Annotated in this window: 104 protein-coding genes, 7 tRNA genes and 3 pseudogenes (2 of these 114 running past the window's edge); 83 read left to right on the forward strand and 31 right to left on the reverse strand. The window is 72.9% G+C overall.

Going from position 1 to position 111,395, the window contains the following annotated elements; genetic code table 11:
• The 10 genes from ACZ6KF_RS17740 to tatC form a co-directional block, all read left to right on the forward strand.
• Positions 1-172, forward strand: partial view of an MFS transporter gene (locus ACZ6KF_RS17740; protein ID WP_469239154.1) — the end only. 1,088 nt of this gene lie to the left of the window's left edge; the window shows 172 of its 1,260 coding nt (coding positions 1,089-1,260); the start codon falls outside the window, past its left edge; the stop codon is at positions 170-172.
• A 9-nt stretch (positions 173-181) separates the two neighbouring features.
• Positions 182-1,543 carry a Pup--protein ligase gene (gene pafA / locus ACZ6KF_RS17745; RefSeq protein WP_356626990.1) on the forward strand — a complete coding sequence of 454 codons (1,362 nt, stop codon included), beginning with the start codon at positions 182-184 and terminating at the stop codon, positions 1,541-1,543.
• 135 nt (positions 1,544-1,678) lie between these two features.
• Positions 1,679-2,659 carry an FKBP-type peptidyl-prolyl cis-trans isomerase gene (locus tag ACZ6KF_RS17750; protein ID WP_356626992.1) on the forward strand — a complete coding sequence of 327 codons (981 nt, stop codon included), beginning with the start codon at positions 1,679-1,681 and terminating at the stop codon, positions 2,657-2,659.
• Between the two features lie 54 nt (positions 2,660-2,713).
• Positions 2,714-3,085, forward strand: coding sequence for an FKBP-type peptidyl-prolyl cis-trans isomerase (locus ACZ6KF_RS17755; protein WP_356626993.1), 372 nt, complete (start codon positions 2,714-2,716; stop codon positions 3,083-3,085).
• A gap of 130 nt (positions 3,086-3,215) precedes the next feature.
• Positions 3,216-4,169 carry a helix-turn-helix transcriptional regulator gene (locus tag ACZ6KF_RS17760; protein ID WP_356626994.1) on the forward strand — a complete coding sequence of 318 codons (954 nt, stop codon included), beginning with the start codon at positions 3,216-3,218 and terminating at the stop codon, positions 4,167-4,169.
• Between the two features lie 19 nt (positions 4,170-4,188).
• A complete protein-coding gene (locus tag ACZ6KF_RS17765; protein ID WP_356626995.1) occupies positions 4,189-5,226 on the forward strand; it encodes a helix-turn-helix transcriptional regulator in 1,038 nt (345 codons plus the stop codon).
• Positions 5,223-5,513: a hypothetical protein gene (locus ACZ6KF_RS17770; protein ID WP_469176480.1), complete on the forward strand. Its 291-nt coding sequence runs from the start codon at positions 5,223-5,225 to the stop codon at positions 5,511-5,513. Before ACZ6KF_RS17765 ends, ACZ6KF_RS17770 begins: the two co-directional genes overlap by 4 nt.
• Before the next feature lie 19 nt (positions 5,514-5,532).
• Complete coding sequence (locus ACZ6KF_RS17775) at positions 5,533-5,727, forward strand: hypothetical protein (RefSeq protein WP_469239156.1); 195 nt, start codon at positions 5,533-5,535, stop codon at positions 5,725-5,727.
• A gap of 260 nt (positions 5,728-5,987) precedes the next feature.
• The gene (tatA, locus tag ACZ6KF_RS17780; RefSeq protein ID WP_469176478.1) at positions 5,988-6,275 is read left to right on the forward strand and encodes a Sec-independent protein translocase subunit TatA; all 288 of its coding nucleotides are present in this window, start codon (positions 5,988-5,990) and stop codon (positions 6,273-6,275) included.
• Between the two features lie 47 nt (positions 6,276-6,322).
• Entirely contained in the window at positions 6,323-7,267 is a 945-nt protein-coding gene (gene tatC, locus ACZ6KF_RS17785; protein WP_469159114.1) for a twin-arginine translocase subunit TatC, read from the forward strand.
• A gap of 85 nt (positions 7,268-7,352) precedes the next feature.
• On the opposite strand, the gene ACZ6KF_RS17790 is transcribed toward tatC, so the two are convergent.
• On the reverse strand, positions 7,353-7,829 hold the full coding sequence (locus ACZ6KF_RS17790) for a hypothetical protein (RefSeq protein ID WP_356627000.1): 477 nt from the start codon (positions 7,827-7,829) through the stop codon (positions 7,353-7,355).
• A 206-nt stretch (positions 7,830-8,035) separates the two neighbouring features.
• Here ACZ6KF_RS17790 and ACZ6KF_RS17795 point away from each other — a divergent pair, with 206 nt between their 5' ends.
• The 6 genes from ACZ6KF_RS17795 (at position 8,036) to ACZ6KF_RS17820 (ending at position 15,790) form a co-directional block, all read left to right on the forward strand.
• Positions 8,036-10,885: a DEAD/DEAH box helicase gene (locus tag ACZ6KF_RS17795; protein ID WP_356627001.1), complete on the forward strand. Its 2,850-nt coding sequence runs from the start codon at positions 8,036-8,038 to the stop codon at positions 10,883-10,885.
• 335 nt (positions 10,886-11,220) lie between these two features.
• Complete coding sequence (locus ACZ6KF_RS17800) at positions 11,221-12,861, forward strand: sensor histidine kinase (protein WP_469239158.1); 1,641 nt, start codon at positions 11,221-11,223, stop codon at positions 12,859-12,861.
• A complete protein-coding gene (locus ACZ6KF_RS17805) occupies positions 12,858-13,265 on the forward strand; it encodes a roadblock/LC7 domain-containing protein (RefSeq protein ID WP_469239160.1) in 408 nt (135 codons plus the stop codon). The genes ACZ6KF_RS17800 and ACZ6KF_RS17805 overlap by 4 nt, the downstream gene beginning before the upstream one ends.
• Positions 13,262-13,663 carry a DUF742 domain-containing protein gene (locus tag ACZ6KF_RS17810; RefSeq protein WP_469159118.1) on the forward strand — a complete coding sequence of 134 codons (402 nt, stop codon included), beginning with the start codon at positions 13,262-13,264 and terminating at the stop codon, positions 13,661-13,663. The genes ACZ6KF_RS17805 and ACZ6KF_RS17810 overlap by 4 nt, the downstream gene beginning before the upstream one ends.
• Entirely contained in the window at positions 13,644-14,264 is a 621-nt protein-coding gene (locus ACZ6KF_RS17815) for a GTP-binding protein (RefSeq protein ID WP_469239162.1), read from the forward strand. The genes ACZ6KF_RS17810 and ACZ6KF_RS17815 overlap by 20 nt, the downstream gene beginning before the upstream one ends.
• A 35-nt stretch (positions 14,265-14,299) precedes the next feature.
• Positions 14,300-15,790: a cytochrome P450 gene (locus tag ACZ6KF_RS17820; protein ID WP_356627006.1), complete on the forward strand. Its 1,491-nt coding sequence runs from the start codon at positions 14,300-14,302 to the stop codon at positions 15,788-15,790.
• On the opposite strand, the gene ACZ6KF_RS17825 is transcribed toward ACZ6KF_RS17820, so the two are convergent.
• From ACZ6KF_RS17825 to ACZ6KF_RS17835, 3 genes are all read right to left on the reverse strand, one after another.
• Positions 15,784-16,746, reverse strand: a complete 963-nt coding sequence (locus ACZ6KF_RS17825; protein WP_469239165.1) for an RluA family pseudouridine synthase — start codon at positions 16,744-16,746, stop codon at positions 15,784-15,786. The two genes, ACZ6KF_RS17820 and ACZ6KF_RS17825, sit on opposite strands and share 7 nt — an antisense overlap.
• A 469-nt stretch (positions 16,747-17,215) precedes the next feature.
• Positions 17,216-18,061 carry a siderophore-interacting protein gene (locus ACZ6KF_RS17830; RefSeq protein ID WP_356627008.1) on the reverse strand — a complete coding sequence of 282 codons (846 nt, stop codon included), beginning with the start codon at positions 18,059-18,061 and terminating at the stop codon, positions 17,216-17,218.
• A gap of 96 nt (positions 18,062-18,157) precedes the next feature.
• Positions 18,158-19,090 (reverse strand): 5'-3' exonuclease, encoded by a 933-nt coding sequence (locus ACZ6KF_RS17835; RefSeq protein WP_356627009.1) that lies wholly within the window; start codon positions 19,088-19,090, stop codon positions 18,158-18,160.
• Positions 19,091-19,277: 187 nt separating this feature from the next.
• On the opposite strand from ACZ6KF_RS17835, the gene ACZ6KF_RS17840 reads away from it, so the two are divergent.
• The 4 genes from ACZ6KF_RS17840 (at position 19,278) to ACZ6KF_RS17855 (ending at position 25,049) form a co-directional block, all read left to right on the forward strand.
• On the forward strand, positions 19,278-20,384 hold the full coding sequence (locus ACZ6KF_RS17840) for a quaternary amine ABC transporter ATP-binding protein (RefSeq protein ID WP_469239167.1): 1,107 nt from the start codon (positions 19,278-19,280) through the stop codon (positions 20,382-20,384).
• Positions 20,377-22,992 (forward strand): ABC transporter permease/substrate binding protein, encoded by a 2,616-nt coding sequence (locus tag ACZ6KF_RS17845; protein ID WP_469239169.1) that lies wholly within the window; start codon positions 20,377-20,379, stop codon positions 22,990-22,992. The genes ACZ6KF_RS17840 and ACZ6KF_RS17845 overlap by 8 nt, the downstream gene beginning before the upstream one ends.
• 517 nt (positions 22,993-23,509) lie before the next feature.
• Positions 23,510-24,076 carry a helix-turn-helix domain-containing protein gene (locus ACZ6KF_RS17850; RefSeq protein WP_356627012.1) on the forward strand — a complete coding sequence of 189 codons (567 nt, stop codon included), beginning with the start codon at positions 23,510-23,512 and terminating at the stop codon, positions 24,074-24,076.
• A gap of 31 nt (positions 24,077-24,107) precedes the next feature.
• Positions 24,108-25,049: a LysR family transcriptional regulator gene (locus ACZ6KF_RS17855; RefSeq protein WP_469159124.1), complete on the forward strand. Its 942-nt coding sequence runs from the start codon at positions 24,108-24,110 to the stop codon at positions 25,047-25,049.
• Between the two features lie 321 nt (positions 25,050-25,370).
• Here the strand turns inward: ACZ6KF_RS17855 and ACZ6KF_RS17860 are convergent, their stop codons facing one another.
• Together ACZ6KF_RS17860 and ACZ6KF_RS17865 are read right to left on the reverse strand one after the other, a co-directional pair.
• Positions 25,371-26,060, reverse strand: coding sequence for a gamma-glutamyl-gamma-aminobutyrate hydrolase family protein (locus tag ACZ6KF_RS17860; protein WP_469159125.1), 690 nt, complete (start codon positions 26,058-26,060; stop codon positions 25,371-25,373).
• Between the two features lie 50 nt (positions 26,061-26,110).
• Entirely contained in the window at positions 26,111-26,842 is a 732-nt protein-coding gene (locus ACZ6KF_RS17865) for a FadR/GntR family transcriptional regulator (protein WP_469159126.1), read from the reverse strand.
• An 86-nt stretch (positions 26,843-26,928) separates the two neighbouring features.
• On the opposite strand from ACZ6KF_RS17865, the gene ACZ6KF_RS17870 reads away from it, so the two are divergent.
• Genes ACZ6KF_RS17870 through ACZ6KF_RS17885 form a run of 4 tightly spaced genes read left to right on the forward strand, consistent with a single transcriptional unit; the run spans position 26,929 to position 31,447 of the window.
• Positions 26,929-28,293, forward strand: a complete 1,365-nt coding sequence (locus ACZ6KF_RS17870; protein ID WP_469239171.1) for a glutamine synthetase family protein — start codon at positions 26,929-26,931, stop codon at positions 28,291-28,293.
• A gap of 8 nt (positions 28,294-28,301) precedes the next feature.
• Positions 28,302-29,693 carry an aldehyde dehydrogenase family protein gene (locus tag ACZ6KF_RS17875; protein WP_469239174.1) on the forward strand — a complete coding sequence of 464 codons (1,392 nt, stop codon included), beginning with the start codon at positions 28,302-28,304 and terminating at the stop codon, positions 29,691-29,693.
• Entirely contained in the window at positions 29,690-30,517 is an 828-nt protein-coding gene (locus tag ACZ6KF_RS17880) for a 3-oxoacyl-ACP reductase (RefSeq protein ID WP_356627018.1), read from the forward strand. Before ACZ6KF_RS17875 ends, ACZ6KF_RS17880 begins: the two co-directional genes overlap by 4 nt.
• A 27-nt stretch (positions 30,518-30,544) precedes the next feature.
• Positions 30,545-31,447 carry a DUF2510 domain-containing protein gene (locus tag ACZ6KF_RS17885; RefSeq protein ID WP_356627132.1) on the forward strand — a complete coding sequence of 301 codons (903 nt, stop codon included), beginning with the start codon at positions 30,545-30,547 and terminating at the stop codon, positions 31,445-31,447.
• 27 nt (positions 31,448-31,474) lie between these two features.
• Here the strand turns inward: ACZ6KF_RS17885 and ACZ6KF_RS17890 are convergent, their stop codons facing one another.
• Complete coding sequence (locus ACZ6KF_RS17890; RefSeq protein WP_469239176.1) at positions 31,475-32,677, reverse strand: amino acid deaminase/aldolase; 1,203 nt, start codon at positions 32,675-32,677, stop codon at positions 31,475-31,477.
• Between the two features lie 902 nt (positions 32,678-33,579).
• On the opposite strand from ACZ6KF_RS17890, the gene ACZ6KF_RS17895 reads away from it, so the two are divergent.
• From ACZ6KF_RS17895 to ACZ6KF_RS17905, 3 genes are all read left to right on the forward strand, one after another.
• Positions 33,580-34,401, forward strand: coding sequence for a hypothetical protein (locus ACZ6KF_RS17895; RefSeq protein ID WP_356627020.1), 822 nt, complete (start codon positions 33,580-33,582; stop codon positions 34,399-34,401).
• Positions 34,398-35,579 (forward strand): type VII secretion-associated serine protease mycosin, encoded by a 1,182-nt coding sequence (mycP, locus tag ACZ6KF_RS17900; protein WP_469239178.1) that lies wholly within the window; start codon positions 34,398-34,400, stop codon positions 35,577-35,579. Before ACZ6KF_RS17895 ends, mycP begins: the two co-directional genes overlap by 4 nt.
• Before the next feature lie 61 nt (positions 35,580-35,640).
• Positions 35,641-36,375 (forward strand): SseB family protein, encoded by a 735-nt coding sequence (locus ACZ6KF_RS17905; protein WP_356627022.1) that lies wholly within the window; start codon positions 35,641-35,643, stop codon positions 36,373-36,375.
• Between the two features lie 15 nt (positions 36,376-36,390).
• Here ACZ6KF_RS17905 and ACZ6KF_RS17910 read toward each other — a convergent pair whose 3' ends face one another.
• The gene (locus ACZ6KF_RS17910; protein WP_356627023.1) at positions 36,391-36,747 is read right to left on the reverse strand and encodes a DUF1844 domain-containing protein; all 357 of its coding nucleotides are present in this window, start codon (positions 36,745-36,747) and stop codon (positions 36,391-36,393) included.
• 385 nt (positions 36,748-37,132) lie between these two features.
• On the opposite strand from ACZ6KF_RS17910, the gene infC reads away from it, so the two are divergent.
• The 9 genes and pseudogenes from infC to ACZ6KF_RS17955 all read left to right on the forward strand — a co-directional run.
• Entirely contained in the window at positions 37,133-37,798 is a 666-nt protein-coding gene (infC, locus tag ACZ6KF_RS17915) for a translation initiation factor IF-3 (RefSeq protein ID WP_356627133.1), read from the forward strand.
• A 112-nt stretch (positions 37,799-37,910) separates the two neighbouring features.
• A complete protein-coding gene (gene rpmI / locus ACZ6KF_RS17920; RefSeq protein ID WP_003977225.1) occupies positions 37,911-38,105 on the forward strand; it encodes a 50S ribosomal protein L35 in 195 nt (64 codons plus the stop codon).
• Between the two features lie 96 nt (positions 38,106-38,201).
• A complete protein-coding gene (rplT, locus tag ACZ6KF_RS17925; RefSeq protein ID WP_356627024.1) occupies positions 38,202-38,585 on the forward strand; it encodes a 50S ribosomal protein L20 in 384 nt (127 codons plus the stop codon).
• 210 nt (positions 38,586-38,795) lie between these two features.
• A complete protein-coding gene (locus ACZ6KF_RS17930; RefSeq protein WP_469239180.1) occupies positions 38,796-39,644 on the forward strand; it encodes a TrmH family RNA methyltransferase in 849 nt (282 codons plus the stop codon).
• A 92-nt stretch (positions 39,645-39,736) separates the two neighbouring features.
• The gene (locus ACZ6KF_RS17935) at positions 39,737-40,873 is read left to right on the forward strand and encodes a sensor histidine kinase (RefSeq protein ID WP_469239231.1); all 1,137 of its coding nucleotides are present in this window, start codon (positions 39,737-39,739) and stop codon (positions 40,871-40,873) included.
• A 128-nt stretch (positions 40,874-41,001) separates the two neighbouring features.
• On the forward strand, positions 41,002-42,123 hold the full coding sequence (gene pheS, locus ACZ6KF_RS17940; RefSeq protein ID WP_356627026.1) for a phenylalanine--tRNA ligase subunit alpha: 1,122 nt from the start codon (positions 41,002-41,004) through the stop codon (positions 42,121-42,123).
• On the forward strand, positions 42,123-44,633 hold the full coding sequence (pheT, locus tag ACZ6KF_RS17945; RefSeq protein ID WP_469159130.1) for a phenylalanine--tRNA ligase subunit beta: 2,511 nt from the start codon (positions 42,123-42,125) through the stop codon (positions 44,631-44,633). The genes pheS and pheT overlap by 1 nt, the downstream gene beginning before the upstream one ends.
• A gap of 332 nt (positions 44,634-44,965) precedes the next feature.
• Complete coding sequence (locus ACZ6KF_RS17950) at positions 44,966-46,306, forward strand: transcriptional regulator (RefSeq protein ID WP_469239182.1); 1,341 nt, start codon at positions 44,966-44,968, stop codon at positions 46,304-46,306.
• Between the two features lie 74 nt (positions 46,307-46,380).
• A pseudogene (locus ACZ6KF_RS17955) lies at positions 46,381-46,923 on the forward strand (NUDIX hydrolase); the annotation flags it as partial.
• A gap of 7 nt (positions 46,924-46,930) precedes the next feature.
• Here ACZ6KF_RS17955 and ACZ6KF_RS17960 read toward each other — a convergent pair.
• Together ACZ6KF_RS17960 and ACZ6KF_RS17965 are read right to left on the reverse strand one after the other, a co-directional pair.
• The gene (locus ACZ6KF_RS17960; protein ID WP_356627029.1) at positions 46,931-47,188 is read right to left on the reverse strand and encodes a hypothetical protein; all 258 of its coding nucleotides are present in this window, start codon (positions 47,186-47,188) and stop codon (positions 46,931-46,933) included.
• Positions 47,189-47,396: 208 nt separating this feature from the next.
• Positions 47,397-48,272 carry a 3-hydroxybutyryl-CoA dehydrogenase gene (locus ACZ6KF_RS17965; protein ID WP_356627030.1) on the reverse strand — a complete coding sequence of 292 codons (876 nt, stop codon included), beginning with the start codon at positions 48,270-48,272 and terminating at the stop codon, positions 47,397-47,399.
• A 204-nt stretch (positions 48,273-48,476) separates the two neighbouring features.
• Between ACZ6KF_RS17965 and ACZ6KF_RS17970 the strand changes: the two genes are divergently transcribed.
• Positions 48,477-49,700 (forward strand): glycoside hydrolase family 10-like protein, encoded by a 1,224-nt coding sequence (locus ACZ6KF_RS17970; RefSeq protein WP_356627031.1) that lies wholly within the window; start codon positions 48,477-48,479, stop codon positions 49,698-49,700.
• A 31-nt stretch (positions 49,701-49,731) separates the two neighbouring features.
• Here ACZ6KF_RS17970 and ACZ6KF_RS17975 read toward each other — a convergent pair whose 3' ends face one another.
• Together ACZ6KF_RS17975 and ACZ6KF_RS17980 are read right to left on the reverse strand one after the other, a co-directional pair.
• Complete coding sequence (locus tag ACZ6KF_RS17975; RefSeq protein ID WP_356627032.1) at positions 49,732-49,953, reverse strand: DUF1918 domain-containing protein; 222 nt, start codon at positions 49,951-49,953, stop codon at positions 49,732-49,734.
• Positions 49,954-50,002: 49 nt separating this feature from the next.
• A complete protein-coding gene (locus ACZ6KF_RS17980) occupies positions 50,003-50,917 on the reverse strand; it encodes a DMT family transporter (protein ID WP_469159131.1) in 915 nt (304 codons plus the stop codon).
• Here ACZ6KF_RS17980 and ACZ6KF_RS17985 point away from each other — a divergent pair.
• From ACZ6KF_RS17985 to ACZ6KF_RS17995, 3 genes are all read left to right on the forward strand, one after another.
• Positions 50,916-52,349, forward strand: coding sequence for an aminotransferase-like domain-containing protein (locus ACZ6KF_RS17985; RefSeq protein ID WP_356627034.1), 1,434 nt, complete (start codon positions 50,916-50,918; stop codon positions 52,347-52,349). The genes ACZ6KF_RS17980 and ACZ6KF_RS17985 overlap by 2 nt on opposite strands.
• 317 nt (positions 52,350-52,666) lie before the next feature.
• Positions 52,667-53,110, forward strand: a complete 444-nt coding sequence (locus tag ACZ6KF_RS17990) for a GNAT family N-acetyltransferase (protein ID WP_469239184.1) — start codon at positions 52,667-52,669, stop codon at positions 53,108-53,110.
• 72 nt (positions 53,111-53,182) lie between these two features.
• Positions 53,183-53,779 carry a histidine phosphatase family protein gene (locus ACZ6KF_RS17995; protein ID WP_356627036.1) on the forward strand — a complete coding sequence of 199 codons (597 nt, stop codon included), beginning with the start codon at positions 53,183-53,185 and terminating at the stop codon, positions 53,777-53,779.
• Here ACZ6KF_RS17995 and ACZ6KF_RS18000 read toward each other — a convergent pair.
• A complete protein-coding gene (locus ACZ6KF_RS18000; protein ID WP_469239186.1) occupies positions 53,761-54,210 on the reverse strand; it encodes a DUF6314 family protein in 450 nt (149 codons plus the stop codon). The two genes, ACZ6KF_RS17995 and ACZ6KF_RS18000, sit on opposite strands and share 19 nt — an antisense overlap.
• Positions 54,211-54,361: 151 nt before the next feature.
• Between ACZ6KF_RS18000 and ACZ6KF_RS18005 the strand changes: the two genes are divergently transcribed.
• Complete coding sequence (locus ACZ6KF_RS18005) at positions 54,362-56,842, forward strand: alpha-L-arabinofuranosidase C-terminal domain-containing protein (protein WP_469239188.1); 2,481 nt, start codon at positions 54,362-54,364, stop codon at positions 56,840-56,842.
• Between the two features lie 104 nt (positions 56,843-56,946).
• On the opposite strand, the gene ACZ6KF_RS18010 is transcribed toward ACZ6KF_RS18005, so the two are convergent.
• Positions 56,947-57,555: a hypothetical protein gene (locus ACZ6KF_RS18010; protein WP_469239190.1), complete on the reverse strand. Its 609-nt coding sequence runs from the start codon at positions 57,553-57,555 to the stop codon at positions 56,947-56,949.
• A gap of 151 nt (positions 57,556-57,706) precedes the next feature.
• Between ACZ6KF_RS18010 and argC the strand changes: the two genes are divergently transcribed.
• From argC to ACZ6KF_RS18035, 5 genes are read left to right on the forward strand one after another with little or no spacing between them, the layout of a single operon-like run.
• Complete coding sequence (gene argC / locus ACZ6KF_RS18015) at positions 57,707-58,735, forward strand: N-acetyl-gamma-glutamyl-phosphate reductase (RefSeq protein ID WP_356627040.1); 1,029 nt, start codon at positions 57,707-57,709, stop codon at positions 58,733-58,735.
• Complete coding sequence (gene argJ / locus ACZ6KF_RS18020; RefSeq protein ID WP_469159136.1) at positions 58,732-59,883, forward strand: bifunctional glutamate N-acetyltransferase/amino-acid acetyltransferase ArgJ; 1,152 nt, start codon at positions 58,732-58,734, stop codon at positions 59,881-59,883. Before argC ends, argJ begins: the two co-directional genes overlap by 4 nt.
• Positions 59,880-60,788, forward strand: coding sequence for an acetylglutamate kinase (gene argB, locus ACZ6KF_RS18025; protein ID WP_356627042.1), 909 nt, complete (start codon positions 59,880-59,882; stop codon positions 60,786-60,788). The genes argJ and argB overlap by 4 nt, the downstream gene beginning before the upstream one ends.
• Positions 60,785-61,984, forward strand: a complete 1,200-nt coding sequence (locus ACZ6KF_RS18030) for an acetylornithine transaminase (RefSeq protein ID WP_469159137.1) — start codon at positions 60,785-60,787, stop codon at positions 61,982-61,984. Before argB ends, ACZ6KF_RS18030 begins: the two co-directional genes overlap by 4 nt.
• Before the next feature lie 7 nt (positions 61,985-61,991).
• Entirely contained in the window at positions 61,992-62,537 is a 546-nt protein-coding gene (locus ACZ6KF_RS18035) for an arginine repressor (protein ID WP_469159138.1), read from the forward strand.
• Here ACZ6KF_RS18035 and ACZ6KF_RS18040 read toward each other — a convergent pair.
• Positions 62,534-62,845, reverse strand: a pseudogene (locus ACZ6KF_RS18040) (integrase core domain-containing protein); the annotation flags it as partial. The gene ACZ6KF_RS18035 and the pseudogene ACZ6KF_RS18040 sit on opposite strands and share 4 nt — an antisense overlap.
• Before the next feature lie 172 nt (positions 62,846-63,017).
• Positions 63,018-63,641, reverse strand: a complete 624-nt coding sequence (locus ACZ6KF_RS18045; RefSeq protein ID WP_469239192.1) for a pyridoxamine 5'-phosphate oxidase family protein — start codon at positions 63,639-63,641, stop codon at positions 63,018-63,020.
• Between the two features lie 127 nt (positions 63,642-63,768).
• Here ACZ6KF_RS18045 and ACZ6KF_RS18050 point away from each other — a divergent pair, with 127 nt between their 5' ends.
• The 5 genes from ACZ6KF_RS18050 to ACZ6KF_RS18070 all read left to right on the forward strand — a co-directional run bounded on the left by ACZ6KF_RS18050 (position 63,769) and on the right by ACZ6KF_RS18070 (position 69,973).
• Complete coding sequence (locus ACZ6KF_RS18050) at positions 63,769-64,962, forward strand: argininosuccinate synthase (RefSeq protein ID WP_469239194.1); 1,194 nt, start codon at positions 63,769-63,771, stop codon at positions 64,960-64,962.
• A 100-nt stretch (positions 64,963-65,062) separates the two neighbouring features.
• Positions 65,063-66,490 carry an argininosuccinate lyase gene (argH, locus tag ACZ6KF_RS18055; RefSeq protein WP_356627047.1) on the forward strand — a complete coding sequence of 476 codons (1,428 nt, stop codon included), beginning with the start codon at positions 65,063-65,065 and terminating at the stop codon, positions 66,488-66,490.
• A 326-nt stretch (positions 66,491-66,816) separates the two neighbouring features.
• The gene (locus ACZ6KF_RS18060; RefSeq protein ID WP_356627048.1) at positions 66,817-67,788 is read left to right on the forward strand and encodes an aldo/keto reductase; all 972 of its coding nucleotides are present in this window, start codon (positions 66,817-66,819) and stop codon (positions 67,786-67,788) included.
• Between the two features lie 83 nt (positions 67,789-67,871).
• Positions 67,872-68,423, forward strand: a complete 552-nt coding sequence (locus ACZ6KF_RS18065; protein ID WP_356627049.1) for a TetR/AcrR family transcriptional regulator — start codon at positions 67,872-67,874, stop codon at positions 68,421-68,423.
• Entirely contained in the window at positions 68,420-69,973 is a 1,554-nt protein-coding gene (locus ACZ6KF_RS18070; protein WP_469239196.1) for an MFS transporter, read from the forward strand. Before ACZ6KF_RS18065 ends, ACZ6KF_RS18070 begins: the two co-directional genes overlap by 4 nt.
• A gap of 44 nt (positions 69,974-70,017) precedes the next feature.
• On the opposite strand, the gene ACZ6KF_RS18075 is transcribed toward ACZ6KF_RS18070, so the two are convergent.
• Complete coding sequence (locus ACZ6KF_RS18075) at positions 70,018-70,689, reverse strand: lysophospholipid acyltransferase family protein (protein ID WP_356627052.1); 672 nt, start codon at positions 70,687-70,689, stop codon at positions 70,018-70,020.
• Between the two features lie 380 nt (positions 70,690-71,069).
• Between ACZ6KF_RS18075 and ACZ6KF_RS18080 the strand changes: the two genes are divergently transcribed.
• The 3 genes from ACZ6KF_RS18080 (at position 71,070) to ACZ6KF_RS18090 (ending at position 73,367) form a co-directional block, all read left to right on the forward strand.
• Complete coding sequence (locus ACZ6KF_RS18080) at positions 71,070-72,245, forward strand: glycerophosphodiester phosphodiesterase (protein WP_469239198.1); 1,176 nt, start codon at positions 71,070-71,072, stop codon at positions 72,243-72,245.
• A gap of 73 nt (positions 72,246-72,318) precedes the next feature.
• Positions 72,319-72,825 carry a sigma-70 family RNA polymerase sigma factor gene (locus tag ACZ6KF_RS18085; RefSeq protein WP_469159141.1) on the forward strand — a complete coding sequence of 169 codons (507 nt, stop codon included), beginning with the start codon at positions 72,319-72,321 and terminating at the stop codon, positions 72,823-72,825.
• Between the two features lie 44 nt (positions 72,826-72,869).
• Positions 72,870-73,367, forward strand: coding sequence for a GNAT family N-acetyltransferase (locus ACZ6KF_RS18090; RefSeq protein WP_356627055.1), 498 nt, complete (start codon positions 72,870-72,872; stop codon positions 73,365-73,367).
• A 30-nt stretch (positions 73,368-73,397) separates the two neighbouring features.
• On the opposite strand, the gene ACZ6KF_RS18095 is transcribed toward ACZ6KF_RS18090, so the two are convergent.
• Both ACZ6KF_RS18095 and ACZ6KF_RS18100 read right to left on the reverse strand, forming a co-directional pair.
• Positions 73,398-73,835, reverse strand: a complete 438-nt coding sequence (locus ACZ6KF_RS18095; protein ID WP_469159142.1) for a hypothetical protein — start codon at positions 73,833-73,835, stop codon at positions 73,398-73,400.
• The gene (locus ACZ6KF_RS18100) at positions 73,816-74,175 is read right to left on the reverse strand and encodes a hypothetical protein (RefSeq protein WP_356627057.1); all 360 of its coding nucleotides are present in this window, start codon (positions 74,173-74,175) and stop codon (positions 73,816-73,818) included. The genes ACZ6KF_RS18095 and ACZ6KF_RS18100 overlap by 20 nt, the downstream gene beginning before the upstream one ends.
• A gap of 593 nt (positions 74,176-74,768) precedes the next feature.
• On the opposite strand from ACZ6KF_RS18100, the gene ACZ6KF_RS18105 reads away from it, so the two are divergent.
• The 8 genes from ACZ6KF_RS18105 to ACZ6KF_RS18140 all read left to right on the forward strand — a co-directional run bounded on the left by ACZ6KF_RS18105 (position 74,769) and on the right by ACZ6KF_RS18140 (position 85,790).
• Positions 74,769-75,824 (forward strand): methionine ABC transporter ATP-binding protein, encoded by a 1,056-nt coding sequence (locus ACZ6KF_RS18105; RefSeq protein ID WP_469159143.1) that lies wholly within the window; start codon positions 74,769-74,771, stop codon positions 75,822-75,824.
• Complete coding sequence (locus tag ACZ6KF_RS18110; protein WP_356627059.1) at positions 75,821-76,558, forward strand: methionine ABC transporter permease; 738 nt, start codon at positions 75,821-75,823, stop codon at positions 76,556-76,558. The genes ACZ6KF_RS18105 and ACZ6KF_RS18110 overlap by 4 nt, the downstream gene beginning before the upstream one ends.
• 69 nt (positions 76,559-76,627) lie before the next feature.
• The gene (locus tag ACZ6KF_RS18115) at positions 76,628-77,455 is read left to right on the forward strand and encodes a MetQ/NlpA family ABC transporter substrate-binding protein (RefSeq protein WP_356627060.1); all 828 of its coding nucleotides are present in this window, start codon (positions 76,628-76,630) and stop codon (positions 77,453-77,455) included.
• A gap of 160 nt (positions 77,456-77,615) precedes the next feature.
• Positions 77,616-78,254, forward strand: a complete 639-nt coding sequence (locus tag ACZ6KF_RS18120; protein ID WP_356627061.1) for a GNAT family N-acetyltransferase — start codon at positions 77,616-77,618, stop codon at positions 78,252-78,254.
• A 115-nt stretch (positions 78,255-78,369) separates the two neighbouring features.
• On the forward strand, positions 78,370-79,578 hold the full coding sequence (gene cbiE, locus ACZ6KF_RS18125; protein WP_469159145.1) for a precorrin-6y C5,15-methyltransferase (decarboxylating) subunit CbiE: 1,209 nt from the start codon (positions 78,370-78,372) through the stop codon (positions 79,576-79,578).
• 346 nt (positions 79,579-79,924) lie between these two features.
• Positions 79,925-83,548, forward strand: coding sequence for a nicotinate-nucleotide--dimethylbenzimidazole phosphoribosyltransferase (gene cobT / locus ACZ6KF_RS18130; protein ID WP_469239200.1), 3,624 nt, complete (start codon positions 79,925-79,927; stop codon positions 83,546-83,548).
• Positions 83,549-83,695: 147 nt separating this feature from the next.
• A complete protein-coding gene (cobA, locus tag ACZ6KF_RS18135) occupies positions 83,696-84,925 on the forward strand; it encodes a uroporphyrinogen-III C-methyltransferase (RefSeq protein WP_469159147.1) in 1,230 nt (409 codons plus the stop codon).
• Positions 84,926-84,971: 46 nt separating this feature from the next.
• On the forward strand, positions 84,972-85,790 hold the full coding sequence (locus ACZ6KF_RS18140; RefSeq protein ID WP_356627065.1) for a TrmH family RNA methyltransferase: 819 nt from the start codon (positions 84,972-84,974) through the stop codon (positions 85,788-85,790).
• 780 nt (positions 85,791-86,570) lie between these two features.
• Here ACZ6KF_RS18140 and ACZ6KF_RS18145 read toward each other — a convergent pair.
• A pseudogene (locus ACZ6KF_RS18145) lies at positions 86,571-87,684 on the reverse strand (serine/threonine-protein kinase); the annotation flags it as partial.
• A gap of 196 nt (positions 87,685-87,880) precedes the next feature.
• Between ACZ6KF_RS18145 and ACZ6KF_RS18150 the strand changes: the two are divergent.
• The 4 genes from ACZ6KF_RS18150 to ACZ6KF_RS18165 all read left to right on the forward strand — a co-directional run bounded on the left by ACZ6KF_RS18150 (position 87,881) and on the right by ACZ6KF_RS18165 (position 90,129).
• Positions 87,881-88,156: a hypothetical protein gene (locus ACZ6KF_RS18150; RefSeq protein ID WP_469159149.1), complete on the forward strand. Its 276-nt coding sequence runs from the start codon at positions 87,881-87,883 to the stop codon at positions 88,154-88,156.
• 198 nt (positions 88,157-88,354) lie between these two features.
• Positions 88,355-88,561: a hypothetical protein gene (locus ACZ6KF_RS18155; protein WP_356627068.1), complete on the forward strand. Its 207-nt coding sequence runs from the start codon at positions 88,355-88,357 to the stop codon at positions 88,559-88,561.
• Positions 88,562-88,800: 239 nt separating this feature from the next.
• The gene (locus tag ACZ6KF_RS18160) at positions 88,801-89,736 is read left to right on the forward strand and encodes a phosphotransferase (protein WP_469239202.1); all 936 of its coding nucleotides are present in this window, start codon (positions 88,801-88,803) and stop codon (positions 89,734-89,736) included.
• A gap of 81 nt (positions 89,737-89,817) precedes the next feature.
• Positions 89,818-90,129 carry a TFIIB-type zinc ribbon-containing protein gene (locus ACZ6KF_RS18165; RefSeq protein WP_356627070.1) on the forward strand — a complete coding sequence of 104 codons (312 nt, stop codon included), beginning with the start codon at positions 89,818-89,820 and terminating at the stop codon, positions 90,127-90,129.
• A gap of 88 nt (positions 90,130-90,217) precedes the next feature.
• Here the strand turns inward: ACZ6KF_RS18165 and ACZ6KF_RS18170 are convergent.
• The 5 genes from ACZ6KF_RS18170 to ACZ6KF_RS18190 form a co-directional block, all read right to left on the reverse strand.
• A tRNA-Val gene (locus tag ACZ6KF_RS18170) sits at positions 90,218-90,289 on the reverse strand.
• A 34-nt stretch (positions 90,290-90,323) separates the two neighbouring features.
• A tRNA-Val gene (locus ACZ6KF_RS18175) sits at positions 90,324-90,395 on the reverse strand.
• 25 nt (positions 90,396-90,420) lie between these two features.
• A tRNA-Val gene (locus ACZ6KF_RS18180) sits at positions 90,421-90,492 on the reverse strand.
• A gap of 1 nt (position 90,493) precedes the next feature.
• A tRNA-Cys gene (locus ACZ6KF_RS18185) sits at positions 90,494-90,567 on the reverse strand.
• Positions 90,568-90,603: 36 nt separating this feature from the next.
• Positions 90,604-90,676 (reverse strand) — tRNA-Gly (locus tag ACZ6KF_RS18190).
• 200 nt (positions 90,677-90,876) lie between these two features.
• On the opposite strand from ACZ6KF_RS18190, the gene ACZ6KF_RS18195 reads away from it, so the two are divergent.
• The 3 genes from ACZ6KF_RS18195 to ACZ6KF_RS18205 all read left to right on the forward strand — a co-directional run bounded on the left by ACZ6KF_RS18195 (position 90,877) and on the right by ACZ6KF_RS18205 (position 93,874).
• Entirely contained in the window at positions 90,877-91,929 is a 1,053-nt protein-coding gene (locus ACZ6KF_RS18195) for a chorismate-binding protein (RefSeq protein WP_469239204.1), read from the forward strand.
• The gene (locus ACZ6KF_RS18200) at positions 91,926-92,747 is read left to right on the forward strand and encodes an aminotransferase class IV (protein WP_469159152.1); all 822 of its coding nucleotides are present in this window, start codon (positions 91,926-91,928) and stop codon (positions 92,745-92,747) included. Before ACZ6KF_RS18195 ends, ACZ6KF_RS18200 begins: the two co-directional genes overlap by 4 nt.
• Positions 92,748-93,049: 302 nt before the next feature.
• Positions 93,050-93,874, forward strand: a complete 825-nt coding sequence (locus ACZ6KF_RS18205) for a GNAT family N-acetyltransferase (protein WP_469239206.1) — start codon at positions 93,050-93,052, stop codon at positions 93,872-93,874.
• 128 nt (positions 93,875-94,002) lie between these two features.
• On the opposite strand, the gene ACZ6KF_RS18210 is transcribed toward ACZ6KF_RS18205, so the two are convergent.
• On the reverse strand, positions 94,003-94,527 hold the full coding sequence (locus ACZ6KF_RS18210; RefSeq protein ID WP_469239208.1) for a DsbA family protein: 525 nt from the start codon (positions 94,525-94,527) through the stop codon (positions 94,003-94,005).
• Positions 94,528-94,751: 224 nt separating this feature from the next.
• Here ACZ6KF_RS18210 and ACZ6KF_RS18215 point away from each other — a divergent pair, with 224 nt between their 5' ends.
• A complete protein-coding gene (locus ACZ6KF_RS18215) occupies positions 94,752-95,201 on the forward strand; it encodes a hypothetical protein (protein ID WP_469159155.1) in 450 nt (149 codons plus the stop codon).
• A gap of 299 nt (positions 95,202-95,500) precedes the next feature.
• Here ACZ6KF_RS18215 and ACZ6KF_RS18220 read toward each other — a convergent pair whose 3' ends face one another.
• Positions 95,501-95,908 (reverse strand): HGxxPAAW family protein, encoded by a 408-nt coding sequence (locus tag ACZ6KF_RS18220; protein ID WP_356627076.1) that lies wholly within the window; start codon positions 95,906-95,908, stop codon positions 95,501-95,503.
• Positions 95,909-96,063: 155 nt separating this feature from the next.
• Here ACZ6KF_RS18220 and ACZ6KF_RS18225 point away from each other — a divergent pair, with 155 nt between their 5' ends.
• The 3 genes from ACZ6KF_RS18225 (at position 96,064) to ACZ6KF_RS18235 (ending at position 97,695) form a co-directional block, all read left to right on the forward strand.
• The gene (locus ACZ6KF_RS18225; RefSeq protein ID WP_356627135.1) at positions 96,064-96,519 is read left to right on the forward strand and encodes a MarR family winged helix-turn-helix transcriptional regulator; all 456 of its coding nucleotides are present in this window, start codon (positions 96,064-96,066) and stop codon (positions 96,517-96,519) included.
• A 238-nt stretch (positions 96,520-96,757) separates the two neighbouring features.
• A complete protein-coding gene (locus tag ACZ6KF_RS18230) occupies positions 96,758-97,036 on the forward strand; it encodes a GlsB/YeaQ/YmgE family stress response membrane protein (RefSeq protein ID WP_356627077.1) in 279 nt (92 codons plus the stop codon).
• Positions 97,037-97,542: 506 nt separating this feature from the next.
• A complete protein-coding gene (locus ACZ6KF_RS18235) occupies positions 97,543-97,695 on the forward strand; it encodes a hypothetical protein (protein WP_356627078.1) in 153 nt (50 codons plus the stop codon).
• A 47-nt stretch (positions 97,696-97,742) separates the two neighbouring features.
• Here ACZ6KF_RS18235 and ACZ6KF_RS18240 read toward each other — a convergent pair whose 3' ends face one another.
• Together ACZ6KF_RS18240 and ACZ6KF_RS18245 are read right to left on the reverse strand one after the other, a co-directional pair.
• Positions 97,743-98,303 (reverse strand): CGNR zinc finger domain-containing protein, encoded by a 561-nt coding sequence (locus ACZ6KF_RS18240; protein WP_469159156.1) that lies wholly within the window; start codon positions 98,301-98,303, stop codon positions 97,743-97,745.
• Positions 98,304-98,616: 313 nt separating this feature from the next.
• On the reverse strand, positions 98,617-99,030 hold the full coding sequence (locus tag ACZ6KF_RS18245; protein WP_004002642.1) for an SsgA family sporulation/cell division regulator: 414 nt from the start codon (positions 99,028-99,030) through the stop codon (positions 98,617-98,619).
• Between the two features lie 191 nt (positions 99,031-99,221).
• Between ACZ6KF_RS18245 and ACZ6KF_RS18250 the strand changes: the two genes are divergently transcribed.
• From ACZ6KF_RS18250 to ACZ6KF_RS18280, 7 genes are all read left to right on the forward strand, one after another.
• Positions 99,222-99,674 (forward strand): TIGR02611 family protein, encoded by a 453-nt coding sequence (locus tag ACZ6KF_RS18250; protein WP_356627080.1) that lies wholly within the window; start codon positions 99,222-99,224, stop codon positions 99,672-99,674.
• Between the two features lie 57 nt (positions 99,675-99,731).
• A tRNA-Val gene (locus ACZ6KF_RS18255) sits at positions 99,732-99,803 on the forward strand.
• Between the two features lie 879 nt (positions 99,804-100,682).
• The gene (locus ACZ6KF_RS18260; RefSeq protein WP_356627081.1) at positions 100,683-101,972 is read left to right on the forward strand and encodes an ABC transporter substrate-binding protein; all 1,290 of its coding nucleotides are present in this window, start codon (positions 100,683-100,685) and stop codon (positions 101,970-101,972) included.
• Positions 101,972-102,973, forward strand: coding sequence for a carbohydrate ABC transporter permease (locus tag ACZ6KF_RS18265; RefSeq protein WP_469159157.1), 1,002 nt, complete (start codon positions 101,972-101,974; stop codon positions 102,971-102,973). The genes ACZ6KF_RS18260 and ACZ6KF_RS18265 overlap by 1 nt, the downstream gene beginning before the upstream one ends.
• Entirely contained in the window at positions 102,970-103,863 is an 894-nt protein-coding gene (locus tag ACZ6KF_RS18270; RefSeq protein ID WP_356627083.1) for a carbohydrate ABC transporter permease, read from the forward strand. The genes ACZ6KF_RS18265 and ACZ6KF_RS18270 overlap by 4 nt, the downstream gene beginning before the upstream one ends.
• Before the next feature lie 12 nt (positions 103,864-103,875).
• Positions 103,876-104,466 (forward strand): hypothetical protein, encoded by a 591-nt coding sequence (locus ACZ6KF_RS18275; protein ID WP_356627084.1) that lies wholly within the window; start codon positions 103,876-103,878, stop codon positions 104,464-104,466.
• 121 nt (positions 104,467-104,587) lie between these two features.
• Positions 104,588-107,323, forward strand: a complete 2,736-nt coding sequence (locus ACZ6KF_RS18280; RefSeq protein ID WP_469239210.1) for an exo-rhamnogalacturonan lyase family protein — start codon at positions 104,588-104,590, stop codon at positions 107,321-107,323.
• Positions 107,324-107,327: 4 nt separating this feature from the next.
• On the opposite strand, the gene ACZ6KF_RS18285 is transcribed toward ACZ6KF_RS18280, so the two are convergent.
• Positions 107,328-109,709: an SCO7613 C-terminal domain-containing membrane protein gene (locus tag ACZ6KF_RS18285; protein WP_469239213.1), complete on the reverse strand. Its 2,382-nt coding sequence runs from the start codon at positions 109,707-109,709 to the stop codon at positions 107,328-107,330.
• Positions 109,710-109,805: 96 nt separating this feature from the next.
• On the opposite strand from ACZ6KF_RS18285, the gene ACZ6KF_RS18290 reads away from it, so the two are divergent.
• Positions 109,806-110,252 carry an SRPBCC family protein gene (locus ACZ6KF_RS18290; protein WP_469239215.1) on the forward strand — a complete coding sequence of 149 codons (447 nt, stop codon included), beginning with the start codon at positions 109,806-109,808 and terminating at the stop codon, positions 110,250-110,252.
• A 39-nt stretch (positions 110,253-110,291) separates the two neighbouring features.
• Positions 110,292-110,363, forward strand: a tRNA-Val gene (locus ACZ6KF_RS18295).
• Between the two features lie 85 nt (positions 110,364-110,448).
• On the opposite strand, the gene ACZ6KF_RS18300 is transcribed toward ACZ6KF_RS18295, so the two are convergent.
• Entirely contained in the window at positions 110,449-111,174 is a 726-nt protein-coding gene (locus ACZ6KF_RS18300; RefSeq protein WP_469159160.1) for an exonuclease domain-containing protein, read from the reverse strand.
• A 179-nt stretch (positions 111,175-111,353) separates the two neighbouring features.
• Here ACZ6KF_RS18300 and ACZ6KF_RS18305 point away from each other — a divergent pair, with 179 nt between their 5' ends.
• A protein-coding gene (locus tag ACZ6KF_RS18305) for a DUF4365 domain-containing protein (RefSeq protein ID WP_469176399.1) crosses the window boundary here: on the forward strand, positions 111,354-111,395 show its beginning. It continues 525 nt past the right edge of the window; the window shows 42 of its 567 coding nt (coding positions 1-42); its start codon is at positions 111,354-111,356; its stop codon lies off the right edge, out of view.

Raw genomic sequence — 111,395 nt, forward strand, 5'->3', positions numbered from 1 at the left:
GCTGTGGGGGTTCGCGGTGCCGGGGGCGGCGGGCGGTGTGTCGCTGCTGGTTTTGCTGGCGACGGGGCGGGTATTGGCAGTGGGGCCGAGAACGGCGGTCGTCGCCGCTTCTTCGGAAAATGATCCAAATCGTGCTGCCGAACCCCGTTTCAGTTCCGGGGATCGGGCGTAATGTTCAGTCATGGACCGCCGCATTTTCGGGCTGGAGAACGAGTACGGCGTCACGTGCACGTTCAGGGGACAGCGCCGTCTGTCGCCTGACGAGGTGGCGCGGTACCTCTTCCGCCGTGTCGTGTCATGGGGCCGTAGCAGCAATGTCTTTCTGCGCAACGGCGCCCGCCTCTATCTCGACGTGGGTTCGCATCCGGAATACGCGACACCCGAATGTGACAACGTGACCGAGCTGGTCACCCACGACAAGGCCGGCGAGCGCATTCTGGAAGGGCTCCTGGTGGACGCGGAACGACGCCTGCACGAGGAGGGAATCGCAGGCGACGTCTACCTCTTCAAGAACAACACCGACTCCGCCGGCAACTCCTATGGTTGCCACGAAAACTATCTCGTCGCCCGGCACGGGGAGTTCTCCCGGCTGGCGGACATCCTCATCCCGTTCCTCGTCACGCGTCAGCTGCTGTGCGGCGCGGGCAAGGTGCTGCAGACGCCGCGCGGGGCGGTGTTCTGCGTCAGTCAGCGGGCCGAGCACATCTGGGAGGGCGTCTCCTCGGCGACGACGCGTTCCCGGCCCATCATCAACACGCGTGACGAACCGCATGCGGACGCCGAGCGCTACCGCCGCCTGCATGTGATCGTCGGCGACTCGAACATGTCCGAGACGACGATGCTGCTGAAGGTCGGGGCGACCGATCTGGTGCTGCGCATGATCGAGGCCGGCACGGTAATGCGGGACCTGACGCTGGAGAACCCGATCCGGGCGATCCGCGAGGTCAGCCACGACATCACGGGCCGGCGCAAGGTGCGGCTGGCCAGCGGCCGGGAGGCCTCGGCGCTCGAGGTGCAGCGCGAGTACTACGAGAAGGCCGTCGACTTCTGCGAGCGGCGCGGCATCCGCACCGGCACGGTGGAGCAGGTGCTGGAGCTGTGGGGCCGGGCGCTGGACGCGATCGAGGCGGAGGACCTCGACCGGATCGGCACCGAGATCGACTGGGTGATGAAGTACAAGCTCCTGGAGCGGTACCGGGCCAAGCACAACATGACGATGTCGCACCCGCGGGTGGCGCAGATAGACCTCGCCTACCACGACATCCACCGGCGTCGCGGGCTGTACTACCTGCTGGAGAAGAAGGGGCAGGCGGCGCGGATCTGCAACGACCTGAAGATCTTCGAGGGCAAGTCGGTTCCGCCGCAGACCACGCGCGCCCGGCTGCGCGGCGACTTCATCCGGCGGGCGCAGGAGCAGCGCCGGGACTTCACCGTGGACTGGGTGCATCTCAAGCTCAATGACCAGGCGCAGCGCACGGTGCTGTGCAAGGACCCGTTCCGTTCGGTGGACGACCGGGTGGAGAAGCTGATCGCCGGAATGTAGCGGGGTTCGCAGCCGCTCCGTGGCGGCCTGATCGCAACGCCCGGTGCCCGGAGGTGTTCGACGCCTCCGGGCACCGGGCGTTCTTTGGTCGTAGAGTGGCGGCACTCGCCCCCACCCTCGAACCCAGTTGGACTGATGAACTACACCATGAATCGACGCCTCGCGGCGCTGCTCACCGTTCCCGCACTGTTGTTCACCGCCGCATGCGGTTCGGACGACGACAGCAAGGGCGAGGCGGCGGCCGACGTCGCCCAGGTCGAGGGGAAGGTCGGGGAGAAGCCCGAGATCTCCGAGCCCGAGGGCGGCGAGCCGTCGCAGAAGACGGTGACCAGGACGGTCGTCCAGGGCAGCGGCAGCGCGATCAAGGCCTCCGACTTCGTCCGGCTGGACTGGACGGTCAAGAAGTGGGGCGGCGACGAGGAGCTGGGCGGCACCTGGGGCGCGCAGCAGGGCGGCGCCGGGACGCCCAAGCAGCAGTCCGTCGAGCAGGTCGGCAAGCAGAGCCGGCAGCTGCCCGCGAAGGTCCTGGACGCCGTGAAGGGCAAGAAGGCGGGCAGCCGGGTCCTGGTGCAGGGCACCGCGGGCGACCTGATCGGCGAGGGTCTCAACCCCCAGTCCGGGATCACCGCGAAGGACGTGCTGATCTGGGTGGTCGACCCGGTCGGCGCCGCGGCCGTCGACGCCAAGGGCGAGGTCGAGGGCGAGCAGGCCGCCCCGGAGGCCGGCATGCCGGAGGTGAAGGCTCCGTCGCAGAAGGCGGCGACCATCACCGTGCCCAAGGGCGTCAAGCCCCCCAAGGAGCTCAAGGAGCAGGTCCTGATCAAGGGCGACGGCAAGAAGGTCGAGGCCGGGCAGGGACTCGTCGCCCAGTACACCGGGATCAAGTGGGAGGACGGCAAGAAGTTCGACTCCTCCTGGGACCACGGGGGCGCCACGGCGTTCCAGATCGGCACCGGGGCCGTCGTGCAGGGCTGGGACCAGGGCCTGGTCGGCAAGAACGTGGGCGACCGGGTCCTGCTGGTGATCCCGCCGTCCCTCGGTTACGGCGCCGATCCGCAGAGCGAGCTGGCGAAGAACACGCTGGTCTTCGTCGTCGACATCCTGGGCACCGTGTGATCGGGAAGTCTGTGAGACTGTCCGTGACGCAGGTCGGCAACAAGGAGAAATGAAGTGAGCATCGACAAGCCCGAGATCGACTTCCCGGGCGGCGAGCCCCCGGCGGACCTCGAGATCAAGGACATCTGGGAGGGCGACGGCGAGGTGGCCCAGCCGGGCCAGACCGTCACCGTGCACTACGTGGGCGTCGCCTTCAGCACGGGCGAGGAGTTCGACGCCAGCTGGAACCGCGGGACGCCGTTCCGCTTCCCGCTGGGCGGCGGCCGGGTCATCCAGGGCTGGGACCTGGGCGTGCAGGGCATGAAGGTCGGCGGGCGCCGCCAGCTGACCATTCCCCCGCACCTGGCCTACGGCAACCAGAGCCCGACCCCGGCGATCAAGCCCGGCGAGACCCTGATCTTCGTGGTCGATCTGCTCGGCGTCTGACCGCCGGACGGCCGCGTCCGGCCGTTGAGAGGCCCATGTCCGTCCGGGGCATGGGCCTCCGCTTTTGCCGGGACACCGCGGAGCGGTACGGTCGTCGCTCGTAAGCACCATAGGGAGGCGAAGGGCGTCGATGGCCATTGCCAAGGCCGAGCGGCTGATGAACCTGGCGCTGTGTCTGCTGGGGACGCGCCGGCCGCTCAGCAAGCGCGAGCTGCGCGACTCCATCGAGGCCTATCTCGAGGCCGGGTCGGACGACTCGTTCAACCGGATGTTCGAGCGGGACAAGGACGATCTGCGCGAGCTGGGCCTGGTCATCGAGACCGTCGAGAACCTGGACGGCGAGGTCGGCTATCTCGCCCGCCGGGACAGCAACCGGCTGCCGCCCATCACCCTGGACGCCGAGGAGGCCGCCGCGCTGGGACTGGCCGCCAAGGTGTGGCAGCAGGCCCGGCTCGCCGGCGCGGCCAGCGGCGCCCTGCAGAAGCTGCGCGCGGCCGGGCTGCCGGAGGACGTCGACCCCTACGAGGCCCACGGGGCCCTGGAGCCGCGCATCCCGGTGCACGAGGCCGCCTTCGAGCCGCTGATGCTGGCCTGCCGCGACCGCCGCCCGGTGGTGTTCGACTACCGCAAGGCGACCGCCGCCCGTCCCGAGCCCCGGCAGGTGGAGCCGTGGGCGCTGGAGTGCTGGCGCGGCCACTGGTATCTGGCCGGCTGGGACCGTGACCGGGGCGCCGAGCGGGTGTTCCGGCTGTCCCGGATCACCGGCAGGGTGCGCTCGCGCGGCGGGCGCTACACGGCGCCGGTGCCCGACGTCGTCACCGTGCGGGAGACCGTGGCGAGCTGGGCGGGGGAGACCGCCGACCGCTCCGCGCGGATCCGGCTGCGTTCGGGGGCCGGCTACCCGCTGCGGGCGCGGGCCGCCTCGGTGCGGGAACTGGGCGACGGGTGGGACGAGTTGGAGATTCCGTACGGGCACGGACTGGACGCCTGGCTGGTGGAGTTCGGGCCCGACGTGGTGGTCCTGGACCCCGCGGAGCTGCGGGCCGACGTGGTGGACCGGCTGCGTGCCGTGGCCAAGGGCTGAGCGGGAGCGGACGAGCACAGTGGCAGGCAAACCGGTCAGGCCCGTGAACGCCATCGACCAGACCCGGCGGATGCTCTCGCTGGTGACGTATCTCAAGGAGCGCCCCGGCGCCAGGATCGCGGACGTCGCCCGCGCCTTCGGCATCACCGAGGACGAGCTGGTCTCCGACCTCGACGTGCTGCCGATGTGCGGCACGAGTTTCCGCGGCGGCGATCTGCTCGACATCGACACGGACGGCGAGCGCATCTGGTGGCACAACCCGGCCGCGCTCGGCGCGGACGCGGCGGAGCCGCTGCGGCTGGCCGCCGACGAGGCGACCGCGCTGCTGGTCGCGGCGCGGGCCGTGGCCACGCTGCCGGGGCTCAGGGAGAGCGACCGGCAGGCGCTGCTGCGGGCCACCGCCAAGGTGGAGACGGCGGCCGGCGAGGCGGCGGGCGCCAGCTCCCGGCTGTCGGTGACGTTCGAGTCCGAGGGCGGCGTCTTCGCCGACGTCGACCGGGCGATCTCCGAGCGCCGCAGGCTGTGGATCCGGTACTACTCGCCGGCCCGCGACGAGGTCACCGAGCGCGAGATCGACCCGATCCGCCTGGTCAGCGTGGGCCACACCTATGTCGAGGCGTGGTGCCGGCGCTCGGAGGCGCGGCGTACCTTCCGGCTGGACCGGGTGGCCGAGATCAAGGTTCTCGACGAGCCGTCCGCGCCGCCCGAGGTGGAACTGCGCGATCTGTCCGAAGGGCTGGTGCAGCCGGCCGCCGAGGACCCGGAGGTCGTGGTCGAGGTGGGGCCCGGCGGGCGCTGGGTCGCCGAGTACTACCCGCACGACAGCGCCGAGGAACTGGCCGACGGAGGGCTGCGGATCACCTTGCGCACGCCCGAGCCGGCGTCGCTGCGGCGCCTGGCGCTGCGGCTGGGGGCCGACGGCCGGATCGTGGCGCCCGCGGAGCTGGCCGAGAGCGCCCGCCGGGCGGCCCGGGAGGCGCTGGCGGCGTACGACGTGATCGACGCGGACGGCCCGCGGCCGGCGGGGTGGGACGACAGGCAGGAGCAGACACGGTGAGCGAGTCGGCGTCCGGGGTGCAGGAGATGACGGTGGCGTCCGCGTTCGCGGGGATGCGCAGCGTGGCGCCGGTGGTGTTCCGGGCGGGCTGCCCGGAGTGCCGGGCCCGCTTCGAGCTCGCGGCGAACGCCCTGCGGCTGGCGATCGGCGCCACCAGCCGCACCACGTTCTACTCCTTCACCTGCCCCGAGTGCGGCGCCTCGGTGCGCAAGCCGGCCGGGGAGCGCATCGTGGAGCTCCTCACCGGCGGGGGAGTGCGCACCCTGCGCCTCCACTCGGCCCTTTGAGAGCACTGGAGCGGACGTCATGTTCTGGTCGATGTTTGCTGTAGCCATGGGTTTCGCCGGCCTCGTCGTGGTCGCGGTCCCGGCCGTGCGGGTGTGCGTGGAGGCGCGGCGGCTGGGGCGGCAGGTGGCGGAATCGGCCCAGCGCATCGGCCGTGCCGCCGAGGAGCTGGGGCGGGCGGGGGCGAGCGCGGCGCGGTCCGTGGACGCCCTGTGAGCGGGGCCGTGCCGTTTCCGTGAGTCCGGCGCCCGGGGCGCTTTGGGCAACTTCGCCCTGTCGAGGTGGCGGGTGCGGCAGGTACGCTGCTGACCGCGGCACCGGAAAACGAGGCCCGGGCCGTGGATCGGGAGTACGCACAGGGATTGCCTCGTGTTCATCCCTGAGCGTTACGATCGCTGACAGCACGATCCTTCGGACACCTGTCCGAAGGATCGGACAGCACCCACCCAGCCGCCTCGGTGAGAAGGTAAAGACTTATGTTCGGAAGGCTCGGAGCTCCCGAGATCATTCTCATCCTCGTCGTCATCATCCTGCTGTTCGGCGCGAAGAAGCTTCCGGACATGGCCCGCTCCCTCGGCAAGTCCGCGCGCATCCTCAAGAGCGAGGCCAAGGCGATGAAGGAGGACAACAAGTCCTCCGCCCCCGCCGACCCGCCGCACGCCGGCGAGGAGCAGCCCCCCGCGCAGCGCGTCATCCAGGCCGCCCCCGGCGACGTGACCAGCTCCCGGCCGGTCACCGAGCCGACGGACACGACCAAGCGCTGACGCAGGGCCGGTGACCTCCGGCCCGCCGCACGAGATGGGAACGTGGGTTGCTGAAGTCTGCCCGCAAGAAGGAGAAGGATCCCGAGGGGCGGATGCCCCTCGCGGAGCACCTGCGTGAGCTACGCAACCGGCTTGCGAAAGCCGTGCTGGCCATTGTCGTCGTGACGGTCGTGGCCGCCTTCTTCTACAAGGACATCATCGAGTTCTTCACGGACCCGATCCTGCATGCCGTGGGATGCGAGGCGAGCTTCGCCGAGCTGTCGGAGAAGGACAGCGGTACCTGCGCTCGCATTGTGCTCAACGGCCTGTTGACGCCTTTCACGCTCGCGCTGAAGGTGTCGCTCATGGCCGGCGTGATTTTTGCGTCTCCGGTGTGGCTCTACCAGCTGTGGGCGTTCGTCGCCCCGGGTCTGCACCGCCGCGAGAGGAAGTACGCTCTGGCTTTCGTCGGCGCAGGGTTTCCGCTTTTCCTGGGCGGGGCCTTCTTCGCCTACATAACTCTGCCCACCATGGCAACGGTGTTGCTCGAGTTCTCGCCTGCGGACCTCGACAACCAGCTGCCGCTGGACGAACTGCTCGACTTGATCGTCCGGATGGTGCTCGTCTTCGGGTTGTCTTTCGAGCTGCCTCTCCTGCTGGTCATGCTCAACTTCACCGGCGCCGTCACCGGCAGGCGGATGCTCGGCTGGTGGCGCGGCATGATCATGGGCATCACGGTCTTCGCGGCCGTCGCCACCCCGAGCACTGAGCCGGTGACGATGCTCGCGTTGGCCGGGCCGATCTGGATCCTGTACTTCGCCGCCGTGGCCATTTCGCTGGTGAACGACCGGCGCAGGCGCCGCCGCGAGGCCCTCGGCCCCGCCGACGACGAGGCCTCCGAGCTGGACCTCACTCCCGAGGACATCGGCGACATCGAGACCGTGAGCGCGACCGGCGCGCTGCCCGAGCAGATCGCCAAGGACCGGGTGAACGGGTACGACGACGTGACGTGAGGCAGCCCGGTCTCTGCGGGTGAGTGTTCTCATGACGATGGGGTGCCGTTGCATAGTGCGAACGGCACCCCATCTGGTGTTCAGATCAGATAGACGGGGAGCCCCCCAGGGCCCAGGTCTTGTCACCGTCGCCGTCAAGGTCGACGTTGTACGACACGGTGCCGTCCGCAGTCCAACCACCCGTGGTGCTGCTGTGGTATTCGGTGGTCTCGTTGCTGGCCGAGCTCGAACCATAAGCGTTCATCACGTTTGAGTAGTTTGTGGTGTTCGTCCTGTAGTCGGCGTCGTTCCGCTCGAGTCGTACCTGCACGTAAAACTTCTCCATGCCGCCGGCATTGCCCTGGCCGCCGTCGGCCCAGGACACGTACGCCTTGGCCTTGTAGTCGCTGTTGCTGTCCCGGTACACGCACAGCGTGATGTAGACGTCCAGATTGGCACCGAGGGTGTCGAAGTCCTTGTGCTGCTTGGCGCTGCAGTCGCTGTCGGCAGCGGCTGAAGCGGTGCCGGGCATGGCTACGAGACCGCCGACGGCGAGTGCCGCCGCGGCGGCGGTGGTGATCATGCGGGGACGGGGGAGCTTCAAGTTCTTCTCCTTGAAAAGGCGGTTTCACGTTGTGTAACTAATCGAACGCGTGTCGCAACATACAATGATCGACGGTTCGTGAAAGTGTCAAGTTGGTATAGAGAGGATGAGGCTCGCGTTCAGGGAAGTCAGGCTGATGGACGGTTCGCACGCGCTGCTGCCTGGCGTGGCAGGTGATCCGGATAATGATCGTCCTGTTGTCAGTGCGGCCCGGTACGCTCGAAAGCACGATGACAGAGGACCTCTCCCCGGCCGAGCGGTACGCGGCGGCGCGTCGGCGCGCCGCCGAGCAGGCCACCGCGCTCGCCTCCTTCCGCGAGATGTACGACTTCGGCCTCGATCCGTTCCAGATAGAGGCCTGCAAGGCGCTGGAGGCGGGCAAGGGCGTGCTGGTCGCCGCGCCCACCGGCTCCGGCAAGACGATCGTGGGCGAGTTCGCCGTCCACCTCGCCCTGCAACAGGGCAAGAAGTGCTTCTACACCACGCCCATCAAGGCGCTGTCGAACCAGAAGTACGCCGACCTGTGCCGCCGCTACGGCGCGGCCGAGGTCGGCCTGCTCACCGGCGACAACAGCGTCAACTCCGACGCCCCCGTGGTCGTGATGACCACCGAGGTCCTGCGGAACATGCTGTACGCCGGCTCGCAGACCCTGCTCGGTCTCGGGTACGTGGTCATGGACGAGGTGCACTACCTCTCCGACCGCTTCCGCGGCGCGGTCTGGGAAGAGGTGATCATCCACCTGCCCGAGTCCGTGACGCTGGTGTCGCTGTCGGCGACCGTGTCCAACGCCGAGGAGTTCGGCGACTGGCTCGACACCGTCCGCGGCGACACCGAGGTGATCGTCTCGGAGCACCGGCCCGTGCCGCTGTTCCAGCACGTGCTGGCCGGGCGGCGGATGTACGACCTGTTCGAGGAGGGCGAGGGGCACAAGAAGGCCGTCAACCCGGATCTGACGCGGATGGCGAGGATGGAGGCCAGTCGGCCGTCGTACCAGGACCGCAGACGCGGCCGGTCGATGCGCGAGGCCGACCGCGAGCGGGAGCGACGGCAGCGCTCGCGGGTGTGGACGCCGAGCCGGCCGGAGGTGATCGAGCGCCTCGACTCCGAGGGCCTGCTGCCCGCCATCACCTTCATCTTCAGCCGCGCGGCCTGCGAGGCCGCCGTCCAGCAGTGCCTGTACGCGGGCCTGCGGCTGAACGACGACGAGGCCCGGCAGCGCGTCAGGGCGCTGGTGGAGGAGCGCACCGCCTCCATCCCGACCGAGGACCTGCACGTCCTCGGCTACTACGAGTGGCTGGAGGGCCTGGAGCGGGGCATCGCCGCCCACCACGCGGGCATGCTGCCGACCTTCAAGGAGGTCGTCGAGGAGCTGTTCGTGCGCGGCCTGGTGAAGGCCGTGTTCGCCACCGAGACCCTCGCGCTGGGCATCAACATGCCCGCGCGGTCGGTCGTGCTGGAGAAGCTCGTCAAGTGGAACGGCGAGCAGCACGCCGACATCACCCCCGGCGAGTTCACCCAGCTCACCGGCCGGGCCGGCCGGCGCGGCATCGACGTCGAGGGCCACGCCGTGGTGCTCTGGCAGCGCGGGATGAGCCCCGAGCACCTGGCCGGCCTCGCGGGGACGCGTACCTATCCGCTGCGCTCCAGCTTCAAGCCGTCGTACAACATGGCGGTCAACCTCGTGGAGCAGTTCGGGCGGCACCGCTCGCGCGAGCTGCTGGAGACGTCCTTCGCGCAGTTCCAGGCCGACAAGTCGGTCGTCGGGATCTCCCGGCAGGTGCAGCGCAACGAGGAGGGGCTGGCCGGCTACAAGGAGTCGATGACCTGCCACCTCGGCGACTTCGATGAGTACGCGCGGCTGCGCCGGGAGCTGAAGGACCGCGAGACCGAACTTTCCCGGCAGGGTGCGGCGCAGCGGCGTGCGGAGGCCGCCGTGGCGCTGGAGAAGCTGCGGCCCGGCGACGTCATCCACGTGCCGACCGGGAAGTACGCGGGCCTGGCCCTGGTGCTCGACCCGGGCCTGCCGGCCGGGCGGACCAACGGGCACCGCGCACTGGAGTACCACGACGGACCGCGCCCGCTGGTGCTCACCGCCGAGCGGCAGGTCAAGCGGCTGGCGTCGATGGACTTCCCGGTACCGGTCGAGCCGCTGGAGCGGATGCGCATCCCGAAGTCGTTCAACCCGCGCTCGCCGCAGTCGCGCCGGGACCTCGCCTCCGCGCTGCGGACCAAGGCCGGGCACATCGCGCCGGAGCGGCACCGCAAGCAGCGCTCGCAGGCCGCCGACGACCGCGAGATCGCCCGGCTGCGCGCGGCCATCCGGGCCCACCCCTGCCACGGCTGCGACGACCGCGAGGACCACGCCCGCTGGGCCGAGCGCTACCACCGGCTGCTGCGCGACACCGCACAGCTGGAGCGCCGGATCGAGGGCCGCACGAACACCATCGCCCGCACGTTCGACCGCATCGTCGCGCTGCTGACCGAGCTGGACTACCTGCGCGACGACGAGGTGACCGAGCACGGCCGGCGGCTCGCCCGGCTCTACGGCGAGCTGGACCTGCTGGCCAGCGAGTGCCTGCGGGCCGGTGTCTGGGAGGGCCTCGCCCCGGCCGAACTGGCCGCCTGCGTCTCGGCGCTGGTGTACGAGGCGCGGGCCGCGGACGACGCCATGGCGCCCAAGCTGCCGTCGGGCAAGGCCAAGGCCGCGCTGGGCGAGATGGTGCGGATCTGGGGCCGGCTGGACGCGCTGGAGGAGGAGTACCGCATCCGCCAGACCGAGGGCGTCGGACAGCGCGAGCCCGATCTCGGGTTCGCCTGGGCCGCGTACACCTGGGCCGGCGGTGCGGGCCTGGACGAGGTGCTGCGCGAGGTGGACATGCCGGCCGGCGACTTCGTGCGGTGGTGCAAGCAGGTCATCGACGTGCTGGGGCAGATCCAGGCGGCGGCTCCCGAGGGCTCGACCGTGGGGAAGGCCGCGCGCAAGGCGGTCGACGGACTGCTCAGAGGGGTCGTGGCCTACTCGTCCGTGGGCTGACCGCCTCCCTCCGCGACGACGCGACGACGTTTCCGCGACAGCGCGACGACGCCCCTCACCGCCCGGTCACCGGGTCCGGTGAGGGGCGTTCGCATGCCCCGGCGTCCTCACGCAGCGTGTGCGGGTGGGATCCGAGCGTGCAAATGGAGCCGAGGTTACTCCCTCCCCGCGCCCGTTTCAGGTGCTTGCGGAATATGACATCGCGATGATCCGGTCGGACTAAGCTCGCCCGCAGCGCACCGAGTTGCGCCGTAATCGTTCGCTTGTTCCCACTTGTCGCGAAGGTTCCGTTGTCGCGCGCACTCCTCCCAGCCGATTCCTTCCAGAGGGCCCACATGGTGAGTGTTCAATCCCCGCCCGAACGCCGTGAACTTCCCTACATGGGCGTGCTGTTGCTGCCGGCCGTACTCATGGCCGCGGCGACCGGAGCGGCCGTCGCCCTCGTGGCGCAACCGGCCCGGACCGCCGTCGGCTGGTGCGGCGCCATCGCCACCGTGCTGGTCGTCGCCACCGCCGCCGACGCCGTGCGCCGCGCCCGCGAGACACGCGCCCTGCGCGCCGAACACGCCCGCCGCACCGCTCAGTTGGAGCAGCGGATCGCCGTCCACGACGACCAGATCACCCGGCTCTCCGAACACCACCTGCCCGCCGCCCTGCACCTGCTCAAGCACGGCAACGACACGCCGCGCGAGGTGATGATCAGGCTCGGCGAGAGCAGCCCCGAGTTCGCCGCCCTGTCCGCACCGCAGCGCCGGATCGTCTCCACCGTGCTGGACATCGTCGAACACGAGCAGACCCTGCGCGAGTCCGCCGAGCGCTCGTTCGTCAACATCGGCCGGCGCGTGCAGGCGATCGTCCACCAACAGGCCGCGGAACTGCGGGAGATGGAGGAGGACCACGGCCGCAACCCGGACGTCTTCGACGACCTGCTGCGCATCGACCACGGCAACGCGATGATCGGCCGGCTCGCCGACTCCATCTCCGTCCTCGGCGGCGGCCGCCCCGGCCGCCAGTGGCCCCGGCCCGTCGCCCTCTACAGCGTGCTGCGCGGCGCGATGTCCCGGATCCTTGAGTACCGCCGCATCAACCTGGCCTCCATCGCCATGGTCAACGTCAAGGGCATCGCCGTCGAGCCCGTCATCCACGCCGCCGCCGAACTCCTCGACAACGCCACCCGCTACTCGCCGCCCAACACCAAGGTGCACGTCACCGCCACCGAGGTGCAGACCGGCGTCTGCATCGAGATCGAGGACTCCGGCGTCAGCCTCAGCGAGGAGGCACGCAAACGCGCCGAGGGCGTGCTGGAGCGCGCCAAGCTCGGCGACGACATCCAGGAACTCGGCCACAGCCCCCGCCTCGGCCTCGCCGTCGTGGGCCGGCTGTGCACCGCGTACAAGATGCAGGTCTCGCTGCGCGCGTCCGCGTACGGCGGCGTCCGAGCGATCCTCGTCGTGCCCTCCGACATGCTCACCGACGAGCCCGGCGTCGGCCTCGCCCACGGCATCGGCGCCACCTCCGTGCCGCAGCGCACCCCGGGCACCCTGGAAGGACCCAAGCGCTCGCCCAAGCGCCGCCGCCCCACCAACCCGCGCGTCCTCGCCGACGTCTCCCGCGACGACGACGTCCCCGAGGTCACCGAGTGGACCGAGCAGGGCCTGCCGCAGCGCCGCAGCCGGGTCTCGGTGCCGGCGCACGAACAGCTCGTGGCGCAGGCCAAGCGCGAACTGGCCGCCCGACGGGGCGAGGAGACGGCGTCCTACCGGCCGCAGGACGGCCACGAGACCGCACCCGAGCCGGAGCGCAGGAAGGACGACACCCCGCCCGGGGTCGGCTTCGAGGCCTTCTGGGAGGGCCTGAAGAAGGACACCCCGCCCGGAGTGCACCCCACCGCCTTCACCCGCGACCCGGCCGCGTTCGCCCATCTGATCAAGGATCCGGCCCGCACCGAGGCCGACGACGAGGGGGATCTCACGTGATCCAGCAGCGAGGGAACTTCGACTGGATGCTCAAGGACCTGAACGACGGGGTCCCGGGCATCGAGATGATCGTGGTGCTCTCCGCCGACGGCCTGCGCATCGCCCGCTACGGCGGTGACCCGGACACGGCCGACCGGGTCGCCGCGGCCTGCGCCGGGCTCCAGAGCCTGACGACGGCCGTGGCCCGGGAGATCCCGGGCAGCACCGGTGAGATGAAACTGGTCGTCGTCGAGGTCGACGGGGGCTACTTCTACCTGATGGCCGCCGGCGCCAACGCCTACCTCGCGGTCCTGTCCGACGTGCGCTGCGAGCCGGGTCACATGGCCGCCCGGATGCGGGACCTCGTCGTCAGGATCGGCGCGCACCTGACCAGCCCGCCCCGGCGGAACGGGCAGACCGTATGACTCCTGCCCGACGCCGGCGGCGCCGGCCCGTCCCGGAACCGCCGCCCCGGCCCGCCGAGCGGCCGGGCCCCGAGCGCCCCAACCCCGAGCGGCTCTACACCATCTCCGGCGAGGACGGCGCCCGGCTGCCCCTCGACCTGGTGACGCTGATCGTGGCGGACGGCGACCCGCCGCCGTCCGCCACGCCGGAACAGGCGGCGCTGCTCAGGCTGTGCTCGGCCCCCCTGTCCGTGGCCGAGCTGTCGGCCTACCTCGGTCTGCCGTTCAGCGTGGTGAGCGCGCTGCTCACCGAACTGCTGGCGGCCGAGCAGGTGCAGGCGCGCGCGCCCATCGTCCGGCAGGCGCTCCCCGACCGGTCCCTCCTCGAAGCGGTGATGCATGGACTTCAAAGGCTCTGACACGATTCCCGGCCCCCGCGCCGAGGACCATCTGCCGCCCACGGCGCAGGCCGCGGTGAAGATCGTGATCGTGGGCGGTTTCGGCGTCGGCAAGACGACGATGGTCGGCTCGGTCAGCGAGATCCGGCCGCTGACCACCGAGGAGACCATGACCCAGGCCGGCGTCGGCGTCGACGACGACTACGGCTCCGACTCCAAGACCGCCACCACCGTGGCCATGGACTTCGGCCGCATCACCATCACCGACCAGCTCGTGCTCTACCTCTTCGGCACCCCCGGCCAGGAACGCTTCTGGTTCCTGTGGAACGGCCTGTTCGAAGGGGCCCTCGGTGCGGTCGTCCTGGTCGACACCCGGCGCCTCGAGGTCAGCTTCGACGCCATGGGACGGCTGGAGGAACGCGGCGTGCCCTTCGTGGTGGCCGTCAACTCCTTCCCCGGCGCGCCCCGCCACCCCCTGGAGGACCTGCGGGCCGCGCTCGACCTGTCCCCGGTGATCCCGATCGTCGAGTGCGACGTACGCCGCCGCGCCTCCAGCCGGGACGTCCTGCTGACCCTGGTGCGCTTCCTGCACGACCTCGCCCTCACCGGCAAGCTCGCCTGACCCGACCCGGACCCGTTCCCCCGAAAGCGACCGCTGTGACGCCTGAACCCCACTCCCCGACCCGCACGGACGACCACACCCCCCTCCCCGCCCCGCCGCCGGGCTGCCCCGCGCACGCGCAGGCGCCGGGCTCCGGCTCCGGCGGAGCACACCGGCTGCACCGGACCGAGGACCTGGCCGGGCTGTACGAGCGGCTCCGCGAGCAGCACGGCCCGGTGGCGCCCGTACTGCTGCACGACGACGTGCCGATGTGGGTCGTCCTCGGCCACACCGAGAACCTGCACATGGTGCGCACCCCCTCGGTCTTCACCCGCGACAGCCGCATCTGGACGCCGCTGCGGGAGGGCAGGGTCAAGCCCGACCACCCGCTCATGCCGCACATCGCCCGGCAGCCGATCTGCTCGCACGCCGAGGGCGAGGAGCATCTGCGGCTGCGCTCCGCCGTCACCGGCGCGATGTCCACCATCGACCACCGCAGCCTGCGCCGGCACATCAACCGCCACACCCAGCGCCTGGTCAACGAGTTCTGCGAGCAGGGCGAGGCGGACCTGGTGAGCCGGTTCACCGAGCATCTGCCGATGGCGGTGATGTGCCAGATCCTCGGCATGCCCGAGGAGTACGACGAACGACTGGTGCACGCCGCCCGCGACGCCCTCAAGGGCACCGAGACGGCCATCGCCAGCCACGCCCACGTGATGGACGCCCTCGGCCGGCTCACCGCCCGCCGACGCGCCCGGCCCGAGGACGACTTCACCAGCCATCTCGTCAACCATCCGGCACGGCTCACCGACGACGAGGTCAGGGAGCATCTGCGGCTGGTGCTGTTCGCCGCCTACGAGGCCACCGTCAACCTGCTGTCCAACGCGCTGCGCACGGTGCTCACCGATCCCCGGTTCCGGGCGCAGCTCAACGGCGGCCAGATGACCGTGCCCGAGGCCGTCGAGCAGTCGCTGTGGGACGAGCCGCCGTTCAGCACGGTCCTCGGCTACTTCGCCAAGCAGGAGACCGAGCTGGGCGGCCGGCGCATCCACAAGGGCGACGGGCTGCTGTTCGCGCCGGCGCCGGGCAACATCGACCCGCGGGTGCGTCCCGACCTGTCGGCCAGCATGCAGGGCAACCGCTCCCACCTCGCCTTCGGCGGCGGCCCGCACGAGTGCCCCGGACAGGACATCGGCCGCGCGATCGCCGAGGTCGGCGTCGACGCGCTGCTGCTGCGGCTGCCGGACGTCGAACTGGACTGCGCGGAGGGGGAACTGCAGTGGCGGGAGTCGATCGCCTCCCGCCATCTGGTGGCCCTGCCGGTGCGGTTCGAGCCCAAACCGCAGCAGGAGATCTCGCAGGCGCCCGTCCCGGGGACGGTCCCGCCGCCGCGCGCCGCCGACGACCGGCGGGCCGGGGGCGTGCCCCTGCCGGCTCCCGCCCGACCACGACCCCGCAGGCCGGAGCCCGCGCCGGCGGTGGAGGAGCCCGCCCCGCGCAGGAGAGGCGTCTGGCCGCGGCTGCGGCGGTGGTGGCTGGGCTACTGACCGGACCACGCGGCGGGGTCGGACCAGGCGGCGAGCGTCCGCCCGCTGCGGAAGGCGTGTGCGACCCCGGTGACCGGGTCGGTGAACTCCAGCTCACGCGCGAGGAGTTGGAGGGGCCGGCGGAAGTCGCCGGGCGGCACGGGATCGGTCACGACCGGGTAGAGCGGGTCGCCGAGGATGGGTATGCCGAGGGCGGCCATGTGCACGCGCAGCTGGTGGGTCTGGCCGGTGCCGGGAACCAGCCGGTACCGGCCGAGGCCCGTCCCGTCCGGCTCCCGCCGGTGCTCGGCCGGCTCGATGCGGCTGACCGCGTTCGGCTCGCCCTCCACCTCGCGCGCCGTCAGACTGCCGCGCTCCTTCACGATCCGGCTGCGCACGGTCCGGGGCAGGTCGAGCGTGGGGTCGTACGGGGCCACGGCCTCGTACTCCTTGCGCACCAGCCGGTCCCGGAACAGTGTCTGGTACGCGCCCCGCTCCTCGGGCCGCACGGTGAACAGGACCAGCCCGGCGGTGAGCCGGTCCAGCCGGTGGGCGGCGCTCAGCGTCGGGATGCCCAGCTCCCGCCGGAGCCGGGCCAGCGCCGTCTCGGCGACGTGGCTGCCGCGCGGGGTGGTGGCCAGGAAGTGCGGCTTGTCCACGACGACGATGTGCTCGTCGCGGTGCACGACCTCCAGCGGGAACGGCACGGGGGTCTCCTCGGGCAGCTCCCGGTGGAACCACACGTACATCCCGGGCACGTACGGCGTCCCCGGCGCGACCGGCCGCCCGTCCGCGCCGACGACTTGGCCCGCCTCCAGCATCCCGTCGACGACCCCGGGCCCGGCCCCGCTGAGCCGCTCCACGAGATGCTCCCGCACGGTGGCCCAGCCCTCGCCGAAGGGCAGCCGCACCCGCACCGGATCGACCCCGTCGCGCTGCGGCAGGGGGGAGGGCGGAGTGGAGGGCCGACGTCTCACCGGGCCAGGGTATGCGCCCGGCCGGCGGGCGTGCCGATGCCGGGGGAGGCGGGCCGCCGCTCCGACGGAGGACGGCGGGCGCGGCCGCAGCACGGGACGTCGTCCCGGAAGCCGCGGGGGGCCATCCGGCCGGACGGCCTCGCGGCACCGGGCCGTGCCAGTGCCCTGACGCGCGGCCCAGGTATTCGCCGCGATCTGCGCGGCGGTCTCCGCGTGCCCGTGCCCGTGCCGGGATCCGGGCCGGCCCTCGGGCGGCGGCCCGGTCGGGGCCCGGCGCGGCGCGGTCGCGGACCGTGGCCGTCGTCGGCGGCGCTGCGGGGCCCGTGACTCGGGCGGTGTCGGTGCGCCGGTGTGGCCGGCCCAGGTATCGGCGTATTGGCCCGGGCCGGCCTGGCGGTCTCCGCGTGCCGTGCCGACGCCGCCCCGGCCGCCTCGGGCGTCGCTCCCGTCGAGCCCGGCCCGGCGTGCCCTACGCCGCGCTGGTCGCGCCCTCCTGCTCGGCCTCGATGCGGGCGTTCCACTCGCGCTTCGCGGCCTGCCAGCCGTCCTCGTCGTGGCCGAGGCGCCAGTAGCCGGAGATGGACAGGTCCTCGCGGGGGATCTGGCGCTCGACGCGGAGCAGTGCGCGCAGGTCCTTCACGAACGCGGCCTCGCCGTGGACGAAGGCGTGCACCCGGCCCTCGGGGAAGTCCAGCGCCCGGACGGCCTCGACCAGGGCCGCGCCCACGGGACGGTCCCCGCGGTGCAGCCAGACCACCTCCGCGTCGGAGTCGATCTTCTGCTCCTCCTCGGGCCCCGCGACCTCCACGAAGGCCCGGACCCGGGCGCCGTCGGGCAGCGCCTCCAGGGTCGCCGCGATGGCGGGCAGCGCGCTCTCGTCACCGGCGAGCAGGTGCCAGTCGGCGTCGGGGTCCGGCGCGTAGGCGCCGCCGGGACCCAGGAAGCGGACGGTCTCGCCGGGCTGGACCCGCATGGCCCAGGGGCCGGCCAGGCCCTCGTCGCCGTGGAGCACGAAGTCCAGGGTCAGCAGGCGCTCCTCGGCGTCCCAGGCGCGCACGGTGTAGGTCCGGGTGACCGGCCACTGCTCGCGCGGGAACTCCTCGCGGACGCGCTGCATGTCGAAGGGCTCGGGGTAGGTGACGCCCTCGGCCGGGAACAGGAGTTTCACGTAGTGGTCGGTGCAGGTGTCGGCCGTGAACCCGGCCAGACCGTCACCCCCGAGGACCACGCGCTGCATGTGCGGAGTGAGCCGCTCCGTGCGGACGACCTGCGCGGAATGCGCCCTCCGCGGCTTCCGGGCCGGACGTTCTGCCATGACGGCCTCCCTGTTCCCAAAACTTAGGCTTACCTAAGTTACCAGCTCTCCCCTGGTGAAACCCCATCCCTCGAGCACTTCACGAGCGGCGAGCCGTCACCCCGCTGCTCGGGCCGCCAGCGTCGTCAGCAGCCGCTGCAGCGATCCGCCCAGTCCCCACCGCTCCGCCAGCGCCTCCAGGCCCGCCGGATCCCGCGGCGTGCCCGGCACCGCCGTGTCCACCTCGGGCAACGGCACGTCGGCCGCGACCCGCACCACCGTGGGCGCCACCGCGAGATAGGGCCGCGCCTCGGTCAGCCGCCTGCGCTGCGTCGGCGTCAGCTTCGCCCGCGGGTCCTCGGCCGCCGCCAGGATGCCCGCCAGGTCGCCGAACTCGGCGAGCAGCTTGGCGGCCGTCTTCTCCCCGATGCCCGCCACTCCCGGCAGTCCGTCGCTCGGGTCGCCGCGCAGCAGGGCGAGATCCGCGTACCCGCTGCCGTCGACGCCATACTTCTCCCGCAGCCACGCCTCGTCGGTCACCTGGAGCGTGCCCACGCCCTTGAGCGGGTAGAGCACCCGTACCCCGCGCGCGTCGTCCACCAGCTGGTACAGGTCGCGGTCGCCGGTGACGATGTCGACCGGGCCGGTCGCCCGCGCGGTGAACGTGCCGATGACGTCGTCCGCCTCGTACCCCTCGACGCCCACCCGGGCGATGCCGAGCGCGTCCAGGACCGCCTCGATCACCGGCACCTGCGGCGACAGCGTGTCCGGCACCTCCTCCTCGTCCGGGCCGGCCGCGCGCTCCTCGGCGACGCGGTGCGCCTTGTACGACGGGATCAGGTCCACCCGCCACTTGGGCCGCCAGTCGGCGTCCATGCAGGCCACGAGGTGATCGGGCCGGTGGTCCCGGACCAGCCGGTCGATGAACTCCAGCAGCCCGCGCACGGCGTTCACCGGCGTGCCGTCCGGGGCCTTCACGGAGTCCGGCACGCCGAAATAGGCGCGGAAGTAGAGCGAGGCGGTGTCGAGCAGCATCAGTCGTCCGGTCACGTTCGCATCATGCCGTACGGCACTGACAGTCACGCCGAGTCACGCCCTTGTGAGCTGGGACACTCCTGTGTTTGCCCGGAGGCAACCGGGGGAGGCGCGGCTCTCGTGCGGCGACGCCCGTTGCGGCTTCAGCAGTCGAGTCGCGGTCCGTCGTCGCCCGCCGTTGTTCCCGAGGCAAGAGGTAAGCGTGTCTTCCAGACTGGAAGCCGAGCATCTGTACAAGGTGTTCGGCAGACGACCGGACGAGGCAGTCGAACGGCTGCGCGGTGGAGCCGACCGGGAGGAGCTGCGTGCCGACGGCGCCACCGCCGCCGTGATCGACGCCTCCTTCACCGTCGACCCGGGCCAGATCTTCGTGGTCATGGGCCTGTCCGGCTCCGGCAAGTCCACGCTGCTCCGGATGCTCAACGGGCTGCTGGAGCCGACCGCCGGCACGGTCCGCTTCGACGGCCGGGACCTGACCGGGCTCGGCGACCGGGCGCTGCGCGAGGTCCGCTCGCACAAGATCAGCATGGTCTTCCAGCACTTCGCCCTCTTCCCGCACCGCAGTGTGCTGGAGAACGCCGCCTACGGCCTGTCCGTGCAGGGCGTGCCCCGCGCCGAGCGCGAGCGCCGCGCCGGCGAGGCGCTGGCCCTGTGCGGTCTGGCCGGGTGGGAGGACTCCTGGCCCGACGAGCTGTCCGGCGGCATGCAGCAGCGCGTGGGACTCGCCCGCGCGCTCGCCACCGACGCCGATCTGCTGCTGATGGACGAGTCCTTCAGCGCCCTGGACCCGCTGATCCGCCGCGACATGCAGGACCAGCTGCTGGAGCTCCAGCGGACGCTGAAGAAGACGATCGTCTTCATCACCCACGACCTCAACGAGGCCATGCGCCTCGGCGACCGCATCGCCGTCATGCGCGACGGCCGGATCGTGCAGACCGGCAGCGCGGAGGACATCCTGCTGCGCCCCGCCGACGACTACGTCGCCTCCTTCATCCAGGACGTCGACCGCTCGCGCGTACTGACCGCCGGCGCCGTCATGGACCGCGCGGTGCGCGGCGACGAGGCCGACTGCGGCTGCGAGATCGCGACGCCTGAGACCCCTTTCACCGACCTGTGCGCGCTCAGCGCCCGGCTCAGCCACCCCGTCGCCGTCGTCGACGGCGAGCGCGGGCTGGTCGGCGTCGTGCCCCGGCAGCGGCTGGTCGGCGTGCTCGGCGGCGAGGCGGGCGAGGGGAGCGAGGAGGCGGCCGTGCGGGACTGCGACGCCCCGCGCGGGGGCGACGGAGAGAAGGTGACCGCCCGTGCCTAGGATCCAACTCGGCGCCTGGGTCAACGACGCCGTCGACTGGCTCACCCTGCACATGGGCTGGTTGTTCGACTTCCTGCAGAGCGTCATCCTCGGCATCTACGACGCCATCGACGCCGTCCTCCAGGCCCCCGAGCCGCTGCTGCTCGCCGGCGTCTTCGCCGTGATCGCGTTCTGGCTGCGCGGCGCCCTCGCCGGCGTCCTGGCCTTCGCGGGCTTCGCCTTCATCGACTCCCTGGGCCTGTGGGAGAACGCGATGGTGACCCTCTCGCTGGTCCTCGTCGCCACCGTGGTCGCCCTGGTGATCTCGGTGCCGCTGGGCATCTGGGCGGCCCGCTCGGACCGGGTCGGCTCGCTGGTGCGGCCGGTGCTGGACTTCATGCAGACGCTGCCCGCGATGATCTACCTCATCCCGGCCATCCTGTTCTTCGGCACCGGCGCCCCCGCGGGCATCGTCGCCACCCTGATCTTCGCCCTCGCCCCCGGCGTCCGGATGACCGAGCTGGGCATCCGACAGGTCGACAAGGAACTGGTGGAGGCGGCCGAGGCGTTCGGCACCACGCCCCGCAGCACCCTGCTGCGCGTCCAGCTGCCGCTCGCCCTGCCCACCGTCATGGCCGGCGTGAACCAGGTCATCATGCTCGGCCTGTCGATGGCCGCCATCGCCGGCATGGTCGGCACCGGCGGCCTCGGCGGCGACGTCAACGAGGCCATCGGCCAGCTGAACGTCGGCCTCGGCTCGGAGGCGGGCGTGGCGATCGTCATCCTCGCGATCTACCTCGACCGGATGACCAGCGCCCTCGGCGCCCAGGTGTCCCCGGTCGGCCGCCGTGCCGCCGCCCGGCTGCGGGCCGGTCACGGCACGAGCTTCTGGTCGTACCGGCCCCGCCCGGCCGTCGCCGTGATCGGCGTGGTCGTGCTCGCGCTCGTCGCGGGCGGCATGGGGATCTTCGGCAGCGGCGGACAGGACGCCACCGCCGCGGCCGACGGCAAGAACGTCGGCAAGGGCGAGAAGGTCAGCATCGGCTACATCCCCTGGGACGAGGGCGTCGCCTCCACCTTCCTGTGGAAGGAGATCCTGGAGCGGCGCGGCTACGACGTCGAGGCCAGGCAGTTCGAGGCCGGTCCCCTGTACACCTCGCTCGCGCAGGGCGACGTCGACTTCCAGACGGACGCCTGGCTGCCCACCACGCACGAGCAGTACTGGAAGAAGTACGGCGACCGGCTGGACGACCTCGGCGCCTGGTACGACAAGACCTCCCTGGAGCTGGCCGTCCCCTCCTACGTCAAGGGCGTCGACTCCCTGGAGGACCTCAAGGGCAGGGCGGGCCTCTTCGACGGCGAGATCACCGGCATCGAGCCCAGCGCCGGCGAGATGGCCCTGCTCAAGGGCAAGGTCCTCGAGGAGTACGGCCTGGAGGGCGAGTACGACGTCGTGGACAGCTCCACGCCCGCGATGCTGGCCCAGCTCAAGCGGGCCTACGCCGACAAGAAGCCCGTCGTCGTCACCCTGTGGTCCCCGCACTGGGCGTACAACGACTACGACCTGAAGAAGCTGAAGGACCCGAAGGGCGCCTGGGGCGAGGGCGACGGGGTGCACACGCTCTCCCGCAAGGGCTTCGCCGAGGACAACCCCGTCGTCGGCCGGTGGCTGAAGGACTTCTCGATGACCGAGAAGCAGCTCACCAGCCTGGAGGCCCAGATCAACAAGGCGGGCAAGGGGCGGCAGCAGGAGGCCGTCCGCGCCTGGCTGGAGCGCAACCCCGGCCTGGTGGACGAGCTGGCCCCGGTCGACGGCGGCACCGGCGGCACCCCGGCCGAGGCGAAGCGGCCGGTGGACGTGGCCTGGTTCCCCTGGGACGAGGACATCGCCGTCACGTATCTCTGGAAGAACGTCCTGGAGCGGCGCGGCTACCGGCTGAACCTCAAGCAGATGGACGTCGGCCCGGTCTACACCGGCCTCGCCTCCGGCGACCTCGACCTCAACTTCGACGCCTGGCTGCCGCACGCCCAGAAGAACTACTGGGACCGGTACAAGGACCGGCTCAACGACCTCGGCTCCTGGTACGCGCCGACCTCCCTGGAGATCGCCGTCCCCTCCTACGTCAAGGGCGTCGACTCCCTGGAGGACCTCAAGGGCAAGGCCGACCTGTTCGACGGCCGGATCATCGGCATCGAACCGGGCACCGGCGAGATGAACCTGCTCAAGAACGAGGTGCTGCCCGGCTACGGCCTCCAGGACGAGTACGAGGTCGTCGACGGTTCCACCCCGGCGATGCTGGCCGAGCTGAAACGGGCCTACGCCGAGAAGAAGCCGATCGCCGTCACCCTGTGGTCCCCGCACTGGGCGTACAGCGAGTACGAGCTGACCAAGCTGAAGGACCCGGCGAAGCACTTCGGCGAGGGCAACACCATCCACACCATCTCCAGCGAGCGGTTCCCGGAGCAGTATCCGCAGCTCACCGAGTGGATCAGGAACTTCCGTATGAGCGAGGAGGAGCTGGGCACCCTGGAGCGGGAGATCAAGGACCGTGGCCAGGGGCACGAGGAGGAAGCCGTCGCCGCCTGGCTGGAGGACCACCCGGAGGTCGCGCGGCGGATGACCCCGTAGTGACCGCCGCCCCGCTGGGCGGCGCCCGAACCGGCGTCCCCGGCCGACCCTGACCGGCCCGGGACGCCCTGCCGAGGGGCGGGCCTCGCCGGACGACCGACGCGTCCGGCGAGGCCCGCCCCTTCGGCGTGCGCGGCCCCGCGCGGATCCGGCCAACCACGCAGAGCTACGCACTGCCCGGACCCGGGCGCGGGCGGAGGTTCCCCGGGCCGGACCGGGGTTTCGCCCTGCCGCCGCGGGCGTGCGCGGACGCGGCGGCACCCCGGCGGGGCCGGAGAACAAACCGGCCCGCCACCCGCGTTGTACGAGGCGCGGGAGTGCCCGTACCGCCGTCCGCGCGGCCGATCCGGTGGCGCGAACCAGCACGTCCGGGCCACGGGGTGTTTACGCCGATGTGAAGGGCGCATGAAACGGTTTGCCGAACATGCGTAGGGTGCAGAGAACTCCTCGATGCAGGAGCGCGTCCGGACAGCGGCGCACCGGGACCCGGCCGACGAGCGAAGGAGGGAGCCGAGCGATGGGCGACCACAAAGACCAGCCCCTTCGGGTGGGCGCGGCCGTCCGGCGGCGGCGCCGTGCGCTGGAGCTCACCCTCGCCGTCGTGGCCGAGCGCAGCGGACTGTCCGTCCCCTTCCTCAGCCAGGTGGAGAACGACCGGGCGCGGCCCAGCCGCAGCTCCCTGGAGAAGGTCGCCGACGCCCTGCGCACCACCGCCGTGGAACTCCTCGCCGCGGCCGACCCGGCGTGCAGCGTGGACGTCGTGCGCGCCGAGTCCGCCGAGCCGTCCGCCGAACCGCAGGTCCGCTCCCTGGTCCGCGGCCACCACCAGATGCACGCCTCCGAGTTCACCGGCGACCACGAGGCCGGGCGCGAGTTCCAGCACCGCAACGACCAGCTGATGTACGTCGCCGACGGCGCCGTCGAGATCGAGGCGGAGGGCCGCGCGTACCGGCTCGGCCGCGGCGACACCCTGTACCTCACGGGCGGGGTGCGGCACCGCTGGCGCGCCACCGTCCCGGACACCCGCGTGCTGGTCGTCGCGGTGGCCGAGCACATCGAGGCGCTCCAGGACCGGGCTCGGTAGCAGCCTCCGCGGCTGCACATAAGCTGGGCCGATGAGCCGGACGGAGGAACGGGACAACGGGAGCGCGGACGAGGGGCCCGCGGGCACCCTCGCGCACCGGGTGCCGGATCTCGGCGCGCTGGAGCTGCTGCTGGCGGTGGCGCGCCTCGGCAGCCTCGGGGCGGCGGCGCGGGAGGTCGGGGTCACCCAGCCGGCGGCGAGCAGCCGGATCCGCTCCATGGAACGCCAGCTCGGCGTGGCCCTGGTCGACCGCTCACCGCGCGGCTCCCGGCTCACGGACGCCGGGGCGCTGGTCACGGACTGGGCGCGGCGGGTGGTGGAGGCCGCGGAGGCCTTCGACGCCGGGGCGCAGGCGCTGCGGGACCGCCGGGACTCCCGGCTGCGGGTGGCGGCGAGCATGACCATCGCCGAGTACCTGCTGCCCGGCTGGCTGCTCGCCCTGCGCCGGCAACGGCCGGACACCGCGGTGTCGCTGCTCGCGGGCAACTCCGCCGCGGTGGCGCAGAGGCTGCTCGCCGACGAGGCGGACCTGGGGTTCGTGGAGGGGCTCACCGTGCCGCCCGGCCTGGACTCGGCGGTCGTCGCCCACGACCACCTGGTCGTGGTGACCGCGCCTGGCCACCCCTGGGCACGCCGGCGCCGTCCGCTGCCCGCGCAGGAGCTGGCGGCGACCCCGCTGATCCTGCGCGAGGAGGGCTCGGGCACCCGGCAGGTCCTGGACGCGGCCCTCGGCGGCCTCGCCCGCCCCTTGATCGAACTGTCCTCCACCACCGCGGTGAAGGCCTCCGCGATCCAGGGCGCGGGCCCCGCCGTCCTGAGCGAACTGGCGGTCGGCGAGGAACTGGCCACGGGCCGCCTGGTCCGCATCCCCCTGGCCGGCGTCCCGCTGCGCCGCTCCCTCAAGGCGGTCTGGCCCACCGGCCACCGCCCCACGGGCCCGGCCCGCGACCTGCTGGCGCTGACCCGCCGCTGAGCGTTCCGGCCCGGCGGCCGGCCGAGGCCTGCGGGGCGTGCGGAGGCTGCCCGGCCCTCGCGCCCACGGGCCCGCCCCTCGTCCCCACAGGCCCGGCCCGAAGCGTCCTGACGCCCGCCGGCCGCTCCGTGACCCCCGCCCGGCAACCGGCCGGCGTCGGCGGGCGGGACGTGCAGACCGCCGGCGCCGGCCCCACCGCCCCACGTCGCTCGGGACCTCTTCCCGCGCCACAGCCTGCCGCCCCCGCCGCCCGGCATCCCCGCCCTGCGCCCGTTCCAGCGTGCCCAGGGCGACGCCGCGCTCGACGGCTGCGCCGGCGGATCAGGCGGTGGCCGCCGCGACCAGCGCCCGCATCACCCGCAGGTCCTCGCCCATCTCCGGATGCCACTGCACGCCCAGGACCCAGCCCCGCGCCGAGGGCAGCTCGATCGCCTCCACCGTGCCGTCCACGGCGTGGGCCGAGGGGACCAGGCCGGCGCCGAGGCCGGCCACGGACTGGTGGTGGTACGTGGGCACGTCGGTCTTCTCCGGGACGACGGAGGCGTACAGCGTCCCCGGGACCGGCTCGACGGGGTGATGGCCGAAGACGCCGACCAGCTCCGCGTGGCCGTCCAAGTGCTGGACCAGCGTGCCGCCCCGGGCGACGTTCAGCAGCTGCATGCCCCGGCAGATGCCGAGCAGCGGCACGCCGGCGGCCAGGGCCGCGTCGATGAGGGCCAGTTCCCAGGCGTCCCGGGCGGGGGCGGGCGGGCCGGTGCGGGGGTCGCGGTCCGCGCCGTAGCGGGACGGGTCCACGTCCGGGCCGCCCGCGATCACCAGGCCGTCCACCCGGGCGACCGCCGCCGCCGCGTGCTCGGGGGCGTCCGGCGGGAGCATCGCCGCCAGGCCGCCCGCCCGCTGGATCAGGCGCGGGTAGCCCGCGGGCAGCAGCGCCGCCTCCAGGTCCCACGCGCCCCAGCGCGTCCCCGTCTCCAGATACGTGCTGACGCCGATCAACGGCCGCCCGTTCATCCCGACCCCTCCCCGGTAATGGTCGTCATGCACACCTTTGCGGCGCGGCGTCAGGCGAGGAACCCGCGCAGCAGCGCCGCCGTGCCCGCGCAGTGCTCCCGCATCATCTCCCGCGCCCCGTCCGCGTCGCCCTCCAGCACCGCCCCGACCAGGGCCGTGTGCTGGCGCTGGGAATGCTCCAGGTTGCGCACCAGCAGCGGGATGCAGTCCAGCAGGTCGTTCAGGGTCGCCCGGACCGCCGCGTACTGCGCCGCCAGGGTGGGGGAGCCGCACAGGTCCGCCAGGGTGAGGTGGAGCAGCGTGTCCAGGCGGCGGTACTCGGCGAGCGGCGCGTCGTGCGTGCGCTCCAGGGCCTCGCGCAGCCGCCGCGCCTGCCCCTGCGTCAGGCCGTGCGCCGCGCACAGGCCCGCCGCGCCCACCTCCAGCACCTCCCGGAAGCGCAGCACGTCCTCCACGTCGGTGCCCGCCACCCGGCGGCGCAGCTCGTCCCCGTCCGCCCGGTCCGCCGGACGCGGCAGCACGAACGTCCCGCCGTACCGCCCGCGCCGGGACTCCACCAGCCCCTGCTCGTGCAGCACCTTCAGCACCTCCCGCAGCGTCACCCGGCTGATCCCGAGCCGCTCCGCCAGCTCGCGCTCCGCCGGCAGCCGACCGCCCTCCGGGACCAGTCCGAGCCGCACCACCTGGAGGATCTGCTCCAGCGCCTCCTCGAAGCCGTTGCCCGCCCGCACCGGCCGCAGTACGGCGGTCAGCCGGTCCACGCCGGCGGGTTCGTCGCGCATGCGGCCGTGCCCCCTTCCCAAGCAATGGTTCCCGGCAATACCTTATGGCCGACGGTGGAACGAAGCAGCCCCGAGGAGACTCTCCCGTGCCCGACCGCACCGCCCCGCTCGGGGTCGAGGAACTGCACGCCCTCGTCGCCGGCGGCGAGATCGACACCGTCGTCCTGGCCTTCCCCGACATGCAGGGCCGGCTCCAGGGCAAGCGGTTCGCCGCCCGCTTCTTCCTCGACGAGGTCCTCGAACACGGCACGGAGGGCTGCAACTACCTCCTCGCCGTCGACACCGAGATGAACACCGTCGACGGCTACGCGATGTCCTCCTGGGACCGCGGCTACGGCGACTTCGCCATGCACCCGGATCTGCGCACCCTGCGCCGCGTGCCGTGGAACGAGGGCACCGCCCTGGTCATCGCCGACCTCGCCTGGGCCGACGGCACGCCGGTCGCGCCCGCGCCCCGCCAGATCCTGCGCCGCCAGCTCGACCGCCTCGCCGCCCTCGGACACACCGCGCAGGTCGGCACCGAGCTGGAGTTCATCGTCTTCAAGGACAGCTACGAACAGGCCTGGAACACCGGCTACCGCGGCCTGACCCCGGCCAACCAGTACAACATCGACTACTCCGTCCTCGGCACCGGCCGCGTCGAACCCCTGCTGCGCCGCATCCGCAACGAGATGGCGGGCGCCGGACTGACCGTCGAGTCCGCCAAGGGCGAGTGCAACCCCGGCCAGCACGAGATCGCCTTCCGCTACGACGAGGCCATGGTCACCTGCGACCAGCACGCCGTCTACAAGACCGGCGCGAAGGAGATCGCCGCCCAGGAAGGCGTCTCGCTCACCTTCATGGCCAAGTTCAACGAACGCGAGGGCAACTCCTGCCACATCCACCTCTCCCTCGCCGACCCGGCCGGCGCCTCCGCCATGCCGGGCGACGGCGAGGGCGGCATGTCCGAGGTGATGCGGCACTTCCTCGCCGGGCAGCTCGCCGCACTGCGCGACTTCTCCCTGCTGTACGCGCCCAACATCAACTCGTACAAACGCTTCCAGCCCGGCTCGTTCGCCCCGACCGCCGTCGCCTGGGGCCACGACAACCGCACCTGCGCCCTGCGCGTCGTCGGCCACGGCCGCTCCCTGCGCTTCGAGAACCGGCTGCCCGGCGGCGACGTCAACCCGTACCTCGCGGTCGCCGCGATGGTCGCCGCCGGACTGCACGGCGTCGAACACAGGCTGGAGCTGCCCGAGCCGTGCCCCGGCAACGCCTACACCGCCGGCTACGCACACGTCCCCACCACGCTCCGCGAAGCCGCCGAGCTGTGGGAGAACAGCCCCATCGCCGCCGCGGCCTTCGGGGACGAGGTCGTCGCCCACTACCGCAACATGGCCCGCGTCGAGATCGAGGCCTTCGACGCGGCGGTGACCGACTGGGAACTGCGCCGCTCCTTCGAACGCCTGTGAGGCCCCCCGTGTCCGACGAGCCGAACCCGCACGAGCTGACGGTGCTCAACCCGGCGACCGAAGAGGTCGTCGCCACCGTCCCCGTCGCCGACGCGGCCGACGTGGACCGCGCCGTCGCCCGCGCGGGCGCCGCCCAGGCCGCCTGGGCCGCCGCCGCACCCGCCGACCGGGCCCGGCTGCTGCGCCGCTTCGCCGACACCGTCGACGCGCACGCCGAGGAACTGGCGCTGCTGGAGGTCCGCGAGGCCGGCCACCTCCTCGGCGACGCCCGCTGGGAGGCCGGCAACGCCCGCGACCTGCTGCTCTACGCGGCCGGCGGTGTCGAACGCCTCACCGGGCGGCAGATCCCCGTGCCCGGCGGCTGGGACGTCACCTTCCACGAACCCCTCGGCGTCGTCGGCGTCATCGCCCCCTGGAACTTCCCCATGCCCATCGCCGCCTGGGGCTCCTTCCCCGCCCTCGCCGCGGGCAACGCCGTCCTCCTCAAACCCGCCGAGACCACCCCGCTCACCGCCCTGCGCCTGGCCGAACTCGGCCTGGCGGCGGGCTTGCCCGAACACCTCTTCCAGGTGCTGCCCGGCCACGGCCGCATCACCGGCCGCGCCCTGGTCGACCACCCCGGCGTCGCCAAGATCGTGTTCACCGGGTCCACCCGCACCGGCCGCGAGGTCATGGAGCGCTGCGCCCGGCACATCAAGCCCGTCACCCTCGAACTCGGCGGCAAGAGCCCCAACGTCGTCTTCGCAGACGCCGACCTGCAGGCCGCCGTCGACCCCTTCTCCTTCCTCGACAACGCCGGCCAGGACTGCTGCGGCCGCACCCGCATCCTCGTCCAGGAGAGCGTGTACGACGAGGTCGCCGACCTGCTCGCCCGACAGCTGGCGGCCGTGGTCGTCGGCGACCCGGCCGACGAGAAGACGCAGATGGGGCCGCTGATCTCACGCCGTCAGGTGGAGCGGGTGCGCTCGTTCGTGCCCGACGACGCGCCCGCCCTGCGCGGCAGCGCCCCGAGCGGACCCGGCTTCTGGTTCCCGCCGACCGTGCTCACCGGCCAGCGGCCCGACTCCGACGCGGCCCGCGAAGAGATCTTCGGCCCGGTCGCCGTCCTGCTGCCCTTCCGCGACGAACACGACGCCGTCCGCCTCGCCAACGACACCCCCTACGGGCTGTCCGGCTCCATCTGGACCCGCGACCTCGGCCGCGCCCTGCGCGTCTCGGGCGCCGTACGGGCCGGCAACCTGTCCGTCAACTCCCACTCCAGCGTGCGCTACTGGACCCCCTTCGGCGGTTTCAAGCAGTCCGGCGTGGGCCGCGAACTGGGCCCCGACGCGCTGACCGCCTTCACCGAGACCAAGAACGTCTTCATCAGCACCCAGAGCACGGAGGGCCCCGCACAGTGACCGCCGCATCTGCCGACGAGAACGTCCCGCCCGGCGGGAACACCTCGCCCGAGACCGTCTGCCGCCGCCTGGTCGGCCGTACCGCCGTCGTCACCGGAGCCGGCAGCGGCATCGGACTCGCCACCGCCCGCCGGCTCGCCTCCGAGGGCGCCCGCGTCGTCTGCGGCGACGTCGACGAGACGCGCGGCAAGGCGGTCGCCGAGGAGGTCGGCGGGCTGTTCGTGAAGGTCGACGTCACCGACCCGGACCAGGTCGAGGCGCTGTTCAAGGCGGCGTACGACACCTACGGCAGCGTCGACGTCGCCTTCAACAACGCCGGGATCTCCCCGCCCGACGACGACTCCATCCTGGAGACCGGCCTGGAGGCGTGGAAGCGCGTCCAGGAGGTCAACCTCACGTCGGTGTACCTGTGCTGCAAGGCCGCCATTCCCTACATGCGGCGGCAGGGCAGGGGCTCGATCATCAACACCGCGTCCTTCGTGGCCCGGATGGGCGCGGCCACCTCGCAGATCTCGTACACGGCCTCCAAGGGCGGCGTGCTCGCCATGTCCCGCGAGTTGGGCGTGCAGTTCGCCCGCGAGGGCATCCGCGTCAACGCGCTGTGCCCCGGCCCGGTCAACACCCCCCTGCTCCGGGAGCTGTTCGCCAAGGACCCGGAGCGCGCCGCCCGCCGGCTCGTGCACGTCCCGGTCGGCCGGTTCGCCGAGGCCGACGAGATCGCCGCCGCCGTGGCCTTCCTGGCCAGCGACGACTCCTCCTTCGTCAACGCCACCGACTTCCTGGTCGACGGCGGCATCGCGGGGGCGTACGTCACGCCGCTGTAGGGCGGCCCTAGAGTGGCGGGGATGAGCATGACGACCCCGCCCGGCTGGTACCGCGACCCCCACGCACCGCACGTCGAGCGCTGGTGGGACGGCACGGCCTGGACCGAGCACCGGCGCCCGCCCGAGCCGGCGCCGCCCGCGCCCGCCCGGCCCGCCGGCCCCGCCCGCTCCAAGGCCGTCGCCCTCACCGTCGCCGGCGCGGTGCTGGTCGCCGCGATCGGCGCGGGCGCGTTCCTGCTGGGGCAGGACGGCGGCGACGAGGGCGGCGCGGCGGCGGCCACCACCGCGCCCCCCACCCCGGCCGAGGAACGGCCCGCCCCGACGGCCACCCCCTCCGACCCGCCGCAGGAGGAGGACCCGACCGTCGTCGTGGACGAACTCAACGGCTTCACCGTGCCGTTGCTCGACGGCTGGGAACGCCCGGAGAACATCGCCGTCGACGACGTCCTGATGACCACGGACGGCACCTACGACTGCCCGGGCGACCCCGGCGTCTGCCGCCACGGCCTGGTCATCTCCCGCACCGTCACCGACAACGACGAGACGTCCCCCGAGGCCCTCGCCAAGGGCGACATCGAGGACGCGGCCGACGACGCCTACGACCACGACCTCGTCGGCGGGCGCCCCTTCGGCGGCATCGAGTCCCACCGGCTCGTCGCCTCCGGTCCCGTCGCGGTGGCGGGCCGCGCCGGCTACTACGTCCGCTGGCGCGTCGAGACGGCCCTCGGCCCCGGCGGCTACGTCCAGTCCCTCGCCTTCCAGTCCAGCGTCGGCACCGAGGCGCCGGTGATCGTGCGGTACGTCTTCGACGCGGGGGAGGACGGGCCGCCGCTCGCGGACATGGACCGCATCACCGACGGGATCCGCTCGGTCGACGGCACGGGCACGGGCGGCGGCGTGGGCAGCAGCATCGGCCCGTCGTCGGACTGAGCCGCCGCAGGGGGCCGTGCAGCGCCGTCACAGGTACGTGCGCCCCTCGCCCCGGTACGTCGGCACGCTCTGCGCCACCCGGTCGCCCCGCACGAGGTGCAGCGTGTCGAACCGCTCGCACAGCTCACCGGCCTTGGCGTGCCGGAACCACACCTTGTCGCCGATCAGCAGGTCGTCCGCCGCGGCCCCGAGCAGCGGCGTCTGCACCTCGCCGGCGCCCTCCTGGGGGTCGTACCGCAGCCCCTCGGGCAGGTACGGCACCGGGAGGCGGTCCTGCCCGGCCGCGCCGGACGCCGGGTAGCCGCCGCCGAGGACGGTCACCACGCCGACACCGGGCCGGCGCACGACCGGCTGGGCGAACAGGGCGGCCGGGCGGCCGGTGAACGACGTGTAGTGGTCGAACAGCCGCGGCACGTACAGCCCCGACCCGGCGGCGACCTCGGTGACCGCGTCCTCCACCGCCGTGTACTGCACGCTGCCCGTGCCGCCGCCGTTGACGAACTCCAGCCCCGGCGCGACCGCCCGCACGGCCCGCACCACCGCGGCACGCCGCTCCGCCAGCTCCCTGCGTGCCGCGGCCTGCATCAGCCGCACCGCCCGCGACCTCAACGGCCGCCCCGCCACCGCGTCGCCGACGCCGGCCACATGACCCTCGTACGCCATCAGCCCCACGACCTCGAACCCCGGCCGCCGGGCCACCGCGCGCGCCAACTCCGCGACCTCGGCGGGGGAGTGCAGCGGCGAGCGCCGCGCCCCGATCCTGACCCGGCCGCCCAGCAGCCGCAGGGAGGTGTCCAACTCCAGGCACACCCGCACGACTTCGCGTCCCCCGTCGCGGGCCGCGTCGATCAGCCGCAGCTGGGCGGGGTCGTCGATCATCACCGCGACGGCGGCGGCGAGCTTCGGGTCGGCGGTCAGCTCGGCGTAGGCGGCGCGGTCGGCGGAGGGATAGGCGAGCAGGACGTCGTCGAAGCCGGAGCGGGCCAGCCACAGGGACTCGGCCAGGGTGAACGACATGACGCCCGCGAACCCGTCCCGGGCGAGGACGCGTTCGAGCAGGGCGCGGCAGCGCACGGACTTGCTGGCCACCCGCACCGGCTTGCCCCCGGCCCGGCGCACGAGGTCGTCAGCGTTGGCGTCGAAGGCGTCCAGGTCGACGATCGCGACGGGGGCGTCCAGATGGGCGGTGGCCCGGTCGTAACGGGCCCGGTCGGCGGCGCGCGCAGTCATGAACGAAGCCTGCCAGACCGGATTACCGCAGGGTAGAGGGATGTTCCGGGCAGATGCCCCGGCCTCGCGGACTGGTTCCCGTGGGCCGGGGGACAACCCGTAAAGTGACGCGCACGCACGGAGGAGCGGCCCCGGGCACGACGATGCGGCCCGGCACGAGGAAACGGGGGGGGTGCATGAGCACGGACGCACGCCACACCCCCGTACCCCCGCCCCCCACGACCCCGCCACCCTCCGCGCCGCACCCGCCTGGCGAGACGGGTCCGGCGTCGGCCCCGAAGCCGGGGACCGCGCCGGACGCGGGCCCGCACCGCCCGCGACGCGAGCCGCCGGCACCCGCTTCCCACCGCTCGGGGGAGGCGTCGGCGTCCCGGACCGGCCCGGCATCCGGCCCGTCCGCTCCGAGCCCGCGCACCGGACCGGGCGCGTCGGCCGAGCGCCCGTCGGCGCGGTCGAAGAGCCCCGGCCCGTCCGGCCCCCGGCCGTCCGCCGCCGGGCCGTCGGCGCACGAAGGCAGCGGCGACCGCGGCCCCACGACCGGCGTCCGCTTTCCCGAGCCGTCGTCCCACGGGGCCGCCGGCGGCCCCTTCACCCCGCCCCCGCCCGTCGCCTCGGCCCGCTTCCCCGACACGCCTCCCGCCGCCGGCCGCGACGGCCGGCGCCCCGGCGGCGATCCGGGACCCGGCGCCGCGCCGGACGGCGGCCGAGCACCTGGACCGACCCGGACCACCCGGCCCCCCTCCGCCGGGGCGCCCCCACCCCACCGCACCGGCGACGCGCCGCCACCCGAGGCGGCCGCCGGGACGACCCGGCGGCTGCGCCCCGTCCCCGCCGAGCCCGCGCCCGCCCTCCCCGTGCCCTCACTGCCCCCCGGCCCCGCCTTGTCCTGGAGCGCCCCGTCCGTGCCCGGTGAAACGGTCCGTCCCGTCGTCCGGTTCGCAGAGCCCGAGGCCTACGACGACCGGCCACTGCGCCGGCACGGCCGGCTCGTCGCCGCCGGGGTCTGCGTCGTCCTCGGCCTCGGGCTCATGGGCGGGGCCGTCACCGGAAGCTGGCTCGTCGGCGGGTCCGGCGGCGACGGGGGCCGCGGGAATTTCGCGGCCGCCGCCGACCTGTGGCACAGCGCCCCGGTCGACCAGCTCTTCCCGCCCACCGTGGCCGGCACCGGCGCCGGCCCGGGCGGCGCCGACCGCACCTGGACCCGTATCGCCGTCGCCCCCGACAGCGGCTGCGCCGGCGCCTTCGACCCGCTGCTGCGCAAGGCCCTCGCCCCGGTCGGCTGCGCCCGCCTGCTGCGCGCCACCTACACCGACGCCACCCGCAGCCACGTCACCACCGTCGGCCTGCTCTTCACCAAGGCCGACGCCGCCGCGATGCGCTCGCTGGACCGGCGGTTCGAACGCGAGGGCCTCGCCCGCCGCACCGACCTGATGCCCCGCCCGTACGCGGCGAAGGGCACCCCGGCCGCCGCGTTCGGCGACGACCAGCGCGCCTCCTGGACGGTCTCCGTCCTCACCGAGGCCCCCGTCGTCGTCTACGCCGTCTCCGGCTGGGCCGACGGCCGCCGCGTCGACGCCCCCCAGCCCGCCGCCGAGGCCATGCGCTCCGGCGCCACCACCGCCCCCGCCCAGGCGGGCCTCGGCCACGAGGCCAAGGGCCTCGCCGACCGGGTGGAGCGCAGCCTGCGCAGGAACATCACCTCGGCCACGGAGCAGCCCTCATGAGCCCGAGCCGCACGACGACCCGGAGGGCCGCCCTGCTCAGCGGGCTGCTCGCCGCCTCCCTCGCCCTCGTCCCGCCCACCGCCGCCCACGCCGACGGCATCCGCGCCCAGCAGTGGTCCCTGGAGGCCATGCACACCGACCAGGCCTGGCGGACCACCAGGGGCGCCGGCATCACCGTCGCCGTCCTCGACACCGGCGTGGACGACCGGCACCCCGACCTCGCCGGCAACGTCCTGCCCACCAAGGACATGGTCGGCTTCGGAGCGCGCCGCGGCGACCGTGCCTGGGCCCGGCACGGCACCGCCATGGCCGGGATCATCGCCGGCCACGGACACGGCGCCGGCAACGCCGACGGCGTCATGGGCATCGCCCCCGAGGCGAGGATCCTCCCGGTCCGGGTGATCCTGGAGGACGGCGACCCCTCCCGCGCCAAGGCCCGCAAGACCCGCGGCAACGCGCTCGCCGACGGCATCCGCTGGGCCGCCGACCAGGGCGCCGACGTCATCAACCTCTCCCTCGGCGACGACTCCGCCTCCGCCCACCCCGAACCCGCCGAGGACGAGGCCGTCCAGTACGCGCTGCGCAAGGGCGCCGTCGTCGTCGCCTCCGCGGGCAACGGCGGCGAGAAGGGCGACCACATCTCCTACCCGGCCGCCTATCCCGGCGTGATCGCCGCGACCGCCGTCGACCGCTACGGCACCCGCGCCTCCTTCTCCACCCGCCGCTGGTACGCCACGGTCAGCGCCCCCGGCGTCGACGTCGTCATCGCCGACCCGGACGGCAAGTACTACGAGGGCTGGGGCACCAGCGCCGCCGCCGCCTTCGTCTCCGGCGCCGTCGCCCTGGTGAAGGCCGCCCACCCGGGCCTGACCCCGGCCCAGATCAAGCGGCTCCTCCAGGACACCGCCCGCAACGCCCCGGCCGACGGCCGCGACGACTCCCGCGGCTTCGGCTTCGTCGACCCGGCCGCCGCCATCGAGAGGGCGGCCGGCCTGAAGCCGCAGGGCCTGCGGTCGGCGGCGTACGGCGACGAGTACTTCGGCCCCGGCCCCGAGGCCCCCGACCGCGCCGACGACGCCACCGGCTGGGCGGCCCCCCTGGCGGGCAGCGTCGGCGGGGTCCTGCTGGTCGCGGCCGTCGTGCTGTGGCGGGGCCGGCGCGCGTACGACGCCTTCTGACGCCCGGACCGCCACCCGCCCGGCCCCGGCGCGCGCGTCCGCCCCCGATAGGGTCGGGGACGTGGCGAACAAGAACATCCCCGATCCGGGCTACGCCGACGACGACGGCCGTGCCGACCCCGCGCTGAGCGCCGCCCTCGCGGCCTGGGCCGAGGACCGGACCGCCGTCGAGCCGGTGCTGCGCGCGCTGGAGGGCGCCCGGCTGCTCGTGCCCGTCGTCGCCGTGCTCGGCGAGGTGGAGGAGGACGAGAAGGGTCTGCGCCGCGAGAAGACCAGCGACATGGCCGTCCCCACCCTCAGAGCCGGCGGCCGGACCGCGCTGCCCGCCTTCACCTCCACCGCGTCGCTGGCCCGCTGGGACCCGCGGGCCCGCCCCGTGGCCGTACCGCTGCACCAGGCGCTGCGCGCGGCGGCGCACGAGAAGGCGGACACCGTCGTCCTGGACCTGGCCGGGCCGGTGCCGTTCGAGCTGACCGGGGCCGCCCTGCGGGCGCTCGCCGAGGGACGGACCACGGTCGATCCGCTCGCCGACCCCGCGGTGCTCGCGGCGGTCCGGGCCGCGGTGGCCGCCGAGCCCGGCGTCGTCCGCGCCCACCTCGGCCCCGGACAGGCCGACGGCACCCTCGCCCTCGTCCTCGACCCGGCCGCGAGCCCCGCCGACGCCGCCCGCTCGGTGGCCCGGCGCATCGCCGCCGACGAAACGCTCAGGGCCCGCCTGGTGCGCGGCCTCGACCTGGCACTGCTGCCGGCCGGGACCACGCCTCCGGGCGAGCCCCTGTACGTGAAGTCGTCGTGAGCGGGCGCCGGCCCGTCAGCCGTAGACCGGGCCGGTGTACTTCTCGCCCGGCCCCTGCCCCGGCTCGTCCGGGACGACGGAGGCCTCGCGGAACGCCAGCTGCAGGGACTTCAGGCCGTCCCGCAGCGGCGCCGCGTGGAACGAGCTGATCTCGGTCGCGCTCCCGTCCATCAGACCGGCGAGGGCGTGGATCAGCTTGCGGGCCTCGTCCAGGTCCTTGTGCTTCTCGCCCTCCTCGGTGAGACCGAGCTTCACCGCGGCGGCGCTCATCAGATTGACGGCGACCGTCACGATCACCTCGACCGCGGGCACCTCGGCGATGTCGCGGGTCATCTCGTTGAAATCGGGCGTGTCGGCTGAGGAGTCACTCATGCCGGACACGATAGGGGCACCGCGGCGCCGGTCCCCAGTCAGCCTCGGTTAGCCCTCGCCTGGCCGAGCTGCTAACCTTGTGTAACGACCGGTCGGACACGTATGCCTCACGGCCCGCGAGCCCGACCTACAAGTGGAGGCTTTCGAACTCCCACCCGACCGCCCACCGGGCGGCGGGTCACCGGTCAGGCGGTGCCGTCCCTTGTGGCGGCCATCCGCCCGAAAGTGCGCCCCGCGATCCCCGCGGCGGTGCTCCGGTAGTTCGAGGAGCCCCGCCTGTGATCGTCCGGGGCATTTTTCGTGTCTCGGCGCGGTTAGGTCTAACGAACACAGACGTTACGCGGCTGTCCGCCAGACCGTCGCGTGGTGCTACCGAGGAGGATCCATCAGCGCCGAGCCCCGCATCAACGACCGGATTCGCGTTCCCGAGGTGCGACTTGTCGGTCCCAGTGGCGAGCAGGTGGGCATCGTCCCACTCGCCAAGGCACTGGAGCTTGCGCAGGAGTACGACCTGGACCTGGTCGAGGTCGCGGCGAACGCCCGTCCGCCCGTGTGCAAGCTCATGGACTACGGGAAGTTCAAGTACGAGTCGGCCATGAAGGCCCGTGAGGCGCGCAAGAACCAGGCGCACACGGTCATCAAGGAGATGAAGCTCCGGCCGAAGATCGACCCGCACGACTATGACACCAAGAAGGGTCACGTCGTCCGGTTCCTCAAGCAGGGCGACAAGGTCAAGATCACGATCATGTTCCGTGGTCGCGAGCAGTCCCGGCCCGAGCTGGGCTACCGGCTGCTGCAGCGTCTCGCGGAGGACGTCCAGGACCTCGGTTTCGTGGAGTCGAACCCGAAGCAGGACGGCCGCAACATGATCATGGTTCTCGGTCCGCACAAGAAGAAGACCGAGGCGATGGCCGAGGCTCGCCAGGCGCAGGAAGCCCGCAAGGCGGAGGCGAAGGCCAACCCCGGCCGCTCGCAGAACGCCGCGGACACGGACGCCGTGAACGCCGACGCGCCTGCCGAGGCTTCCGCCGAGGCTTCCGCCGAGGCGTGACCCCGGGGACACACCCGTCCCAGGCAGTATCCGAAACAAGAGCGACGCTCCACCTGTGCCCGGTTCTCGCGACCGGGCACCGGAGCGCCACTGACGAGGAGAGAACGGCGCTATGCCGAAGAACAAGTCGCACAGCGGTGCCAGCAAGCGCTTCAAGATCACCGGCTCCGGCAAGGTGCTCCGTGAGCGCGCCGGCAAGCGCCACCTGCTCGAGCACAAGTCGTCCCGCGTGACGCGTCGCCTCACCGGCAACGCCGAGATGGCCCCGGGCGACGCCGCGAAGATCAAGAAGCTTCTCGGCAAGTGACGTCGGGCGCGTACGCCGCGCCTGATCTTCGACCGGGACCCAATCGATTTCGGGCCGTGTGAGGACACCCACGGCCCCGCTACAAGGAGTTAACAAGTGGCACGCGTCAAGCGGGCAGTCAACGCCCACAAGAAGCGCCGGGCGATCCTCGAGCAGGCCTCCGGCTACCGCGGTCAGCGTTCGCGCCTGTACCGCAAGGCCAAGGAGCAGGTCACCCACTCGCTGGTCTACAACTACAACGACCGCAAGAAGCGCAAGGGCGACTTCCGTCAGCTGTGGATCCAGCGCATCAACGCCGCTGCCCGCGCCAACGGCATGACCTACAACCGCTTCATCCAGGGTCTGAAGGCCGCCAACGTCGAGGTGGACCGCAAGATCCTGGCCGAGCTGGCCGTCAACGACGCCGGCGCGTTCGCCGCGCTGATCGAGGTCGCCAAGAAGGCGCTGCCGAGCGACGTCAACGCGCCGAAGGCCGCGTGACGCCGCACGGGCTGCTGAGCCGACGTAACGGGACCCGCAGGTACGAAGCCTGCGGGTCCTGTCGTTGCCGTCCGCCACTGTCGTCTCTCGGCCGCGGGGCCGGTTGTGACTGGTCGCGCCCACGCGGCGGAGCCGTACATGGATACAGCCCCGCGCCCTGAGGGGCGCGCCGCACCAGCCGTCGAGTTACTTGTGAAGGTGAAGGATCGCATGCCCCCCGCCCTCCCCGAGCTGATCTCTCCCCGTTCCCCCCGGGTGTCCGCCGCGCGCCGGCTGGCCCGGCGGAACTTCCGGGGGAAGGAGCGGCTGTTCCTCGCCGAGGGGCCGCAGGCCGTACGGGAGGCCGCCGGGCACGCGGACACGCTCGTGGAGCTGTTCGTCACCGTCGAGGCCGCCGAGCGGCACGCCGACGTCATCGGCGCGGCACGCGCCGCCGGCGCCCGCGTCCACCTGGCCGACGAGCAGGTCATCGCCGACATCTCCACCACCGTCACCCCGCAGGGCCTGGTCGGGGTCTGCCGGTTCCTGGACACGCCCTTCGAGGACGTCCTCGCCGCCCGGCCCAGGCTGGTCGCCGTCCTCGCCCACGTGCGCGACCCCGGCAACGCCGGCACCGTGCTGCGCTGCGCCGACGCCGCCGGCGCCGAGGCCGTCGTCCTCACCGACGCCTCCGTCGACCTGTACAACCCCAAGGCCGTGCGCGCCTCCGTCGGCTCCCTCTTCCACCTGCCCGTCGCCGTCGGCGTCCCCGTCGAACACGCCGTGGCCGGGCTCAGGAGGGCGGGCGTGCGGATCCTCGCCGCCGACGGCGCGGGGGAGCGCGATCTCGACGAGGAGCTGGACAAGGGCGCCATGGGCGGCCCCACCGCCTGGGTCTTCGGCAACGAGGCCTGGGGGCTCCCCGAGGGGACGCGCGCCCTCGCCGACGCCGTGGTCCGCGTCCCCATCCACGGCAGGGCCGAGAGCCTGAACCTCGCGACCGCCGCGGCCGTATGTCTGTACGCCTCGGCCCGCGCACAGCGCGCCGCCACGGGCTGCCGCTCCGTCACCGAGAGCTAGTAGGGTGACCAGCCCGGGGGAAACGCCCCCGAGCTCTCGGACCGGTCTGAGCAGGGGGTACCCCCATGCCATCTGAGAGGTGGGACACGGGGATGAGCGTCGGCACCAGCAGCGCACCGGGAGGCCCGGACGTACGGCGTCCGCCCGCGCCCCGCACCGGCGAATCCGCCGCGCCCGGCATCGACCCGGACGACCTCCCCGACGGGCTGGTCGTCGCCGACGAGCACGGCCGCGTCGTCCGCTTCAACGCCGCCGCCGAGCGGATCACCGCCGTCCCCGCGGCCCGCGCCCTCGGACAGCCGCTGGACACCGCGCTCCCCCTGGAGGACCTGGAGGGCCGACGCTGGTGGCAGCTGACCGACCCCTACGGCGGCCTCGCCACCCGCACCCGCCAGCCCGAGCGCAACCTCCTGCTGCCCGGCGGCCGGGAGGTGCTGGTCTCCGCGCGCTACATCCGCACGGCCCCCCTCGGCCCGGTGACCCGCGTCGTCGTCTGCCTGCGCGACACCGAGGCCCGCCGCCGCACCGAGCGCAGCCACGCCGAGCTGATCGCCACCGTCGCCCACGAACTGCGCTCCCCGCTCACCTCCGTCAAGGGCTTCACCGCCACCCTGCTCGCCAAGTGGGAGCGGTTCACCGACGACCAGAAGCGGCTGATGCTGGAGACGGTCGACGCCGACGCCGACCGGGTCACCCGGCTCATCGCCGAACTGCTCGACATCTCCCGCATCGACTCCGGACGCCTGGAGGTGCGCCGCCAGCCCGTCGACATCGGCGCCGCCGTCGGCCGCCACATCCAGGCCTACGTCGCCGCCGGGCTGCCCGCCGACCGGTTCCTGCTGCGCATCCAGCAGCCCCTGCCCGCCCTGTGGGCCGACCCCGACAAGATCGACCAGGTGCTCAGCAACCTCATCGAAAATGCGGTGCGGCACGGCGAGGGAACCGTCACCATTGACGTCACGCCCGCCCCGTCCCCCCGCGAAGGGGAGGACGCCGCGACGTCGGTCACCGTGAGCGACGAGGGCGCCGGCATCCCGGAGGAGTCCATGAACCGCGTCTTCACCCGCTTCTGGCGGGGCAGCAAGCGCGGCGGCACCGGCCTCGGGCTGTACATCGTCAAGGGCATCGTCGAGGCGCACGGCGGCACCATCACGGTCGGCCGCGCCCCCGGCGGCGGCGCCGAGTTCCGATTTACGTTGCCCGTGGCCGCTCCGGCGTATCTCGCCTGACGGCCACGGGCGCATTCGTCCAGCCCCACCCCGTTAGACTCGGCCTTTGGCACCTTTGCGTCCCGTGAAACGGCCTCCTGAGTCGCTGACGGGGACCTTCAGCCAGCCAATCGGAAGCACGGGAAGAGATGTCGGCACCGAATAAGTCGTACGACCCTGTCGAGGTCGAGGCGTTGAAACCGGAAGAGATCGAGCGCATGCGGGACGAGGCGCTCGCCGCCTTCGCCGCCGCGGACTCCCTCGACGCGCTCCAGGAGGCGAAGGTCGCCCACACCGGCGGCGCCTCACCGCTGGCACTGGCCAACCGCGAGATCGGCGCCCTGCCCCCGCACGCCAAGGCGGACGCCGGCAAGCGCGTCGGCCAGGCCCGGGGCGCCGTCAACAAGGCCCTCGCGGCCCGCCAGGCGGAGCTGGAGGCCGAGCGGGACGCCCGGGTACTGGTCGAGGAGGACGTGGACGTCACCCTGCCGTACGACCGTGTGCCGGCCGGCGCCCGCCACCCGCTGACCACGCTCTCCGAGCGCATCGAGGACGTCTTCGTCGCCATGGGCTACGAGGTCGCCGAGGGCCCCGAGGCCGAGGCCGAGTGGTTCAACTTCGACGCCCTCAACATCGGCCCCGACCACCCCGCCCGCGGCGAGGCCGACACCTTCTTCGTGCAGGGTCCCGACGGCGGCGGCGACTCCGGCGTGGTGCTGCGCACCCACACCTCGCCCGTCCAGATCCGCTCCCTGCTCGGACGCGAGCTGCCGGTCTACGTGATCTGCCCCGGCCGCGTCTACCGCACCGACGAGCTGGACGCCACCCACACCCCGGTCTTCCACCAGGTCGAGCTGCTCGCCATCGACGAGGGCCTGACCATGGCGGACCTCAAGGGCACCCTGGACCACATGGTCCAGTCCCTGTTCGGCGAGGACATGAAGACCCGGCTGCGGCCCAACTTCTTCCCCTTCACCGAGCCGTCCGCCGAGATGGACATGGTCTGCTACGTCTGCCGCGGCGAGTCCGTCGGCAACCCGGACCGGCCCTGCCGCACCTGCTCCTCCGAGGGCTGGATCGAGCTCGGCGGCTGCGGCATGGTCAACCCGCGCGTGCTGCGCGCCTGCGGAGTCGACCCGGAGAAGTACAGCGGCTTCGCCTTCGGGTTCGGCATCGAGCGGATGCTGATGTTCCGCCACAACGTCGATGACATGCGAGACATGGTCGAGGGTGACGTCCGGTTCACCCGGCCCTTCGGGATGGAGATCTGATGCGGGTCCCGCTTTCCTGGCTGCGGGAGTACGTCGACCTGCCGGCGACCGAAACCGGCCGTGACGTCCAGGCCAAACTCATTTCGGCCGGCCTGGAGGTCGAGACCGTCGAACAGCTCGGCGCCGACCTCAAGGGCCCCCTGGTCGTCGGCCAGGTGCTGACCATCGAGGAGCTGGAGGGCTTCAAGAAGCCGATCCGCTTCTGCACGGTCGACGTCGGCACCGCCAACGGCACCGGCGAGCCGCAGGAGATCGTCTGCGGCGCCCGCAACTTTTCCGTCGGCGACAAGGTCGTCGTCGTCCTGCCGGGCGCCGAACTCCCCGGCGGCTTCGCCATCGCCGCCCGCAAGACCTACGGCAAGGTCTCGCACGGCATGATCTGCTCCAGCGACGAGCTGGGCATGGGCGACGACGGCAGCAAGGGCATCATCGTGCTGCCGCCCGAGACCGAGGTCGGCCGGGACGCCGTCGAACTGCTCGAACTGGTCGACGAGGTCCTCGACATCGCCGTCACCGCCAACCGCGGCGACTGCCTGTCCATCCGCGGCGTCGCCCGCGAGACCGCCATCGCCTACGGCCTGCCGCTGCGCGACCCGGCCCTGCTCGACGTGCCCGCGCCCAACGCCCACGGCTACCCCGTCGAGGTCTCCGAGCCGCTCGCCTGCGACCGCTTCACCGCCCGCACGGTCAGCGGACTGCGCCCCGAGGCCCGCTCCCCGATCTGGCTCCAGCGCCGGCTCCAGAAGGTCGGCATGCGCCCGATCTCCCTCGCCGTCGACGTCACCAACTACGTGATGATGGAGCTGGGACAGCCCCTGCACGCCTACGACCGCTCCCTCGTCCAGGGCGCGATCGGCGTGCGCCGGGCCGAGGAGGGCGAGAAGCTCACCACCCTGGACGGCGTGACGCGCACGCTGCACGCCGAGGACCTGGTCATCACCGACGAGCGCGGACCCATCGGGCTCGCGGGCGTCATGGGCGGCGCCAACACCGAGATCGCCGACCACGACGCCGAGGGCGGCACCACCGACGTCGTCATCGAGGCCGCGCACTTCGACGCCGTGTCCATCGCCCGCACGGCACGCCGGCACAAGCTGTCGTCCGAGGCGTCCCGCCGCTACGAGCGCGGCGTCGACCCGCAGGCCGCCTCCGCCGCGGCGCAGCGCACCGTCGACCTGCTCGTGCTGCTCGCCGGCGGCACCGCCGAGGCGGGCGTCACCGAGGTCGTCGCGCCCTCCGCGCCGCACACCATCACCGTCCCGGCCGACCACCCCGACAAGGTCGCCGGCATCACCTACGGCCGCGAGACCGTCGTACGCCGGCTCCAGGAGATCGGCTGCGACGTCCAGGGGTCGGACGAGCTGACCGTCACCGTCCCCTCCTGGCGGCCCGACCTCATGGAGCCGAACGACCTCGCCGAGGAGGTCATCCGGCTGGAGGGCTACGAGAACCTGCCCTCCACGCTGCCCAAGCCCCCCGCCGGCCGCGGTCTGACCCGCCGGCAGCGGCTGCACCGCCGGGTCGGCCGGGCACTGGCCGGAGCCGGCTACGTCGAGGCGCCGAACTACCCGTTCGTCGCCGAGCAGGTCTTCGACCAGCTCGGCCTCGACGCCGACGACCCGGCCCGCCGGGTGGTCAAGCTGGTCAACCCGCTCAACGACGAGGAGCCCGTGCTGCGCACGTCGCTGCTGCCGGGTCTGCTCGGCGCGCTGCGGCGCAATGACGGGCGGGGCTCGCACGACCTGGCGCTGTTCGAGACCGGCCTGGTCTTCCGGCCGCGCGCCGAGCAGGTCGCCGCGGTGCAGCTGCCGGTGGACCGGCGTCCGACCGACGAGGAGATCGCCCGCCTCGACGCCGCGCTGCCCGAGCAGCCGCGCCATGTCGCCGTCGTCCTCGCGGGCGCCCGCGAGCAGGCCGGCTGGTGGGGCCCGGGCCGTCCCGGCGACTGGGCCGACGCCGTCGAGGCGGCCCGCACGGTCGCCCGGGAGGCGGGCGCCGAACTCGTCGTCCGCAAGGGCCGCTACGGGCCCTGGCACCCGGGCCGCTGCGCCGAGCTGGCGGTCGTCGCCGACGGCGCCGAGCGGGTCGTGGGCCACGCCGGCGAGCTGCACCCGCGCGTGCTGAAGGCGCTGGGCCTGCCCGAGCGCACCTGCGCGATGGAGCTGGACCTGGACGCCGTGGGGCGGGCCGGCGACGACACTCCGCAGGCGCCGCGCATCTCCGGCTTCCCGGTGGCCACGCAGGACGTCGCGCTCGTCGTGGACCGTCCGGTGCCGGCCGCGCAGGTCGAGGCGGCGCTGCGCGAGGGCGCGGGCGAACTGCTGGAGTCCATCCGCCTGTTCGACGTGTACGAGAACGCGCAGCAGCTGGGCGAGGGCAGGAAGTCGCTGGCGTACGCGCTGCGCTTCCGCGCCGGGGACCGGACGCTGACGGTCGACGAGGCGTCGGCCGCCCGTGACGCGGCCGTGGCCCTGGCCGCCGAGCGGACCGGGGCGGCGCTGCGGGGCTGACCGCCGCAGGAGTGCGCGCATCGGCCGGCCGCGGACAGCGGCCGGCCGATCGCGTCTCTCGCGCGCCCCTGACGGGCGTCCCGGCCGGCTCGCCACCCGCCCCGCCACGGAGTGTCGGGCAGGCGGCGGGGCGGGTGGACCTGGTGGGGGCCGCCGTCTGTACGAGGGGGAGCCGGCGGCCCGCCGGCCTCTTGCGAGGTACTCCAGTCAACCGGCCGGTCACGGTCCGCGACAGTGCGCGCACGGTACGGATGCGGGCATTCCGTTCACACCCCGTGTGAATCCGGACGCACTACGCTGTCGGGCACCCGAGTCACCAGGGGGCCCTCACCATGCAGCCCAACACCCTGCTCGACGCGATCCTGGACGAGGCGGGAGTCTCGCACGCCGGGCTCGCGGCGCACGTGAACCAGGCCGGTCGGGCGCGCGGACTCGCTCTGCGCTACGAACACACCGCCGTGGCCCGCTGGCTGAAGGGCCAGCGCCCGCGTGGCCAGGTCCCCGATCTGATCTGCGAGGTGCTCGCCGCCCGGCTGCACCGGTCCGTCACCCTGGACGACATCGGCCTCGGCGTCCCCGGCGAACCCGGCGGCGCCGCCCCCACCTCCCTGTCCGGTTTCGTGGAGCGGGCCACCGCCCTGTGGCGCTCCGACGAACAGCAGCGGCCGCACCTCCTCGGCGCCCCCGCCGTCACCGGCACGCCCGCCGTGATGCCGGTGTGGGAGTGGGAGAACCCGCCCGAGGACGTGGACGTCTCCCGCGGCGGCCGGCACCGGGTCACCCCGGCCGACCTGGACATGCTGCGCGCTGCCCGCGCCCACTACGAGCAGCTGTACCGCAAGGCAGGCGGCGTGGCGACCCGCTCCCGGATCGTCGGCTTCCTCAACGCCGAGGCCGCTCCCCTGCTGCGCGGCGGCTACACCGACGCCACCGGCCGCCAGCTGCACCGCGCCACCGGCGGCCTGGTGGCCATCGCCGGCATCTGCGCCTACGACTCCGACGCGCACGGCCTCGCCCAGCGCTACTTCCACCAGGCCCTGCGCCTGGCCAAGGCCAGCGGCGACCGGGGGCTCGGCGCGTACGTGATCGCCCTGCTGGTCAACCAGTCCCTGTTCATGCGGGAGTACCGGCAGGCCGTCGCCTTCGCCGAGGCCGCGCTGCGCACCGCCTGCCGCCACATCACCCCCGCCCTCGCCTCCGACCTGTACGCGATGCAGGCCAAGGCGTACGCCCACCTCGGCGACGGCACGAGCGCGCTGTCCTGCATCCGCCGGGCCGAGCAGGCCGCCGAGCGCATCCGGCGCGGACACGAACCCGACGAGACCGGCTATGTGCAGCCCGGCCTCGTCAACGTCCAGGTGGCGGAGGCGCTGCTGAGCCTCGGCGAGCTGGCCGCCGCAAGGGAGCATGCCGAGGCGGCCGTGGACAACCCGGCGCACGACCGCGGCCGGGTGCACCGGCTCGCCATGCTCAGCACCGTGGAACTGCGCCGGGGCAACGCCGACAAGGCCGTGGTCATCGCCGTCCAGATGGCCGAGCAGGCCCGCGGGATGGAGTCGCAGCGGATGCGGGACAGACTCCGGGCGGTCCGCGAGAACCTGGTGCGCAGCGGCGGCGCGGGCACCGCCGAGGCCGCCGAACTCATCGACGGAGCGCTGCGCGTGCCCCTGTGACCGCCCGTCCACGTCTGCTGCCGGACTGCCCCTGCTGCGATATTGCCCCTTACCCGTCGGAAGGTGGCAGAACCGTGCAGTGGACGAAACGGAACGAACAAACTGTGTATGAAAACCGCTGGTTCAGCGTCAATCTCGCAGACGTGGCGCTCCCGGACGGCCGGCGCCTGGACCACTTCCTGATCAGGCTGCGGCCCGTCGCCGTGGCCACGGTGGTGAACGAGGCCAACGAGGTGCTGCTCCTGTGGCGGCACCGCTTCATCACCGACAGCTGGGGCTGGGAGTTAGCCGCCGGCGTGGTGGAGGACGGCGAGGACGTCGCCGTCGCCGCCGCCCGGGAGCTGGAGGAGGAGACCGGCTGGCGACCGGGGCCCCTGCGTCATCTGATGAGCGTGGAACCGTCCAACGGCCTCACCGACGCCCGCCACCACATCTACTGGGCCGAGGAGGGCGAGTACACCGGACACCCCGTGGACGCCTTCGAGTCGGACCGCCGGGAGTGGGTCCCCCTCAAGGTGGTCCCCGACCTGGTGGCCCGCGGCGAGGTCCCGGCCGCCAACATGGCCGCCGCCCTGCTCCTGCTGCACCATCTCCGGCTCGGCCAGGACGTCCCGCCCCGGCACGTCACCGGCCCAGCGCCTGCCACACCGCCACGATCAGCGCGCCCACGGCGGTGAGAGCCGCCAGCGACGGCAGCGGCCAGCGGGCGTGCTCCAGCGCGGTCAGCCGCGCGTTCAGCTCGTCCAGTTCCTTGGCGGTCTCCTCGGTGCGATGGGAGAGCAGCGCCAGCCCGCCCTCGACGCGCGCGTACGCCACATCGAGGCGGCGACGTAACTCTGCGAGTTCTCCCAGGGCGACGGTGTGCTCGGGCTCGGCGGTCACTGACCGCTCCTTTCCGTGCTCGGCTCAACTGCTTGCATGGGCATGATGAGTCAACCGCCCTGGTGGGTGCGCGGGGAGCGTGTGCGAAGGGCATATGCGGGCCCGGAGCGCACACGGGGAGTGAAAGCGGCGGGCCCGGCGCCGTTTCCGGCGCCGGGCCCTGTCCGGCCGGAATCTGACGGTCAGTAATCGGCCATGTGATCGGCTGTCAGCCGTACGTGTAGAACCCCGACCCGCTCTTGCGCCCCAGCCGCCCCGCGTCCACCATCCGCTGCAGCAGCGGGGGAGCGGCGTACAGCGGCTCCTTGAATTCGTCGTACATGCTCTGCGCGACGGAGGCGACGGTGTCCAGGCCGATCAGGTCGGACAGCTTCAGCGGGCCCATCGGGTGGGCGCAGCCCAGCTCCATGCCGTTGTCGATGTCCTCGCGGCTGGCGATGCCCGTCTCGAACATCCGGATCGCGGAGAGGAGGTAGGGGATCAGCAGCGCGTTGACCACGAAGCCGGAGCGGTCCTGGGCGCGGATGGCGTGCTTGCCGAGGATCTTCTCGGTGAACAGCTGCGCCCGTGCGAGCGTGCCCTCCGAGGTGGTCAGCGCCGGGATCAGCTCGACGAGCTTCTGCACCGGGGCCGGGTTGAAGAAGTGGATGCCGATGACCCGGTCGGGGCGCGAGGTGGCGACCGCCAGCTTCACCAGCGGGATGGAGGAGGTGTTGGAGGCGAGGATCGCGTCCGGGCGCGTCACGACCTGGTCGAGCACCTGGAAGATCTCGGTCTTGACCTGCTCGTTCTCGACCACGGCCTCGATCACCAGATCGCGGTCGGCGAACTCGCCGAGGTCGGTGGTGAAGCTCAGCCGGGCCTGCGTCGCGTCCCGCTCGGCCTCGCTGATCTTGCCGCGCTCGGCGGCCTTGGCCAAGGAGTTGAACAGCCGGGTGCGGCCGATCTCCAGGGCCTCGCCGGTGGTCTCGGCGACCTTGACGTCCAGTCCGGCACGGGCGCACACCTCGGCGATGCCCGCGCCCATCTGGCCGCAGCCCACCACTCCGACGCGCTCGATGTCTCCCGCTGGGATGTCGGTCACATCGTCCCCTTCGCTGATCCGCGGACAGGTCCGCCGGGTTTCGGCGCCTGCTCGTGCCTGCTCCGTTCGAGCACGTTACTCCCAAGTATCGATGATCGATCGCGGGGGTCGGCATTCCGCGGGGGTTCCGTCGGCGTCGCGTCGGGCATTCTGGGTCCCCGAACCATCCGTGACCGAGCGGATGCCGAGCGTATGGGGGTGTGCATGGGACGGATGACCCGGCGGGCGTTCGCGCTGGCCGCGCTGTCGACCGTGACGACCGCGAGTGGCGCGTCCGCCGCCGGGCCCGGGCGGCCCCGGGCGGCGGCCGAGATGCGCGGCATGTGGGTGGCGACCGTGACCAACCGGGACTGGCCCTCCCGGCCGGGGCTGACCGCGGCCCGGCAGCGGGCCGAGCTGATCGCCCACCTGGACACGGCGGTGCGGCGGCGGCTGAACACGGTGATCCTCCAGGTGCGGCCGACGGCCGACGCGCTGTGGCCCTCGCCGCACGAGCCCTGGTCGGAATACCTCACCGGCACCCAGGGCGGGGACCCGGGCTGGGATCCGCTGGGCACCGCCGTCGCCGAGGCGCACGCGCGCGGGCTGCGGCTGCACGCCTGGTTCAATCCGCTGCGGGTCGCCGTGCACACCGACCCGACCCGGCTCACCCCCACCCACCCGGCCCGCCTCCACCCCGAGTGGACCGTCCCGTACGGCGGCAAGCTCTACTACAACCCCGGCCTGCCCGAGGTCCGCGCCTTCGTGCGGGAGGCGATCCTCGACGCGGTGCGCACGTACCCGGTCGACGCCGTCCACTTCGACGACTACTTCTACCCGTATCCGATCGCCGGCCAGACCTTCGACGACGACGAGGCCTACGACGCCCACGGCGGGGCCTTCGCCACCCGCGGCGACTGGCGGCGGGACAACATCGACCGGCTGATCCGGACCGTGGCCTCCGGCATCAGGGCGGTCCGGCCCGCCGCCCGCTTCGGGATCAGCCCCTTCGGGGTCTGGCGCAACGCCTCCACCGACCCGCGGGGCTCCGACACCCGGGCCCTGCAGACGTACGACGACCTGTACGCGGACACCAGGAAGTGGGTGCGGGAGAACTGGATCGACTACGTCTGCCCGCAGCTGTACTGGCACGTCGGCAACGCCGCCGCCGACTACGCCGTGCTGCTGCCCTGGTGGGCCGCCGTCGCCCGGGGCACCGGGACCCGCCTGTACCTCGGGGAGGCGCTGTACCGGGCGGGCGATCCGGCGCAGCCCGCGGGCTGGCACGACCCGGCGGAGCTGTCCCGGCATCTGACGCTCGCGCGCCGCCACCCCGAGGTGGAGGGGCACGTCTTCTTCGCCGCCAAGGAGGTCGCGGCCGATCCGTACGGGGCGATGGCGCGGGTCGTCGCCGACCACTACCGGCAGCCGGCGCCGGCCCCGAGCTGAACCGCCTCCCGGGCCCGGCCGTTCACCCCGCCTACGGCCCGCTCGTGTACTGCCCCGTCCCGGTCGTCGTCTCCCGGTGGCGGATCTCGGTGTCGGGGCCGGGCGAGCACACGCCCTCGTGACCGTCCTGGAAGCGGACGCGGTAGGGCGGAGTGCCCCCGCGGCCCATCACCTCGACGATCTCGCCGACCTTGTCGTGCTGACCGACCACCCTGCCGTGCTGGACAAGCTGGTCGCCCACGCTTGCGTGCATCTGGGGCCTCCTCACCGTGTGCGTGTGCGGATCGGTGACCGCACTGCGCTCAGCCGCGCGCCCGCTGGGTGACGGCGATGCACACCAGCACCGCCGCGGCCGTCAGCGGGGCGGCCACCGTCAGGTGCTCGCCCAGCAGCAGCACCGACCACACCAGTGTGAGCAGGGGCTGGGCCAACTGCAACTGGCTGGCCTTGGGGATGCCGACGGCCGCCATGCCCCGGTACCAGACGACCAGACCGAGGAACTGCGAGCCCGCCGCGACCCACAGCAGCCCCGTCACGCTGTGGGCGGTCAGCGCGACCGGCTCGTACGCCAGCGCCACCGCGGCGGCGGGCAGCGACAGCGGCAGGCACAGCACGAGCGCCCAGCCGATCACCTGCCAGCCCGGCATCACCCGGGCCAGCCGCCCGCCCTCGGTGTAGCCGGCCGCGCACACCAGCAGCGCGGCGAAGAGATACAGGTCGGCGGTGCTCACCGCGCCGCCGCTCTGCGTCACCGTGAACGCCAGCACCGCCGCCGCCCCGGCGAGGGCAGCCGCCCAGAACGTGCGCGAGGGGCGGGCGCCGACCCGCAGGGCGGACAGCAGGGCGGTCGTCAGCGGCAGCAGTCCGACCACGACGGCGGCGTGCGCGGTGGTCGACGTCCGCAGCGCGAGCGTGGTCAGCAGCGGGAAGCCGAACACCACCCCCAGGGCGACCACCGCGAGGCCCGGCCAGTGGCTCCGGGCGGGTAGCGGTACGCGCAGGGCCAGCAGGCAGCCGCCCGCGATCAGCGCCGCGAGCACGCTGCGCACGGCGACGAGCGACCAGGGCCCGAAGCCTTCGAGGCCCCAGGCGGTCGCGGGGAAGGTGAGGGAGAAGGCGACGACGCCGAGGGCGGCCTGGAGGGTGCCGAACGCGGCCGTCGGCGGACCGTCGACCGCTATCCGGGTCGGTGCGGTAGCGCTACTCTGTGTTCTCATGCAAGAGCGTAGCAGCGTGAGCGATCTGGTGAACCAGCTGAGGAGAGAGCTCGACCGCTACTCTCCTGGTGGAAAGCTGCCGTCGAGTCGCGCCCTGGTCGAACGGTTCCGGGTGAGCCCGGTGACGGTCTCCCGCGCCCTCGCGCAACTGGCCGCCGAGGGCCTGGTCGTGACCCGGCCCGGCGCCGGCGCCTTCCGGGCCCGGCCCCGCACCGGTTGGCCCGCCACCGGCGACACCTCCTGGCAGGAGGTCGCCCTCAGCGCCGCCACGGCCGGCGAACACGTACCGCGCTCGGTGGACGCCTCGGGTGTGCTCGCCTCACTGGCCGCACCGCCGCCCGGCGTGATCGAGTTCAACGGCGGCTATCTGCACCCCTCCCTGCAGCCGGAGCGGGCGATGGCCGCGGCCCTCTCCCGTGCGGGCCGCCGCCCCGGCGCCTGGGGCAGACCGCCCATGGACGGGCTGCCGGAACTGCGCGAGTGGTTCGCGCGCGGCATCGGCGACACCGTCACCGCCGCCGAGGTCCTGATCGCCGCTGGCGGCCAGTCCGCGCTGACCACCGCCCTGCGCGCGCTCGCCCCGCCCGGCGCGCCCGTTCTGGTCGAGTCGCCCACCTACCCGGGCATGCTGGCCATCGCCCGCGCCGCGGGCCTTCGCCCGGTCCCGGTGCCGGTCGACCCGGACGGGGTGCGCCCCGACCTGCTCGCCGACGCCTTCCGCGCCAGCGGCGCCCGGGTCTTCGTCTGCCAGCCGCTGTTCCAGAACCCGACCGGCGCGGTGCTCGCCCCCGAGCGACGCGGTGAGGTGCTGCGCATCGCGCGGGAGGCCGGCGCGTTCGTCGTGGAGGACGACTTCGTACGGCGGCTCGTGCACGAGGACGCGCCGCCGTTGCCGCGTCCGCTCGCCGCCGACGACCCCGACGGCGTCGTGGTGCACGTCGGCTCGCTCACCAAGGCCGCCTCGCCAAGCTTCCGGGTCAGCGCCCTCGCCGCGCGCGGGCCGGTGCTGGAGCGGCTGCGGGCCATCCAGGTCGTCGACACCTTCTTCGTGCCCCGGCCGCTCCAGGAGGCGGCGCTGGAACTGGTGGGCTCGCCGGCGTGGCCGCGGCATCTGCGGGCCATCGCCGCGGAGCTGAGGGCGCGGCGCGAGGCGATGACGGCCGCGCTGCGGCTGCGGCTGCCCGAACTGGCCCTGCCGCACGTTCCGTCCGGCGGCTATCACCTGTGGCTGCGGCTGCCCGACGGAGCCGACGAGCCGGCGCTGACCGCGGCGGCCCTGCGCGCGGGCGTCGCGCTCGCCCCGGGCCGGCCGTACTTCAGCGCCGAGCCCCCGGCCGGACACGTCCGGCTGAGCTTCGCGGCCGTCGCGGGGGCGGGGGAGATCACCGAGGGGGTGCGCCGACTCAGGGCGGCCTGCGACGAGGTGCTGTGAGCCGTTCCGGTGGGGGTGCGGGGGTCGGTGAGCCCTCCGGGCCGGACTCCGGAGGAGATGCCGTGAGCCCTCCGGGCCGGCTCCGGAGGGGTGCGTGCGCCTTCCTGGCCGGGCCGCCGAGGCGGGGTGGTGCGGTGGCGCTTCCGGTGAGGGCTGTGAAGGGGTGCGGTGGTCCCTCCGGCGGGGGTTGCGAGGCACCGCGCTTCGCCTGGGCGGGACTCCGGAGGAGGCGCGGTGACCCCTTCCGGCCGGGGCTTCGCGGCAGGCGCCGCGGCCCTCTCGGCCGGGAGGGCGACGTCACCCCCTAGCCTGCCCCCATGACCGAGCTTGCCGAGGGATACGAGATATCGGCGGACGCCGGCCGGATCGACGCCGGGCGGGTGCACCGCTGGCTGTCGGGCGGCGCCTACTGGGCGCTGGGGCGCACGCGCGAGAAGCAGGACCGGGCCATCGAGGGCTCGCTCAACTTCGGGGTGTACGACACCGCGACGGGCGAGCAGGTGGCGTACGCCCGCGTCGTCACGGACCGTGCCACCTTCGCCTGGCTGTGCGACGTCTACGTCGATCCGGGCGTGCGCGGCAAGGGCATCGGCACGGCCATGGTCACCGCCGTGCGCGAGCACCTGCGGCAGTACGGGCTCAAGCGGCTCATGCTGGCCACGCACGACGCCCACGGGGTGTACGAGAAGATCGGGTTCGCGCCCCTCGATCACCCCGAACACTGGATGGCCCTGGTCTTCGATCAGGAGGCCGGCCGGTGAAGTCCGGCGACCCTGAGTAACCCCCGGGTAACACCCCTTGACCTGTGCTCTTTCCGGGCCCACGATCCCCGCATGGCACTTGGGGTCACGTTCGTCGCCGCCGCCCGCAGTTCCCCGCTGCTTGCGGAGCGCTTCCAGGACGACCGGCCGCTGGACCAGGCCGGCTGGGACGAGGTGCAGCTCGCCGCCCGGGCTCTTCTGCCGCTCGCGGCGGCCGAGCTGCGCTACTGCTCGCCCACGCCCCGCAGCCGCGCGACCGGCGACGCCCTCGGGTACGCGCCGCTGGTCCAGCTCGCCCTGCGCGACTGCGACATGGGCCGGTGGCGCGGGCTGACCCTGGGCGAGGCGATGGCGCGCGAGCCCGAGGCGGTGGACGCCTGGCTCGCCGACCCGCGCTCGACGCCGCACGGCGGTGAGTCGCTGCTGGCGTTCATCGGCCGGGTCGGCGGCTGGCTCGACACGCGGCCGCTCGACGGCGACGCCGGCTGGATCGTCGCCGTGGCCGAGCCCGCGGTGATCCGCGCGGCCCTGGTCTACGCCCTGAAGGCGCCGCCCGCCACCTACTGGAACCTCGACGTCCGCCCGCTGTCCACGACCACGGTCACCGGCCGCGCCGGACGCTGGAACCTCCGCTTCGACGCGGGGTTCGCTCAGTCCACGCGCGTGTAGCCGGTCGTCAGCACCAGGTCCTTCGCCGGGCCGCGCACCCGCCACACCGAGCGCCAGCGATCCGCGTCCCGGACGGTGAACTCGCCCCGGTAGAGGTCGGCCGCGCAGGGATGGTCGGCGACGTGCCGCCCCGAGGTGAGGTCCAGGTCGTGGAACGGCCGCCCGTCCGCGAACCGCACGTCGGCCGTCCCGGGCGCCGGGCCCGGCAGAAAGCGCAGCGTCCGCTCGGCGGGCCGGGCGACGCCCCGCCAGACGAAGACGCCGGACTCCCGGTGCAGCAGCCCGTCTCCGGGCTCGACGAGATGGCCGAATTCCGTCGTGCCGTCGAAGCGCCCTGCATCCCCGCTCGCCAGATCCCGCACATCCCGCTCCACCCGCCAGCGCCCGGCGAGATACCCCAGCACATCCACCACTGGCCAGAACTCGCCCATCCCCTGCCGCTCTCCGTCCTGTCCGTTCCCGTCCGCCCCTGTGCGAACCATTGACGCGTCTCCGCCCCCTCCCTATCTTGCCGTTCGAAGTGCTGACCAATGTCCGACATCTCGAACGCATCGAGAACTCCTCCCGAGCCGCGGAGCTTCCATGTCACGCACGCGCAACCGCTGGAGAACCGGTCTCACCGCGACCGCCCTCCTGACGGCCACCGCCCTTCTGCCCGCCCCCGCGCACGCCGAGCCCGTCGCCGACTACGCGATCACCGTCGACCCGGACGCCACCGGTCCGGCGATCGCCGACACGATGTACGGCGTCTTCTTCGAGGACATCAACCGCGCCGCCGACGGCGGGCTGTACGCCGAGCTGGTGCAGAACCGCTCCTTCGAGTACTCCACGGCCGACAACGCCGGCTACACCCCGCTGACCTCCTGGTCGGCCGACGGCGCCGCGGAGGTCCTGAACGACGCCGGACGGCTGGGCGAGCGCAACCGCAACTACCTCTCCCTCGGCGCCGGTTCGGCCGTGACGAACTCCGGCTACAACACCGGCATCCGGGTCGAGGCGGGCAAGCGCTACGACTTCTCGGTGTGGGCCCGCGCCGCCTCCGGCACCACCCTCACCGTCTCCCTGCGCGACGCCGCGGGCAGCCTGGCCGGCGCCCGTCAGGTGGCCGTACGCGGCGACTGGCGCAAGTACACCGCCACCTTCACCGCGTCCCGCACCAGCAGCCGCGGCCGGCTGACCGTCGCCGCGACGCGGGCGGCCGCCCTCGACATGGTGTCGCTCTTCCCGCGCGACACCTACAAGAACCAGCCGGGCGGCCTGCGCAGGGACCTCGCCGAGAAGATCGAGGCGCTCAGGCCCGGCTTCGTCCGCTTCCCCGGCGGCTGCATCGTCAACACCGGCTCCATGGAGGACTACAGCGAGGCCTCCGGCTGGCAGCGCAAGCGGGCCTACCAGTGGAAGGACACCGTCGGCCCGGTCGAACAGCGCGCCACCAACGCCAACTTCTGGGGCTACAACCAGAGTTACGGCCTCGGCTACTACGAGTACTTCCGCTTCGCCGAGGACGTCGGCGCCATGCCGCTGCCCGTCGTCCCCGCGCTGGTCACCGGCTGCGGCCAGAACCGGGCCACCGACGACGAGGCGCTGCTGCGGCGGCACATCCAGGACACCCTCGACCTCATCGAGTTCGCCAACGGCCCGGTGACCTCCGAGTGGGGCGGGCTGCGCGCCCGGATGGGCCACCCCAGGCCCTTCGGACTCACCCACCTCGGCGTCGGCAACGAGGAGAACCTGCCGGACGCGTACTTCGAGCGCTTCCGCAGGTTCCGCACCGCCATCGAGGCCGAGCACCCCGAGATCACGCTCGTCTCCAACTCCGGCCCGGACGACACCGGAACGACCTTCGACCGCCTCTGGCAGCTCAACCGCGCCGACGGCGTCGACATGGTCGACGAGCACTACTACAACAGCCCCCAGTGGTTCCTCCAGAACAACGACCGCTACGACTCCTACGACCGGCAGGGCCCGAAGGTCTTCCTCGGCGAGTACGCCTCCCAGGGCAACGCCTGGAAGAACGCCCTGGCCGAGGCCGCGTTCATGACCGGCCTCGAGCGCAACGCCGACGTCGTCGAGCTGGCCTCCTACGCGCCGCTGCTGGCCAACGAGGACTACGTGCAGTGGCGCCCGGACATGATCTGGTTCAACAACCGCGCGTCCTGGGGCTCGGCCAACTACGAGGTCCAGAAGCTGTTCATGAACAACACCGGCGACCGCGTCGTCCCCTCGACGGCCACCACCACACCGGACGTGAGCGGCCCGATCTCCGGCGCGATCGGCCTGTCCACCTGGGCGACCAGCGCCGCCTACGACGACGTGCGGGTCACCGCCGCCGACGGCGCCGAGCTGTTCCGGGACGACTTCTCCGGCGACGCCTCGCGGTGGACGCACGGCGGCACGGGCGCCTGGACCGTCCAGAGCGGCGAGCTGGTGCAGACCGACGCCGCCGCGGAGAACACCCTGATCACGGCCGGCGACCCCGCCTGGCACGACTACGACCTGCATGTCAGGGCCACCAAGAAGTCCGGCAACGAGGGCTTCCTGGTCGCCTTCGGAGTCAAGGACACCGGCAACTACTACTGGTGGAACCTCGGCGGCTGGAACAACACCAGCTCCGCCGTCGAGCAGGCCGTGGACGGAGGCAAGTCGACGCTGATCTCGAAGCCCGGGTCGATCGAGACCGGCCGCGCCTACGACATCGACGTCAAGGTGCGCGGCCGCCAGGTCACCCTCTACCTCGACGGCCGGGAATGGGGCAGCTTCACCGACGACAAGCCGGCCGAGCCGTTCCGCCAGGTCGTCACCGAGGACGAGGCCACCGGCGACCTGATCGTGAAGGTCGTCAACGCCCAGTCCGCGGCGGCCCGTACGGCCGTCGACCTCGGCGGCGCCCGGGTCGCCCCCCGCGCCCGCGTCACCACTCTGGCCGCCGCCCCCGACGAGACGAACACCGAGACGGACACCCCGGTGACGCCGGTGACGTCCACCTTCGACGGGGTCGCGGACCGGTTCACGTACACCTTCCCGGCGAACTCGGTCACGTTCCTGCGGATCGGGCGGCGGTGACGGCCGTGCGCGGGCTGCCCTCCCAGCGGCGGGGGCGGCCCGCGCACGACGATCCCGGTTCAGCCGCCGGCGCGCCCGGTCCGGCTGCCGGCCCGCCCGGCCGCCTACGCCGGGGCGGCCGGTCCGGCGAAGGGCGGCAGCTCCCTGAAGCGCGGGTCGAGCGCGACCGTCGGCGTGAGGCGGCGCAGGGCCGCACGCACGAGGGTGAGGGGATGGCGGGGGAACCGCGCGTCCCACTCCTCGTCGTCGGCGACGTGGCTCGGCAGCCCGCCGAGCTGCTCGCCGCCCGTGTACGGATGGGGCCGGAAGTACGCGTCCGGCCCGACCTGCGCCATCACCACGGCCTCACGTATCCCGGTGGTGGCGCCCTCGGCGGCCTGCACCTTCAGCACGGTGCTGCAGCCGGCCTTCGGCACGGTCCACGACCCGAGGAACGCCTGCCCGGGCCGGCTGCCCAGCGGCACCTTGATCAGCTGCCGGACGGCCGGCACGCCGTCCAGGGTCCCGAACCCGGCCTCGACGAGCCCGCCCCCCGCCCGCGCGGCTCCGTGCGCCAGCCCGGCGCGCAGCCGCTCCGGCTCGTCCAGCGGCGCGGGCAGATCCGGCACCAGGGAGAAGTAGTGCACCGACAGCACGAGCCCCGTGTCGTCGGTCCACACACCGGGCTCCCGTTCGGTGAAGCCGGTCAGATCAAGGCTGTTGACGGGAGTCATGGCGATCATCATGCCGGGCCCGGACCCGCGCCGGAGCGGCGGTCGCAGGTCCGGGGACGGCGTCGTGCGAACCTGCCTGCATACCCATCCCCCCTCATTGCATAAACGTGCAGCTCCACGTATAGTCATGCCGTCCAGGAGGAGGGTTTCCATGACGGTACGTGCGGCGGTGGCCGGGGCGAGCGGGTATGCGGGCGGAGAGCTGCTCCGGCTGCTCCTGGCCCACCCCGGGATCGAGATCGGCGCCCTGACCGGCCACTCCAACGCCGGGCAGCGGCTCGGTGCGCTGCAGCCGCATCTGCTGCCGCTGGCCCACCGGGTCCTCCAGGAGACCACGGCCGAGGCGCTCGCCGGGCACGACGTGGTCTTCCTCGCCCTGCCCCACGGGCAGTCCGCCGCCGTCGCCGCGCAGCTCGGGCCCGACGTCCTCGTGGTCGACATGGGCGCCGACTTCCGGCTGAGGGACGCCGCCGACTGGGAGGCGTTCTACGGCTCCCCGCACGCCGGGACCTGGCCCTACGGCCTGCCCGAGCTGCCGGGCGCCCGTGCCGCGCTGGAGGGGTCCAAGCGCGTCGCGGTCCCCGGCTGCTACCCGACGGCCGTCTCCCTCGCCCTGTTCCCGGCCTACGCGGCGGGGCTGGCCGCGCCCGAGGCCGTGATCGTCGCCGCGTCCGGCACGTCCGGCGCGGGCAAGGCGCCCAAGCCGCACCTGCTCGGCAGCGAGGTCATGGGCTCCATGTCGCCGTACGGCGTCGGCGGCGGCCACCGGCACACCCCCGAGATGATCCAGAACCTCAGCGCGGCGGCCGGCGAGCGGGTCGCCGTCTCCTTCACCCCGACCCTCGCACCGATGCCCCGCGGCATCCTCGCCACCTGCAGCGCCCCGGCCCGGGACGGCGTCACCGCCGAGCAGGTGCGCGCCGCCTACGAGAAGGCCTTCGCCGACGAGCCCTTCGTCCATCTGCTCCCCGAGGGGCAGTGGCCCGCCACCGCGTCCGTCTGCGGTTCGAACGCCGTTCAGGTGCAGGTCGCGTACGACGCCGCCGTGCACCGCATCATCGCGATCAGCGCCATCGACAACCTGACCAAGGGCACCGCCGGCGGCGCCGTGCAGAGCATGAACATCGCCCTCGGGCTCCCCGAGGAACTGGGACTTTCCACGATCGGAGTCGCACCGTGAGCGTCACGGCAGCCAACGGATTCACGGCGGCGGGCATCGCCGCCGGGATCAAGGAGAACGGCAGTCCGGACCTGGCCCTCGTGGTCAACACCGGGCCGCGCCGCGCCGCCGCGGGAGTCTTCACCTCCAACCGCGTCAAGGCCGCGCCCGTTCTCTGGTCCGAGCAGGTGCTCAAGAGCGGCGAGCTGACCGCCGTCGTCCTCAACTCCGGCGGCGCCAACGCCTGCACCGGCCCCCAGGGCTTCCAGGACACCCACGCCACCGCCGAGAAGGCCGCCGACGTCCTCGGCATCGGCGCCGGCGAGGTCGCCGTCTGCTCCACCGGCCTCATCGGCGTGCTGCTCCCCATGGACAAGCTGCTGCCCGGCGTCGAGACGGCCGCGGCCCAGCTGTCCGAGCACGGCGGCGAGAAGGCCGCCATCGCCATCAAGACCACCGACACCGTCCACAAGACGTCCGTGGCGACCAGGGACGGCTGGACCGTCGGCGGCATGGCCAAGGGCGCCGGGATGCTCGCGCCGGGCCTCGCCACCATGCTGGTCGTCCTCACCACCGACGCCGACCTCGACAGCGCGACCCTGGACGAGGCCCTGCGCGCCGCCACCCGGGTCACCTTCGACCGCGTCGACTCCGACGGCTGCATGTCCACCAACGACACGGTGCTCCTGCTCGCCTCCGGCGCCTCCGGGATCAGCCCCGAGTACGCCGAGTTCGCCGAGGCCGTGCGGACCGTCTGCGACGACCTCGGCCAGCAGCTGATCCGGGACGCCGAGGGCGCGAGCAAGGACATCAAGGTCGAGGTGATCAACGCCGCGACCGAGGACGACGCCGTCGAGGTGGGCCGCTCCATCGCCCGCAACAACCTCCTCAAGTGCGCCATCCACGGCGAGGACCCCAACTGGGGCCGGGTCCTGTCCGCCATCGGCACCACCCGCGCCGCCTTCGAGCCCGACCGGCTCAACGTCGCCATCAACGGCGTCTGGGTGTGCAAGAACGGCGGCGTCGGCGAGGACCGCGAGAACGTCGACATGCGCTACCGCGAGGTGCACATCGTCGCCGACCTCGCCGCCGGCGAGGAGACCGCCGTCATCTGGACCAACGACCTCACCGCCGACTACGTCCACGAGAACAGCGCGTACAGCTCATGAGCCGGACCAGGAAGCACACCGCCCTGCCCAAGGCCCGGATCCTCATCGAGGCCCTGCCCTGGCTGACCCGCCACCACGGCAAGACCGTCGTCATCAAGTTCGGCGGCAACGCCATGATCGACGACGAGCTGAAGGCCGCCTTCGCCCAGGACGTCGTCTTCCTGCGGCACGCCGGCCTCAAGCCCGTCGTCGTCCACGGCGGCGGCCCGCAGATCAGCGCCGCCCTCGACCGGCACGGCATCGTCAGCGAGTTCAAGGCCGGCCTGCGCGTCACCACCGAGGACGCCATGGACGTCGTACGGATGGTGCTCGCCGGGCAGGTGCAGCGCGAGCTGGTCGGGCTGCTCAACCAGCACGGGCCGCTCGCCGTCGGCCTCACCGGCGAGGACGCGCACACCATGACCGCCACCAAGCACCAGCCCCGGATCGACGGCGAACTCGTCGACATCGGCCGCGTCGGCGAGATCACCCGCATCGACACCGGCGCCGTCGAGGCGCTGCTCGCCGACGGCAGGATCCCCGTCGTGTCGTCCATCGCCCGCTCCGAGGACGACGGACACGTCTACAACGTCAACGCGGACACGGCGGCGGCGGCGCTGGCCGCGGCCCTCGGCGCCGAGACCCTCATGGTCCTCACGGACGTCGAGGGCCTCTACGAGGACTGGCCCCACAGCGACGAGGTGATCAGCCGGCTGACCGCCTCCCAGCTGGAGAAGCTCCTGCCGGAGCTGTCCTCCGGCATGGTCCCGAAGATGGAGGGCTGCCTGCACGCCGTGCGCAACGGCGTCGGCAACGCCCGCGTCATCGACGGCCGGGTGCAGCACTCGATCCTGCTGGAGATCTTCACCGACGAGGGCATCGGCACCATGGTCGTGCCCGACGAGCACGAGAGGGACGCCCCATGACGGGCAACCAGGAGCTGACCCTGCGGTGGCAGGGCGCGCTCATGAACAACTACGGCACCCCGCGGCTGCCCCTGGTGCGCGGCGAGGGCACGAAGGTCTGGGACGCCGAGGGCAAGGCGTACCTCGACTTCGTCGGCGGCATCGCCACCAACGCCCTCGGCCACGCCCACCCGGCCGTCGTCGAGGCGGTCACCTCCCAGATCTCGTCCCTCGGCCACATCTCCAACTTCTTCATGGCCGAGCCCACCGTCGCCCTCGCCGAGCGGCTGCTCCAGCTGTTCGGCCGCGACGGCAGGGTGTTCTTCTGCAACTCCGGCGCCGAGGCCAACGAGGCCGCCTTCAAGATCGGCCGGCTGACCGGGCGCACCCACATGGTCGCCACCCACGGCGGCTTCCACGGCCGGACCATGGGCGCCCTCGCGCTCACCGGGCAGCCCGCCAAGCAGGACCCGTTCCTGCCCCTGCCCGGCGACGTCACGCACGTCCCCTACGGCGACGCGCAGGCCCTGGCCGCCGCGGTCACCGACGAGACCGCCCTGGTGATCATCGAGCCGGTGCAGGGCGAGAACGGCGTCGTCGTCCCGCCGCCCGGTTATCTCAAGGCGGCCCGCGCCATCACCGCGGCCACCGGCGCGCTGCTGGTGCTGGACGAGGTGCAGACCGGCATCGGCCGCACCGGCCACTGGTTCGAGTACCAGGCCCACGACGGCGTGCTCCCCGACGTCGTCACGCTCGCCAAGCAGCTCGGCGGCGGACTGCCGCTCGGCGCGACGGTCGCCTTCGGCCGCGCGGCCGACCTGCTCAAGCCCGGCCACCACGGCACCACCTTCGGCGGCAACCCCGTCGCCTGCGCCGCCGGCCTCGCCGTCGTCGACACCATCGCGAACGACGGGTTGCTGGAGAACGTCAAGCGGCAGAGCGGGACGTTGCGGGACGGAATCGAGTCCCTGGGACACCCGCTGGTCCGTCACGTCCGGGGCGCGGGGCTCCTCCTGGGTATCGTGCTCACCGAGCCGCTCGCGCCCCAGGTGCAACAGGCGGCTCAGGACGCCGGTTTCCTGGTGAACGCGCCCGCTCCCGATGTCGTACGGCTCATGCCGCCGCTGAACCTCGGCGACGACGAGGCGGAGTCGTTCCTCCGGGCGCTGCCCGGCGTCCTCGACGCGGTGCACGGGGACGGACGATCCGGAGAATGAGACGACGATGAGTCAGGCGCAGGGACACGGGCCCGCGGACGCGGCCGGGCCGGCGGTGCCGCAGACCCGCACCGCACGCCACCGCCGGATCGTGGACATCCTCAACCGGCAGCCGGTGCGCTCGCAGAGCCAGCTGGCGAAGCTGCTCGCCGACGACGGGCTGACCGTCACCCAGGCGACGCTCTCCCGGGACCTCGACGAGCTGAACGCGGTCAAGATCCGCAACACCGACGGCGACCTCATCTACGCGGTGCCGAGCGAGGGGGGCTTCCGCACGCCGCGGGCCCCGCTCGGGGAGTCCGCCAAGGAGGAGCGGATGCGGCGGCTCTCGCAGGAGCTGCTCATCTCGGCGGAGGCGTCCGCGAACCTGGTGGTCCTGCGGACCCCTCCGGGGGCGGCCCAGTTCCTGGCCTCGGCCATCGACCAGGCCGAACTGCACGACATCCTGGGCACGATCGCCGGGGACGACACGCTGCTGCTGATCAGCAGGCACCCGACGGGCGGTCAGGCGCTGGCGGACCATCTCCTGCGGCTGGCGCAGAACGGGCACTAGGTGTATTGACCCGAAGCGTTGTTCACACGGCTGATCGGTGGCTGGCCGCCGAGTGCGGTGTGGCAGCGGTGGTGGTTGTAGGTGTGCAGAAAGTCTGCCAGGGCCGCGGTCCGCTCGTCGTTGCTCATGTAGGGCTTGAGGCAGGCCCGTTCGTCGAGCAGGGTGCGGTTGAAGCGTTCGACTTCGCCGTTGGTCTGCGGCCGGTAGGCGCGGGTGAGCTTGCCGGCCGCGCCGAGGTCGGCGAGCGCCTGCTGCCAGGCGAAGCCTTTGCGGTAGGGCCAGGCGTTGTCGGTCAGGACCCGCTCGATACGGCCGATGCCGAGCCGGGGCGCGACGGCGGTGATCAGCTGCCGTCCGCCGCCGGTGTCGGCCATGCGGTGGGGCAGCGGGACGCCGTCGGCGGGGGTGAGGCCGACGGGGCAGGCGGACGCGAGGACGCAGGCGGCGGGGCCCGCCGGGCGAGGGGGCCTGCCTCCGACGCTAGTGCGCGGGCTGCGTGCCGCCAGTGCCGGCGGTCCGTCCGGGGGTGGGCGGCAGCGGCAGGGGCAGGCCCGGGAGCCCGTCCAGGCTCGTGGCGATGTGCTCCTTGCCGGCGAAGTACGCGTCCAGCGAGGCGTCGTCCTCGCGCTCGAACCGCTGCCGGTGCAGTGGGCGTTCCGCCTCGTACGACATGAAGGGCACCGCGAACCCGCAGGTGTCGCGGATCAGCTCGGCCCGCACGACGACGATCGCGCGCAGCCCGTGCGGGGTCGGATCGACGTCGGGGAAGTGGGCGAGCAGCTCCGTGAAGCGCGGGTCGTCGCGGAACACGGGCTCGCCCCGGCCGTGCACCCGGACGATGTCGGGCGGCCCCTGGAAGGCGCACCACATCAGGGTGATCCGCCCGTTCTCGCGCAGGTGGGCGACGGTCTCGGCGTTGGAGCCGGCGAAGTCGAGGTAGGCGACGGTCAGGTCGTCGAGCACCGCGAAGGAGCCCTTGACCCCCTTGGGGGAGAGGTTGACCGTGCCGTTGGCGGCGAGCGGGGCGGTGGCGGTGAAGAAGAGCGGCTGCTTCTCGATGAACGTACGGAGGCGGCCGTCGATGCGTTCATGTGTTTTTCCCATGGGCGTGATTATCCCCGAAGTTCGTTCGCCTAGCTAAGAAGTTTCCCGGTGTCCGCCGGAGATTGACGAACCATGCAGCCTCCTGCATACTCATGCATGTCAGCGAATGCACTGTGAGGAGAATCCCGTGACCGAGCGCGTCGTACTCGCCTACTCGGGCGGTCTGGACACCTCCGTCGCCATCGGCTGGATCGCCGAGGAGACGGGCGCCGAGGTCATCGCCGTTGCGGTCGACGTCGGCCAGGGCGGCGAGGACCTGGACGTCATCCGCAAGCGCGCGCTCGCCTGCGGTGCCGTCGAGGCCGAGGTCGCGGACGCCAAGGACGAGTTCGCCGAGGAGTACTGCCTCCCGGCGATCAAGGCCAACGCCCTCTACATGGACCGCTACCCGCTGGTCTCCGCCCTCTCGCGGCCCACGATCGTCAAGCACCTCGTCGCCGCCGCCAAGAAGCACGGCGCCGACACCGTCGCCCACGGCTGCACCGGCAAGGGCAACGACCAGGTCCGCTTCGAAGCCGGCATCGTCGCCCTCGCCCCCGACCTCAAGTGCATCGCCCCGGTCCGCGACTACGCGATGACCCGCGACAAGGCGATCGCGTTCTGCGAGGAGAAGCAGCTCCCGATCGCCACCACCAAGAAGTCCCCGTACTCCATCGACCAGAACGTCTTCGGACGCGCCGTCGAGACGGGCTTCCTGGAGGACATCTGGAACGCGCCGATCGAGGACATCTACGAGTACACCTCCAACCCGGCCGTCCCGCGCGAGGCCGACGAGGTGATCATCACCTTCAAGGAGGGCGTGCCGTTCGCCGTCGACGGCAAGCCCGTCACCGTCCTCCAGGCCATCCAGCAGCTCAACGAGCGCGCCGGCGCCCAGGGCATCGGCCGGATCGACATGGTCGAGGACCGTCTGGTCGGCATCAAGTCCCGCGAGGTCTACGAGGCGCCGGGCGCGATCGCCCTGATCACCGCCCACCAGGAGCTGGAGAACGTCACGGTCGAGCGCGAACTCGCCCGCTACAAGCGGCAGGTCGAGCAGCGCTGGGGCGAACTGGTCTACGACGGCCAGTGGTTCTCCCCGCTCAAGCGCGCCCTGGACGGCTTCATCAACGAGGCCAACCAGCACGTCTCCGGCGACGTCCGGATGACCCTGCACGGCGGCCGCGCGGTCGTCACCGGCCGGCGCTCGGAGTCGTCCCTGTACGACTTCAACCTCGCCACCTACGACACCGGCGACACCTTCGACCAGGCCGCGGCCAAGGGCTTCATCGACATCTACAGCCTGTCGTCGAAGATCGCCGCCCGGCGGGACCTGGCGTAACGGCCGGAACCACCTCGCAACGCACTAACCTGACAGCCGCCTCTCCGCTCACCGTCAGCGGGGAGGCGGTCGCACATCGTCATCTTCGAGGAGCATCCAAGTGAGCAGCAGCAGCGGTGACGTACGGCTCTGGGGCGGCCGCTTCGCCGACGGTCCCGCCGAGGCCCTGGCGAAGCTGTCCGCGTCCGTCCACTTCGACTGGCGGCTCGCGCCCTACGACATCGCCGGCTCCCGCGCCCACGCGCGCGTGCTGCACCGGGCGGGACTGCTCACGCAGGACGAGCTGACCCGGATGATCGACGGGCTCGACCGGCTGGAGGCGGACGTCGCCGACGGCTCCTTCGTCGGCACCATCGCCGACGAGGACGTCCACACCGCCCTGGAGCGCGGGCTGCTGGAGCGGCTCGGCCCCGACCTCGGCGGCAAGCTCCGCGCCGGCCGGTCCCGCAACGACCAGGTCGCCACCCTCTTCCGGATGTACCTGCGCGACCACGCCCGCGTCATCGGCGGACTGATCGCCGACCTCCAGGACGCCCTGATCGGCCTCGCCGAGGCCCACCCCGACGTCGCGATGCCCGGCCGCACCCACCTCCAGCACGCCCAGCCGGTCCTGTTCGCCCACCATGTCCTCGCGCACGTCCAGGCGCTGTCGCGGGACGCCGAGCGGCTGCGCCAGTGGGACGAGCGCACCGCCGTCTCGCCGTACGGCTCCGGCGCACTGGCCGGGTCCTCCCTCGGCCTCGACCCGGAGGCGGTGGCGAAGGACCTCGGCTTCGAGCACGGCAGCTCCGCCAACTCCATCGACGGCACCGCCTCCCGCGACTTCGTCGCGGAGTTCGCCTTCATCACCGCGATGATCGGCGTCAACGTCTCGCGGATCGCCGAGGAGATCATCATCTGGAACACGAAGGAGTTCTCCTTCGTCACCCTGCACGACGCCTTCTCCACCGGCTCCTCGATCATGCCGCAGAAGAAGAACCCGGACATCGCGGAGCTGGCGCGCGGCAAGTCCGGCCGGCTGATCGGCAACCTCACCGGCCTGATGGCGACCCTCAAGGCCCTCCCGCTCGCGTACAACCGCGACCTCCAGGAGGACAAGGAGCCCGTCTTCGACTCCATCGACCAGCTGGAGGTCCTGCTGCCGGCCTTCACCGGCATGATGGCCACCCTCACCGTGCACCGCGAGCGCATGGAGGAGCTGGCCCCGGCCGGCTTCTCGCTCGCCACCGACATCGCCGAGTGGCTGGTCAGGCAGGGCGTGCCGTTCCGGGTCGCGCACGAGGTCGCCGGCGAGTGCGTCAAGACGGCGGAGGCCGAGGGCAAGGAGCTGGACGAGCTGACGGACGAGCAGTTCGCGAAGATCTCCGCCCACCTCACCCCCGAGGTGCGCGGCGTGCTCAACGTCCCGGGTGCCCTGGCCTCCCGCGACGGCCGCGGCGGCACGGCGCCCAGCGCGGTCGCCGTCCAGCTCGCCGAGGTCAAGGCGGACGTGGCGGCGCAGCACGCGTGGGCGGACGCCAAGAAGTAGGAGGACGTGGCCGGGCATGGCCGGGGCGGCACCGGTCATGGCCGGGAGGCTGCCGGGCATGACCGGGACGTGGCCGGTCGCGGGCCGGTTGTGACCGGTGGCGGGCCGCACGGGGCCGGTCGCGACCGGCATGTGACCGGTCCCCGGCGGGGTGGGTGGCCGCCCGCCGCCGGGACGGGGCACCGGCCCCGGGCCGGGTCGTGGCCGGCCACGACCCGCAGGCCCCGGGAAGTAGCCGCCGGCATCGCGGGTTAGGTTGGTCGCAGGCCCCACGGGAGCGGACCGAACGGAGCCGACCGAACGGAGCCGACCGAACGGAGCCCGCGATGCCCTTCGCCCGTCTCGCCGCCGCGACGACGCCGACCTGCCACATCGGCCTGGGCCTCGCCGCGGTCGGCCGCCCCGGCTACATCAACCTCGGCCGCGACGCCGACCTCGGAGCCGACCGCAGTGTCGAGGCCCTGCGCGTCCGCACGCACCAGCTCCTCGACGCCGCCTACGCGCAGGGCGTCCGCTACTTCGACGCGGCCCGCTCCTACGGCCGCTCCGAGGAGTTCCTCGCCGGCTGGTTGGAGGCCCGTCCGGACGTGGACGACGTCGTCATCGGCAGCAAATGGGGCTACACCTACACGGCCGACTGGTCCACGGACGCCGAGCGGCACGAGGTCAAGGACCACGGCCTCGCCACCTACGAGCGCCAGCGCGCCGAGACCGACGCCCTGCTCGGCGACCGGCTCGACCTCTACCAGATCCACTCGGTGACCCCGGACAGCCCGGCCCTGACCGACCGGGAACTCCACGCCAGGCTGGCCGACGCCGCCGCGCGGGGCGTCGGCGTCGGCTTCTCCACCAGCGGCCCCCGCCAGGCCGACGCCATCCGTGCCGCGCTCGCCGTGACAGTCGGCGGCGAGCCCCTCTTCCGTACCGTCCAGTCCACCTACAACGCCCTGGAGACCTCGGCCGCGCCCGCCCTCGCCGAGGCGCACGACGCGGGGCTGACGGTGATCGTCAAGGAGGGGATGGCCAACGGCCGCCTCGCCGGGCCGCACGCCCCGGGCGTCCTGCGGGCCGTGGCGCAGGAGACGGACCTGGGGTGCGACGCGGTCGCCCTGGCCCTGATCCTGCGGCAGCCGTGGGCCGGGGTCGTCCTCTCCGGAGCCGCGACCGTCGAACAGCTCGCCTCCAACCTCCACGCCGCGGTGGTGGACCTCGACGAGGACCGGCTGACCCGCCTGGCGCGGCTGGCCGAGGAGCCGGAGACGTACTGGGAACGGCGCGCCCGGCTGCGCTGGCACTGAACAACGCCTTCGCAACCCCCGGCGCACGAGACGTTCACGCCCGCGGTGAGACATGTATGTCTCACATGGGCTAGAGTCGTGTCATGGCTGTCGACCGTGACCATGTGCTGCGCAGTGCCGCGGCCCTGCTGACCCGCAAATCCACCGCGACCATGGACGAGGTCGCCAGGGCCGCCGGGATCAGCCGGGCCACGCTGCACCGCCAGTTCGCCGGGCGGGACGCCCTCGTACGGGCCCTGGAGTCGCTCGGCATCGCCGAGTGCGAGGCCGCCCTGGACGCGGCCCGCCTCGACGAGGGCCCCGCGGCCGACGCCGTACGGCGCCTGGTGGCCGCCGTCGAGCCCGCCGCCGGCCTGCTCGCCTTCCTCTACACGGAGAACCAGCTGTTCGAGGGCGAGGAACAGCACCCGGGCTGGAGCCGGCTCGACGACCGGGTCTCCGCGCTGTTCCGGCGCGGACAGCTGAGCGGCGCGTTCCGCATCGACCTGACCCCCGCCTGGCTCACCGAGGCGCTGTTCGGCCTGCTGGCCTCCGGCGTCTGGATGGTGCAGAGCGGCAAGGGCGCCCCCAAGGACTTCCCGCACATGGTCGTCGAGTTGCTGCTCGGCGGCGCGATCAGGAGAGAGGAACCATGACCAGCACCCTGCGGCCGGCGGACCCGACGGAGGCGGTGGGGCGTCCGGGCCGCTGGCTCGCGCTGTCCGTGCTGGTGCTCGCCGTGCTGCTGGTGGCCGTGGACGCGACCGTCCTCGGCCTCGCGAGCCCGTACATCGGCGAGGATCTCGAACCGTCCGGCAGTCAGCTGCTGTGGATCGGCGACGTCTACTCCTTCGTGATCGCCGGTCTGCTCGTGTCCATGGGCAGTCTGGGCGACCGCGTCGGCCGCAAGCGGGTCCTGCTCGTCGGGGCGGCGGCGTTCGGCGCGGTCTCCGTGCTCAACGCGTACGCCGCCTCGCCGGAGATGCTGATCGTGGCCCGGGCCCTGCTCGGGGTCGCGGGCGCCACGCTGATGCCGGCCACGCTCGCGCTGATCCGCAACCTCTTCCACGACCCGCGCGAACGCAGCCTCGCCATCGGCGTCTGGGGCGCCACGGCGTCCGCGGGCACGGCGATCGGGCCCATCGTGGGGGGCTTCCTGCTGGAGCACTTCTGGTGGGGTTCGGTGTTCCTGATCAACCTGCCCGTGATGGCCGTCCTGGTCGTCGTCGGCGCCAGGCTGCTGCCCGAGTCGAAGAGCGACCGGCCGGGACCGTGGGACCTGCCGAGCGTGCTGCTGTCGCTGGCCGGGATGATCGCGGTGGTCTACGCGGTCAAGGAGACCGCAGCGCACGGCCCGGGCGCGGACGCGCTGGGAGTCGCCGCCCTGGGCGCAGCCGCGCTGTACGGCTTCGTCCGCCGGCAGCTGACCCTGCCGGCCCCGCTCCTGGACGTACGGCTGTTCCGGCACCGGGGCTTCAGCGCGGCCGTGCTGGCCGACCTGCTGACGATCCTGGGCCTGTCGGGCCTGGTGTTCTTCCTCTCGCAGTACCTGCAACTCGTGCAGGGGCGGGGGCCGTTCGAGGCGGGGCTGGCCGAACTGCCCGCGGCGGTCGGCGCGGTGGCGGCCGGTCTGGTAGCGGGTGCGGCGGCCCGGCGGTTCTCGGTGCGGGCGGTGGTGGCCGGCGGACTCGCCGCGGTGGGTCTGGCGCTGGCCTCGCTGGCCTTCCTCGGCCAGTCCACGGGGTACCCGCTGCTCGGGGGCGCTTTGCTGGTGGTGGGGGTCGGCGCGGGGTTCTCGTTCACCGTGACCGCCGACGTGATCCTCGGGTCGGTGCCCAAGGAGCAGGCGGGCGCGGCGTCCGCGGTGTCCGAGACGGCGTACGAACTCGGCGCGGCCCTGGGCATCGCCGTCCTCGGCTCCATCGTGACGGGCGTCTACCGGGACTTCACCGGCCCGGCCGGCGTCCCGGACGCGGCCCGCGAGTCACTGGCCGGCGCGGTGGAGACGGCCGCGACCCTGCCCGCCCCCGCATCCGAGGCGCTGCTCGACGCGGCTCGCCGGTCCTTCATCGACGGCCTCACCCTGGCGGCGACGACGGGGGCGGTGGTCCTGCTGACGGCGGCGGCGGTGGCGTGGGTCCTGCTGAAGGGGACGCGGCTGGAGAGCGGGGCCGCGCGGGGGGCGAAGCAGCATCCCCAGAGCTGAACGGGCCGGCGACCCGGTCGGTCGCCGGCCCGCCCGTCCCTCGGCTAAGCCGCCTTCGCCTTCGTGGCGTACATGTCGACGTACTCCTGCCCCGACAGCCGCATGACCTCGGTCATCACCGAGTCGGTCACCGCGCGCAGCACATAGCGGTCACGGTCCATGCCCTCGTAGCGGGAGAACTCCAGCGGCTCGCCGAAGCGGACCGTGACCCGGCTCGGCCGGGGCATCCCCGCGCCGCCCGGCTGGATCTTGTCCGTGCCGATCATCGCGAACGGCACCACCGGCGCCCCCGTCATCAGGGTCAGCCGGGCGATGCCCGTGCGGCCGCGGTACAGGCGGCCGTCGGGGGAGCGGGTGCCCTCGGGGTAGATGCCGAAGACCCGGCCCTCCTCCAGGATGCGCCGGCCGGTCATCAGCGCCGCGACCCCGCCCTTGCCGCCGTCCCGGTCCACCGGGATCATGCCGACGCCCGTGAAGAACCACGCCATCAGCCGGCCCTTGAGGCCCTTGCCGGTCACGTACTCGTCCTTGCCGATGAAGAACACCTGGCGGTCGCAGACCAGCGGCAGGATCATCGAGTCGATGAAGGTGAGATGATTACCGGCCAGAATCACCGGCCCGTCGCCGGGAATGCGCTCCGCGCCCTCCACCCGGGGGCGGAACATCAGGCGCATGATCGGTCCGAGCACTGCCTTGATGAGCGCGAAGCGGGACAACGGGCCCTCCGGTGGGAAGCAGTATGAGTCTGTGCAGGTGAGGACGATACTCGCGGCCCTGGAGTTGCGCACATCGGGGACACCGGTTTCACCGAGGTCTTACGCGGTGTTGACGCACGCCGACCTGCGGTGCGGCTCCGGCGCCCGTCCGTGACCCGGCCGCCACGCCCTGCGGGAACTGTCGTGCACGCTCCGGTTACCCTGCCCGCCCGCCGCCATGCTCCCGCGCGGACCGCCGCGTCGCGCTTGGCTCGAATGCGCCCCTGACACGACATCCGTCGTCACCCACGCGTTCGAACCGAGGCCTCCCTGGCGTCACGTCCACCCCCCTACCATCGGCGCGCACCACACGGGACGACGTCACGGCAGGGAGGCCGCAGATGGGAACGCAGGAGTCCAACGAGCAGGCGCAGGAGAAGGCGCCCGGCACCGGGCGGCGGGCGCTCCTCGGGGCGGCCGTGCTCGGCGCGGGCGGAGCCGTTCTCGGCCTGTCCGGCACCGCCAGGGCCGACGGGCGCGACCCCGGCCGCGGTGTGAAGGGCCTGCCCGTGCCGACGATCATCGGCCACCGCGGCGCCAGCGGCTACCGCCCCGAGCACACCCTCGGCGCCTACCAGCTCGCCCTCGACATGGGCGCCGACATCGTCGAGGCCGGCGACCTGGTGCCCACCAAGGACGGCCACATCGTCTGCCGCCACGAACCGGAGATCGGCGGCACCACCGACGTCGCCGACCACCCCGAGTTCGCGAGCCGCAAGACCACCAAGGTCCTCGACGGCGTCCCCGTCACCGGCTGGTTCACCGAGGACTTCACCCTCGCCGAGCTGAAGACCCTGGGCGCCACCGAGCGCATCCCGGCCAACCGCCCGAACAACACCCTCTACAACGGCGTGTGGGAGATCCCCACCTTCGAAGAGGTCCTCCAGTGGCAGGAGGAGCAGACCCGCAAGCGCGGCAAGCAGGTCTGGATCTACCCCGAGCTGAAGCACCCCACCTACTTCCGCAAGCTCGGCCTCGGCCTGGAGGAGCGGGTCGCCAAGCTGCTGCGCAAGTACGGCCGCAACAAGTGGAACTCGCCGGTCATTCTGCAGTCCTTCGAGCCCACCAGCATCCAGCGCCTCAACAAGCTGGTCGACAACCCGCTCGTGGTGCTGCTCTCCGGCGCCTCCACCCGCCCCTGGGACTTCGTCGAGACCGGTGACCCGCGCACCGTCGCCGACCTGGTCAAGCCGGCCGGCCTGCGCGAGATCGCCTCCTACGCGCAGGGCATCGGCCCGACCCTCGACCTGGTCATCCCCAAGGACGCGAACGGCAGGCTGACCAGGCCCACCACCCTCGTCGCCGACGCGCACAAGGTCGGCCTGGTCCTGCACCCCTGGACCCTGCGCAACGAGAACCCCTTCCTGCCCGCCGACTTCCGCAAGGGCGCCGAGGCCGACGCCTACGGCGACGTGTTCGGCGCCTACAAGGCGTACTTCGCCACCGGCATCGACGGCGTCTTCACCGACCACCCCGACACCGGCCTGCTCGCCCGCGAGGCGTTCGTCAACGGCTGAGCCTGCGCGCCTCGTTCGACGTAACACCGGCCGCCCGGGCAACCCCTGCCCGGGCGGCCGCGTCGTGTCGCACATGACGCACGAGCTGCTCGCCGCCCTGCGGCCGCTCCTCGCCGCCGAGGCCTCGGCCGAGGCGCCCGCCGCCGGGGCCGAGCCGGCCGACCTGGAACAGGCGGTCTGGCTCCGCCTGCTGGAACTGCTCGCCGCCGGTGCGGCGCCGCGCGACCCGGCGCGCTGGCTGCGGCGCGCCGTCCGCGCGGAGGCCCGCCGCACCCGCCGTACCACGCGGATCGAACGGCCGTACGGTCGTGAGCCCTGCGACAGCGGCGACCGCACCCCCGAACACCAGGCCCTCGCCGCCGCCCGCCGCCGCGCCCTGCGCGACGCGGTGCGCCGCCTGCCCGGCCGCTGCCCCGCCCTGCTGGAGGCCCTGCTCGCACCGGAGGACCCCACATACCGGGAGATCGCGGCGGAGTTGGGTATCTCACAGGGCAGTCTTGGGCCGGAACGCTCCCGATGTCTGGGATGTCTGCGTCGATTGCTCACGGCGGAGGTTGCGACGCGGAGAGCGCGGGGATAGGAGTGGGGGACAACAAGCAACAGGTGAGCGGGAGGCGTGCACACATGGGCATGAGCGTGGTCATCTCCGAGGCGGCCGAGCAGGACGCCGAGCAGATCTTCAAGCTGCAGTACCTGTGCTTCCAGAGCGAGGCCGCGCTGTACGGCAACTACCGCATCGACCCCCTGGTCCAGACCCTCGACTCCGTGCGCCGCCAGGTCGCCGAGGACTGCGTGTTCGTGGCCCGGCTCGGCGACGAGGTGGTCGGCTCGGTGCGCGGCGAGGTCGCCGAGGACGGCGCCGCCGACATCGGCCGCCTGTGCGTGCACCCCCGCCTCCAGGGCCACGGCATCGGCGCCCGCCTCCTGCAGGCCGCCGAGCTGGCCCTCGCCGAGCAGCGCGGCGTCACGCGGTTCCGGCTGCACACCGGCCACCGCAGCGAGGGCAACCTCCGTCTGTACCGCAAGGCGGGCTACCGGATGGTGGGCACCTCCCAGGGCACGGACGGCGTACCCATGATCGTCCTGGAGAAGGCCGCCGAGGCCTACGCCCGGACGGCCTGAGCGGCCCGAGCGCGGGCGCCCCCGGCCGTCTCAGCCGCGGGGCGCCTTCCGCAGCCAGTACAGGGCGGTCAGCGGCAGCAGCACCGGGATGAACAGGTAGCCCATCCCGAACTCGGACCACACGGTCGCGTCGGGAAAGGCCGAGGGGTCGGCCATCGTCCAGGCCCCGACGACCAGGACCCCCGCGAGTTCGGCGCCGCAGCACACCAGGGCCGCCTTGCGGGCGGTCTCCCCGCCGCGCACCAGCGAGTACGTGATGAAGCCGTAGACCAGCCCGGCCAGCGCCGAGAGCGTGTACGCGAGCGGCGCCCGGTCGAACTCGGTCGCGATCTGGTATGCGGACCGCGACACCGCGCCGACGACCATCACGCCGTACAGCCACACCAGCAGCACGCCCGGCCCCCGGACCAGCCGCGTCCGGCCCGGCCCGTCCTGCGTCGCGGCCACCTCAGCCTCCCCAGATGTCATAGAGCCGCACCTCCAGCACCGCGAGCACCACACCGCCGGCCGCGACCGTCACCGAGCCCCACTTCGTGCGCTCGGCCAGCGACATGAACCCCGCCGCCGGAACACAGGCGAACGCCCCCAGCAGATACGACACGAAGATCGTCGTGCCCTGCGCCGGCTCCTCGCCCCGCGCCACCAGCACGATGCCGGTCACCAGCTGCACCAGCGCCAGCACCGACACCACGGCCATCCCGATGAAGTGCCAGTCCTTCGTCGGCTGGTCCCGATGGGCGGCCCAGCCGCACCATGCGGCCAGCAGCAGCGCGGCGACACCGGTCACCAGCGTGAGGGCATCAAACATGCCGCGACCCTATTACGGGACGGGCGGCCCGACGTGGCCGACCCCCGTCCGCCGCCCGCTGCCCCGGTCGCCGTGGCGTTGGCCACAGCCCGCCCGGCCCGCGGTCCTCCGGCGGGGCCCCGAGGACCGGCCCGCGTGCCCTTTCGCGCTGGTCGGAGCCGGGGCCGTACGGATCGGCGGGTGGCGGCGGGACCCGTCCACGCGTGTCCGCTATTCGGACTGTGGATGGCGGACCGGCGCCGTTCGTCTGGTTTACTGATCGCATGACCACCACGAGCTGCCGCATCCCTGCGACCGAGGCGACCCCGACGCCCGGTGCTCGTTGTCTGTGTCGAATGTGCGCCTGCTAGAGGGCCCCCGCACCACCCCGCACCTCGCGCCCCGAAGCGAGACGCCGTGGCACGTCCACCGGCCCCCAGCCGTGTGCGAGCGAGCCGCCCCCACCACCAGGACGGCGTGACGGGAACCCGCAGCGCGCACCAGTTCTCACTCCGGCCCATCGCCACCGCGAGAGCCGTGCCGCGTTTCCGACCGAATGCACCCGTGCCCGGGCACACCCACGCCCGCGCACTCGACAGTGACGGAAATCCCCAGTGATCACCACATCGGGCTTGACGAAGATCTATCGGGCCGACGGCTCACGCGGCCGTGAGGTCGTCGCCCTCGACGGCGTCGACCTGCACGTCCGCGAAGGCGAGGTGTACGGCGTCATCGGACAGTCCGGCGCCGGCAAGTCCTCGCTCATCCGCTGCGTCAACCTCCTGGAGCGCCCCACCTCGGGCACGGTCACCGTCGACGGACAGGACCTCACCGCGCTCGCCGGACGCGGACCGCGCGCGGGCAAGGAACTGCGCCGGGCCCGCAGCCGCATCGGCATGGTCTTCCAGCACTTCAACCTGCTGTCCACCCGGACCGTCCAGGACAACGTCGAACTCCCGCTGGAAATCCTCGGGATGTCGGGCAAGGAGCGCTCCCGCAAGGCGCTCGAACTCCTCGACCTCGTCGGTCTCGCCGACAAGGCCAAGGCCTACCCCGCCCAGCTCTCCGGCGGTCAGAAGCAGCGCGTCGGCATCGCCCGCGCCCTCGCCGGCGACCCCAAGGTGCTGCTCTCCGACGAGGCCACCAGCGCGCTCGACCCCGAGACCACCCGCTCGATCCTGACGCTGCTGCGCGACCTCAACCGCCGGCTGGGCCTCACCGTCCTGCTCATCACGCACGAGATGGACGTCGTCAAGAGCGTCTGCGACTCCGCCGCCCTGATGGAGCGCGGCCGCATCGTCGAGTCCGGCACGGTCGGCGAACTGCTCGCCACCCCGGGCTCCCGGCTCGCCGCCGCCCTCTTCCCCGTCGGCGGCGAGGCATCCGCCGACGACCGCACCGTCCTGGACGTCACTTTCCACGGCGAGAGCGCCACCCAGCCGGTCGTCTCCCAGCTGGCCCGCACCTACAACATCGACATATCGATCCTGGGCGCCGCCATCGACACCGTCGGCGGCCTCCAGATCGGCCGGATGCGCATCGAACTGCCCGGCCGCTACGAGGACAACGTCGTGCCCATCGGCTTTCTGCGCGAGCAGGGCCTGCAGATCGACGTCGTGAACACCACGGACGGCACCCCGTCCGCACTGCTGAAGGAAGGCGCCCGGTGACCTGGTCACAGATGCAGCCCCTGCTGGCGCAGGCGTGTACCGAGACGCTGATCATGGTCGGCTGGTCCACCGCCATCGCCGTGGTCCTCGGACTGCCCATCGGCATCCTGCTGGTCCTCACGGACCGGGGCGGCCTGCTGCAGAACACCGTGCTGAACAAGGTCATCGGCCAGGTCGTGAACATCGGGCGGTCGATGCCGTTCATCATCCTGATGGTCGCGCTGATGAGCTTCACCCGCTGGATCACCGGCACCACCATCGGCAGCGAGGCGGCCGTCGTGCCGCTGGCCATCGGCGGCATCCCGTTCTTCGCCCGGCTGGTCGAGACGGCCGTGCGCGAGGTGGACCACGGGCTGGTCGAGGCCGTCCAGGCGATGGGCGGCAGCACCTGGACCATCGTCCGCAAGGTCCTGGTCCCCGAGGCGCTGCCCTCGCTGATCGCCTCCACCACGACCACGGTCATCGCCCTCATCGGCTACTCCGCCATGGCCGGCACCGTCGGCGGCGGCGGCCTCGGCGACCTCGCCGTCCGCTACGGCTACCAGCGCTTCGAGACCGGCCTGATGTGGATCACCGTGGCGCTGCTCGCCGTCGCCATCTCGGTGATCCAGTTCGCCGGCGACTACGCCGCCCGCTCCCTGCACCGCCGTGGCGCCCGCTCCGGACCCGCCCCGCGCCTGCGCCTGCTCAAGGCGGAGGAGCCGGCCGCGGCGGACGTCGCCAAGGTCTCCTGACCCGCCGCCCCCAGAACTCCCCGTCCACCCACGACGGGGTCGCACCACCCACAAGGAAAGGCACTTTTCGTGCGTAACACCGCCAAGATCACCACCGCCGTCCTCGCCGCCGGAGCCCTCACCCTCGGGCTCACCGCCTGCGGCTCGGACGAGGACGCCGCCTCCGACGCCTCCGCCCCCCTGGTCGTCGCCGCCACCCCCGTCCCGCACGCCGAGGTCCTCACCTACGTCAAGGACCACCTCGCCGAGAAGGCGGGCCTCGACCTCGAGGTCAAGGAGTTCACCGACTACGTCACGCCGAACACGGCGACCGAGGACGGCTCGGTGGGCGCCAACTACTTCCAGACCGAGCCCTACCTCGAGGACTTCAACAAGAAGAACGGCACCCACCTGGTGTCCGTCGCCTCCGTCCACCTGGAACCGCTCGGCCTGTACTCCGAGAAGACCGACAAGGCCGACGGCCTGAAGAACGGCGCCACCATCGCCGTCCCCAACGACACCGTCACCGAGGCGCGCGCCCTGCAGCTGCTCGCCGCCAACGGCCTGATCACCCTCAAGGACGGCGTCGGCACCTCCGCCACCGTCGCCGACATCACCGAGAACCCCAAGAACCTCAAGTTCAAGGAGCTGGAGGCGGCCCAGACCCCGCGCTCCCTCGCCGACGTCGACGCCGCGGTGATCAACGGCAACTACGCCCTGGAGGCCGACCTCAAGCCCGCCGAGGACGCCCTCGTCCTGGAGTCCCCGGAGAACAACCCGAACGTCAACCTCCTCGTCGTCAAGGAGGGCAACGAGGACGACCCGCGCGTGAGGAAGCTCGCGGAGCTGCTCACCTCCGACGAGGTCAGGAAGTTCATCGAGGAGAACTACGACGGCTCCGTGATCCCCTCCTTCTGATCACCGCCCCGCCGTCCCCGCGACACCCGGACCGCACCACGGACCCGCGCCCCGATCCCGGAGCCGACCCCGTGGTGCGGTCCCGCGCCTTCATGCTGCATGCTGGGCAGTTCAGCAGACCTGACGGTCCGAAGGTTTTCGAAGGTTACGGAGCGACGTCATGACGAGCACCTTCCCCAACATCTCCATCAGCACGGAGCGGTTGGTGCTGCGTCCCCTCGACGAGGACGACGTCCCCGCCCTCGCCGAGATGATGAACGACGAACAGGTCGTCGCCTGGACCGACGTCCCCCACCCCTGCACCGAGGACACCGCCCGCGCCTGGATCACCGAGCAGGCCCCCGCCGAGCGCACCTCCGGCCGCGGCTTCGACCTCGCCGTGACCGAGTTCCTCACCCAGCGCCTCGTCGGCGTCGTCCGGCTGCGCCACACCGACTGGCACGTCCGCTCCACCGAGCTGTCGTACATCGTGGCCCCCTGGGCGCGCGGCGAGGGCTACGCCTCCGAGGCCGCGCTGGCCATCGCCCAATGGCTGCTCGGCGACCAGAAGTTCGAACGCATCGAGCTGCGCACCGCCGCCGACAACACCGCCGCCCAGCAGGTCGCCCAGAAGATCGGCTGCATCAGCGAGGGCGTCCTGCGCGGCGCCTGCATAGCGCGCACCCGCACCGACCAGGGCGCCTGGAGCGAGGCGCGCACCGACTACATCGTCTGGAGCCTGCTGCCCGAGGACATCGAGGGCGCGGGCGAGCGACTGGCCGACGCCGGCGGTTTCACCTCCTACGCCGACTGGAACTGATGCCAGGGGCGGCACCGCCCCGGCACACCCCGGCCGCACCGGGTAGTCTCACCAAGCCCGCCCGACCGCGGGCAGCCCCACACGAGCTGCGCAATCCCCCAGGAGACTGACGACGATGGCCGACCGGGTCACGGTGATCGGCTGGGACGGCTCTCCGCTGACCACTGCGGCACGCGCCGCCCTCGGCGCCGCCACCCTGGTCGCCGGCGCCGCCCACCACCTCGCGCTCCCCGAGATCCCGCCCGCCGCCGAACGCGTCCGCCTCGGCAGCGTCGCCCTCGCCGCCCGCCGCATCGCCGCCCACCGCGGCACGGCCGTGGTCCTCGCCGACGGCGACCCCGGCTTCTTCGGCGTCGTCCGCACCCTGCGCGCACCCGAGTTCGGCCTCGAGGTGGAGGTCGTCCCCGCCGTTTCCTCCGTCGCCGCCGCCTTCGCCCGCGCCGGAATGCCCTGGGACGACGCCCAAGTGGTCGTCGCCCACAGCCGCACCCTGCGACGCGCGGTGAATGTGTGCCGCGCCCACACCAAGGTCGCCGTCCTCACCTCGCCCGGCGCCGGCCCCGCCGAACTCGGCCTCCTCCTCGATGGGGTCCACCGCACCTTCGTCATCTGCGAGGAAGTCGGCACCGACCACGAACAGGTCACCGTCGTCACCTCCGACAAGGCCGCCGACCACACCTGGCGCGACCCCAACGTCGTCATCGTCATCGGCGGCCCGTCCGGCCCGCCCGGACCCCCCGAGGGAGGCGGCTGGATCGCCGGACGCGACCCGGGTGCGGGGCCGCGCGGCTGGACCCTGCCCGCCGCCACGTACGAGGGGGAGCAGGGCGAGGGCGAACGCGAGCCGCTGCGCGCGGCCCAGCTCGCCCGGCTCGGACCGCGCGTCGGCGACCTCGTGTGGGACATCGGCTGCGGCAGCGGCGCCTTCGCCGTGGAGGCCGCCCGGGCCGGCGCCGCCGTCATCGCCGTCGACCGCGACCCGGCCGCCTGCGCCCGCACCGCGGCCACCGCCCGCCGTCTCGGCGTCCAGCTCCAGGTCGTCCACGGCACCGCCCCGCACGCCCTGGAGAACCTCCCCGAACCGGACGTCGTCCGCGTCGGCGGCGGGGGAGAGGCCGTGGTCTCCGCGGTCGCCGACCGCCGCCCCCAGCGGATCGTCGCCCACGCAGGCACCCGCGACGCCGCCGAACACATCGGCCGGACCCTCAACGAGCACGGCTACGACGTGACCTGCGCGCTGCTCCAGTCCGTCGAACTCGACACGCGCGCCTGGACGGAGACGGAGCGCAGCGTCGCGTTCCTGCTCAGCGCGGCGTCCCAGTGATCGGGTTGTCGTACCGCGCGCGGTAGGCTGGCCGATCGTTGTACCGCACTCGGACACCGGGCAGTTCGTCGTTCAATGTCCCTGCATCCCTGCCCGGTTCGGACGGTGTGCGGTACGGCGCAACCGGAGGGCGCGCAACGTGGCGCAGTCCACAGCGGCCAGTCGCGGATCGAGCTGACGTGACGGGGGAACGACCGGGACAATGCCACCGAATGGCTTTGTCGCCTTTTCCGGGCGGTCGTTCGTGCCGCTGGGCACGCACGCTCGTTCTTCACTGTGGGGCGGTCGGTGCGCCGTTCCGGGTGAGCTGGTCGTAGAAGCATCAACCGATGGGCGAGGGGTACGCATGACCGACACCGGCCAGGTCCCGGGCGAGGGGCTGCCGGAGAACGCAGGCATGGTGGAGCAGCCGGGCGTCCCCGCGCACGGCGCGTACACCTACCTCTCCGAGACACCCGCCGAGGACGAAGACCTGCTGCTGCCGGGCGCCCAGGGCGCCTGGGGCAACGAAGTGGCCCCGCCGGCGCCCGAGCCGGTCGTCGAAGCCGTCCACGAGCCGGGCGCCCACGAGACGTCCGGCCGCGACAGCGGCTCGGTCGACCTCAGCGGCGTACGCCTGCCGGGTCCCACGTACGCGCAGGCCCCGCCGACCACCGCCACGCCGACGCCGCGCCGCCCGCTGCACCTCGGCCCGCCCATTCCGGACGCCTCCGCGAGCCCGGTCCGCTCCCTCGCCGACCGCGGCCCCGCCGGCGCGCCGGTACGGCAGCCCGCGCCGTCCGGCCCCGAGTACCTCGACGGGCCCCGGCTGCACGAGACGGTCCCGCAGGGCGCCGTGCCGTGGAGCGCCCAGGGCCCGGTGGCCGCCGGGGCGACTCCTGCGGAAACGGTTGCTCCGCAGCAGGCGCAGGGCCGCCCGCAGACCGAGCCGGTTGACCCGGCGCAGGCCCGGCCCGTGGACCCGGCCCAGGCCGCACTGGCCCGCCTCACGACCGAGGCCGGCGCGGTGCCGCCCGCGGAGACTTCGGCGGGCGCCGGGGAGTCGCCGCAGGGTCCGGCGCAGGCGGACGCTGCTCACGGGGCGGACGCGGCGCCGGCGGCCGATGGGGGTCCGGCGACGGACGCCGTGCCGGTGGCGCAGGCGGCTCCGGTGGCGGACGCGGTGCCGGGCGGCGAGGCCGCCGACGCCGGGGTGGCCGCGGAGGCCGCGCCCGCGCAGGCAGGGGAGGCTCCGGACACGCCGGACGCTTCCGATGTGCCGGGTGCGGAGCAGGCGGCCGAGGCCGTCGTCCCGGTCCCGGAGGCTCCGGTCGCGGGCGGGCCCGAGGGCGCGCAGGTACCGCAGGCGGGGCCTTCGGAGGCCCTGCAGCAGGGGGTTCTCCCCGCGCAGCCAGTCGTCCCCGCGCAGCCAGTCGTCCCCGAGCAGGCGGTCCTCCCCGAGCAGGCAGTCGTCCCCGAGCAGGGGCCGGTACCCGAGCAGACGCAGCCCGCCGAGGCAGCCGTCGTCGAGCCCGTCGAGCCCGTCGAGTCCGTCGAGGCGGCCGTCGCCGAGCCCGTCGAGCCGGTCGTGGTCCCCGCCCCCGAGCCGCAGCACGCCACCGACGTGCCCGCGCCCGCGCCCTCGCAGGCCGAGCCCGTCGGGATGGCCGCCGTGCAGGAGCCGGTGCGGCAGCCCGCCGACACCGCCGTGCCCGAGGGCGCCGTCGTCGCCCCGGCCGAGGCGGAGCAGCCCGCGCCCGCAACCCCCGAGGCACAGGACGCGACGGCTGCGCCGGCGCCGCCCCACGCCGACCCTTCCGTCCCGGTCGAGGCCGAGCCGGCCCCCGTCGTCGCCGAGGCCCCCGCGCCCGAGCCGCAGCCCGCGCCCCCCGCGGACCAGCCGGCCCTGCCCCTGGAGCCGCAGCCGGACCAGCCCCTGGGCGAGTTCGTCCCCGTCGACGGCACCGTGCCGACCACCCCGCACCTGGCGCCCACCCCGCCCCACCCCATCGTCCTGCCCACGCAGGAGCAGCCGGAGCCGACGGCCCCCGAAGCCGTCCCCACGGTCCCGGCGCCCCGAGAGGCCGACCCCGAGCCCGCCCCCGTCCAGCAGACGGAACCCCTGGCCGCCCAGGCCCTCGAACAGCCCGTGGACCAGGCGGTCGACCAGGCCGCCGCCCCCGCCGCCCTCGTCGCCGCCACGACTGCGGGCCAGGAGGACGACCCGGCCGCGGCGAAGCCGCCCCGGCAGGCCACCGGCCCGGCCGCGCCCGGCTACGACGACGCCGAGCGCGAGGCCGTGCTGAAGGTCATGCGCGAGCGCCGCGACATCCGCAACGGCTTCCGCAGTGACCCCATCCCGCACGAGGTGCTGCTCCGCGTCCTGGAGGCCGCGCACACCGCCCCGTCCGTGGGCCACTCGCAGCCCTGGGACTTCGTCGTCATCCGCTCCGCCGAGACCCGCCGGGCCATGCACGAACTGGCCATGCGCCAGCGCGACGCCTACGCCCAGTCGCTGCCCAAGGGCCGGGCGAAGCAGTTCAAGGCACTGAAGATCGAGGCCATCCTCGACACCCCGGTCAACATCGTGGTCACCGCCGACCCCACCCGCGGAGGCCGGCACACCCTCGGCCGGCACACCCAGCCGCAGATGGCCCCGTACTCCTCCGCGCTCGCCGTGGAGAACCTCTGGCTCGCCGCCCGCGCCGAGGGCCTCGGCGTCGGTTGGGTCAGCTTCTTCGACGAGCGCGAGATGGTTCGAGCCCTCGGCCTGCCCGAACACCTGGAGGTCGTCGCCTACCTGTGCGTCGGGTACGTCGACGAGTTCCCGGAGGAGCCCGAGCTGATGCAGGCGGGCTGGTCCAAGCGCCGCCCGCTGTCCTGGGTCGTGCACGAGGAGACGTACGGCCGCCGCGCCCTGCCCGGCGAGGAGCCGCACGACCTGCTCGGCGAGACCGTCGCCCAGATCCGCCCGCTGGACGCCAAGGCGCTCGGCGAGGCATGGGAGCGGCAGAAGCGGATGACCAAGCCGGCCGGCGCGCTCGGCATGCTGGAGATCATCTCCGCCCAGCTGTCCGGGCTGTCCCGTCAGTGCCCGCCGCCCATCCCGGAGCCCGCGGCCGTCGCGATCTTCGCCGGCGACCACGGCGTGCACGCCCAGGGCGTCACCCCCTGGCCGCAGGAGGTCACCGCCCAGATGGTGGCCAACTTCCTCGGCGGGGGAGCCGTCTGCAACGCCTTCGCGAACCAGGTCGGCGCCGAGGTGTGCATCGTCGACGTCGGCGTGGCGGGCGACCTCCCCTCCACCCCGGGCCTGCTGCCCCGCAAGGTCCGCCCCGGCACCTCCGACATGACCACCGGCCCCGCGATGAGCCGCGAGGAGGCCAAGCAAGCCATCGAGGTCGGCATCGAGACCGCCCGCGACCTGGTGGCGGCCGGGAACAAGGCGCTGCTCACCGGCGAGATGGGCATCGCCAACACCACCGCCTCCGCGGCCCTGATCTCGGTGTTCACCGGCGCCGACCCGGCCGAGGTCACGGGCCGGGGCACCGGCATCAACGACGAGACGCTGGCCCGCAAGACCGAGGTCGTGCGCCGCGCCCTCGAACTGCACCGGCCCGACCCGGCCGACCCCATCGGCGTGCTCGCCGCGGTCGGCGGCCTGGAGCACGCCGCCATGGTCGGCCTCCTCCTCGGCGGCGCCTCCCTGCGCACGCCGGTGATCCTCGACGGCGTCAGCGCCGGCGCCGCCGCCCTGGTCGCCCGCGCCATCGCGCCCGAGGTCCTCGCCGCCTGCATCGCGGGCCACCGCAGCGCCGAGCCCGGCCATGTGGCGGCGCTGAACAAGCTGGGCCTGCGCCCGCTGGTCGACCTCGACCTGCGCCTCGGCGAGGGCACCGGCGCGCTGCTCGCCCTGCCGCTGGTGCAGAGCACGGCACGCGCGATGCACGAGGTGGCGACGTTCGACTCCGCGGGCGTCACCGAGAAGTAGCACCGGGGCCGGGGCGGGCGGCTGCGCCGTCGTCGCCGGCCACCCCGCCCCGGCCGTAGGCTGAACCGAGCCGTAAACTCCCACGTCAGGGCTGCTCCAGAGCCGTAGCGCCCACCGCATCGCCGCCTGTACGAGGAGCCGTCCCTCATGGCCGAACACCCCGCCTACCCCGTAGGCCTCCGCCTCACCGGCCGCAGGGTCGTCGTCCTCGGCGGCGGTCAGGTCGCCCAGCGCCGCCTGCCCGCCCTCATCGCGGCCGGCGCGGACGTCCTCCTCGTCTCTCCGCGGGCCACCCCCTCCGTCGAGGCCATGGCGGACGCGGGCGAGATCACCTGGGAGCGGCGCCCGTACGCGCAGGGCGACCTCGCGGACGCCTGGTACGCCCTGATCGCCACCAGCGACCCGGAGGCCAACGCCCGCGCCTCCGCCGAGGCCGAGGCGCACCGCGTGTGGTGCGTGCGCTCCGACGACGCCGACGCGGCGACGGCCTGGACCCCGGCCACCGGCACCAGCGAGGGCGTCACGGTCGCGGTGCTCACCGCCGGCGCCCGTGGCCGCGACCCCCGGCACACCGCCGCCATCCGCGACGCGGTCGTCGAGGGCCTGCGCGACGGCACCCTCGTCGCCCCTCACCACCGCACCCGCACCCCGGGCGTCGCCCTCGTCGGCGGCGGCCCCGGCGACCCCGACCTGATCACCGTCCGCGGCCGGCGCCTGCTCGCCGAGGCCGACGTCGTCATCGCCGACCGTCTCGGCCCCCGCGACCTCCTCGCCGAGCTGCCGCCGCACGTCGAGGTGATCGACGCGGCGAAGATCCCGTACGGCCGCTTCATGGCCCAGGAGGCCATCAACAACGCCCTGATCGAACACGCCAAGCAGGGCAGGTCCGTCGTACGTCTCAAGGGCGGCGACCCCTACGTCTTCGGCCGGGGCATGGAAGAGCTGCAGGCCCTCGCCGAGGCGGGCATCCCCTGCACGGTGGTGCCGGGCATCTCCAGCTCGATCTCGGTTCCGGGCGCGGCCGGCATCCCGGTCACGCACCGCGGCGTCGCCCACGAGTTCACCGTCGTCAGCGGCCATGTCGCCCCCGACGACGAGCGGTCCTTGGTCGACTGGCCGTCCCTGGCGAAACTCACCGGCACGCTGGTGATCCTCATGGGCGTCGACAAGATCGGACGGATCGCCGAGACCCTCGTCGCGCACGGCAAGTCGCCCGACACCCCCGTCGCCCTCGTCCAGGAGGGCACGACCGCCGCCCAGCGACGCGTCGACGCGACCCTCGCCACCGTCGGCGAAACGGTCCGCTCGCAGGACGTGAAACCGCCCGCGGTCATCGTGATCGGCGAGGTCGTCGCCGTCGGCCCGCGCCCCGAGTGACCCCGTTTCCCGCACCGCCCCACCCAGGACAAGGCAGCATCACCCCGTGGCCGAACTCATCACCGTCGACGACCCCGGCGACCCGCGTCTGCACGACTACACGGGCCTGACCGACGTCGACCTGCGCCGCCGCCGCGAACCCGCCGAGGGCCTGTTCATCGCCGAGGGCGAGAAGGTGATCCGGCGGGCGCGGGAGGCCGGGTACGCCATGCGGTCGATGCTGCTGTCCGCGAAGTGGGTCGACGTCATGCGGGACGTCATCGAGGAGTCCCCGGCCCCGGTCTACGTGGTCGAACCGGGCCTGGCCGAGCAGGTCACCGGCTACCACGTGCACCGCGGCGCGCTCGCCTCCATGCAGCGCAAGCCGCTGCCCACGGCCGGGGACCTGCTGCGGACCGCGCGCCGGGTCGTGATCATGGAGTCGGTCAACGACCACACCAACATCGGCGCGATCTTCCGCTCCGCCGCCGCCCTCGGCATGGACGCCGTCCTGCTCTCCCCGGACTGCGCCGACCCGCTCTACCGCCGCAGCGTGAAGGTGTCGATGGGCGCGGTCTTCTCCGTGCCGTACGCCCGTCTGGACCCCTGGCCGGGAAGCCTGGAGACGGTCCGGGAGGCCGGTTTCACGGTGCTCGCCCTCACCCCCGACGAGACGGCGAAGACCCTGGACGAGACTGCCCCGCACCGTATGGACCGCGTCGCCCTGATGCTGGGCGCCGAGGGCGACGGCCTCACCCGCCGCGCCCTCACCGCAGCCGACACCCGGGTCCGCATCCCGATGTCCCACGGCGTGGACTCCCTCAACGTGGGCGCGGCGGCTGCGGTGGCCTTCTACGCGGTGACCGCGGGGCGTCCTCGGCCGTAGCAGGTGCGGCGGTCCAGCGGGCCGACCGGCAGGTCCGGCCGCCGAGTCCGCAGGCTGCCACCCTCACGAACAGCCGCTGCCGCGGCCTGGCCACCGGGCAGGGGCCGCCATTGACGCGACTACGGGCGGACGGTCGTCCTCAGCCGTGGCGCGGGCCCGGCGGTACGGCGCCGTCGGCCTGTGGCGGTTCGTCCGACTGCACGACCTGCCGGGACGGGACGCCGAACCCGCGGGCCGGGCCCTGGCATGCCTGCACGACCGCGATGCCGAGCGCCACGAGCAGCGTCACCACCACGAACACGAACAGCCGCTGTCGCAGCAGCCGAGGATTGGCGGGCCGCAGCAGACTCCCGGTGGACCGGGCAGCGGGACGCCCGGAGGCGCCGCGCGGCCGGTTCCCACCGCCGGAGCGCGTCGTGCCGCGTCCGGCCGGTGTGTTCCTCGCCGCCGACGAGGAGCCGCCCCGGGTCCGCGACGACCCCGCGCCGCCACCACGCGCGGCCGACCCGCCGCCCCGCGGTGCGAAGCCCTCACCGCGGGGCCCGGACGCGCCCCCGCGCGGGGCATGAGCCTCACCGCGGCCGGAACCGGCGCCCCCCGACGGGTGTCCGTCACCGCGCGGAGCGTGTCCGTCGCCGCGAGGCGGGAGCCCTTCTCCCCGCGGCCCGGACCCGGAAGCACCGCGCGACGCGGGAAGACCTTCGCCCCGGGTCGAGAACCCGTCACCCCGCGCGAACCCGTCTCCCCGGGGCGAGAAGCCCTCCCCCCTGGGCGGCAGCGCTTCGCCCCGCGCCCCCGAGCCGCCGCCCCGGGACGGGAAACCGTCCCCCCGCGCGGGCGTGCCGCCACCCCGCGCGGGACCGGCCCCGCGGGACGGCGCGCCCCCACGCGCCGGGGCGGGACCGCGCGCCGCGGATCCGCCGCGCGGCGCCGGCGTCGCACCGGGCGGGCCCTGCTGGCCGGGCGGCCGGCGCAGCGGACGGTCGGGATAGGTGTCGGCGAGCCGCCCGGTGGGCCGGTCCGCCTCGCCGCTGCGGGGCGCGGGCGGCCGGCCGTCCAGCAGCCCCTGCGCCTCGCGCGCGGCGATCTCCTTCAGCCGCAGCGACAGATCGAGCGTGCTGGGCCGCTCCTCGGGATCCTTCGCCAGGCAGGCCCGCACCAGCGGGGCCAGCGCGTCCGGCACACCCTGCAGGTGCGGCTCCTCGTGCACCACCCGGTACAGCATCACCTCCGAGCTGCCGTGCCCGAAGGGCGAGTCGCCGGTCGAGGCGTAGGCGAGCGTGGCGCCCAGCGAGAAGACGTCCGTCGCCGGCGTGACCGCCGCGCCGCGCACCTGCTCGGGGGCGAGGAAGCCGGGCGAGCCGACCGCCGTGCCGACGTGGGTGAGCGTGGAGGCGCCGGTCGCCCAGGCGATGCCGAAGTCGATGATCCGGGGGCCCTTGGGGGAGAGCAGGATGTTCGACGGCTTCAGGTCCCGGTGCACCACCCCCGCCTCGTGCACCGCCACCAGCCCCTCGGACAGGGCCGCTCCGACGGCGGCGACGTCGGCGGCGGCCAGCGGACCCTCGTCGGCGACCTTGTCGTGCAGCGAGGGGCCGGGCACGTACTGCGTGGCGAACCACGGCCGCTCGGCGTCGAGATCCGCCGCCACCAGCCGCGCCGTGCAACCGCCCCGGATCCGCCGCGCGGCGGACACCTCGCGCGCGAAGCGCGACCGGAACTCCTGATCCTCCGCCAGATCCGGCCGGATCACCTTCAGGGCGACCCGCTGACCCTTCTTGTCGGAACCCAGATAGACAACGCCCATCCCGCCCGCGCCGAGCCGTCTGTGCAGCCGGAACGAGCCGACGACGCGCGGGTCCTCGCGCCTCAGGCGCATCATCGCCATGTTCATCCCCGCTGCCCGATCCGTGTGACGTGCCACAGCTTACGTTTCCCCGACCGCCTTCGCGCAGGAGCCGCGCCCTCTCGACCCGGTCGATTGTCAGTGCCGGGTGGGAGACTTGAAGAGTGGTCAAGGAGCGCGCGGGCAGGGCGGCTTGACGGCCCGCGTGACCCCAACCACTCGACGCGGAAGGGGGATTGAACCCGTGAAGGGTGACCGTGTGGAGATCGTCGTGGACGCGGGCGACACGACGCGCACCTACGAGGTGACGGCGAGCAGAGCGGGCCGCCGGGTGGAGACGGCGATCCGCAGAGGGGTCGTCGAAGTGAGCGAAGTCACGCGAAACGGCACAGCGGTGCGCACCGCCCGCTTCATGGCGAACCGGGTGCTCGCCCTGGTCGAGCAGCCGGTGCCGCGGGAGGACAGTTCGGAAAGGTCCGGACACGGCGGGCGACCCCTCCGGGAAGACCCCGAGACGTAGGGGCGCGTCTCCACCCAGGGGAGTACGCACGACGCGGCGGCTCATCCTCGGGGAGGCCCGCCAATCGGTACGAGGGCATGACGTCCGGTGGTCCCACGCCGCCTAGATTTGAGGTCAAGCGGCGGGTGCAGCACTCGTCCCCCGAGGTCAGACGCCCGCCGCTGCCAACGACAACTGAGCGAGGTCAGGAGAGGGACCATGGCCCACACGGCACCGCGGACGCTGATCCGCACGGGGCGCAAGGCGTACGGCGCCGCGTTCCGCCCGAGCCGCACGGGCCGTCGCCACCCTGTGGTGGCCACGATCATGGCCCTTCCCCTGGCGGTCCTGCTCCTCGTCGTCTTCGACGGCTGGGAGACAGTGACCACACAGGCGTCGTCCGTGGGCGTGATGCTGGGGCGCTGAGCGGCGACCCCAGGCCCGGAAGAGCGGTCCGGGCGGGGACATCCACCCATAACCCCGTGGGGACGGGGGTGCGGCGGACGGCAGAATGCCGGCGCAGCTGGGGAGCTGCGCCGGCATTGCTCTGCCCTTTTCCCGCCCCTGCCCGCATCCTTCGCAGGGTCCTCGCAGCGGCGCCCCCGAGTCGGACCACCGTCCCAGGGCCGTACCCTCTCCGGGTGCCCAGTCCCGAGGGAGACCGCGTGACCACCCCGCTGCTCGCCGAGCTGACCGCCCGCGCCGGCGACCTGGCCCACCCGCGCACCGGCCGCTGCGTCTGCGGCACCGTCGTCACCCTCGCCGACCGCCCCGACGCCACCGTCGTCCGCCACGCGGCCACCGTCGCCAAGGCCCACGACCCGGCCACCGACCCCGCCGCGCTCGCCCTCCGCCTCGCAACGGCCGCCCGGCTCCCGGACGTACTGCTGCCGCCGTTGACGCCGGCGCCGGTCACCGTGCGGGGGCGGCTCGTCACGTTCTGGCCGTACGGCGCGCCCGTGGACCCCGACGACCCCGACGCGGCCCCCTGGGAAGCGGCCGCCGTTCTCCTCGCCCGGCTGCACCGCACTCCGCCGCCGGTGCCGCTGCCCGCGATGCGCGGACCGGTCAAGGCCGCCCGCGCGGTCGCGCTCCTGCGCGCGGCAGACCCGCACCCCGGGGCCGCGGCCGTCCTGGCCGCCTGGGACGGTCTTCCCGCCTGGGCTCGCGCCGAGGCCCCCGCACCGGGCCCGGACACCCTCTGCCACGGCGATCTGCACCTCGGCCAGCTCGTCCGGCGGCCCGCCGGCACCGGCCCCTGGCTGCTCATCGACGTCGACGACCTCGGCATGGGCCCTGCCGCCTGGGACCTGGCCCGCCCGGCCGCCTGGTTCGCCTGCGGCCTCCTGCCGCCCGGGCAGTGGGCCCGTTTCCTCGCCGCCTATCGCGCGGCCGGCGGCCCCGCCGTTCCCGCGGACGGCGATCCCTGGCCCGCTCTCGACGTCCCGGCCTGTGCGCTGACCGTGCAGACCGCCGCCCGGTCCCTGGCGAAGGCGGTGGCCGCCGGCCGCCCGCTGGACGAGGTGGAGGAGTCGTTCGTGGACGCCTGCGCGCGCATGGCCGGCCTCCCCGCCCGCTCGCACACGAACTTCGCGAAGTAGGGTGCAACCGACCGCGGCCGGACAGTGTCTTGTTCTGGCGATACGCGAAGCAGGACCGACCGGCGAGGAGTTGAGCCGACCATGCAGTGTCCGAAGTGCCACGCACTGATGCAGACCTACAACCGCAACGGCGTTCAGATCGAGCAGTGCAGCAACTGCCGGGGGATCTTCCTGGACTACGGCGAGCTGGAGGCCCTCACCCGCCTCGAGTCCCAGTGGTCGCAGCCGGTGCCGCCGCCCCCGGGCGCGACCCAGCCCTACCAGCAGGTCCCGCCCCCCGCGCCGGCGGCGCCCGCCTGGGGCGCTCCGCACGGCGGTCACCACGGCGGTCATCACGGTCACCACGGGCAGCACGGCCACAAGGGCTTCGGGCGGATGCTCTTCTCGTCCTGACAACGCACCGCGCGTGAACGACCCACGCGTGACCCGCGCACGACGACGGAACCCCCGGCCGTACGGGACGGCCGGGGGTTCCGGTGCGTGGACGATACTGGGATTGAACCAGTGACCTCTTCCGTGTCAGGGAAGCGCTCTCCCGCTGAGCTAATCGTCCTCGGGACCACGATCGGCGGATCATGGGCACTGCGTGCGCGATACTGGGATTGAACCAGTGACCTCTTCCGTGTCAGGGAAGCGCTCTCCCGCTGAGCTAATCGCGCGGGTACGGATCTCCGGGAGATCCAGTGGACGATACTGGGATTGAACCAGTGACCTCTTCCGTGTCAGGGAAGCGCTCTCCCGCTGAGCTAATCGTCCTTGGAGGTGGAGACGGGATTTGAACCCGTGTAGACGGCTTTGCAGGCCGTTGCCTCGCCTCTCGGCCACTCCACCAGGAGTGCGGGGACCGGGAGTCCCCTGCTTCCTTCGAGCGGACGACGAGGCTCGAACTCGCGACCTCAACCTTGGCAAGGTTGCGCTCTACCAACTGAGCTACGTCCGCCTGTCGTTTCGGCCCGCTCTCGCGGCCCGGCGACGAGTTGAACTCTAGCGGATTCCGGGGCCAGGACAAAAACGCGTTTGCGCAGCGTGCTGCGGTGCGCCTGCGCCTGGACGGCCCGCCGACGGCCGTACGACGTGGTCAGGGCGGCCGAGAGGTCACCGCGGGGCCACCCGGCGGACACCCACCCTAGACTCGACCGTGTGCTCGACCTCGCTCCACTGGCCCGTTTCGGCGACCGCGTCGCCACCGGTCTGCTCGACGTCACCGGCGACCCGGAGGCCCTGGAATCCACCGGCTTCTGGGCCGTCGTCGCCGACTTCGAGGGCCGTCTGACCTGCGCGCGCTTCGCCCACGTTCGTGAGGAGCCGGTGCCCGCGCCCGTGCCGGGCGACTGGCGGGGACCGGCACCCGGCGACTGGACGTCGTCGCTCGACCGCGCCGCGTACACGGCGGGCGTGCGCCGCGTCCGCGAGCACATCGCGGCCGGCGAGGTATACCAGGCGAACCTCTGCCGCGTCCTGTCCGCCCCCGCACCGCCCGGCGCCGATGTCGACGCCCTCACCGCGCTGCTCGCGCGCGGCAACCCGGCGCCGTACGCAGGAACGATTCGGCTGCCGGACCACGGCGTGGAGACGGCCACGGCCTCGCCCGAGCTGTTCCTGCGCCGCGACGGACGGATCGTGGAGTCCGGGCCGATCAAAGGGACCGGGCGCACCGAGACGGACCTCCTGGAGAAGGACTACGCCGAGAACGTGATGATCGTGGACCTGGTCCGCAACGACCTCGGGCAGGTGTGTGCGACCGGGACCGTGACCGTGCCAGACCTGTGCGCGGTCGAGAAGCACCCCGGTCTCGTCCACCTCGTCTCCACCGTCCGCGGCGAACTGCGCCCCGGCGCCGGCTGGCCGGAGCTGCTGGCGGCGGTCTTCCCGCCCGGCTCGGTCACCGGCGCCCCCAAGTCCAGCGCCCTGCGGATCATCCGGTCCCTGGAGACCGCACCCCGAGGCCCCTACTGCGGCGGCATCGGCTGGGTCGACGCCGACCGGGGCACCGGCGAGCTGGCGGTGGGCATCCGCACCTTCTGGCTCGACCGGGAGGCGGGGATGCTGCGGTTCGGCACCGGCGCGGGCATCACCTGGGGCTCGAACCCCGAGGGGGAGTGGCGGGAGACGGAGCTGAAGGCCGCCCGGCTGCTCAAGGTAGCGTCGGGAGCGTACGAAGTGAGTGGAAGCGGAGAGGGACTGCCCACGTGAAGATCTGGCTCGACGGCGGGCTCCGGGACAGCGAGGCCGCCCGCGTCTCCGTCCTCGACCACGGGCTGACCGTGGGCGACGGCGTCTTCGAGACGGTGAAGGCAGCCGACGGGAAGCCGTTCGCGCTGACCCGCCATCTCGACCGGCTGGCCCGCTCCGCGCGCGGCCTCGGCCTGCCCGAACCCGACCGCGACGAGGTCCGCCGCGCCTGCGCCGCCGTACTGGAGGCCAATCCCGTGCCGCTCGGCCGTCTGCGCATCACCTACACCGGTGGCCTCGGCCCGCTCGGCTCCGACCGCGGCGCGCACGGCCCGACCCTGGTCGTCGCCCTGGACGGGACTCGCCGCCGCCCCGACTCCACCGCCGTGATCACGGTCCCGTGGACCCGCAACGAGCGGGGCGCGCTCACCGGGCTGAAGACCACCTCGTACGCCGAGAACGTCGTCGCGCTGGCCCGGGCGACCCGGCAGGGGGCCACCGAGGCGCTGTTCGGCAACACCGCCGGACGGCTCTGCGAGGGCACCGGGTCGAACGTCTTCGTCGTCCTCGACGGCGAGATCCACACCCCGCCGCTCGCCTCGGGCTGCCTCGCCGGCGTCACCCGCGCGCTCACCATCGAGTGGACCGGCGCCAAGGAGACCGATCTGCCGCTGGACGTGCTGGCGCGCGCCGACGAGATCTTCCTCACCTCGACCCTGCGCGACGTCCAGGCCGTCCGCCGCGTCGACGACCGCGAACTGCCGGACGCCCCCGGCCCGGTGACCGCCAAGGCCATGCGCGTCTTCGAGGAGCGGTCGGGGCACGACCTGGATCCCTGATCCGCCGGGAGGCGGGAGTTCCCCGTTTTCCGTCTGCCGGCTTTCGCCGCCGGCCGGTCGCGCTGATGCGGCGCCGGTCGGGCTTACCCGGGTCGGTCCGTGGGCGGGCCTCCCGGTTCGGTTCGTCCGGCTTCCCGTCCGTTCCGTGGTCCGGTTTCCTGATCCAGTCCGCCCGGCTTCCCGGTACGGTCCGCGATCCGGTTTCCCGGTCGGGTGTCCCGCTCCGGCTTCCCGGTCCACCGCGTGGTCCGGTTTTCCGATTCGGGCCGATCACCGGTCGTACGGCGGGTAGAACACCGGTGATGACCACCACCCTGCGGCCGACCGAGCCGCTTCAGCGCGCGGCCGACGGGACGCTCTCGCGCCACTTCCAGGTGTGCGTGAACAGCCGCCCCGTCGGCGCGATACGCCTCGGCACCTCACCCGCCCTCGGCGAGTCGGTGGCCCGCATCCTGGATCTGCGCGTGGACGAGCCGGACCGCCGCCGCGGCCGGGCCACGGTGGCCGCGCTCGCCGCCGAGGAGGTGGCCCGCGGCTGGGGCTGCCGGCAGATCGAGGCGGCTGTGCCCGCCACGGCGGAGGCGGCACTGCGGCTGGCCACGGCACTCGGTTACGTCCCGCGCAACCGCGGCATGGAGAAGCGCCTCGGCGACACCCCGCCCGCACTCCCCGAGGGCAGCCGCGGGAGGCCCATGACGGAGGCCGAGTTCGCCGCGTGGCGGGAGCACGAGACGGAGCGTTACGCGCGCACCTGGATCGAGCGCGGCGTCCCCGAGGCGGCGGCCCGTGCCAAGGCGCACGACGATCACGAGCGGCTGCTCCCGCACGGCCTGGCCACCGAACACACCCTCTTCAGCGTCCTGGAGCAGGACGGAACGCGGGTCGGTGTCCTGTGGGTGACGCTCAAGGAGGACGACGCGCGCGTCCACGACGTCGAAACCGACGCGGCGCACCGGGGCCGCGGTCACGGCCGGTCCCTGATGCTCCTGGCCGAGCGGCAGGCGATCGCGGCGGGCCGTCGCGTCCTCAGCCTCAACGTCTTCGCGGGAAACACGCCGGCCGAGCGCCTCTACACGTCGCTGGGCTACGAGCCGGTCGTCCACATCCTGCACAAGCCTCTGCTGTAGCCACTGCTGCGGCGGCCCTTTGCTGCAGCCGCTGGGGGAGCCGCCGGAGGAAGCGGGCGGGGCATCCCTGCCGCGGGTGCGGAATCACGCCGGGGCGTGCGGGGCATCCGCCTGCCGCGGGTGCGGAATCACGCCGGGGCGAGCAGCCGGTCCACGATCTCCTCGACGCGCTCCCGCAGCCCTTCCTGGCTCTTGCCGCCGTCGAGCCGCTCCCCGCCGACGACGTACGTCGGGGTGCCGGTCACGCCGATCGCCTTGCCCTCGGCCTGGTCCGCGTCCACGATCAGGATGTGCCGCCCGTCGATCAGAGCGGTGTCGAACTCCTCCGCGTCGAGACCGAGTTCCCGGGCGACCTCGACCAGGAAGGGTTCGCCCTTGCGGCCCAGCTCCTCGACCCGCCCCAGCACCGCCTCGACGTACGCCCACCCCCGCCCCTGCTCCAGGGCCTCCTCGGCGGCCTGGGCGGCGGCGAAGGCGTGCCGGTGCTTCTCCAGCGGGAAGTGCCGCAGCCGCAGCTCCAGCCGGTCACCGTAACGGGCGCGCAGGGCACTCAGATCGTCCAGCGCGCTGCGGCAGTCGGGGCACTGGAGCTCGCACCAGACGTCGAGGACGATGGGCGTGGGGCGGTCGGCGGCGGGGGAGGAGTCGTTCATGCCGCCCAGTCTCCCAGTCACGGCCCGACCGGCCCAATCCGGGACGGGCGCGACCCCGGCCCGCCCTCGGGGGCAGGGGGTGGCCGGCGCCCGGGAGGAGCCGACCCGGAGATGTCCCTGATGTCCGGCCGCAGGCATGGCCCGCGGCCCGGCCCGGGGTGCACGATGGAACACGACGGACGGGGCGTCGCGCCCTGCCCGACCGAGCCCGCCTGGAGGACCGGATGCTTGCCGAGACCGTCTGTTCCGCCGTGGCCGCGGCAGGCCTGGGCATCGCCGCGGTGACGGCGTTCCGCAGGCGCTTCCTGACGGCCACCCGCATAGCCGCCTACTCCCTGGTCCCGCTCGGCCTGGTCATGACCGGCGTGGTCGAGTGGGCCGCCGACACCGCGTTCAGCCCCGTGGCCTGGGCGGGCGTCGGCGTGCTGGGCGCCGCCTGGCTGCTGTTCGCCTCGACGCGAGTGGTGGAGCGGCGGCGCGGCGGCAGCCGCAAGGAGCGCAAAGCTGCCGCGGCACAGCGTGACGCGGTGGCTCCCGGGGCCTCGGCCCCCTCGCTGGGCGCCGGCGCCCGACCGGCCGGCCGGGCCCAGGCCTCCCCACGGGCGGGAGGCCGTGCCGACGCCGGGGACGACTTCAGCGACATCGAGGCCATTTTGAAGAAGCACGGCATATGACCGTGCGGCGACCCGTGGGTCCATGCGGCCGTCCATGAGGGGACAGGGCCGACGTCGATCCGCGTCGCCCCGGATCGGCCTTCTTGTGATCCACGTCCGCGACCACGCGCGGGTGGTGCCAAGGCCGTCCCGAGCGGGCCGACCAGGTCTGCTGGACCGGCCCCGCCGACGCCATCAATCGTGCAGGGCCGGACGGAGTCGCGTCCGGCCCTGCTTTCATGTGTCAGCCACCGCTGACAGCAGCGAGCGCGACCTGGCCAACGCTCCCGGCGGGGCCTCCCGCCCTCCTGCTCGCGAGTTCAGGGGGTTCGGGCGGGCGGGAGCGCCGCTGTGGGGTCGACCGCCGGGCCGACCGTCCACGGTTGGGCGGTTGCCGCGACGGTCAAGGGCTCGGCCGTGGTCGTCGCTCGCCGTCCAGCGATGCGGCAGCCGAAGCAGTCCGGGTGCCCGCGTCGGGCGGTGACGTCCCTGACCCGCCAGTCCCACTGATCGGCCGGACGGGGCCCGCTCGGCTTGCCCCAGCCGGCCAGGTGGAGCAGCCATGTGATCAGTGCGGCTGTGGCGAGGGTCGCTGCGCCGATGAGGATGGTGAGGGCGGAGACGGCGACAACGCCGAGGCCGCAGAGACTGAACCCGATCAGGGCGATGGCGGTTCCGGTCCAGCCGGCCACGGTGTGGCCCATGTCGCAGTCTCCGTGTGCGCTCATCGTCGGGCTCCTTGTGCAGTGGGATGCTGGGCGAAGGGTGGCACTGTTTCGCATGACGTTTTAACTCGCGAGCTAAATTACTTAGATGCTAAGGGGATAGTGTGGGGAAGGGCAAGGCGCATCCGGCGGCGACGGCCGAACAGGCTCTGTACGCGATGGACCGGATGATCGCGACGGCACAGTTCGGGCAGCAGGACATCGCGCGCCGTCTCGGCCTCAACGTCACAGACCTCACGTGTCTGGGCTTCCTCATCGAGGCCGCAGCAGCCGGCGAGCACCTCGTGGCTGGTGACCTCGCCGAGCGCGCCCGACTGACCACCGGTGCGGTCACCGGTGTGCTCAACCGTCTGGAAAAGGCCGGTTACATCCGCCGCCAAGCGGACGAGGCTGACCGTCGCCGGGTGCAAGTGGTCATGGAGAAGACCGCGCAGGAGCGCATCCTCAGGGTCTACGGGCCGCTGTACGAGCGCCTGTCCGTTCTCTTCGCGGACTACGGCCCGGACGAGATCGCCGTGCTGGCCGACTGGTTCACCCGAGCCAGGGACCTGCTTCAGGAGTCCTTGGAAGAGATCCGTCGCGAGGCGGCGGCCGACCCACCGGCCGGCCGGTGAGTCACCTGTCCACCCCGCCCGCCTCCGTCGGTCGACCGCGTGCTCGTCCCCGCGGACGAGCACGCCCTGCGTCCGGTGCCGGCACTTGCGGGGTCCGTGTACGGCGCTCGGCGGCGCGAGTCGCACGGCGGAGTCGGAACGCGGCCCGATGATCAATCGCGTCCGCAGTGTTTGCAACCGGCCTGACGGTGAAGACGGTGCACTAACACAGTCTTTACATCACCAGGAGGAGACGCACATGGGCATCATCGCTTGGATTCTGATCGGTCTGCTCGCGGGCTTCATCGCCAAGGCGCTGATGCCGGGCAAGGACCCCGGCGGCGTCATCATCACGATGCTCATCGGCATCGCGGGCGGCCTCCTCGGCGGCTGGCTCGGCAAGGTGATCTTCGGTGTCGACTCCATCGACGGCTTCTTCGACCTGTCCACCTGGATTGCCGCGATCGTGGGCTCCGTCCTCCTTCTCCTCGTCTACCGCATGGTCACCGGAAACCGTCATTCCCACCGTCACGCCTGACCCGAACTCGGCTCGCGCGGAACGGCTGCTCGTCACCCGACGAGCAGCCGTTCCGCGTTGATGGCGTCGACGGACAGGGTGTCGATCCGGCACACGGGGAATCGAGCGGGGGACCACCGTGCCGTCGCCGTTGAGGCTGTCAAAGCACCGGTCCTGCCGATGCGGTGAATCAAGGGCGTTGGGGATCACCCTGCCAGGACGTACCCTCCGGCCCTCCGCCTTCGGCCGCCCTGGCCCGGCGCCGCCCGCCCGCGGTCGCGCCCGATTCCCCGGCGACCTGGAGATCGATGACGTCCCGACCGTCTGATCACCGTTGGTGTGGTTTGCCCCACTTTCGTGCTCGCAGAAATGGGCATTCCTGAGATTCGAAGACCCCTACCGGACCGTCGGAAGTTGTCGTCCGCCGTCAACAATCGCGCCGCCGATCACGGAATTCGGCGAACTCCCGCACATTTCTCGCGTGTTGATCACTCGGTCGCGGCTGCTTGCGGCATCATCGGCGCGAGATGCTGGACACGAAACAGAGCGAGACCGCGCCGCCGCAGGACGAGCCGCGTGGATGCCTCTTCGCCCTTTCCCAGCCACCGCTGATGATCTTCCTTGCGGTGATCGGGTGTCTGCTGCTCATGGCTGCGCTGCACGACCTGCTGCTGCTCTGAGCCGTACACGCGGTCCCCGGCGCCATCCGCCGGGCACCGCGTCGGCATCAGCCCGCCGCCTCCTTGCGGCGCGCCCGGTAGGCGGCCACGTGCAGACGATTGCCGCAGGTGCGGCTGTCGCAGTAGCGCCGGGAGCGGTTGCGGGAGAGGTCGACGAACGCGCGTCGGCAGTCCGGGGCCTCGCAGCGGCGCAGCCGCTCCCGCTCCCCGGCGACCACGAAGAACGCCAGCGCCATCCCGCAGTCGGCCGCCAGGTGGTCGGCGACGGAGGCGCCCGGTGCGAAGTAGTGCACATGCCAGTCGTAGCCGTCGTGGTCGGTGAGGCGCGGGGTGGTGCCGGCCGCGGCGATCAGCTCGTTGATCATCTGGGCCGCGGCCCGGGAGTCCGGGGCGGCGAAGATCCCGGCGAACCGGCTCCTGATCTTGCGCACCGCCGACAGGTCGAACTCGGAGAGCACTCCCACATCGCTGATCTGGTGCGTTCGTACGAATTCCGCGAGAGCCGCCACGTCCGGCAGCGCGTCCGGGGTCGTGTCGTCCTCCGGGGCGGTGTTCACCAGATCGACCACGGTGTCGAGGGCGCACCGGGTGTCGTGGGTGATCAGCACGTTTCGCTCCCTGGCCTGGGGGACGGGCGGGCGCCCGCCGATGCTGGCCGATGGTAGTGGCTCCCCCGGCGGGACCCATCGGATTCGGGCTCCGCCGCCGTCCCGCTGTGCTTGCCGGTAACAACGCGTGCCGGCCCCGGCACGGTTCCCGGCGGCCGGAGCGAAGGGCCGCCCGGAAGCGCACCGGCGCCGCCCTCGCGAGGGTTCGCGGTGGCGGCGCCGGTGTGTGCCGTATGAGGTTGTCCTGAAGCGGTTGTCCTCGCCCGAGCCGTCTCCCCGAGTGGACGGCGCCGGGCAGCTCCTCGGGGCTCTCCTAGCTTTCCGCCAGGATGTGCGAGAGCTCCTGGTCCAGGTCGAAGTGCCGGTGTTCCGTGCCGGGCGGCACGGCGGCGTCGGTTCGCTTCAGGAACGACTCCAGGGCCCGCGCCGGGGCCTCGAGGAGTGCCTCTCCCTCCGGGGAGCTCAGGGCGATGCACACGACGCCCTGACCATGACTGCGCGACGGCCAGACGCGGACGTCGCCGGTGCCGGTGGGACGGTGGAGCCCTTCGGCGAGGAGGTCGCGGGCGAACACCCACTCGACGGTTTCCTCGGCTCCGGTGTGGAAGGTGGCGTGCACGGCGTAGGGGTCGGCCGTGTCGTACCGCAGGCCTGCGGGGACAGGCAGGGAGGACTCGCTCGACACAACGAGGCGCAGGTGCAGCTCGCAGCTGACCGTGGTGTTCATAAGCGCCAGGGCCTTTCGCTCAGTGTGCGCTCGGGGATTCGCACGTCGGCGAAATCGACATGCCACCTACGGTGCCGTTGTAAACCCCTCTGAGTGTTTTGCGTGCCTTTACGTAACTCTTCCGGCGGAGAGCCCGTTCGCCGCATGCGCCCGTTCCGGTGAGTTGAGCGGCTCCGGTAGTGTCTGGCCGTATGAATACGGGGAGTCACCAGGCTGGCGAGGTTGCCTTGACGGCGAACGAGACGGGGACGGACGAGGTGCAGAGCGAGCGCGGGCTCGGGTCGCGGGCGCCCGAGTTCATCAAGTCGCGCCGACTGCTGCACATGAGCTGGCAGGTCGGCGTCTTCGTCGTCGGCCTCGCGGTCGTGGTCGCGGGCATCATCATGCTTCCGCTGCCGGGCCCGGGATGGGTGGTCATATTCGGCGGCATGGCGATCTGGGCGACGGAGTTCGTCTGGGCCCAGCTGGTGCTGCGCTGGACCAAGCGCAAGGTCACGGAGGCGGCCCAGCGCGCCCTCGACCCCAAGGTGCGGCGGCGCAACATCATCCTGACGACGATCGGCCTGGTGATCGTCGCCGCCCTGGCCGGCTTCTACTTGTGGAAGTTCGGTTTCGTGATGCCCTGGAAGATCAAGGACCAGTGACCGGCGACGGGCGCGCACACCCGACCCCTGACATGGGGTAATGTTCTTCCTGCGCCCGGGCGATTAGCTCAGTGGGAGAGCGCTTCGTTCACACCGAAGAGGTCACTGGTTCGAACCCAGTATCGCCCACCCGGACACCGGCCCATCCGCCTCGGCGGATGGGCCGCGGTCGTTTCTGCCTCCCCGCAGGTGGCGGGAGGCCGGTTGTCGTCGTCCGTGGTCGGGTGCTCCGGCCACTGTGGGCGAGTGGACGCCGGTCACCCAGTAGCCGCCTGTCGAAAACGCTGCCGGTGGTCCCGCGCGGACTTCCGGGCCGATGCCGGCCACAGCGACGATGTGCCCTGTGCCGCCCGTCTCGCGTCGCCTGTCGACGCTGTGCCGGTCGCCGCCGGCCGACGGAGCCGCGCAGGCCGCCGCCCTCCCCTGTCGCGGGTGATCGGTCGGCCAGAACGGCCTGTGAAGCCGCGCACGCCGGGCCGATGTGCCGCGCCGCCCTCCGGACCGCCGCTGCACGGGCGCCGACCGTCTGCGCGCCCTCGACACGCCCGGCCTCGTTCCGCCGCCGCGGCGCAGCGCGCGTCCTGCACCTCGCCGCCGCGGGGCCGCCTCACCCGCCCATCTCACATCCTCGCCCCATGGGCTTCCGTCCCGTCACCACCTACGCTTTACCCCACTGCCGCCCCACCGCCCCCGGCGAGCCGGCCTCTCCGTCCGACGTGCCCGCCCCACACCCCTCGCCCCCACCACACCCCACCCCGTCCAGCCGAGGCCCCACGTGTCCGCCCCCCCGACCCCCGTCCGACTGATCGATCATGAGCCCCTCACCTGCGCCTTCCGTCAGCTCACCACCCGCCCCCGCTCGCGGAGAGCGGCCGCCCGTCCGGTCACGGTCGCAAGAAATTCCTGTCCGAATCATTGACGCACCCCCAACCCCTTCGTACCTTGTGCCAGCAAGCGCTTACTTGAAACGATTCACGAAGCGGCGACGAAGCTGCGGGGAGGGGCCTGATGTCGGCAAGCCGAAATGTTGAGAGGCGTACGATCCTCAAGGTGGCCGGAGCCTCGGTGGCCTCACTCGGGCTGGCGGCGACCACCGGCTGCGGTGGCGACGGAGGAGCGTCCGCTGACGGCACGGTGACGATCCGTTACTCCTGGTGGGGTGCGGACGACCGGGCCCAGCGCATCAACAAGACGATCGAACTCTTCGAGAAGAAGTACCCGAAGATCAAGGTGAAGACCGACTTCCAGCCCTACGCGGACTTCTGGAAGAAGTTCAACACCCAGGCCGCCGGCGGCAACCCGCCGGACGTTTTCCAGAATGCGGTCGGATTCCTTCGCAAGTACGACGCCAAGAACGTGCTGCTGGACCTCAGCGAGCAGGTCGAGGCAGGAAATCTGTCCATGGACGGATTCCGCGCCGGTCTCGACAAGTTCGGCGAGATCGACGGCAAGCTCCTCGGTGTTCCGGTCGGTTCCAACTCCATGGCCATGGTCATCGACAAGCCCGTCTTCACCCGGGCCGGCGTCAAGCCGGAACAGGGCTGGACCTGGGACGACTACGACGCGGCGATGAAGAAGATACGCGACAGGACCGGCCGCGCCGGCGACAGCGGGATGTACGGCGTCATGTACCTGTACGACCTGTACCTGCGGCAGAACGGCAAGGCGTTCTTCACCGAGGAGGGACTCGGCTTCACCGAGGCCGACCTGACCGACTGGTGGACCAAGGCCGAGAAGGGCGTCAAGGAGGGCCTCTACGCCGACCCCAAGAAGGTCGCCCAGATCAAGCCCAAGTCGGCCGTTTCCGCGGAACTCGCGGGCTCGGAGTTCACCTGGGACAACTTCACCATCCGCTACACCTCCGAGGGCAAGAGTGAGTACGGCCTCGCCCCCATCCCCACCACGGACGGCAAGAAGACCGGCCAGTACCTCGGCTCCCTGATGCTGAGCGCGTCCAAGCGCACCCAGCACCCCAAGGAAGTCGCCCAGTTCATCAACTTCATGACCCACGACCCCGAGGTCGCGAAGATCATGGGCTACGACCGGGGCGTGCCGGCGACGGAGGCGCAGTTCGCCGCCTACCAGCCGACCGACGAGGTCAACAAGGCGATCGCCGAGTACGAGAAGTCCATCGAGGCGGCGGGCGTCCTGGAGCCCATCACCCCGCACCCGAACGGCGCCGACGTCTGTGAGGCCGCCTTCCTGCGCATCGCGGAGGAGATGGCCCTCGGCAAGCGGTCCGTGTCCGACGCCGTCAAGCAGTTCTTCAACGAGTCGAAGACGGCTCTCGCCGGCTGATGGGAACCACCGTGACACACGCCCCTGCGACGGAGGCCCCGACCAAGGGCGCCGAGCCGGAGCACGGTCCGGTGAACTCCCCGCGCCCCGCCGCCCTCAAGCGGCGGGGCCGCCGGGAGAACCTGGCCGGCTACCTCTTCATGTCCCCCTGGATCGCCGGTTTCCTGCTGCTGACGGCAGGGCCGATGATCGCCTCGCTCTACTTCGCGTTCACCGACTACAACCTGTTCGACGCCCCCAAGTGGATCGGCTTCGACAACTTCACCGAGATGTTCGGCGACCCCCGCTGGCGCCACTCGGTCCAGGTGACGCTCTGGTACGTCGCCGTCGGCACGCCGATCAAGCTGCTCGCCGCGCTCGGCGTGGCGCTGCTGCTGGCGCAGAAGCGGCGTGGCCAGGCCTTCTACCGGGCCGCCTTCTACGCCCCCTCGCTGATCGGCGCGAGCGTCTCCGTCGCCATCGTGTGGAAGGCGATCTTCTCGGACGACGCGGTGGTCGACCGCACCCAGCAGTTCTTCGGGATCGACGCCGGCGGCTGGACCGGCGACCCCGACCTGATCATCTACAGCCTCGTCGCGCTCACCGTCTGGCAGTTCGGCGCCCCGATGGTCATCTTCCTGGCCGGCCTGAAGCAGGTCCCGCGGGAGCTGTACGAGGCGGCCGACGTGGACGGGGCCGGCAAGTTCCGGCAGTTCTGGAACATCACCCTGCCGATGATCTCCCCGGTCCTCTTCTTCAACGTCCTGCTGGAGACCATCCACTCCTTCCAGATCTTCAGCTCCGCCTACATCGTGGGCGGCGGCGCGGGCGGCAACGCCTGCGGCCCCGCGGACGGTTCGATGGTCTACACCTGCTACCTCTACGTCCAGGGCTTCGAGAACAGCCGGATGGGCCTGGCCTCCGCCATGGCGTGGATGCTGCTGGTCGCGGTCGCCCTCGTGACCGCCGTGCTGTTCTGGTCCCAGAAGCGCTGGGTGCACTACGAGGAGGACGCCCGATGAGCGCTCCCGCCACCGACATCACTCCGGCCCGCACCGGCCGGGCCGCGGCCCTGCGCCGGAAGCTCCCCGGCTCGCTCGCCTGGCACCTCGGGGCGCTGGCCGTCCTCGTGGTCATCCTGTACCCCGTCGTCTGGGTCGTCGGCGGCTCGCTCAAGAAGAGCGAGGACATCGTCGGCAGCCTGGACCTCTTCCCGAGCGACCCGATCCTCACCAACTACGAACGGCTCACCGAGGGCATCGCGGACGTGGCGATCTCCACGTTCTTCGTGAACTCGCTGCTGCTGGCCGTCGGTTCGGTCGTCGGCATCCTGGTCTCCTGCTCGCTGACCGCCTACGCCTTCGCGAAGATCCGGTTCGCGGGACGCAACCTGATGTTCACGCTGATGATCGGCACGCTGCTGCTGCCGTATCACGTGTTGCTGATCCCGCAGTACGTGCTGTTCCGCAACATGGAAATGATCAACACGTACACGCCGCTGCTGCTCGGCAAGTACCTCGCCACGGAGGCGTTCTTCGTCTTCCTGATGGTGCAGTTCATGCGGAACCTGCCGAAGGAGCTGGACGAGGCCGCGCGGCTCGACGGCTGCGGGCACTTCAGGATCTACTGGTCGATCGTCCTCCCGCTGTCCCGGCCGGCCCTGATCACCAGCGCGATCTTCACGTTCATCAACTCGTGGAACGACTTCATGGGTCCGCTGATCTACCTCAACGAGCCCGACAAGTACACCGTCTCGCTGGGCCTGAAGATGTTCGTGGACCAGGAGGGCGTGGCCGACTACGGCGGCATGATCGCCATGTCGCTCGTGGCCCTGCTGCCGGTCCTGGCCTTCTTCCTGGCCTTCCAGCGGTACCTGATCGACGGCATGGCGACGTCCGGTCTGAAGGGCTGAGGTGAAACGGTCATGACCCAGGCCCGCGTCGAGGCCCGTACCGAGTCGAGGAGCTGGGGGAGGTTCGCCCTCTTCGCCGAGTGTCTGCTCACCGGGGTGTGGATCACGGTGGCCGCGCTGCCGCTGGTCACCTACCCGGCGGCGTTCGCCGCCGGGGCGCGGCACCTGCGCCGGCACATGGCTCACGAGGCCGGCGGGCTGCGCGAGTTCGCCGCCGACTTCCGGGCGGCGGTGCGCCGCGGCTGGCTGGCCGGCCTCGCCGGGTGGGTCGTCGCCGGCCTGGTGTACGCCGACGTGCAGGCCGTGCGGGCCGGGGTGCCGGGCGGTCCCCTCGTGGGGACCCTCGGGGTCCTCGCCCTGATCGGCGTGGCCGTCGCCGGACTGCGCGCGGCGGCTCTCTGGCAGCCCGGCGCCTCCTGGCGGGCGCTGCTCGCCGGCGCGGGCCGGCACACCGTCCTCGACCCGGCCGGATCCTTCCTGCTCGTCGGCGGGCTGGCCGTCGTGGTCTGTTCCGCCTGGTTCTCCGCACCGCTCGCCGTCCCCGTCCTCGGAGCCGTGGCCGCGGCTTCCGTCGCGGTCGAGGAGCGGTACCGGCAACGCTGACCGCGGTCCCCGCGGTTCTCCCCTCCGGTCCAGGCCGGCGCCCACGGGCGCCGCGCCTGTGTCTGTCATGCCCCTGACCATCGGCACGCACGGAACGCTTCCCGCACGGAAAGGAAAGGCCATGTCTCCCATCCCCCGCAGGTCGATTCTCAAGGCGGCCGCCGTGGTCGGCGCCGCCGCCCAGTTCAGCTGGGCCCTCGGCGCAAACGCCCAGGCGGCCCCCGCCGCCGCGCCCGCCGACGCCGACCCGGTCACCCTCGACTGGCTGGAGGACGGCGGCCTCGGCGCGGCCCCCGGCTCCACCGTCGGCGTCCCCTGGCCCAAGGGCGCCGTCGACGCCGACCAGACCTTCGCCCTCACGGACGAGAGCGGCGCCTCCGTCCCGGTGCAGACCTGGCCCCTCGCCCACTGGCCCGACGGCTCCCTCAAATGGACGGCCCACGCCGTCAGTTCCGGCCAGGGCAAGCTCACCGTCGCCCCCGGCGAGCCCGCCGCCCCGGAGAAGAAGGTCACCGTCGACCGCCGCGGCGGCACCATCGACATATCGACCGGCGTCATCACCGCCCGGATCGGCAGGAGCGGCTCCACCCTCGTCAAATCCGTCACCCGCGGCTCCACCGAGATCGCGAGGAACGGCCGGCTCGTGCTGCTGCGCCAGCCCGAGTACGAGGACGGCGACCAGGGCACCGTCAAGTGCGAGCGCTTCGACGGCGCCATCTCCGAGGCCGTCGTCGAGCAGGAGGGCCCCGTCCGCGCGGTCGTCCGCATCGACGGCAAGCACCGCAAGGGCGACCGCGGCTGGCTGCCGTTCTCCGTCCGCCTCTACTTCTACGCCGGCGCCGACTCCTTCCGCATGGTGCACACCATCACCTACGACGGAACCCAGGAGGCCGGCAAGGCGAGCGGCGACTTCATCCGCGGCCTCGGCGTCCGCTTCACCGTGCCGATGCGCGACGCCTCCTACGACCGCCACATCCGCATCGGCGGTGAGGGCACCGGCATGCTCCGCGAGGCCGTCAAGGGCATCACCGGCCTGCGCCGCGACCCCGGGGCGGCCGTCCAGGCGGCGCAGTTCGAGGGCAGGAAGCTGCCCGACCCCGCCACCTGGGACCAGCGGGTCACCACCCGCCTCCAGTACATCCCCGAGTGGGGCGACTACACCCTCTCCCAGCTCTCCGCCGACGGCTTCGGCCTGCGCAAGCGCACCAAGAAGGGCTACGGCTGGATCCCCGCCGGCGGCGGCCGGCGCGCCTCCGGCTTCGGCTACGTCGGCGGCGTCAGCGGCGGCCTCTCCTTCGGACTGCGCGACTTCTGGGAGAAGTTCCCCGCCCAGCTCGACATCCGCGACGCCCACACCGACGAGGCCGAGGTCACCCTCTGGCTCTGGTCGCCCGAGGCGCAGCCCATGGACATGCGCTTCTACCACGACGGCATGGGCCAGGACACCTTCCCCGAGCAGCTCGAAGGCCTCAACATCACCTACGAGGACTACGAGCCCGGCTTCGGCACCCCCTATGGCATCGCCCGTACCTCCGAACTCCTCTTCTGGGCCAACGAGTCCACCCCCAGCGCCGAGACCCTCGCCGAACAGGTCAAGGCCGTCCGCGTGCTGCCCCAGCTCGCCGCCCCGCCCAAGCAGCTCGTCAAGGCCGGCGTCTTCGGCAAGGGCCTGTTCGCCGAGCCCGACCGCTCGACGCCCGCCAAGGCCAGGATCGAGGACCACCTCGACTTCCTCTTCACCTACTACAAGGACCAGGTGGAGATGCGCCGTTGGTACGGCTTCTGGGACTACGGCGACATCATGCACACCTACGACAACGCCCGGCACCAGTGGCGTTACGACGTCGGCGGCTACGCCTGGGACAACTCCGAACTCTCGCCGGACCTGTGGCTCTGGTACGCCTACCTGCGCTCCGGCCGCGCCGACGTCTTCCGCTTCGCCGAGGCGATGACCCGCCACACCGGCGAGGTCGACGTCTACCACCTCGGCCAGTGGGCCGGCCTCGGCACCCGGCACGGCGTCCAGCACTTCGCCGACAGCGCCAAGCAGCAGCGCATCGCCAACACCACCTACCGCCGCTACTACTACTTCCTCACCGGCGACGAACGCGTCGGCGACCTCATGCACGCCAACGTCGACTCCGACGAGACCTTCCTCGTCCTCGACCCCATCCGCAAGATCCGCACCGAGCCGTACACCCCCGACCGGCACGCCCTGTCGATCGGCTTCGGCACCGACTGGAGCGGTCTGGTCTCGGCGTGGCTCACCGAGTGGGAGCGCAAGGGCCCCAAGTGGGAGAAGGCCCGGGACCGCGTGCTGTCCACCATGGAGACCATCGCCGCCCAGCCCAACGGCTTCGTCCAGGGCACCGGGCTGTACGACCTGGACACCGGCAGGTTCGCCGTCGCCGCGCAGCCGCAGGTCAACGTCTCGCACCTGTCCGCCGTGTTCGGCCTGAACGAGCTGTGCGCCGAGCTGATCGACCTCGTCGACATGCCGAAGTTCAAGGAGGCGTACCTGGACTACTGCCGTTACTACAACGCCACCAAGGCCGAACAGGCCGCCCGTTACGGCAAGAACTTCGGCTCGATCATCCTCTTCCAGGGCCACTCGCGCCTCGACGCCTACGCCGCCGCCCAGACCGGCGACGACAAGCTCGCCCAGCGCGCCTGGCAGAAGTTCTACAACTCCGACGGCTACAAGGAGTCCTCGCCCTGGAAGACCGAGGAACTCAGCGGCCCGGTCAGCCTGGTCGCCGGCAGCGAGGCCACCTGGGTGTCCACCAACGACACCGCCCTGTACGGCCTCGCCGCCATCGAGAACCTCGCCCTCCTCGGCGACAGGATGCCCGCCTAGCCGGCTAGCCCATCCTCCCCAGCACCTCCCGCACCCGCCGGACGTCCCGGATCCGCCGCTCGTACGTCGCACCCAGCGCGAGCAGCAGCGCACCGGCGAGCGCGGGAGGCGCCCAGCGGGGGAGCGCCCCGGCCAACTGAACCAGGTACGGGGCGAGTTCGTGCAGCGCGGTCAGCGCCAGCGTCACGCCGCCGAGCACCAGCGGGGCCTGGAGGTGATGCCGGGCGCCGAGCAGGGTGACCAGCAGGGCGGCAGCGCCCAGCAGCAGCGGGCGCTGCCACTGCGGGTCGCCCCACACCGCGAGGAGGCTCGGCGCCAGCGCGGCGGCGATCCCCGGACCGTACGCCGTCCAGGACGACGCCGTGGCGTCCCGGCGCCTGCGCACCACGCCGACCAGCAGGGCCGGGACCGCCACCGGCAGCGTGTACGCCTCCGGGGTGGTCACCTCCCACGCGGCCAGCCGCACCCACGTGGCCAGGACGAAGAGCACCGCCGCCGCGTAACCGGCCTCCCGGCGCCCCGGACGGAGCGCCGTGGCCGCGGTGATCACCCCGCACAGGCCCAGCACCAGCGCGAGGACCGGCCGGTCGGTCACCGCGAGCCCGAGCGCCGCCGCGCCCGCCGCCGCACCCGTCGCCTCCACCGGCACGGTCGCGGGGGAGTCGCCGAGGCGTGCGGCGAGCAGTGCCGCCACCGCCGGGACCGCCATCACCAGCAGCGCCGTGTGCGGCGCCGCCCAGCCCGCCGCCGCGCCCGCCGCACCGGCCAGCGCCGCACCGTACCCGAGCGCGACCGGGGCCGTGACCGGGATCGTCCGCGACCGCCACGCCGCCACCGCGAACAGCACGGTCAGCGCCGGCAGCACGGTCAGCGTGGCGCCCCGCGAGGCCAGGGCGAGCAGGGCGAGATGGACCGAGGCGACCAGCGAGAGCGCGACGGCCGTCTCCCGCCGGGGCAGCAGGAAGGCCGCCACCGCCATCGCACCGGCCGGCAACAGCCCCACCGCGTAGGGAAGTCCGAGCACCGCCGGCGCAGCGAGCGCCACGGCGCACGCCAGGGCCAGCGATCCGGTCATCGCCCGCGCTCGCCATGCCGCGTCCCGCACCGCCAGGGCGAGCACGGCGGCGAGGGCCGCGAGGACCACCAGGGCCTGCCCCGCGAGCGGCGGCCACGCCAGACCCGGCGTCACCGCGGCACGGGCGTCCGCCGGCACCCCGGACCAGGGCCGCTCCAGCCAGGTGAGCGGACCCGCCAGCACGACGATCACCAGCGGCAGCGCCCACAACGCCGCCAGCCCCTGCACCAGCCCCGACGCCCAGAGCAGCCCGTGCCGCACCGGCCCGGGAAGCCGCGCCGCGCCCAGCGCCGCCAACAGAGCGACACCGCACGCCAGAAGAGCCGGGACGAGCCAGTCGCCCGGCACGAACACCCGCAGCACCCCGCCGAAGGCCACCACCAGCAGCAGACCGCCTGCTGTCGCATGCCCCAGCGCGGCGCCCGCCTTCGGCAGCCGCCACCCGGCGGTCAGGGCGGTCGCCGCCGCCAGCAGCACAAGCACCCCCGCGCCGCAGGCCGCCCCGAGGCCGCCCGCCGTCCCGGACAGCCAGCCCGCCTGCAGCACGCCCAGACCGCCCGCTCCGTACGCGCCGACCGCCGCGGTGATCCGCAGCGGCCGGACACCCGTACGCAGTGCGAGAGCCATGTCCAGCGCTGCCGTCACCAGCAGCGCCGCCGTCACCCAGTACGTCCCCGAAGTGGCCGCCACCGCCCCCAGCGGCAGCGTCAGCTGCGCCGCCGCCGACGCGCACGGCAGCGGAAGCCTCAGACCGGCCGCGCCCTTGGACGCGGAGCCGACAGGACGGCCGAGCACCCGCGCATACGCCGCCCACAGCCCCGCCAGCACCGCCGACGCCACCGCCGTGTACGCCGTACCGTCCGTCGCCGGCAGCGCCACCTCGTGCAGCGCGTAGGCGTCCAGCACGGTCAATGCCAGCCCGAGCCCCGCCACCGCCTCCGACGTCGACCGCAGCCCCCGCCGCAGCAGCGCCACCGGCGTGGCCAGCACCGCCACCGTGGCCGTGCCGAGCACCAGCGACCGCCCGGCGATCCCCAGCTCACCCCAGCCCACCAGCGTGAACGCGATCGCCGCGACGGTCAGCAGCACCCCGCCGAGCAGCAGCAGGACGTTCTGGACACCCGGCGCGGACGTCTCGGGGCGCGGCGGAGCGGGCACGGCAGGGGGCGCAGGCGGCAGCGGCACCGCCTGCTGGAGAGAGGCGAGCAGCCGGGCACGGCGGGCCAGCAACTGGGCCCGGCGGGCGTCCAGTCGCCACAGCTCGGCATCCAGGAGCCGCAGCTCCTCGGCCGGAGGCGGATTGTGCGTCATGCACCGGAGTGTGTCCCGCGTCACCCCCCGGGACATGAGCGCCGGTACTCAGGGACGTACTCAGATACCGCTCCGACCCGCGGGCACACTCTCCCCATGGACTGGACGCACTACCGCTTCCGCAGCCTGTGGGCCCTGCCCGCGCCGCCCGCCGCCGTGTACGAGGCACTGGTACGCGTCGAGGACTACCCCCGGTGGTGGCGCCAGGTCCGCGAGGTCACCCGCCTCGACCCCGCCACCGGCGTCCTGCGCATCCGCTCCCTCCTGCCCTACGACCTCACCTTCACCGCCCGCGAGACCCGCCGCGACCCCGAGGCCGGCGTCCTGGAGATCGCGATGACCGGCGACCTCGACGGCTGGGCACGCTGGACGATCACCCCCGACGGCACCGGCGCCCTCGCCCGCTACGACCAGGTCGTCGACGTCCACAAGCCGCTGCTCAGACGCTTCGCCGTGCCCGGACGTCCGCTGTTCCGCGCCAACCACCGGCTCATGATGCGCTCCGGACACCGCGGACTGACCGCCCTCCTCGAAGCCGTTTGAAGGAAGCCCGCGGAGACCTGTATTGTTCAGTGCGTTCCCGGGCGATTAGCTCAGTGGGAGAGCGCTTCGTTCACACCGAAGAGGTCACTGGTTCGAACCCAGTATCGCCCACCGGGTAAGGCCGGTCCGCAGTGGCGGACCGGCTTTTTCATGCTCGCGTGCCCGCCGGCTCCCGTGTGCTCCTGCGGCTTTCGCCTCACGCCGCCGCCGGCAGATCCGGACGCAGCGGCCACGCCGGGTCCACCGCCTCCTGGCTGCCGCTGCGCGAGAACCACGCCTGCAGACCGCGCGCCTGCGCCGCGTGCCACACCGCCTGCCGGGTGTGCAGCTCGGCGGGCGACAGATGCTCCAGCCGCGACGCGTACCGCCGCCCCAGCGCCCGCACCACCTCCAGCGCCGCCACCGCGTCCGCGCCCGCGTCGTGCGCGCCGTCCAGCACCACCCCGTACTCCGCGCACAGATCCGTCAGCGTACGGCGGCCCTTGCGGTAGCGGTCCAGATGCTTGTCCAGCACCCGCGGATCCAGCACCAGCAGCGGCGCCGACTCGAACCAGCGCGCCAGCGACGAGGCCCGATGGCGGCGCAACTCCCGGTCCAGCAGCGTCAGGTCGAACGGCGCGTTCATCACCACCAGCGGGCGCCCCGCCCCGGCCTGCTCCGCCAGGCCCACGGCTATCTCCTGCATCACCGGCGCGGGCCAACGGCCGTGCCGCGCCAGATGATCCTCCGTCAGCCCGTGCACCGCCGTCGCCGCGGCGGGCACCGGCACCCCCGGATTCACCAGCCAGCGCTGCGTCCGGGGCCGCATCCCCGGGGCCTCCTGAACGACGAGGGCGGCCGACACGATCCGGTCCCGCTCGACGTCCACGCCCGTCGTCTCCGTGTCGAAAGCCGCCAGTGGTCCCTCGTGCCAGTACGTCATACGCACCCAACTCCTCGTTCACCCACGGCAGCTGACGTTCCGTCTTCTGCCGGTTCGGTGATACCCGGGCTGTTTGCGCCGTACGCCGCGCGGAGACAACAGAAGTACGGGTCCTCGCAGTTCAGCGGCGTCCTTCGACCCGGCGCCCGCACCACCTCTTGCCTGGAAGGCTGCTCGTCATGGCGATAGCGCAGCCCGAGCGCGGCGGGCTGCTGCCCGAG

This window comes from Streptomyces sp. NPDC046379 (genome assembly GCF_055587785.1).

What these genes read in the sequence shown, in the direction of transcription:
- ACZ6KF_RS18300 (WP_469159160.1), bottom strand. Translation starts at nt 111,174, where the DNA reads ATGACGTACTGGCACGAGGGACCACTGGCGGCTTTCGACACGGAGACG.
- ACZ6KF_RS18235 (WP_356627078.1), top strand. Translation starts at nt 97,543, where the DNA reads ATGCTGGACACGAAACAGAGCGAGACCGCGCCGCCGCAGGACGAGCCG.
- ACZ6KF_RS18010 (WP_469239190.1), bottom strand. Translation starts at nt 57,555, where the DNA reads ATGACTCCCGTCAACAGCCTTGATCTGACCGGCTTCACCGAACGGGAG.
- cbiE (WP_469159145.1), top strand. Translation starts at nt 78,370, where the DNA reads ATGGCCGACCGGGTCACGGTGATCGGCTGGGACGGCTCTCCGCTGACC.
- ACZ6KF_RS18100 (WP_356627057.1), bottom strand. Translation starts at nt 74,175, where the DNA reads ATGTTTGATGCCCTCACGCTGGTGACCGGTGTCGCCGCGCTGCTGCTG.
- ACZ6KF_RS18095 (WP_469159142.1), bottom strand. Translation starts at nt 73,835, where the DNA reads ATGACATCTGGGGAGGCTGAGGTGGCCGCGACGCAGGACGGGCCGGGC.
- ACZ6KF_RS18065 (WP_356627049.1), top strand. Translation starts at nt 67,872, where the DNA reads ATGGCTGTCGACCGTGACCATGTGCTGCGCAGTGCCGCGGCCCTGCTG.
- ACZ6KF_RS17865 (WP_469159126.1), bottom strand. Translation starts at nt 26,842, where the DNA reads ATGCGCGACGAACCCGCCGGCGTGGACCGGCTGACCGCCGTACTGCGG.
- ACZ6KF_RS18210 (WP_469239208.1), bottom strand. Translation starts at nt 94,527, where the DNA reads ATGAACGACTCCTCCCCCGCCGCCGACCGCCCCACGCCCATCGTCCTC.
- ACZ6KF_RS18230 (WP_356627077.1), top strand. Translation starts at nt 96,758, where the DNA reads ATGGGCATCATCGCTTGGATTCTGATCGGTCTGCTCGCGGGCTTCATC.
- ACZ6KF_RS17810 (WP_469159118.1), top strand. Translation starts at nt 13,262, where the DNA reads ATGACTCCTGCCCGACGCCGGCGGCGCCGGCCCGTCCCGGAACCGCCG.
- ACZ6KF_RS17975 (WP_356627032.1), bottom strand. Translation starts at nt 49,953, where the DNA reads ATGCACGCAAGCGTGGGCGACCAGCTTGTCCAGCACGGCAGGGTGGTC.
- ACZ6KF_RS17890 (WP_469239176.1), bottom strand. Translation starts at nt 32,677, where the DNA reads ATGACTGCGCGCGCCGCCGACCGGGCCCGTTACGACCGGGCCACCGCC.
- ACZ6KF_RS18060 (WP_356627048.1), top strand. Translation starts at nt 66,817, where the DNA reads ATGCCCTTCGCCCGTCTCGCCGCCGCGACGACGCCGACCTGCCACATC.
- ACZ6KF_RS17795 (WP_356627001.1), top strand. Translation starts at nt 8,036, where the DNA reads ATGATCGTCCTGTTGTCAGTGCGGCCCGGTACGCTCGAAAGCACGATG.
- ACZ6KF_RS17850 (WP_356627012.1), top strand. Translation starts at nt 23,510, where the DNA reads ATGGGCGACCACAAAGACCAGCCCCTTCGGGTGGGCGCGGCCGTCCGG.
- ACZ6KF_RS17990 (WP_469239184.1), top strand. Translation starts at nt 52,667, where the DNA reads ATGACCGAGCTTGCCGAGGGATACGAGATATCGGCGGACGCCGGCCGG.
- ACZ6KF_RS18070 (WP_469239196.1), top strand. Translation starts at nt 68,420, where the DNA reads ATGACCAGCACCCTGCGGCCGGCGGACCCGACGGAGGCGGTGGGGCGT.
- ACZ6KF_RS17935 (WP_469239231.1), top strand. Translation starts at nt 39,737, where the DNA reads ATGAGCGTCGGCACCAGCAGCGCACCGGGAGGCCCGGACGTACGGCGT.
- pheS (WP_356627026.1), top strand. Translation starts at nt 41,002, where the DNA reads ATGTCGGCACCGAATAAGTCGTACGACCCTGTCGAGGTCGAGGCGTTG.
- ACZ6KF_RS17855 (WP_469159124.1), top strand. Translation starts at nt 24,108, where the DNA reads ATGAGCCGGACGGAGGAACGGGACAACGGGAGCGCGGACGAGGGGCCC.
- ACZ6KF_RS17815 (WP_469239162.1), top strand. Translation starts at nt 13,644, where the DNA reads ATGGACTTCAAAGGCTCTGACACGATTCCCGGCCCCCGCGCCGAGGAC.
- pafA (WP_356626990.1), top strand. Translation starts at nt 182, where the DNA reads ATGGACCGCCGCATTTTCGGGCTGGAGAACGAGTACGGCGTCACGTGC.
- ACZ6KF_RS18205 (WP_469239206.1), top strand. Translation starts at nt 93,050, where the DNA reads ATGACCACCACCCTGCGGCCGACCGAGCCGCTTCAGCGCGCGGCCGAC.
- ACZ6KF_RS17970 (WP_356627031.1), top strand. Translation starts at nt 48,477, where the DNA reads ATGGGACGGATGACCCGGCGGGCGTTCGCGCTGGCCGCGCTGTCGACC.
- ACZ6KF_RS17860 (WP_469159125.1), bottom strand. Translation starts at nt 26,060, where the DNA reads ATGAACGGGCGGCCGTTGATCGGCGTCAGCACGTATCTGGAGACGGGG.
- ACZ6KF_RS17930 (WP_469239180.1), top strand. Translation starts at nt 38,796, where the DNA reads ATGCCCCCCGCCCTCCCCGAGCTGATCTCTCCCCGTTCCCCCCGGGTG.
- ACZ6KF_RS17800 (WP_469239158.1), top strand. Translation starts at nt 11,221, where the DNA reads ATGGTGAGTGTTCAATCCCCGCCCGAACGCCGTGAACTTCCCTACATG.
- ACZ6KF_RS18215 (WP_469159155.1), top strand. Translation starts at nt 94,752, where the DNA reads ATGCTTGCCGAGACCGTCTGTTCCGCCGTGGCCGCGGCAGGCCTGGGC.
- ACZ6KF_RS17885 (WP_356627132.1), top strand. Translation starts at nt 30,545, where the DNA reads ATGACGACCCCGCCCGGCTGGTACCGCGACCCCCACGCACCGCACGTC.
- ACZ6KF_RS18000 (WP_469239186.1), bottom strand. Translation starts at nt 54,210, where the DNA reads ATGGGCGAGTTCTGGCCAGTGGTGGATGTGCTGGGGTATCTCGCCGGG.
- cobT (WP_469239200.1), top strand. Translation starts at nt 79,925, where the DNA reads ATGACCGACACCGGCCAGGTCCCGGGCGAGGGGCTGCCGGAGAACGCA.
- pheT (WP_469159130.1), top strand. Translation starts at nt 42,123, where the DNA reads ATGCGGGTCCCGCTTTCCTGGCTGCGGGAGTACGTCGACCTGCCGGCG.
- ACZ6KF_RS18120 (WP_356627061.1), top strand. Translation starts at nt 77,616, where the DNA reads ATGACGAGCACCTTCCCCAACATCTCCATCAGCACGGAGCGGTTGGTG.
- ACZ6KF_RS18035 (WP_469159138.1), top strand. Translation starts at nt 61,992, where the DNA reads ATGAGTCAGGCGCAGGGACACGGGCCCGCGGACGCGGCCGGGCCGGCG.
- ACZ6KF_RS18270 (WP_356627083.1), top strand. Translation starts at nt 102,970, where the DNA reads ATGAGCGCTCCCGCCACCGACATCACTCCGGCCCGCACCGGCCGGGCC.
- ACZ6KF_RS18260 (WP_356627081.1), top strand. Translation starts at nt 100,683, where the DNA reads ATGTCGGCAAGCCGAAATGTTGAGAGGCGTACGATCCTCAAGGTGGCC.
- ACZ6KF_RS17775 (WP_469239156.1), top strand. Translation starts at nt 5,533, where the DNA reads ATGTTCTGGTCGATGTTTGCTGTAGCCATGGGTTTCGCCGGCCTCGTC.
- ACZ6KF_RS18285 (WP_469239213.1), bottom strand. Translation starts at nt 109,709, where the DNA reads ATGACGCACAATCCGCCTCCGGCCGAGGAGCTGCGGCTCCTGGATGCC.
- ACZ6KF_RS18250 (WP_356627080.1), top strand. Translation starts at nt 99,222, where the DNA reads ATGAATACGGGGAGTCACCAGGCTGGCGAGGTTGCCTTGACGGCGAAC.
- ACZ6KF_RS17910 (WP_356627023.1), bottom strand. Translation starts at nt 36,747, where the DNA reads ATGAGTGACTCCTCAGCCGACACGCCCGATTTCAACGAGATGACCCGC.
- ACZ6KF_RS17830 (WP_356627008.1), bottom strand. Translation starts at nt 18,061, where the DNA reads ATGGCAGAACGTCCGGCCCGGAAGCCGCGGAGGGCGCATTCCGCGCAG.
- ACZ6KF_RS18275 (WP_356627084.1), top strand. Translation starts at nt 103,876, where the DNA reads ATGACCCAGGCCCGCGTCGAGGCCCGTACCGAGTCGAGGAGCTGGGGG.
- ACZ6KF_RS17760 (WP_356626994.1), top strand. Translation starts at nt 3,216, where the DNA reads ATGGCCATTGCCAAGGCCGAGCGGCTGATGAACCTGGCGCTGTGTCTG.
- cobA (WP_469159147.1), top strand. Translation starts at nt 83,696, where the DNA reads ATGGCCGAACACCCCGCCTACCCCGTAGGCCTCCGCCTCACCGGCCGC.
- argB (WP_356627042.1), top strand. Translation starts at nt 59,880, where the DNA reads ATGAGCCGGACCAGGAAGCACACCGCCCTGCCCAAGGCCCGGATCCTC.
- rpmI (WP_003977225.1), top strand. Translation starts at nt 37,911, where the DNA reads ATGCCGAAGAACAAGTCGCACAGCGGTGCCAGCAAGCGCTTCAAGATC.
- ACZ6KF_RS18220 (WP_356627076.1), bottom strand. Translation starts at nt 95,908, where the DNA reads ATGAGCGCACACGGAGACTGCGACATGGGCCACACCGTGGCCGGCTGG.
- ACZ6KF_RS17750 (WP_356626992.1), top strand. Translation starts at nt 1,679, where the DNA reads ATGAACTACACCATGAATCGACGCCTCGCGGCGCTGCTCACCGTTCCC.
- ACZ6KF_RS18165 (WP_356627070.1), top strand. Translation starts at nt 89,818, where the DNA reads ATGCAGTGTCCGAAGTGCCACGCACTGATGCAGACCTACAACCGCAAC.
- ACZ6KF_RS18225 (WP_356627135.1), top strand. Translation starts at nt 96,064, where the DNA reads ATGGACCGGATGATCGCGACGGCACAGTTCGGGCAGCAGGACATCGCG.
- ACZ6KF_RS17950 (WP_469239182.1), top strand. Translation starts at nt 44,966, where the DNA reads ATGCAGCCCAACACCCTGCTCGACGCGATCCTGGACGAGGCGGGAGTC.
- ACZ6KF_RS17980 (WP_469159131.1), bottom strand. Translation starts at nt 50,917, where the DNA reads ATGAGAACACAGAGTAGCGCTACCGCACCGACCCGGATAGCGGTCGAC.
- ACZ6KF_RS17995 (WP_356627036.1), top strand. Translation starts at nt 53,183, where the DNA reads ATGGCACTTGGGGTCACGTTCGTCGCCGCCGCCCGCAGTTCCCCGCTG.
- ACZ6KF_RS18290 (WP_469239215.1), top strand. Translation starts at nt 109,806, where the DNA reads ATGGACTGGACGCACTACCGCTTCCGCAGCCTGTGGGCCCTGCCCGCG.
- ACZ6KF_RS18045 (WP_469239192.1), bottom strand. Translation starts at nt 63,641, where the DNA reads ATGGGAAAAACACATGAACGCATCGACGGCCGCCTCCGTACGTTCATC.
- tatA (WP_469176478.1), top strand. Translation starts at nt 5,988, where the DNA reads ATGTTCGGAAGGCTCGGAGCTCCCGAGATCATTCTCATCCTCGTCGTC.
- ACZ6KF_RS18265 (WP_469159157.1), top strand. Translation starts at nt 101,972, where the DNA reads ATGGGAACCACCGTGACACACGCCCCTGCGACGGAGGCCCCGACCAAG.
- ACZ6KF_RS18155 (WP_356627068.1), top strand. Translation starts at nt 88,355, where the DNA reads ATGGCCCACACGGCACCGCGGACGCTGATCCGCACGGGGCGCAAGGCG.
- ACZ6KF_RS18090 (WP_356627055.1), top strand. Translation starts at nt 72,870, where the DNA reads ATGGGCATGAGCGTGGTCATCTCCGAGGCGGCCGAGCAGGACGCCGAG.
- ACZ6KF_RS17985 (WP_356627034.1), top strand. Translation starts at nt 50,916, where the DNA reads ATGCAAGAGCGTAGCAGCGTGAGCGATCTGGTGAACCAGCTGAGGAGA.
- ACZ6KF_RS18280 (WP_469239210.1), top strand. Translation starts at nt 104,588, where the DNA reads ATGTCTCCCATCCCCCGCAGGTCGATTCTCAAGGCGGCCGCCGTGGTC.
- ACZ6KF_RS18245 (WP_004002642.1), bottom strand. Translation starts at nt 99,030, where the DNA reads ATGAACACCACGGTCAGCTGCGAGCTGCACCTGCGCCTCGTTGTGTCG.
- ACZ6KF_RS18030 (WP_469159137.1), top strand. Translation starts at nt 60,785, where the DNA reads ATGACGGGCAACCAGGAGCTGACCCTGCGGTGGCAGGGCGCGCTCATG.
- ACZ6KF_RS18085 (WP_469159141.1), top strand. Translation starts at nt 72,319, where the DNA reads ATGACGCACGAGCTGCTCGCCGCCCTGCGGCCGCTCCTCGCCGCCGAG.
- ACZ6KF_RS18005 (WP_469239188.1), top strand. Translation starts at nt 54,362, where the DNA reads ATGTCACGCACGCGCAACCGCTGGAGAACCGGTCTCACCGCGACCGCC.
- mycP (WP_469239178.1), top strand. Translation starts at nt 34,398, where the DNA reads ATGAGCCCGAGCCGCACGACGACCCGGAGGGCCGCCCTGCTCAGCGGG.
- argC (WP_356627040.1), top strand. Translation starts at nt 57,707, where the DNA reads ATGACGGTACGTGCGGCGGTGGCCGGGGCGAGCGGGTATGCGGGCGGA.
- ACZ6KF_RS17790 (WP_356627000.1), bottom strand. Translation starts at nt 7,829, where the DNA reads ATGATCACCACCGCCGCCGCGGCGGCACTCGCCGTCGGCGGTCTCGTA.
- ACZ6KF_RS18080 (WP_469239198.1), top strand. Translation starts at nt 71,070, where the DNA reads ATGGGAACGCAGGAGTCCAACGAGCAGGCGCAGGAGAAGGCGCCCGGC.